This is a genomic window from Natronolimnobius sp. AArcel1, from assembly GCF_011043775.1.
Taxonomy (GTDB): Archaea; Halobacteriota; Halobacteria; order Halobacteriales; family Natrialbaceae; genus Natronolimnobius.
This window is the reverse complement of the sequence record NZ_JAAKXY010000002.1, coordinates 559339-672955: the sequence shown is the minus strand read 5'-3', so window position 1 is coordinate 672955 and position 113617 is coordinate 559339. Positions and strand designations below refer to the sequence as shown.

112 protein-coding genes, 1 tRNA gene and 1 pseudogene (2 of these 114 running past the window's edge) are annotated in these 113617 nt (G+C 60.6%); 61 read left to right on the top strand and 53 right to left on the bottom strand.

Going from position 1 to position 113617, the window contains the following annotated elements; genetic code table 11:
- Both G6M89_RS07450 and eif1A read right to left on the bottom strand, forming a co-directional pair.
- Positions 1-263 carry the 5' portion of a S8 family peptidase gene (locus G6M89_RS07450; RefSeq protein ID WP_165161157.1) on the bottom strand. Its footprint begins 1108 nt before the window's first position, so the window shows 263 of its 1371 coding nt (coding positions 1-263); its start codon is at positions 261-263; its stop codon lies beyond the left edge, outside the window.
- Positions 264-667: 404 nt separating this feature from the next.
- The gene (gene eif1A / locus G6M89_RS07445) at positions 668-958 is read right to left on the bottom strand and encodes a translation initiation factor eIF-1A (RefSeq protein WP_165161156.1); all 291 of its coding nucleotides are present in this window, start codon (positions 956-958) and stop codon (positions 668-670) included.
- 140 nt (positions 959-1098) lie between these two features.
- Here eif1A and G6M89_RS07440 point away from each other — a divergent pair, with 140 nt between their 5' ends.
- Positions 1099-1278, top strand: a complete 180-nt coding sequence (locus G6M89_RS07440; protein WP_054864181.1) for a hypothetical protein — start codon at positions 1099-1101, stop codon at positions 1276-1278.
- A gap of 14 nt (positions 1279-1292) precedes the next feature.
- Here the strand turns inward: G6M89_RS07440 and G6M89_RS07435 are convergent, their stop codons facing one another.
- Positions 1293-3266, bottom strand: coding sequence for a DUF460 domain-containing protein (locus G6M89_RS07435; protein WP_165161155.1), 1974 nt, complete (start codon positions 3264-3266; stop codon positions 1293-1295).
- A gap of 49 nt (positions 3267-3315) precedes the next feature.
- Complete coding sequence (locus G6M89_RS07430; protein ID WP_165161154.1) at positions 3316-4500, bottom strand: PQQ-binding-like beta-propeller repeat protein; 1185 nt, start codon at positions 4498-4500, stop codon at positions 3316-3318.
- A gap of 378 nt (positions 4501-4878) precedes the next feature.
- On the opposite strand from G6M89_RS07430, the gene G6M89_RS07425 reads away from it, so the two are divergent.
- The 7 genes from G6M89_RS07425 (at position 4879) to G6M89_RS07395 (ending at position 18368) form a co-directional block, all read left to right on the top strand.
- Positions 4879-6675: a cellulase family glycosylhydrolase gene (locus G6M89_RS07425; RefSeq protein WP_165161153.1), complete on the top strand. Its 1797-nt coding sequence runs from the start codon at positions 4879-4881 to the stop codon at positions 6673-6675.
- Positions 6676-6856: 181 nt separating this feature from the next.
- On the top strand, positions 6857-9262 hold the full coding sequence (locus tag G6M89_RS07420; RefSeq protein WP_165161152.1) for a fibronectin type III domain-containing protein: 2406 nt from the start codon (positions 6857-6859) through the stop codon (positions 9260-9262).
- A gap of 259 nt (positions 9263-9521) precedes the next feature.
- Positions 9522-11258 carry an endo-1,4-beta-xylanase gene (locus G6M89_RS07415; RefSeq protein WP_165161151.1) on the top strand — a complete coding sequence of 579 codons (1737 nt, stop codon included), beginning with the start codon at positions 9522-9524 and terminating at the stop codon, positions 11256-11258.
- Between the two features lie 150 nt (positions 11259-11408).
- Positions 11409-13568, top strand: a complete 2160-nt coding sequence (locus tag G6M89_RS07410) for a cellulase family glycosylhydrolase (protein WP_165161150.1) — start codon at positions 11409-11411, stop codon at positions 13566-13568.
- 106 nt (positions 13569-13674) lie between these two features.
- A complete protein-coding gene (locus tag G6M89_RS07405) occupies positions 13675-15303 on the top strand; it encodes a glycoside hydrolase family 5 protein (protein WP_165161149.1) in 1629 nt (542 codons plus the stop codon).
- A gap of 35 nt (positions 15304-15338) precedes the next feature.
- The gene (locus G6M89_RS07400; RefSeq protein ID WP_165161148.1) at positions 15339-16523 is read left to right on the top strand and encodes a twin-arginine translocation signal domain-containing protein; all 1185 of its coding nucleotides are present in this window, start codon (positions 15339-15341) and stop codon (positions 16521-16523) included.
- Between the two features lie 261 nt (positions 16524-16784).
- Positions 16785-18368, top strand: coding sequence for a pectate lyase (locus G6M89_RS07395; RefSeq protein ID WP_165161147.1), 1584 nt, complete (start codon positions 16785-16787; stop codon positions 18366-18368).
- A 24-nt stretch (positions 18369-18392) separates the two neighbouring features.
- Here G6M89_RS07395 and G6M89_RS07390 read toward each other — a convergent pair whose 3' ends face one another.
- The gene (locus G6M89_RS07390; RefSeq protein WP_165161146.1) at positions 18393-23240 is read right to left on the bottom strand and encodes a PAS domain S-box protein; all 4848 of its coding nucleotides are present in this window, start codon (positions 23238-23240) and stop codon (positions 18393-18395) included.
- Positions 23241-23603: 363 nt separating this feature from the next.
- Here G6M89_RS07390 and G6M89_RS07385 point away from each other — a divergent pair, with 363 nt between their 5' ends.
- Together G6M89_RS07385 and G6M89_RS07380 are read left to right on the top strand one after the other, a co-directional pair.
- A complete protein-coding gene (locus G6M89_RS07385) occupies positions 23604-23873 on the top strand; it encodes a HalOD1 output domain-containing protein (RefSeq protein ID WP_165161145.1) in 270 nt (89 codons plus the stop codon).
- An 84-nt stretch (positions 23874-23957) separates the two neighbouring features.
- Positions 23958-24941: a PAS domain-containing protein gene (locus G6M89_RS07380; protein ID WP_165161144.1), complete on the top strand. Its 984-nt coding sequence runs from the start codon at positions 23958-23960 to the stop codon at positions 24939-24941.
- A 9-nt stretch (positions 24942-24950) separates the two neighbouring features.
- On the opposite strand, the gene G6M89_RS07375 is transcribed toward G6M89_RS07380, so the two are convergent.
- The 5 genes from G6M89_RS07375 to G6M89_RS07355 all read right to left on the bottom strand — a co-directional run bounded on the left by G6M89_RS07375 (position 24951) and on the right by G6M89_RS07355 (position 30369).
- Complete coding sequence (locus tag G6M89_RS07375; protein ID WP_165161143.1) at positions 24951-25649, bottom strand: hypothetical protein; 699 nt, start codon at positions 25647-25649, stop codon at positions 24951-24953.
- Between the two features lie 91 nt (positions 25650-25740).
- On the bottom strand, positions 25741-27030 hold the full coding sequence (locus G6M89_RS07370; RefSeq protein WP_165161142.1) for an adenosylhomocysteinase: 1290 nt from the start codon (positions 27028-27030) through the stop codon (positions 25741-25743).
- A gap of 251 nt (positions 27031-27281) precedes the next feature.
- Positions 27282-28049 carry a hypothetical protein gene (locus G6M89_RS07365; protein WP_165161141.1) on the bottom strand — a complete coding sequence of 256 codons (768 nt, stop codon included), beginning with the start codon at positions 28047-28049 and terminating at the stop codon, positions 27282-27284.
- Positions 28050-28198: 149 nt separating this feature from the next.
- Entirely contained in the window at positions 28199-29494 is a 1296-nt protein-coding gene (locus tag G6M89_RS07360) for an amidohydrolase (RefSeq protein WP_165161140.1), read from the bottom strand.
- 83 nt (positions 29495-29577) lie between these two features.
- Positions 29578-30369, bottom strand: coding sequence for an FkbM family methyltransferase (locus G6M89_RS07355; RefSeq protein ID WP_165161139.1), 792 nt, complete (start codon positions 30367-30369; stop codon positions 29578-29580).
- 105 nt (positions 30370-30474) lie between these two features.
- On the opposite strand from G6M89_RS07355, the gene G6M89_RS07350 reads away from it, so the two are divergent.
- Complete coding sequence (locus tag G6M89_RS07350; protein WP_343162628.1) at positions 30475-31509, top strand: aminoglycoside phosphotransferase family protein; 1035 nt, start codon at positions 30475-30477, stop codon at positions 31507-31509.
- 51 nt (positions 31510-31560) lie between these two features.
- Positions 31561-32598: a stage II sporulation protein M gene (locus G6M89_RS07345; protein WP_165161138.1), complete on the top strand. Its 1038-nt coding sequence runs from the start codon at positions 31561-31563 to the stop codon at positions 32596-32598.
- Positions 32599-32608: 10 nt separating this feature from the next.
- On the opposite strand, the gene G6M89_RS07340 is transcribed toward G6M89_RS07345, so the two are convergent.
- Positions 32609-35218, bottom strand: coding sequence for a heavy metal translocating P-type ATPase (locus G6M89_RS07340; protein ID WP_241175259.1), 2610 nt, complete (start codon positions 35216-35218; stop codon positions 32609-32611).
- A gap of 274 nt (positions 35219-35492) precedes the next feature.
- Between G6M89_RS07340 and G6M89_RS07335 the strand changes: the two genes are divergently transcribed.
- Positions 35493-36602: a glutamate-cysteine ligase family protein gene (locus tag G6M89_RS07335; protein WP_165161136.1), complete on the top strand. Its 1110-nt coding sequence runs from the start codon at positions 35493-35495 to the stop codon at positions 36600-36602.
- 47 nt (positions 36603-36649) lie between these two features.
- Here the strand turns inward: G6M89_RS07335 and G6M89_RS07330 are convergent, their stop codons facing one another.
- The 4 genes from G6M89_RS07330 to G6M89_RS07315 all read right to left on the bottom strand — a co-directional run bounded on the left by G6M89_RS07330 (position 36650) and on the right by G6M89_RS07315 (position 40371).
- Positions 36650-37078: a hypothetical protein gene (locus tag G6M89_RS07330; RefSeq protein WP_165161135.1), complete on the bottom strand. Its 429-nt coding sequence runs from the start codon at positions 37076-37078 to the stop codon at positions 36650-36652.
- On the bottom strand, positions 37078-37785 hold the full coding sequence (locus G6M89_RS07325; RefSeq protein ID WP_165161134.1) for an ATPase domain-containing protein: 708 nt from the start codon (positions 37783-37785) through the stop codon (positions 37078-37080). The genes G6M89_RS07330 and G6M89_RS07325 overlap by 1 nt, the downstream gene beginning before the upstream one ends.
- A 144-nt stretch (positions 37786-37929) precedes the next feature.
- Positions 37930-39255, bottom strand: a complete 1326-nt coding sequence (locus G6M89_RS07320) for an MFS transporter (protein WP_165161133.1) — start codon at positions 39253-39255, stop codon at positions 37930-37932.
- 348 nt (positions 39256-39603) lie between these two features.
- Positions 39604-40371, bottom strand: a complete 768-nt coding sequence (locus G6M89_RS07315; protein ID WP_165161132.1) for an MBL fold metallo-hydrolase — start codon at positions 40369-40371, stop codon at positions 39604-39606.
- A 131-nt stretch (positions 40372-40502) separates the two neighbouring features.
- Here G6M89_RS07315 and hisG point away from each other — a divergent pair, with 131 nt between their 5' ends.
- Positions 40503-41360: an ATP phosphoribosyltransferase gene (gene hisG / locus G6M89_RS07310; protein ID WP_165161131.1), complete on the top strand. Its 858-nt coding sequence runs from the start codon at positions 40503-40505 to the stop codon at positions 41358-41360.
- Between the two features lie 108 nt (positions 41361-41468).
- Positions 41469-41681 (top strand): MarR family transcriptional regulator, encoded by a 213-nt coding sequence (locus tag G6M89_RS07305; protein ID WP_165161130.1) that lies wholly within the window; start codon positions 41469-41471, stop codon positions 41679-41681.
- A 36-nt stretch (positions 41682-41717) separates the two neighbouring features.
- Here G6M89_RS07305 and G6M89_RS07300 read toward each other — a convergent pair whose 3' ends face one another.
- The gene (locus tag G6M89_RS07300; protein WP_165161129.1) at positions 41718-42743 is read right to left on the bottom strand and encodes a potassium channel family protein; all 1026 of its coding nucleotides are present in this window, start codon (positions 42741-42743) and stop codon (positions 41718-41720) included.
- Positions 42744-42909: 166 nt separating this feature from the next.
- Positions 42910-43470, bottom strand: a complete 561-nt coding sequence (locus G6M89_RS07295) for a TATA-box-binding protein (protein WP_054863163.1) — start codon at positions 43468-43470, stop codon at positions 42910-42912.
- Between the two features lie 161 nt (positions 43471-43631).
- Here G6M89_RS07295 and G6M89_RS07290 point away from each other — a divergent pair, with 161 nt between their 5' ends.
- The 3 genes from G6M89_RS07290 (at position 43632) to G6M89_RS07280 (ending at position 45479) form a co-directional block, all read left to right on the top strand.
- Entirely contained in the window at positions 43632-44672 is a 1041-nt protein-coding gene (locus G6M89_RS07290) for a methyltransferase domain-containing protein (protein WP_165161128.1), read from the top strand.
- 87 nt (positions 44673-44759) lie between these two features.
- Positions 44760-45014: an AbrB/MazE/SpoVT family DNA-binding domain-containing protein gene (locus tag G6M89_RS07285; RefSeq protein WP_165161127.1), complete on the top strand. Its 255-nt coding sequence runs from the start codon at positions 44760-44762 to the stop codon at positions 45012-45014.
- On the top strand, positions 45015-45479 hold the full coding sequence (locus G6M89_RS07280; RefSeq protein WP_165161126.1) for a PIN domain-containing protein: 465 nt from the start codon (positions 45015-45017) through the stop codon (positions 45477-45479).
- 14 nt (positions 45480-45493) lie between these two features.
- Here G6M89_RS07280 and G6M89_RS07275 read toward each other — a convergent pair whose 3' ends face one another.
- The 3 genes from G6M89_RS07275 to G6M89_RS07265 all read right to left on the bottom strand — a co-directional run bounded on the left by G6M89_RS07275 (position 45494) and on the right by G6M89_RS07265 (position 48275).
- Positions 45494-45931, bottom strand: a complete 438-nt coding sequence (locus G6M89_RS07275) for an acyl-CoA thioesterase (protein ID WP_165161314.1) — start codon at positions 45929-45931, stop codon at positions 45494-45496.
- 87 nt (positions 45932-46018) lie between these two features.
- Complete coding sequence (locus G6M89_RS07270; protein ID WP_165161125.1) at positions 46019-47023, bottom strand: AAA family ATPase; 1005 nt, start codon at positions 47021-47023, stop codon at positions 46019-46021.
- A 46-nt stretch (positions 47024-47069) separates the two neighbouring features.
- Positions 47070-48275, bottom strand: a complete 1206-nt coding sequence (locus G6M89_RS07265; protein WP_165161124.1) for a DUF4179 domain-containing protein — start codon at positions 48273-48275, stop codon at positions 47070-47072.
- 273 nt (positions 48276-48548) lie between these two features.
- Between G6M89_RS07265 and rnz the strand changes: the two genes are divergently transcribed.
- Positions 48549-49478: a ribonuclease Z gene (rnz, locus tag G6M89_RS07260; protein ID WP_165161123.1), complete on the top strand. Its 930-nt coding sequence runs from the start codon at positions 48549-48551 to the stop codon at positions 49476-49478.
- An 87-nt stretch (positions 49479-49565) separates the two neighbouring features.
- Positions 49566-50921, top strand: a complete 1356-nt coding sequence (locus G6M89_RS07255; RefSeq protein ID WP_165161122.1) for a TIGR00341 family protein — start codon at positions 49566-49568, stop codon at positions 50919-50921.
- A 36-nt stretch (positions 50922-50957) separates the two neighbouring features.
- Here G6M89_RS07255 and G6M89_RS07250 read toward each other — a convergent pair whose 3' ends face one another.
- From G6M89_RS07250 to G6M89_RS07230, 5 genes are all read right to left on the bottom strand, one after another.
- Complete coding sequence (locus G6M89_RS07250; RefSeq protein ID WP_165161121.1) at positions 50958-51155, bottom strand: hypothetical protein; 198 nt, start codon at positions 51153-51155, stop codon at positions 50958-50960.
- 89 nt (positions 51156-51244) lie between these two features.
- Positions 51245-52789: a cellulase family glycosylhydrolase gene (locus G6M89_RS07245; RefSeq protein WP_165161120.1), complete on the bottom strand. Its 1545-nt coding sequence runs from the start codon at positions 52787-52789 to the stop codon at positions 51245-51247.
- Positions 52790-52823: 34 nt separating this feature from the next.
- Entirely contained in the window at positions 52824-54521 is a 1698-nt protein-coding gene (locus G6M89_RS07240; RefSeq protein WP_165161119.1) for a twin-arginine translocation signal domain-containing protein, read from the bottom strand.
- Positions 54522-54656: 135 nt separating this feature from the next.
- Positions 54657-55376, bottom strand: a complete 720-nt coding sequence (locus G6M89_RS07235; RefSeq protein ID WP_165161118.1) for a hypothetical protein — start codon at positions 55374-55376, stop codon at positions 54657-54659.
- A 44-nt stretch (positions 55377-55420) separates the two neighbouring features.
- Complete coding sequence (locus G6M89_RS07230) at positions 55421-56893, bottom strand: glycoside hydrolase family 5 protein (RefSeq protein ID WP_206335457.1); 1473 nt, start codon at positions 56891-56893, stop codon at positions 55421-55423.
- Between the two features lie 306 nt (positions 56894-57199).
- Here G6M89_RS07230 and G6M89_RS07225 point away from each other — a divergent pair, with 306 nt between their 5' ends.
- From G6M89_RS07225 to G6M89_RS07210, 4 genes are all read left to right on the top strand, one after another.
- Complete coding sequence (locus G6M89_RS07225; protein ID WP_165161117.1) at positions 57200-57733, top strand: DoxX family protein; 534 nt, start codon at positions 57200-57202, stop codon at positions 57731-57733.
- Between the two features lie 183 nt (positions 57734-57916).
- On the top strand, positions 57917-58753 hold the full coding sequence (locus tag G6M89_RS07220; protein ID WP_165161116.1) for a CPBP family intramembrane glutamic endopeptidase: 837 nt from the start codon (positions 57917-57919) through the stop codon (positions 58751-58753).
- Between the two features lie 54 nt (positions 58754-58807).
- Positions 58808-59329, top strand: a complete 522-nt coding sequence (gene hjc / locus G6M89_RS07215) for a Holliday junction resolvase Hjc (RefSeq protein WP_165161115.1) — start codon at positions 58808-58810, stop codon at positions 59327-59329.
- Positions 59330-59409: 80 nt separating this feature from the next.
- Complete coding sequence (locus G6M89_RS07210; RefSeq protein WP_165161114.1) at positions 59410-59784, top strand: CBS domain-containing protein; 375 nt, start codon at positions 59410-59412, stop codon at positions 59782-59784.
- 30 nt (positions 59785-59814) lie between these two features.
- On the opposite strand, the gene G6M89_RS07205 is transcribed toward G6M89_RS07210, so the two are convergent.
- Both G6M89_RS07205 and G6M89_RS07200 read right to left on the bottom strand, forming a co-directional pair.
- Positions 59815-60486 (bottom strand): SWIM zinc finger family protein, encoded by a 672-nt coding sequence (locus G6M89_RS07205; protein WP_165161113.1) that lies wholly within the window; start codon positions 60484-60486, stop codon positions 59815-59817.
- 138 nt (positions 60487-60624) lie between these two features.
- Entirely contained in the window at positions 60625-61047 is a 423-nt protein-coding gene (locus G6M89_RS07200) for a nitroreductase/quinone reductase family protein (RefSeq protein ID WP_241175234.1), read from the bottom strand.
- A 132-nt stretch (positions 61048-61179) separates the two neighbouring features.
- Between G6M89_RS07200 and G6M89_RS07195 the strand changes: the two genes are divergently transcribed.
- The 5 genes from G6M89_RS07195 to G6M89_RS07175 all read left to right on the top strand — a co-directional run bounded on the left by G6M89_RS07195 (position 61180) and on the right by G6M89_RS07175 (position 65106).
- Positions 61180-61788 carry a hypothetical protein gene (locus G6M89_RS07195; protein WP_165161111.1) on the top strand — a complete coding sequence of 203 codons (609 nt, stop codon included), beginning with the start codon at positions 61180-61182 and terminating at the stop codon, positions 61786-61788.
- Between the two features lie 250 nt (positions 61789-62038).
- Complete coding sequence (locus tag G6M89_RS07190) at positions 62039-63148, top strand: PQQ-binding-like beta-propeller repeat protein (protein ID WP_165161110.1); 1110 nt, start codon at positions 62039-62041, stop codon at positions 63146-63148.
- Between the two features lie 200 nt (positions 63149-63348).
- Positions 63349-64380 (top strand): DNA repair and recombination protein RadA, encoded by a 1032-nt coding sequence (radA, locus tag G6M89_RS07185; RefSeq protein ID WP_165161109.1) that lies wholly within the window; start codon positions 63349-63351, stop codon positions 64378-64380.
- A 70-nt stretch (positions 64381-64450) separates the two neighbouring features.
- Positions 64451-64693, top strand: coding sequence for an AbrB/MazE/SpoVT family DNA-binding domain-containing protein (locus G6M89_RS07180; protein WP_165161108.1), 243 nt, complete (start codon positions 64451-64453; stop codon positions 64691-64693).
- The gene (locus G6M89_RS07175; protein WP_165161107.1) at positions 64693-65106 is read left to right on the top strand and encodes a PIN domain-containing protein; all 414 of its coding nucleotides are present in this window, start codon (positions 64693-64695) and stop codon (positions 65104-65106) included. Before G6M89_RS07180 ends, G6M89_RS07175 begins: the two co-directional genes overlap by 1 nt.
- A gap of 15 nt (positions 65107-65121) precedes the next feature.
- Here the strand turns inward: G6M89_RS07175 and sufU are convergent, their stop codons facing one another.
- Positions 65122-65550 carry a Fe-S cluster assembly sulfur transfer protein SufU gene (sufU, locus tag G6M89_RS07170; protein WP_165161106.1) on the bottom strand — a complete coding sequence of 143 codons (429 nt, stop codon included), beginning with the start codon at positions 65548-65550 and terminating at the stop codon, positions 65122-65124.
- Between the two features lie 94 nt (positions 65551-65644).
- On the bottom strand, positions 65645-65956 hold the full coding sequence (locus G6M89_RS07165) for a hypothetical protein (protein WP_165161105.1): 312 nt from the start codon (positions 65954-65956) through the stop codon (positions 65645-65647).
- 592 nt (positions 65957-66548) lie between these two features.
- Here G6M89_RS07165 and G6M89_RS07160 point away from each other — a divergent pair.
- Positions 66549-67454: a DUF2971 domain-containing protein gene (locus tag G6M89_RS07160; RefSeq protein ID WP_165161104.1), complete on the top strand. Its 906-nt coding sequence runs from the start codon at positions 66549-66551 to the stop codon at positions 67452-67454.
- A 904-nt stretch (positions 67455-68358) separates the two neighbouring features.
- Here G6M89_RS07160 and G6M89_RS07155 read toward each other — a convergent pair.
- The 4 genes from G6M89_RS07155 to G6M89_RS07140 all read right to left on the bottom strand — a co-directional run bounded on the left by G6M89_RS07155 (position 68359) and on the right by G6M89_RS07140 (position 70723).
- Complete coding sequence (locus tag G6M89_RS07155) at positions 68359-68994, bottom strand: hypothetical protein (protein WP_165161103.1); 636 nt, start codon at positions 68992-68994, stop codon at positions 68359-68361.
- A 59-nt stretch (positions 68995-69053) separates the two neighbouring features.
- A complete protein-coding gene (locus tag G6M89_RS07150; protein ID WP_165161102.1) occupies positions 69054-70085 on the bottom strand; it encodes a hypothetical protein in 1032 nt (343 codons plus the stop codon).
- 318 nt (positions 70086-70403) lie between these two features.
- Positions 70404-70507 (bottom strand) — tRNA-Arg (locus G6M89_RS07145).
- A gap of 75 nt (positions 70508-70582) precedes the next feature.
- A complete protein-coding gene (locus tag G6M89_RS07140) occupies positions 70583-70723 on the bottom strand; it encodes a hypothetical protein (RefSeq protein WP_165161101.1) in 141 nt (46 codons plus the stop codon).
- 138 nt (positions 70724-70861) lie between these two features.
- Between G6M89_RS07140 and G6M89_RS07135 the strand changes: the two genes are divergently transcribed.
- Both G6M89_RS07135 and G6M89_RS07130 read left to right on the top strand, forming a co-directional pair.
- Entirely contained in the window at positions 70862-71467 is a 606-nt protein-coding gene (locus G6M89_RS07135) for an AAA family ATPase (protein WP_165161100.1), read from the top strand.
- Entirely contained in the window at positions 71464-71877 is a 414-nt protein-coding gene (locus tag G6M89_RS07130) for an RNA-binding domain-containing protein (protein WP_165161099.1), read from the top strand. Before G6M89_RS07135 ends, G6M89_RS07130 begins: the two co-directional genes overlap by 4 nt.
- Positions 71878-71912: 35 nt before the next feature.
- Here the strand turns inward: G6M89_RS07130 and G6M89_RS07125 are convergent, their stop codons facing one another.
- Both G6M89_RS07125 and G6M89_RS07120 read right to left on the bottom strand, forming a co-directional pair.
- Positions 71913-72887, bottom strand: a complete 975-nt coding sequence (locus G6M89_RS07125) for a hypothetical protein (RefSeq protein ID WP_165161098.1) — start codon at positions 72885-72887, stop codon at positions 71913-71915.
- A gap of 151 nt (positions 72888-73038) precedes the next feature.
- The gene (locus G6M89_RS07120) at positions 73039-74433 is read right to left on the bottom strand and encodes a signal recognition particle protein Srp54 (protein ID WP_165161097.1); all 1395 of its coding nucleotides are present in this window, start codon (positions 74431-74433) and stop codon (positions 73039-73041) included.
- Positions 74434-74588: 155 nt separating this feature from the next.
- Between G6M89_RS07120 and G6M89_RS07115 the strand changes: the two genes are divergently transcribed.
- From G6M89_RS07115 to G6M89_RS07095, 5 genes are all read left to right on the top strand, one after another.
- Positions 74589-75047, top strand: coding sequence for a response regulator (locus G6M89_RS07115; protein WP_165161096.1), 459 nt, complete (start codon positions 74589-74591; stop codon positions 75045-75047).
- 121 nt (positions 75048-75168) lie between these two features.
- Entirely contained in the window at positions 75169-76140 is a 972-nt protein-coding gene (locus G6M89_RS07110; protein WP_165161095.1) for an aldo/keto reductase, read from the top strand.
- A gap of 53 nt (positions 76141-76193) precedes the next feature.
- Entirely contained in the window at positions 76194-76430 is a 237-nt protein-coding gene (locus tag G6M89_RS07105) for a hypothetical protein (RefSeq protein ID WP_165161094.1), read from the top strand.
- Between the two features lie 85 nt (positions 76431-76515).
- Positions 76516-77403: a DUF106 domain-containing protein gene (locus G6M89_RS07100; RefSeq protein WP_165161093.1), complete on the top strand. Its 888-nt coding sequence runs from the start codon at positions 76516-76518 to the stop codon at positions 77401-77403.
- Positions 77404-77468: 65 nt separating this feature from the next.
- Positions 77469-78980, top strand: a complete 1512-nt coding sequence (locus tag G6M89_RS07095; RefSeq protein ID WP_165161092.1) for a dihydrolipoyl dehydrogenase — start codon at positions 77469-77471, stop codon at positions 78978-78980.
- 21 nt (positions 78981-79001) lie between these two features.
- On the opposite strand, the gene G6M89_RS07090 is transcribed toward G6M89_RS07095, so the two are convergent.
- The gene (locus G6M89_RS07090; protein WP_165161091.1) at positions 79002-79814 is read right to left on the bottom strand and encodes an aldo/keto reductase; all 813 of its coding nucleotides are present in this window, start codon (positions 79812-79814) and stop codon (positions 79002-79004) included.
- A gap of 217 nt (positions 79815-80031) precedes the next feature.
- Between G6M89_RS07090 and G6M89_RS07085 the strand changes: the two genes are divergently transcribed.
- A complete protein-coding gene (locus G6M89_RS07085; RefSeq protein WP_165161090.1) occupies positions 80032-80421 on the top strand; it encodes a hypothetical protein in 390 nt (129 codons plus the stop codon).
- A gap of 17 nt (positions 80422-80438) precedes the next feature.
- Here G6M89_RS07085 and G6M89_RS07080 read toward each other — a convergent pair whose 3' ends face one another.
- Positions 80439-81236 carry a sulfurtransferase gene (locus G6M89_RS07080; protein ID WP_165161089.1) on the bottom strand — a complete coding sequence of 266 codons (798 nt, stop codon included), beginning with the start codon at positions 81234-81236 and terminating at the stop codon, positions 80439-80441.
- 282 nt (positions 81237-81518) lie between these two features.
- Between G6M89_RS07080 and G6M89_RS07075 the strand changes: the two genes are divergently transcribed.
- From G6M89_RS07075 to G6M89_RS07055, 5 genes are all read left to right on the top strand, one after another.
- Positions 81519-82376 (top strand): sulfurtransferase, encoded by an 858-nt coding sequence (locus G6M89_RS07075; protein ID WP_165161088.1) that lies wholly within the window; start codon positions 81519-81521, stop codon positions 82374-82376.
- 91 nt (positions 82377-82467) lie between these two features.
- On the top strand, positions 82468-82995 hold the full coding sequence (locus tag G6M89_RS07070) for a hypothetical protein (RefSeq protein ID WP_165161087.1): 528 nt from the start codon (positions 82468-82470) through the stop codon (positions 82993-82995).
- A 3-nt stretch (positions 82996-82998) separates the two neighbouring features.
- On the top strand, positions 82999-83433 hold the full coding sequence (locus tag G6M89_RS07065) for a hypothetical protein (protein ID WP_165161086.1): 435 nt from the start codon (positions 82999-83001) through the stop codon (positions 83431-83433).
- 56 nt (positions 83434-83489) lie between these two features.
- A complete protein-coding gene (locus G6M89_RS07060; RefSeq protein WP_165161085.1) occupies positions 83490-83699 on the top strand; it encodes a hypothetical protein in 210 nt (69 codons plus the stop codon).
- Positions 83700-83777: 78 nt separating this feature from the next.
- Complete coding sequence (locus G6M89_RS07055; RefSeq protein WP_165161084.1) at positions 83778-84413, top strand: rubrerythrin family protein; 636 nt, start codon at positions 83778-83780, stop codon at positions 84411-84413.
- Here the strand turns inward: G6M89_RS07055 and G6M89_RS07050 are convergent, their stop codons facing one another.
- The 4 genes from G6M89_RS07050 to thiE form a co-directional block, all read right to left on the bottom strand.
- On the bottom strand, positions 84414-84845 hold the full coding sequence (locus G6M89_RS07050) for a universal stress protein (RefSeq protein WP_165161083.1): 432 nt from the start codon (positions 84843-84845) through the stop codon (positions 84414-84416). It abuts the gene before it with no gap.
- Positions 84846-84923: 78 nt separating this feature from the next.
- Positions 84924-85196 carry a hypothetical protein gene (locus tag G6M89_RS07045; RefSeq protein ID WP_165161082.1) on the bottom strand — a complete coding sequence of 91 codons (273 nt, stop codon included), beginning with the start codon at positions 85194-85196 and terminating at the stop codon, positions 84924-84926.
- 66 nt (positions 85197-85262) lie between these two features.
- Positions 85263-86105 carry a hydroxyethylthiazole kinase gene (thiM, locus tag G6M89_RS07040; protein WP_165161081.1) on the bottom strand — a complete coding sequence of 281 codons (843 nt, stop codon included), beginning with the start codon at positions 86103-86105 and terminating at the stop codon, positions 85263-85265.
- A complete protein-coding gene (gene thiE, locus G6M89_RS07035) occupies positions 86098-86766 on the bottom strand; it encodes a thiamine phosphate synthase (protein ID WP_165161080.1) in 669 nt (222 codons plus the stop codon). The genes thiM and thiE overlap by 8 nt, the downstream gene beginning before the upstream one ends.
- A 123-nt stretch (positions 86767-86889) precedes the next feature.
- Between thiE and G6M89_RS07030 the strand changes: the two genes are divergently transcribed.
- Both G6M89_RS07030 and G6M89_RS07025 read left to right on the top strand, forming a co-directional pair.
- Positions 86890-87399 carry a twin-arginine translocation signal domain-containing protein gene (locus tag G6M89_RS07030; RefSeq protein ID WP_165161079.1) on the top strand — a complete coding sequence of 170 codons (510 nt, stop codon included), beginning with the start codon at positions 86890-86892 and terminating at the stop codon, positions 87397-87399.
- Between the two features lie 166 nt (positions 87400-87565).
- A pseudogene (locus G6M89_RS07025) lies at positions 87566-88891 on the top strand (RNA-guided endonuclease InsQ/TnpB family protein).
- 50 nt (positions 88892-88941) lie between these two features.
- Here the strand turns inward: G6M89_RS07025 and G6M89_RS07020 are convergent.
- The 4 genes from G6M89_RS07020 to G6M89_RS07005 form a co-directional block, all read right to left on the bottom strand.
- Positions 88942-89355 (bottom strand): universal stress protein, encoded by a 414-nt coding sequence (locus G6M89_RS07020; RefSeq protein ID WP_165161078.1) that lies wholly within the window; start codon positions 89353-89355, stop codon positions 88942-88944.
- Positions 89356-89653: 298 nt separating this feature from the next.
- On the bottom strand, positions 89654-90736 hold the full coding sequence (locus tag G6M89_RS07015; protein WP_165161077.1) for an aminopeptidase: 1083 nt from the start codon (positions 90734-90736) through the stop codon (positions 89654-89656).
- Positions 90737-90798: 62 nt separating this feature from the next.
- A complete protein-coding gene (locus G6M89_RS07010; RefSeq protein ID WP_165161076.1) occupies positions 90799-91035 on the bottom strand; it encodes a hypothetical protein in 237 nt (78 codons plus the stop codon).
- A gap of 86 nt (positions 91036-91121) precedes the next feature.
- On the bottom strand, positions 91122-92138 hold the full coding sequence (locus G6M89_RS07005; protein ID WP_165161075.1) for a hypothetical protein: 1017 nt from the start codon (positions 92136-92138) through the stop codon (positions 91122-91124).
- A 178-nt stretch (positions 92139-92316) separates the two neighbouring features.
- Between G6M89_RS07005 and G6M89_RS07000 the strand changes: the two genes are divergently transcribed.
- Positions 92317-92817 carry a DUF3592 domain-containing protein gene (locus G6M89_RS07000; protein ID WP_241175232.1) on the top strand — a complete coding sequence of 167 codons (501 nt, stop codon included), beginning with the start codon at positions 92317-92319 and terminating at the stop codon, positions 92815-92817.
- A gap of 48 nt (positions 92818-92865) precedes the next feature.
- Positions 92866-93513: a helix-turn-helix domain-containing protein gene (locus G6M89_RS06995; RefSeq protein ID WP_165161073.1), complete on the top strand. Its 648-nt coding sequence runs from the start codon at positions 92866-92868 to the stop codon at positions 93511-93513.
- 6 nt (positions 93514-93519) lie between these two features.
- Here G6M89_RS06995 and G6M89_RS06990 read toward each other — a convergent pair whose 3' ends face one another.
- Positions 93520-94185, bottom strand: a complete 666-nt coding sequence (locus G6M89_RS06990; protein ID WP_165161072.1) for a class I SAM-dependent methyltransferase — start codon at positions 94183-94185, stop codon at positions 93520-93522.
- Between the two features lie 135 nt (positions 94186-94320).
- On the opposite strand from G6M89_RS06990, the gene G6M89_RS06985 reads away from it, so the two are divergent.
- Complete coding sequence (locus tag G6M89_RS06985; protein WP_165161071.1) at positions 94321-95337, top strand: low specificity L-threonine aldolase; 1017 nt, start codon at positions 94321-94323, stop codon at positions 95335-95337.
- Between the two features lie 7 nt (positions 95338-95344).
- Here G6M89_RS06985 and G6M89_RS06980 read toward each other — a convergent pair whose 3' ends face one another.
- Both G6M89_RS06980 and G6M89_RS06975 read right to left on the bottom strand, forming a co-directional pair.
- The gene (locus G6M89_RS06980; RefSeq protein ID WP_165160534.1) at positions 95345-95485 is read right to left on the bottom strand and encodes a hypothetical protein; all 141 of its coding nucleotides are present in this window, start codon (positions 95483-95485) and stop codon (positions 95345-95347) included.
- A 425-nt stretch (positions 95486-95910) separates the two neighbouring features.
- Positions 95911-96429, bottom strand: a complete 519-nt coding sequence (locus tag G6M89_RS06975) for a metallophosphoesterase (protein WP_165161070.1) — start codon at positions 96427-96429, stop codon at positions 95911-95913.
- A gap of 107 nt (positions 96430-96536) precedes the next feature.
- On the opposite strand from G6M89_RS06975, the gene G6M89_RS06970 reads away from it, so the two are divergent.
- The 3 genes from G6M89_RS06970 to G6M89_RS06960 all read left to right on the top strand — a co-directional run bounded on the left by G6M89_RS06970 (position 96537) and on the right by G6M89_RS06960 (position 100717).
- Positions 96537-97151, top strand: coding sequence for a YIP1 family protein (locus G6M89_RS06970; protein ID WP_165161069.1), 615 nt, complete (start codon positions 96537-96539; stop codon positions 97149-97151).
- A 126-nt stretch (positions 97152-97277) separates the two neighbouring features.
- Positions 97278-98234, top strand: coding sequence for a D-2-hydroxyacid dehydrogenase (locus G6M89_RS06965; RefSeq protein WP_165161068.1), 957 nt, complete (start codon positions 97278-97280; stop codon positions 98232-98234).
- 323 nt (positions 98235-98557) lie between these two features.
- Positions 98558-100717, top strand: coding sequence for an ATP-dependent DNA helicase (locus tag G6M89_RS06960; RefSeq protein ID WP_165161312.1), 2160 nt, complete (start codon positions 98558-98560; stop codon positions 100715-100717).
- 23 nt (positions 100718-100740) lie between these two features.
- Here the strand turns inward: G6M89_RS06960 and G6M89_RS06955 are convergent, their stop codons facing one another.
- The 3 genes from G6M89_RS06955 to G6M89_RS06945 form a co-directional block, all read right to left on the bottom strand.
- Positions 100741-101118 carry a hypothetical protein gene (locus G6M89_RS06955; RefSeq protein WP_165161067.1) on the bottom strand — a complete coding sequence of 126 codons (378 nt, stop codon included), beginning with the start codon at positions 101116-101118 and terminating at the stop codon, positions 100741-100743.
- A 45-nt stretch (positions 101119-101163) separates the two neighbouring features.
- On the bottom strand, positions 101164-101664 hold the full coding sequence (locus G6M89_RS06950) for a 2'-5' RNA ligase family protein (RefSeq protein ID WP_165161066.1): 501 nt from the start codon (positions 101662-101664) through the stop codon (positions 101164-101166).
- A gap of 75 nt (positions 101665-101739) precedes the next feature.
- Positions 101740-101922, bottom strand: a complete 183-nt coding sequence (locus G6M89_RS06945; protein WP_165161065.1) for a hypothetical protein — start codon at positions 101920-101922, stop codon at positions 101740-101742.
- An 83-nt stretch (positions 101923-102005) separates the two neighbouring features.
- Between G6M89_RS06945 and G6M89_RS06940 the strand changes: the two genes are divergently transcribed.
- From G6M89_RS06940 to argF, 10 genes are all read left to right on the top strand, one after another.
- Positions 102006-103289: a hypothetical protein gene (locus G6M89_RS06940; RefSeq protein WP_241175230.1), complete on the top strand. Its 1284-nt coding sequence runs from the start codon at positions 102006-102008 to the stop codon at positions 103287-103289.
- Positions 103290-103618: 329 nt separating this feature from the next.
- Complete coding sequence (locus G6M89_RS06935) at positions 103619-104881, top strand: argininosuccinate synthase (protein ID WP_165161064.1); 1263 nt, start codon at positions 103619-103621, stop codon at positions 104879-104881.
- 4 nt (positions 104882-104885) lie between these two features.
- Positions 104886-106439, top strand: coding sequence for an argininosuccinate lyase (gene argH, locus G6M89_RS06930; RefSeq protein WP_165161063.1), 1554 nt, complete (start codon positions 104886-104888; stop codon positions 106437-106439).
- Positions 106440-106655: 216 nt separating this feature from the next.
- Entirely contained in the window at positions 106656-106820 is a 165-nt protein-coding gene (gene lysW / locus G6M89_RS06925; protein ID WP_005554620.1) for a lysine biosynthesis protein LysW, read from the top strand.
- A 58-nt stretch (positions 106821-106878) separates the two neighbouring features.
- Positions 106879-107754 (top strand): lysine biosynthesis protein LysX, encoded by an 876-nt coding sequence (gene lysX, locus G6M89_RS06920; protein ID WP_343162627.1) that lies wholly within the window; start codon positions 106879-106881, stop codon positions 107752-107754.
- Positions 107754-108821, top strand: a complete 1068-nt coding sequence (gene argC, locus G6M89_RS06915; protein WP_165161061.1) for an N-acetyl-gamma-glutamyl-phosphate reductase — start codon at positions 107754-107756, stop codon at positions 108819-108821. Before lysX ends, argC begins: the two co-directional genes overlap by 1 nt.
- On the top strand, positions 108822-109676 hold the full coding sequence (locus G6M89_RS06910; RefSeq protein ID WP_165161060.1) for an acetylglutamate/acetylaminoadipate kinase: 855 nt from the start codon (positions 108822-108824) through the stop codon (positions 109674-109676).
- Positions 109673-110833: an aspartate aminotransferase family protein gene (locus tag G6M89_RS06905; protein WP_165161059.1), complete on the top strand. Its 1161-nt coding sequence runs from the start codon at positions 109673-109675 to the stop codon at positions 110831-110833. The genes G6M89_RS06910 and G6M89_RS06905 overlap by 4 nt, the downstream gene beginning before the upstream one ends.
- Complete coding sequence (locus G6M89_RS06900; RefSeq protein WP_165161058.1) at positions 110830-111903, top strand: [LysW]-lysine hydrolase; 1074 nt, start codon at positions 110830-110832, stop codon at positions 111901-111903. Before G6M89_RS06905 ends, G6M89_RS06900 begins: the two co-directional genes overlap by 4 nt.
- The gene (argF, locus tag G6M89_RS06895) at positions 111900-112832 is read left to right on the top strand and encodes an ornithine carbamoyltransferase (protein ID WP_165161057.1); all 933 of its coding nucleotides are present in this window, start codon (positions 111900-111902) and stop codon (positions 112830-112832) included. Before G6M89_RS06900 ends, argF begins: the two co-directional genes overlap by 4 nt.
- Before the next feature lie 242 nt (positions 112833-113074).
- On the opposite strand, the gene G6M89_RS06890 is transcribed toward argF, so the two are convergent.
- Positions 113075-113587 carry a DUF3368 domain-containing protein gene (locus G6M89_RS06890; protein WP_165161056.1) on the bottom strand — a complete coding sequence of 171 codons (513 nt, stop codon included), beginning with the start codon at positions 113585-113587 and terminating at the stop codon, positions 113075-113077.
- On the bottom strand, positions 113588-113617 hold the 3' end of the coding sequence (locus G6M89_RS06885; RefSeq protein WP_165161055.1) for a hypothetical protein. The gene runs 261 nt beyond the window's last position; the window shows 30 of its 291 coding nt (coding positions 262-291); its start codon lies beyond the right edge, outside the window; it ends in the stop codon at positions 113588-113590.

Below are 113617 nucleotides of genomic sequence, written 5' to 3'. Positions count from 1 at the left end.
AGGTCATCCAAGCGGCTTTCCGGAACCTCCGCTGCAATGAACTCGAAGTGTTCGAACTCGAGGAGTGTCGTCCCGCCGAGTTGCTCAATAACGTCGATCAGCCCCCCAAGCAGTCCGTTGTCCGGGTGGACCAGCACGCGTTGCGTGTCGTCCCCAGACGGTGGTGTCGACGCGGCTGCCGGCGTCGACGCCGTGTTCCCGAGCACGCCGATGGAAACGCCGGCTCCGACACCCTGCAGGAGCTGGCGTCGACTAAGAGTCATGCCGGCTGGAAAGTCAAGGAAAGGAATAAGCTTTCTGTACGACGGTGCTGGACGTGTCTGCGTCTCACGATTGACGAGTAAATTCACTCAGATCGTGGCCGCGAGCGCGCTCCAAGCATCTCGAGGAGAGCACAAACCGGGGAAGGGGAGGCCCGTACACATGGTGGCAATAACTGGTGAAACAATCTACCCCCATAGCATCGGCGAGCGAGCGGTTTGAAAAACCCGAGCGAAGCCGTTCACCGCGAGCAGACGGTAGGCTGCGAGCGGGCCGACGACTGATGTGAACGAGCGAGGACGCGACGCTTTGCGTCGCTCCGCAGCAAGGAAACGGAAGGAGGAGCGCTTTTAATCGAATTTTTGCCGAGGGTCAGCTTTGCTGGCCCGCAGCGCAAAACTTCGTTTTACTGAATATGGCCTTCCTCGCGCAACTGGTCGGCGTCGCTCTTTTCGTAGCGCCACGTAATGTCGGCCTTCTCGTCCTGCCAGTCCCACGGCGAGACGAGGACAACATCGTCCTCGCGAATCCAGATGCGCTTTTGCATCTTGCCTGGAATGCGTGCCGTGCGTTCCTGGCCGTCTGCGCAGCGTACTTGGACTCGATTCGCCCCGAGCATATCGGTGACGGTCGCGAAGACCTCGTCGTCCTCTGGCATCCGGAGGTTCTTTCGACCGCCGTCTCCGTCGTCACTCATACCCTGAAATTCGCGGTGGAGGTGTTTAACCCTTTATCGATTTTCCTGCGCTATCCGACGGAATCTCGCCTCGAGTCGGACGACACCACGCAGAGTCGCGAAACCACGTCGTTTATTTCGGTCGACTGGCCACTCAGCGTATGATCGATAAAATTGGCCCGCTTGGATTCGTTGGAATCGTGGTATTGCTGGCTGGGATCGGACTGATCGCGTATGCGGACTGGATTATCGCGGCTGGGATCGCGCTCGTCCTTGCCGGCCTCGGCCTGGTCGTCAAGTCGCTCGTCTCGAGCGTGCTCCAGAGTTTCGGGATGTTCTGAGCGTTCTCCGATGATTACACTTCGTTATCGCCGGCACGGTGCTCGCTGATGAGTTGATCGACCATTTCGGCTTTCCGGTCGAGGCGGCGGTCTCGAGCGCGTTCGTGCCAGTCGTCGATGACAGCGTCGACGTCGTCCTCGCGGGCAACGGCGAGTTCGTCGACTTCCTGCATGGCGACATCGTCGGCAGGACCGACGGGAATGTCTTCGTCGAAGAGAATCTCGTCGGCGATCTCCGAAAGGCCACCTTTCTTCAGGACAACGCGTGGCTCGAAGCCAGCCAGTAACTCGGCGGTCGAGCGCCCCGCGCCGCTTGCATCGCGAACGAAGACAACGTCACTAGGGGCGATGCCGTACTGATCGTCGGCCTCCCGGATCGCGCCTTTGGTAAACTTCTCGATGACTTTGACGGGGACGAGCCCCTCTTTTTTCGCCGAGACATCGCTGAAGTTCGAGTGGTCGAGCTTCCAGAGGGCTTTCATCCGGTCGACTTTCGCCTCGAGTGCCTCGACTTCCTCGCGGGCCTCGTCGCGTTCGTACTCGAGGCGTTCTGCGGTACGGCGATGGCGGGTCACTTCGCGGTCGCGACGTACTTCCTTGCGCTCTTTGCGGCGTGCGGCTTCGAGATCGGACTCGAGCTCGTCAATTCGGTCGTCTTTCTGCTCGAGGCGGTCTTCTAACGTCCCGACGTGGGACTGGAGGCGTTCGACCTGGCGCTTGAGGTCTTTGATCTGGCGTTCTTCCTCGGTGAGTTCGCGGGGTTCGTGCTTGGTTTGATCCTCCTCGGAGTGATCATCGTCCTCGAGGTCAGTGAGGACAGCTTCGACGCTCTCTTCGCCGGCGACGACGCGAGCGGTGACCTCACCGCGGTCGAGTCCCGGCGGGAGCTTTCGCGCGATGCGCTCGAACTGGTCCTCGTGGGCGTCGAAGGCGTACAGCGCGGCCGCCATAGCGTCGCGCTGGTGGTCGTCATCGTATGGATCTTCGCGCGTGCGGTGTTGTTTCTCGTCGACGGGAAGGTCCGATTCGGGCGTCCAGCCTGCGGCGTCGAAACTGCGGCGGAATTTCTCGACCGTCTCGGGCATCGGCGTCACGTCCGCGGCGATAATGATCGGCCGGCCGCGCTCGACGATCCACTCGATGACGTCAGCGGTGTCGCTCATGCGGGAACTCCAGACGTCCAAGACCTCGCCTTCGAGCGAGGCGATGGCGACGGCGGTGGTCGTTCCGGGGTCGATGCCGACGATGACGTGATCCCGGCGTTTTGCGAGCGGGCGGAACTCGATGCCGTCGCGGCGTTCCCGTTCGATTTCGACGCGAACGTCGCCCGAACGATTTCGCGAGACGGGAATCTCGCTGGGTTTCGCCTCGACGGTGAAGATGGCGTTTGCGTAGCCGCCGTAGGACTCGCGGACGTCTTTCTCGTAGGCGAGATTTTCATCCTCGAGTTCGGATTCGACCTCTCGGGCGCGTGTGCGAACCGAGCCGTGGATGCGCCGCGTGTAGCGGTCCTCGCTCCAGCCACCGCTGCCGGTCGAGCGCCCGCGGGCGACTTTGACTTCCGTCGTATCAGTAAATGCGGAGACTTCGTGGCCGACGTTGTGGGCTGCGAGGCGGGCGGCGGCCTCAGCCTCTTTCATCGGCTCCTTCCCATAGGGAATTCCGTGGCGTTTCGCGACTCGAGAGAGCGGTTCGGGCTGTTCGGCACCCGTCACTTGGACGAGTTTCGTCCCGGTTGGCAGCGAACCAAGGAAGTGAATCAGCTGGTCTTTGTCGGCGGCCAGCTCGTACATGTTGTCCGTCGCGATAATCGCCGGCTCCTCGTCGTCGATCAGTCGTCGGAGCTTGCGGTGGGTGACGACATCCCGCTCGAGGTCCTCGCCGTCGTATCGGACCAGGGCATAGGAGGGGGCATCGCCGCGTACGTCACCACTCTGGATATCGACGCCGTAGACGACTGCATCGAGCGCACTCGTTCGCGTACTCACGGACGCCCCTAGGGGCGAACAAGGTATAAATGCGACGCGGGTTCGGGGGTCAGGTAACCGCGTAGCAGTGGCCGCCCGTCGTGGTGACGAACAGCGCGCCGTCGACGAGGGCGATGGTTCCGTTGCCGCCGTCGACCTCGAGGTCCCAGATGCGATCTGATCGCGGTTCGATACACGCGAGGTGGCCTCGAGAGGTTGCATAAACGCGTTGCTCGTCCGCGACGGGAAACACCGGTCTGCCAGGGGCACTGTCGCCAATCGGCACACCCCAGTTCGGTGTGCCGTCCTGCCGGTCGTACAGAAACACCGTCCCGTGCCACGACGGAACGGCAAGTTCAGTCATCGAGTCAGTGTCGACGACCGTCGGCGGGCCGGAAACTGACGGTGCCGACGTCTCCCAGCGTTCGTCTCCAGTTTCTCCCGAGACCTCGGCAAGCGTGTGTCCTGAACCGGTCATGCTGGCAGCGTAGACCGTTTGGTCGGTTGCCGCCGGCGTTTCTCGGACCTGGCCGATATCGATGCTCCAGTCCGCATCTCCGTCCGTCAAGAACGCGTGGAGTCCTGCATCGTCACCAACGTAGACACGACCGTCGTGTACTGCCGGCCCACCGATGATCGGCTCCTCGAGCGAGACGCACCAGCGTTCGTCGCCGTCGGTCGTATACGCACAGACCTCGCGTTCCTCGGCGGTACAGAAGTACACTGTGTCGTCGATGACAGCCGGGGATCGAAAGACGCCGCTGGAGCCGGGGTCCGAATCCACCTCGTGTGACCACTCGACATCGCCGTCTCTCTCGAGTGCGAACAGGCCGTGATGGGTGCCGACGAACACGTGGTCGTCGTCGGCGGCCGCGCTACAGTAGTAGCCACGACCATCGGCGGCAAGTTCCGCGTCGAAGAGTTCTGTCTGCCACGCCTGCGAGCCGTCCGCCTCGAGCGCGGTCACAGTCGAACCGCCGGCGACGACCACCGTCTCATCCACGACAAGCGTCGCAGGAACGTACCCATCGTCGACCGGGACCTCGACGTCCCATCGAATTGCTGGGTCCTCTACCGGACCGGTTACGTCTGGCTGCTGTCCGGTTGCGGCCGAGTCGTACTCGACTCGAGGCCACTCGGTTGAGACTTCGAATGAGTCGGTGCTTGAGGAGAACGGACGCGATCCGAGACAGCCAGCGAGGCTACCCGCGCAGAGAGTAGCGCTCCCAGCGAGAACCGAACGACGGGCGGGCATACGCGAACTTGCGGAAAGGGAAGGTATAGGATTTCTGAAGAGTCACGGGTGACGAGCAGATCGACGGGAGACGCGTGCTATCGGCGACTATCGATGGATCGAATCGATGAGAATGCACTCGAGTCGTTCTGGCGCCGTGGTCGATTTTCTTACAACCTCTCCTGGAGACATAATATTTAGTCTTCTAGAAGTAAATTTCATATCGTATCTCGAGTAAGTATGTCGAGAGGGTCGTTGACGGCCCTTTGCGTTCCGCGGCTCGAGGCGTTCGCAGCGGGATGCGATCAACTGACCATGACCGAGAACACGAATCCATCTGACCGAGCAGCACAGGCAACTGGCGGGCGTCGAGGAATCTCGACGTCACGGCGGTCTATTATGAAGGCAACTGGCGCAAGCGTCCTCGCAGTTGGTGGCCTTGGGGCGGTCGCCGGCAGTGCAGCGGGGCAGGCAGCCGATCTGCCGCCGCTTGCACGCGACGGAAACAAAATCGTCGACCCGAGCGGGAACGAGGTAATTCTCCGTGGCGTCAACATCGCCGACCCGGGCGAGCAGAGTCGTGACTGGCGCGGACAGACCGCACCCGAAACGTTCGAGTTGGCGACTGACGAGAGCGAAGGCTGGTACACGAACATCGTCCGCATCCCGGTTCAAGCTGAGTTCATCTCCGCCGGTACGCAGGCACCAGAACCGGGACAGATGCCACACGGCGACGACTGGGGACCGCTGCTCCCCGGCTCGTTCGATGCGAGCGACGTCGAGTGGTACTGCCAGACGTATCTCGACGAACTCGTCGACATGGGTGCCGAGCGCGGCGCTTACGTGATGATTGACTACCACCGCCACTATCCGGTTTTCCACCAGGAAGACCACGCAAACCACGATATTCCGTACGACATCTGGCAGTGTGACTCCGATGGCGGCGAAAGCTGGCGCAATTCGGAAGTCTGTGGCGAACGCGGCGTTCTCTGGCACGGCGAGGACCAGGTCGACGACATCTGGAGTCTTATCGACGACCAAAACATCGTTGAAGCGTTCGACCTCGACGAAGACGATATCTACCTCGAGCCGGCTGAAATTTCGAACGCGCTCGACGACGAACTGCACACGTTCTGGGAGGTCATCGCCGACCGGTATGCAGGCGACGACCACGTCATTTTCGACGTCTACAACGAGCCAACCGGCCCGTACGGCGGCGACTGGGGCGGCCCAGAGCGTCAGGCAGGTGAACTTTCCTTCCCAGAGCAAGCACCGGGCGAGGCCGAAGGCGACTACGACGTTCGACTCGACGAGATGAAAGGCTGGTACGACCTCTGGCGTGACCGTGCCCAGCCGTGGGTCGATACGGTCGAGGAGAACGCACCCGGCCACCTCATCACGATCGGCAGCCCACGCTGGAGCCAGTACGCCTACTGGGCACCGTACAACGAGTTCGACGCCGAGAACATGTGTTACACGGCCCACGTCTACACGCAAGAAGACATGCGGCCACTCGGCGACTACATCGGCGAGCCATCCGAGCACGTACCGATCTTCTTCAGTGAGTTCGGCTGGATCGAAGGCGGTGGCAAGGAAGTCGATACGCCGTGGATGGACTGTACGACCGATCCCGACCAGGATCCCGAAGACGCCGACTGTGAGCCGTTTATCGAGGGCTATGAGGAGTTCCTGCTCGAGTACGATGTCCACCCACTGGCGTGGTGTTTCGACCACAGCTGGGAGCCGCACATGTTCGAACACGGCGACCCTGGCCCAGATGGCGAATCCGGCGCACCCGATGCTGATGACTGGATGGACTACCTGAACGAGGACACACCCGGTGCCTGGTGGCACGAGTGGAACCAGGAAATGGCTGGCGACCGCGACGAGTTCGCCCCCGGTGACGAGCCGTATCCAGATGCTGACAACGAGAAGAACTCACTGCACATCGGCCCGGGTCCGATTGACGCCGATGACGACGGCATCCAGGTCGGCGACTACAACGCAGAAGACACCACCGACGACGGCCTGCACAACGACTTCACCGGCGATGGCGACACCACCCACGACGACGTGACCGCCTTCTTCGAGAACCTCGAGGACGAAAACGTACAGGGCAACCCTGATGCGTTCGACTTCGCCGGCGACGGCGAGGTCAGCTTTGCAGACGTCGTGGAACTGCTCAACGAAATCTAAGCACGCACTAACATACTCGAGATGGGGCCGGTCAGTATCGACCAGCCCCCATCATACTCCGAGAAATAGAGATAATATTAATTTATTCAGCCGATAAAAAATCTTATTATCTGTCGGAATAGAGCTGTAATATGTGTCCCTTCCATCGCTGGCGGGCACGAGCGAGAGAGCGAGCACCAGCATGGAATCGGAGACAGCAAGCGAGGAGACACCCACAATGAACGACGACACGACAACCCACGCGACAGACGAAAAGGACGCAGAAGATCGCACACCGACCTCACGCCGCACCTTCATCAAAGCTGCCGGCGCGAGCGCAGGCGCGCTCACACTCGGTGCCTCAGCGGCATCCGCACAGGACGTTCCAACCATCGTCACCGAACTGGCTGACGAACAAGTCGACCCCGGTGAAACGACAACGGCAACGGTTTCGCTCGAGGATGCCCCAGTCGGCTCGGCCGGCGTCAACGTCACGCTCGAGGTCGATCCCGATGTTGCACTGATTACTGAAGTCGACATCAATAACTCGTTGCTCGAAATCGAGCTGAACGACGAAATCGAGGAAGCAGGCGGCGGCGTCGACTCGATCTTGCTTCCACGGATCGCTGACATCGAGGAATCCGAAGTCGAAGTCGGAACCTATCACATCGAAGCCCAGGAGGAAGAGGGCGAAACGACCCTCGAACTCGACGAGTTCGCACTCACCGACCCGGACAGCGACGTCATCCGAGAAGCCAATTACGACGCTCCGACGCTGACCGTTGGCGAACCCGACGACGAGCCGTCGCCACCAAGTACGCCAACAGACCTCGAGGTCGTCTCGACGAGCGAGAGTTCCATCGAAGTCGACTGGAGCGCCGACGCGAACGCGGCCAGCTACAACGTCTATCTCGACGGCAGTCTCGAGGACGAAACCAGTTCCGCCGGCGCAACGTTAAGCGGTCTCGAGGCCGACACCGAGTACGAAATCGGTGTGAGCGCAGTCGGCGACGACGGCGACGAGACTGACACTGAGACGGTGACAGCAACGACGGACGAAGAAGACGACGAGCCGCCGGAAACGACGACGGTAACCGTCGATCTGGCAGACAACGAGATTGAATCTGGCGAGACGACGACTGTCGACCTCGGCCTCTCGGAGGCACCCGACGGCCTGCTCGGCTTTACCGTTGACCTCACCATCGATGACAGCGTCGTTTCGATCGCTGACGCTGACATCAGCGACACCTTCCCAGACACCTCCGAACCAATCAGCTACGTCGATATCGATGGCGACACTGTCCGTCTCAGTGCCATCGAACCGCTCGACCCCGGTACGACCGACATCGACTTCGGTCACGTCGAACTCGAGGGCGAAGACGCTGGCGAGACCGACATCGATGTCGAAATCGTCCGCATCGAGGATCTGGATGACGAAGATATTGAGGCAGACGTCGAGTCTGCAACGCTGTCCGTCGACGGTGAAGAGCCACCGGAAACGCCAACGATCACGGTCGATCCAGCTGACGACGAGATCGACACTGGCGACACGACGACCGTCGACCTCGGCCTCTCGGAGGCACCCGACGGCCTGCTCGGCTTTACGGTCGATCTCACCGTCGACGATAGCGTCGCCTCGATTGCAGACGCAGACATCAGCGAGCCGTTCCCAGACACCTCTGAACCGATCAGCTACGTCGATATCGATGGCGACACCGTCCGTCTCAGCGCTATTGAACCGCTCGACCCCGGCACGACCGACATCGACTTCGGCTACGTCGAACTCGAGGGCGAAGCCGGCGGCGAGACCGATCTCGACGTCGAAATCGTCCGCATCGAGGATCTGGATGACGAAGATATCGACGCAGACGTCGAATCCGCAACCCTGTCCGTCGACGGTGAACCAGTCGATGAGTCGCCAGTCGTCCCCGAAGACCTCGATGTCGCCGAAACAACCGAGAGTTCCATCGAGGTCTCTTGGAGCGCCGACGCAAACGCAGCCAGCTTCAACGTCTACGTTGATGGCACGCTCGACAGCGATACCACGACCTCGAGTGCGACGGTGACGGGTCTCGATGACGACACCGAGTATGAAGTCGGCGTCAGCGCCGTTGACGACGATGGCGACGAGACCGACACCGCAACGGTGACGGCGACGACCGACGAGGACGACCCTGACCCAGGCGAACCGGGCGATTACTCCGAATGGGAGTCCGACGTCCTTTACGAGGAAGGCGAGCGCGTCTCCTGGGAGGGCGAAGACTGGGAGGCCAAGTGGACGAACCAAGGCCAAGAGCCCGAGTACGACATCAACGGTGCCTGGGAACCACTCGACGGCGAGATTCCACTCGAGGACGATCTGGCCGAACTGGAGCCCTCGAGTACATCCGTCTCGGCTGGCGATCGACTCGAATTCAGCGTCACCGACACGTCACCGAACGACGCCTGGATTGCCTCACTCGAGTGGGACTTCGGCGACGGCACGACCGCCAGCGGCTGGTGGAACGACCACACGTACGACTCGAGTGGAACCTATACGGTGACACTGACGGCGACGGACCAACTCGATCGTCAGTCCACTGACGAAGTCGAGATCACCGTCTCCTAATCGGAAACACAGGGGTGCTGGCATCACACCCTGTCATCACACTCCCGATATGCACCCCGTTGGGTAGTTTTCGGGCGGACGCAATCGAGTGATGGTCGACCGACCCGATATTATATCCTATTTTTACTAGATAATATTTATAATTATCACTGTGTAATATACGTGAATAGCCGAGTGAGTCGATCACGGACGCGACTGGAGAGCACCCGGCAACCTGGAAACAACCGATAGACGTGGCCGATCACTCGAGCACTCAACTATGACATACGACAAGACCGATACGACGAGATCGGAGCAAGCGGACCGAACCGATGGCGACCAGCCAGTAACAGACAATGCAGAACGTGACGTCACAGCCGCACTCGAGCGTCGTGACTATCTGCGGAGCATAGGCATTGCAGGACTGGTCGGCGGGCTTTCCGGCCTCGGCGTTACGGCGGGCAGCACTGGAACCGTCGGTGCACAGGAATCCTGGGAAGCCGACGCGGACGAGCGTATCGAACAGTACCGAATGGGTGACCTCGAGGTCGTCGTCGAGACTGAGGACGGTTCGTCTGTCACGGACGCAACGGTCGAAATCGAACAGCAGGAACACGAGTTCGGCTTTGGGTGTATGGCCCACGCCGAGTTCCTCACGCGGGGCAGTGAGTGGGGCGAGGATATCTACACCGACGAAGATCAGGAGCGCTACGCCGAAACCCTCGAGGAGCACTTCAACATGATCGTCCTCGAGAATCTCCACAAGTGGAACATCTGGGAGGACGACACCGAGATTGCCGACGACGCGGTCGAGTGGGCGCGTGAGCGAGACATGGACGTGCGCGGTCACGTCGCACTGTGGGGGAATATCGACGCGCACGCGATTCCGCCGCGGGTCGTCGAGGCGATGGGCGAAGACTGGGAGGAAGCCGGTGAGCCGGATCACGACCCCGACTACGTCGTCTCCGAGTCAATGGATCACATCGAGACGATCATCGAACACTACGGCGACGACATCACGGAGTGGGAGATCGTCAACGAGGTCTTCCACGAGCCGGCGATGATCGAGGCCGTCGAGGGCGACAACGTTACGCCGGAGACCGCAGAAATCCTGGGCGACTGGTACGAGTTCGGTGAAGAGGTCGCCGACCGGTACGACATCGACATTGCGGTCAACGACTATAATACGCTCAACGGCGACCACGGCTACGCCCGCGACCAGTACCATGACCAGATCGACTATTTGATGAACGAGCGTGGGATTGATCTCGACGGCATCGGGATGCAGTCTCACCACTATGAGCACGAGCGCATCGATCCCGACACGATGATGACCCGGCTCGACGAGTACGCCGAGTACGGCGCCGGCCTCAAGGTCACCGAATTCGACATGTTCGGTGACGGCTGGGATCGACAGATGCAGGCCGAGTACCTCCACCAGTTCCTCAAGACGTTCTTCAGTCACCCCGAAGCCGAGGACTTCCTCATGTGGGGGCACTGGGACCCGGTCCACTGGGGCCCGGAAATGGGCGACGATCCGGACGCACCGCTGTACGAGGAGGACTGGACCGAAAAGCCGGCCTACGACGAGTACGTCGACCTCGTCTTCGATGAGTGGTGGACCGACGAGTCGGGGACGACCGACGCCAGCGGCGAGTTCGAGACCGCAGTGTTCCACGGCGACCACGAGGTTACGGTCACCGTCAACGGCGAATCGGCGACCCAAGAGGTCTCAGTCACTGACGCCACTTCCCCTGTCCAGTTGGAAATTACAGTCGATGGCGACGGAGAGGGCGACGATGACCCAGTCGTCGGCGACTACACGCCCGAGGATACGACTGGTGATGGCCTCCGGAACGACTTCACCGGTGACGGCCAGACCACCCACGACGACGTGACCGCCTTCTTCGAGAACCTCGAGGACGATGCGGTCCAGCAGAACGCGGAAGACTTCGATTTTGCCGGCAACGACGAAATCGGCTTCGCGGACGTCGTCGACCTGCTTCACGACGTCTAGGACGTGGTAGAACGGGAGCAACAGCGTAGCCTCCCCACATAATTATTTCACTTTATTAGTAGTTAGTTTTAATATAATCTATACTGTAATATTAGCTGTCTTCGCAGGAAACGCGGGACAAGAACACTGCGAGCAACTGACGAGGCGACAATGAGCAACAACAACAATAGCAGACGGCAGACGGGCGAATCGACGAATCAGAGCACAAAACGACGGGCATTAGACCGCGCGAGCGAACAGCCGACGATCAGGATGTCGCGCCGGTCGATGATGCGAGCAACAGCCGGTGCAAGCGCGGCCGCAATCGGGCTGGGCGCAGGCATTACTGGCAGCGTTGCGGGCAACATCAGCGAGTTTGAGGACCTGACGATTGATAGCCAGAACCGAATCGTCAACGAGTCGGGCGAACCGTTCAAGATGCGGGGGGTCAGCATCCCTGATCCGAAGCGACTCGACCGGACGAGCCAACTGCGAGGGAAAACCCCGCTACAGTTGCTCGACATGATGACCAACAACGACCGTGGCTGGTATCCACGCGCTATCCGCCTGCCTGCCCAGCCACAGGACATTGGCGAACACCCGATGGGCCACGCCGGTCCGGAGTACTTCGACGACGATGGCAACCTACGCCCGGAGGCTCCAGATATCGAGAATCCGGACGCAATTCGTGACAATCGACGGGCGATGCAGCCGCCACAGCCCGTCGCGTTCACCGAATCCGAACTCGAGGATTATCTCGAGAACTACTACGACCCACTCGTCGAGCGCTGTAAGGAACGCGGCGTCTACGCCATCGTCGACTTCCACCGTCACTGGCACGAACAGCCGCCGGGAACGGAAGACCCCGGCGCGGCAGAGAATCACCTGCCATACGACAGTCCGTACACGAACTACTGGGCGTACAACACGTACGAGGACCAGTACGTCTCCTTCGACGAGACAACGCCGGCATCGTGGGGTCACGTCGACTCGACGTACATCAACGAAGGCGACCACCAGTACCGAGACAATCCGGATGAAGACTGGGCTGGCATCGAAACCGATGCTGACATCCCTGGCACGCCGTACGAGTACGACAACTGGCAGGTCAACGAAGAACTGCTCGAGGAGGCGTTGCTGTTCTGGAGCGTCGTCGCCGACCGGTACGCCGACGAGCCACACGTGGTCTTTGAGCCGTACAACGAGCCAACGGCGCCAGGTATCTGGGGGCCAGTTGAGGGCTGTGGCGCGCTCAAACAGGAGCCGCTGTGGGAGACGTTCGTCGACGACTTCATGGGGCCGATCATCGACGAGATTCGACAGCACCAGCCCGAACAGGTGCTGCTGGTCGGCGTCCCCGGCTGGTGTCAGTCGCTGCAGGGACTGTACTGGTACGACTTCAACGACGCCGGCTACGACAATATCGCCGTCACCTGGCACAACTACGCCGGCCACGACGTGAGCCAACTCAACAACTGGTTCAACGATACGAACTACAGCTGGCACGAAGACATCGCTGCAGAGACAGACGGTGAGTTGACTGATCCATACATCGAGCCGGATCAGGATGTCTACGAAGACTCGTGTTACGGCTGGGAAGGCTACGAAGCCGCCGGCTTGCAGGATGCGATGGACTTCCATCACATCTCGATCAGTGAGTTCGGCTGGATCGACGATCCAGAAGTTGCCCACTGGCTGCGCGGGACGACCACTGGCCAGGGGACGCTACCAGAGTACGGCATTCCGTTCTTCGACCAGATCGAAGACGACGACCGCATCAGCTGGATCGCCTGGTGTGCCGACGTTCGCTGGTACCCAACGATGTTCGAGTTCCCAGAAGGGCCCGACGAAGGCGACCTCGTTGACGAGGTTCTCGTCAACGACAACTTCTACGACACCGACCTCGAGGACATCTGGGCAGCGCTGCCAGACGGCGCACCATGTCCCGATGTCGAAGACCAGCCTTGCGAGTGGGAACTGCTCGGCGGCGAAGACAGCGGCGAGTACATCAAAGAGCAACTCGAGGTTCACCGCGACGATCTGGTGCCGTTCGATCTGGGGACGACCGACCCCGGTTACGACGATCCGGACCTCTACAACGGCGAGCCCTCGGAGGGTATTCAGGTCGGCGAGTACACGGCCCAAGATACGACTGACGACGGCCTGCACAACGACTTCACCGGCGACGGTGAGACGACCCACGACGACGTGACCGCCTTCTTCGAGAACTTCGAAGACGATGGCGTCCAGGACAACCCCGAGGCGTTCGACTTCACCGACAGCGGTGACGTTACCTTCTCGGACGTCGCTGAACTGCTGCGTCAGCTGTAAGCCGCGGTCACAGCGACTCAGTATCGCATTCCAACCACACGCTGCTGACACACATTTTCACATATATTTGAAATCTGTCAGCACACAGAACGAGTAGTAAGAGGGTATGAAATACGCATCATCGACAGACGGGCAGACAGACGACCAGTCAGCAACTCGCCTCGAGAACGGAGTCACTAATGACCGACAGACAACGCGCCGGCGCTTCTTGCAGTCAACGGCTGTGACGGGAGCGCTCGCGGCAGGGTTCGCCACAGGGGCAACAACGTCGGCCGCAGCGGAGACGGGCCGTGGCATTCCAACGCCACGACTCCACGTTGAGGGAAACCTGATCAAAGATCCGCAGGGAAACACCGTCACGCTCCGCGGACTCAACATCGCTGATCCGAAGCGCCTGAACGTGACAGCACCGGCACGCGGAAAAGCCGCCGAACACGTCGTGGACCTCCTCACGGACGAGAGCCAGGGCTGGTATCCCAGAGTCATCCGCGTGCCCGCCCAGCCAGTCGATATCGGCGAGCACGAACCCGGCCACACCGGCGGCCCGCCCGACCCAGTCGCGTTCACCGAGGCCGAACTCGAGGAGTACCTCGAGACGCATTACGATCCGATTATCGAGCAGTTAGGCGACCTGGGCGTCTACGCCATCGTCGATTTCCACCGCCATTGGACGGATAACGACGCCGAGGACGGCTGGGACGGCATGTGGGGAGACAGTCAAGACGAGACGATCAACGAGGACCTGCAAGAAGAGGTCGACATGTTCTGGGAAATCGTCGCGCCGAGATACGCTGACGACGACCACGTCCTTTATGAGGTCTACAACGAGCCGACCGAACCCGGCATGTGGGCCGAGGTCGACCGCCAGTGGGTCAGAGACAACTGGCGACTGTGGAAGGAGTTAGCCCAGCCATGGGTGGATACGATCCGCGAGCACGCCGACAATATCGTCATCGTCGGCTCGCCAAGTTGGAGTCAGAACCCGGAGGGCTACTACATCGAGCCCTTCGAGGGCGACAACCTCGCCTACGCCTACCACATCTACTCGGGTCACGTCGTCAGCCAGGACGAAGCCTGGGACGAGGTCGGCATCGACGGCATGGGCACCGACGGCGTCTACGAGGAGGTGCCGGTGTTCGTCACCGAGTTCGGTTGGGAGGCAACCCACGCCGGCGCGACCGAACTCTACGGCCAGACGAGCGACTTTGCCGACCCCTTCTTCGAGTGGCTCGAGTCGAGCGACGCGATTCACTGGACGGCCTGGTGTGCCGATCCGATCTGGCGCCCAGTCATGTTCACGCGGTCGTTTCTCGACGAAGACCCGACACAGCCGGACGATACCGACTCCATTGGCCACCCCTACGAAGACGAGATTCCCGTCCACTGCGAGGACCTGCCCTGTGAGTGGGACTTGCTGGGCGGCGACGAGTTCGCCGGCGAGTACGTCAAAGCACAACTCGAGGCCTATCGCAACGATGGGCTTCCGGGCGATGGTGGCGACTCCGATCCGGAGCCAGAGCCGATTCAGGTCGGCGAGTACACACCTGCGGACACGACTGACGACGGCCTGCACAACGACTTCACCGGCGACGGTGAGACGACCCACGACGACGTGACCGCATTCTTCGAAAATCTCGAGGATGAGGGTATCCAGAACAATCCGGACGCGTTCGACTTCGCTGACGACGAGGATGTTGGCTTTGCAGACGTGGTCGAACTGCTTCGACGGGTCTGAGCATCGCACTCGAGCACCCTCCACGACAGACAGCCATGAATTCGAATCCACACGCGGACAACACAGACGGTGACCGAACCGAGACGACCGACCACCCACAGCGTGACCCGGACGCCGCGGCAAGTCACGACGACGGCGAAACCAGCCGCGCACTCTCGAGACGGCGGTTCGTCCAGGCAACGGGCGCAACGGCGGGCGCACTCGCACTCGGCGGGACCGCTGTTGCCGGCGCACAGCCACTCGAGGAAACCTGTGAGTCCTTCGGCGAGATCGACGTCGGTGACGGAGACTTCCTGTTGATCAACAACGATTGGGGGGAAAGCGTCGAAGACAGCGGCTTCGAGATGTGTAGCTGGCTTGCCGAGGACGGCAGCTACGGCTACGAGTGGACTACCCGCCCCGACGGTGGCGAACCGAACTACCCGCAGGTCTTACTCGGCACCAAACCCTGGGGCGACGACAGCGACGTCGGCTCGTTCCCGGTCCAGCGTGGCGATATTGACGAACTGACGCTCGAGGTCGACATCGATCTCAACGTCTCCGGCGGCGAGTGGAACCTCGCCGAGGAGTGGTGGCTGATGGAACAGCCGCCCGACCAGCAGATCGAGACGCACACCCATGAGATCATGCTCGTCCTCGAGTGGAGCGACGAGCACAGCCACGGTGGCGTCGACGAACCCGGAGTCTGGACCGATCAGTTCGGCAACGAAATCGACTACTGGACGGTCTACAGCGGTGGCGGCGGGACCGATGCTGCGTTTCATATCTTCCGCGTCAGTGGCGGCCTGACGACGGGACAGGTTGACCTGAGCGAAATTATCGACTTCATGAGCGAGCGCTACGGCCTCAGCGAGGACCTGTGGGTCAGCGGCATCGAAGTCGGAAATGAGTACTGGGGTGGCGTCCAGGGCGATGTGACCTACAACACGCTCGATGTGACGGTCAACGGGACGACCTACGAGAGCGGCAGCGATGCTGGAGACGGCTCGGATCCCGAACCAGAATCAATCGAGGTCGGCGAGTACGAAACCCAGGATAGCACCGACGACGGCCTCCACAACGATTTCACTGGTGATGGCGAGACCACCCACGATGATGTGACCGCCTTCTTCGAGAACCTCGAGGATGAAAGCGTCCAGAATAACCCAGAGGCGTTCGACTTCGCCGGCAATGACGAAGTCAGCTTTGCAGATGTGGTTGACCTGCTTCGCCAGGTCTAACAGCCACGGTTTCGGCGTCACCACCCTCAAGGACAATTTTTGTACGGATTCGAAGATTGGCGAGTAGTCACGAGTGCAACCAGTCTCTCGTTAGTTGTTTGTGAGCGGAAAGTGGTGGCTGTACTAAGAACACCGGTATTTGTAAGAGAACGAGAGAGCACGTTCCTGAAACGGAGCTAGAGGCATGTAGCGCTACGCCAACCGGCAGTCGGCTCGGGGGACGTGGATTTATTTCATTGCCATACTCCATTCATTTATACGATGGATCGAAGAAGCTTCTTGCATACTGTGGGAGCAGCGGGCCTTGGCGCAGCGACACTTGAAAACACGCAGACGATCACCGCTCAGGAGACGAGAGACAATCGTAAGGTCGTCACGATTGACAACATTGGGACAGAGTCACCGAGTTCGCCGATTGCACCCGACGACGGCTTCGCCGATCTGTCCTGGCTCGAGGAGGGGCCACTCGTCGTGGTCCGGGTAACGAACCTCGATGCGGCAGGCGAGGGGTCGTTCAAGTGGGCCTGCGAAGTGGGCTACGACGAGTTAGACGCCGAAGATGTCGGTCGGCGACTCATCGTCTTCGAGGTCGGCGGCGTCATTGATCTCGAGAATACGGATATACAAGCCGAGCGAACGAACATCTACGTCGCTGGACAGACCGCGCCGTCGCCCGGAATCACGCTCATCCGAGCGGATTCACCCGGCCTCGAGTTCGACGAGGAAAATCAGTTCGTCCAACACATCCGTTCGCGGCCGGGCGACGAGATTGACGGGCCGTCGGATTCGATGGTCGTCGGCGATAATGGCTTCAACGTCTGTTTTGACCACTGTTCTGTGAGTTGGGGCAGTGAGGAGTCGATGTCGGTCAATGCAAGCGAACACTCCGAAGACATCACGTTCAGTAACAACCTTATCGCGGAAGGGCTGTTCGACTCGCCGGCCCACGGCAGCGATAACCAGCGCGCCTACGGCAGCCTCGTCGGGAACGGGGCTGACCGAACGGCAATTCTGGGCAATCTCTATGCCCACACGTGGAGTCGCAACCCGCGTCTCAAGGGCGGCACAGAGGCCACCGTCGCGAACAACGTCTGGTACAATTTCGAACGTGGGATGCGGATCGGCGACGACGTAGACGAACCCACCTTCGTCAACGTCGTTGGCAACCACTATCGGACCGGACCCGACGCGGACACGGACCGACCGCTCATCTACACCAACCACGACGAGAACGATCCGACGATCTACCTCCACACGTCGAACAACGTCTCCGACGATGGGTATACACTGGTCGAACCCGACGCCCCGTGGGAGATTGAATCCGAGCCGATCGAGGAGTACTGGCCCGAGAACTTCACGCCGATCGACGACGATCCGTACGATCAGGTCCGCTCGCACGCCGGCGCTCGCCCCGCAGACAAGACCGACACCGATGAGCGGATCCTCGCTGATGTCGAGAATCGAACCGGCACGATCATCGATAGCCAGGACGACGTTGGCGGCTATCCTGAGCTCGAGTCGACGACGCGTGACCTCGAGGTTCCGGATGGCGACGTGACGGACTGGCTCGTCCAGCACACACGGGCCGTTGAACTCGGCGAGGCACCGCCGGGAGAAGGTGGTTCAAGGCCGCCCGAGATCGGCGGAACCCAACCGACCGATCCGAACGGTGATGGGGCGTATACCGACCTCACTGGCGACGGCCAGACAACTCACGACGACGTGACGGTCTTTTTCGAGCATCTCGAGGATGAGGGAGTCCAGAACAACCCTGAGGCGTTCGACTTCGCCGAAAACGACGAGGTCGGCTTTGCGGATGTCGTTGCCCTCCTCAGGCAGGTCTAAGAGAAGGACACCCCGTTTCACCAGCTACAGATCACCATCAAGTGCAAGCGCCTGTTCGTCGAACAGTTGTGCGAACAGTTGCTGTTGGCCAACCCGAAGATGGCGGTTGACCGTTGGCTGTGTCACCTCGAGCATCTCGGCGATTTCCTCGCCGGTGCTCTCGCGAGGCCACTCGAAAAAGCCGGCGAGATACGCCGTCCGAAGCACCTCGAGTTGGCGCTCGGTGAGCGATTCGAACAGCGACGTGACGAGTTCCTGGCGCGTTTGGGTTTCGCGCTCGACGTGGCGCTGTGCGTTGAGGTCGACGTTTGCGTAGTGATCGCGAAGCATGTCGACGAACTCGCGGACATCTGCACCGACCGGCACGTCAACGGTGACAGTCGTCGCCGAGCCATCCGCGCGAATCGAACGGGGGCTGCCACCGTGGCGAACCAGTCGTGAGGCGAGGACATCACCGGTGACCGTCGCTTCGAACAGCGTCCCCGCGTCCGTAGATCTGATCTGTCGATAGTCGATGACAGCGACGAGCGTTTCGAGGGTGGTCTCAATGGCGTCGCTGTCAGCATCGGCGACCTCGAAGAACAGAACCGTTCGGTCGGACGAGACCGTTCCAAGCCCCTCGTAGGTGACCGTTCCGCCGGTCGTTGCGGCAATCCGAGAAAGGATGTCGTCACCCGTTTCGGCCGCGATTTCGAGTGTGAGTTCGACGAATGTTTCCGCGTGCAAGGCCTCGCGCGTGGTGACTGCGTTGATCGCGTTGGCGATGCTTTCACCGAGTTCCGAAAGCACCGTTCGCTCGAGTGCGGTGAACGCGTCGGGTTCGGTCGCATAGACAGCGAGAACGCCGTCAGTGTAGTCACCAAAGGAAAGTGGGACAGCAATCGCCGACTGGAATCCGGCATCGACCGCGGTTCGCCGCCAGGGATCTTGCTGCAGCTGGTCGACGATATTCTCGACGAGTGTTGGCTGGTCCGTTTGTGCGGTTCGAACAGCAGGCTCGACCGCCATCGCATCCGCGGCCTCGTCGTTGAGGTCGAGCGACGCGGCGTCGAGATACGCATCATGTGGGCCAGCCCAGGTTCGAGCCTCGAGTGTTGTTCTGCCGGTGTCGACAGTGCCGATCCAGGCGAAGTCGATCACATCGGACTCGACGAGGCGTTTGGGGACTGTGCGTTCGATCTCGGTTCGACTCGCCGCCCCGATAAGCGACTGATCGATTCGCCTGATGAGGTCGTTAATCTCGATTTGGCGGCGTAATCGTCGATTTCGTGTCTCGAGTTCGGCGTCGCGCTCACGCAGACTCGCCTCGCTCTCGAGGCGGTCGAAGGCGGCTTCGGTCGTTGCGACGAGCGTTTCGAACAGTTGGCGGCTGCCGTCGTCGATGGTCGCAAGTGGCGTATCGAGGACGAAGACGCCGTGATCACCGATTGGGGCAACGAGTCCACCAGTGTCATCGTTGAACAACGGCGACTGGTCGTCTGTCGCACCGGCATCGATAACCGTCTGTGAGCCCGCGACGTATGCGTTCCAGAGTACGGAGTCGCTGTCGCCGACCGGAATCGACGGTAACTCATCGATCCCAGCAGCGAACTTCGACGTTCGTGCACTCGGCTCGAACTGATTCGTTTCTCCGTCCAAAACGTACACCGCAGCCCCGGCTGACTCTAAGACCTCGGTTGCGCTCTCAGCGACCAGTTCCGTGATCGCCTGTTCGGTCTCGGCGTTGAGCAATGCTCGAGCCGTCTCGGTGAGCGCTTCGAGTCCCTGTTCGCGCTCTTTTTGCTCGGTGATGTCCTGGACGGCACCTCGGAACGTCACGAGGTCGCCATCGTCGTCGTAAATCGGCTCCCCCATCGCTCGCACCCAGATCGTCCCGTGTGTCTCCGTCTGGAGTCTGGCCTCGAGTTCATAACTCGATTCGGTCGTGATCGCCGTCTCGAGTGTGTCGCGAACACGCGAACGGTCTTCGGGATGATAGCACGCGAGCGTCCGCTCTAAATTCGGCGTAGTGTCACGAGGCAGATCGTGAATCCGATACATCTCCTCAGTCCAGGTGGCGGTCCGAGGGTCGTCTTGCATATTGAGTTCCCAGCCACCGACGCCTGCCAGCCGTTGGGTGCGATCGAGTAGGTCTGTCGTTCGCTCGAGTTGCTGTTCGTACTCGATGCGCTCGGTAATGTCGATGACCACGCCTTCGATCAGGGTGACTGTGTCGTCATCGCCGGTATACACGCCGCTACCTTGCTCTTTGAGCCATCGTCGCTCGCCATCAGCAGTTTCGATTGGGTACACGATACTGAACGACTCGCGCTTCTCGAGTGCGGTCTGTACTGTCTCCCAGATTCCATCGCTCCGGTCGATATCGGCCCCCCAGAGTAACTCGCTGCGTTCGAACGCTTGCGCTTCGTAGCCCGTAATTTCCTCGACACCCTGACTCGCGTACTCGATCGGCCACCCGGGTTCGTTTCTCGAGCGGTAGACGAATCCCGGGACGTTGCTAATCAGCCGCGAGAGCTGTCGCTCCTTTTCGACCCGCTCGCTGATATCACGGCCAACACCCGCAATCACTGGCTCACCATCGGGATCAGAAAGCGGCGCGGCGACGAATTCGTATGGAATACGCGTACCATCTGCCGTAATAACATCCGCCTCGAGTGGTGCGCCCTTGCGATTATCGACCGTGTCGAGTCCCGTTCGGACTGCCTCGCGGTCATCCGGCGCGATGAACTCGAGTGCGTCTATCTCCTCGAGTTCGGTATCATCGTAGCCGGTGATCATCGAGAGACTCGAGTTCCAGCGCTGAAGTTCGTAGTCGTCGTTGAGGACGTACACGACGTCGTCGATCGCATCGAGAATGTCACTTGTGTAGGCTCTGTAGCGCTCGAGTTCGTGCTCTCGTTCACGGAGTTGACGCTCGTTGCGCTTGCGGGGCGTAATGTCGTTGACGGTGCCGAGCATTCGCATCGTTCCGCCGTTGGTGTCCGTCTCAGCACCGGCGGTGGGCTCCGTAATGAGTCGCCCCCGTGCAACAAACCACCGCCACTCGTCGTCCGTGTGACGCATCCGAAACTCCGCTCGGTAGGGCTCTCCCGAGTCGACTGACTGCTGGAGCGCCTGCTCGACACGTGCGATATCGTCGGTGTGTACGCGACTGGCAAAGCCCTCGTAGTTCCCTTCGAACCCACCCGGTTCAAGTCCGAGTAACCGTTCAAGCGTCTCGTTCCAGGCGATGTCGTCGGTGTCAACTTGCCACTCCCAGATCCCTGCATCGGCACCCTCGAGTGCGAGTTCGAGACGGCGTTTGGTCTCCTGTAAGTCCTGCTCGCGTGTCTTTCGATCCCCGATATCACGACAGATCGCGAGATAGCGGTTGGTCGTCTCAGTCCGGGAGGAATCGGTCGCAGCCCAGGAGAAATCGAGGCGTATCAAGTGAACTTCGATCGGGAACGTCGAACCGTCCGAGCGCACGAATCGCCCCTCAAACTTCTGGCGCTCGCCAACCGCGAGATCCTCGAGTAACCCCGTCACATCTGATGCATCGAACTCGGCGTCGTAGTCCCAGATACTCGTCCCGACGACCTCGGCTTCGGTGTAGCCAAGTTCCGTACAGAAACGCTGGTTGACCTCGAGAATCGTGCCGTCCTCATCGAGAACGTCGATGATGTCCGGCGAGTTTTCGAACAGCGCCTCGAGTCGTGCCGTCGTCGCCTCGAGACGTTGCTCGCGGGATTTTTGCTCAGTAATATTTTGAATTGAGCCTCGAACGACGGCCCCTGTCTTGTCTGATTGAACCGGTTCGCCCGTTGTTCGAACCCAGCGTATCCCATCGCCATCGATGAGTCGAACCTCGAGATCATAGCGTTCCCCATTCGTGAGCGCCCGCTCGAGTGCACGTTTCACCTGTGGCCGGTCGTCCGGGTGATAAATATCGAGAACGTCCGTGAGTGTCGTGTCGACATCGGGATCGAGTCCGTGAATGCGTGCTGTTTCGTCGGTCAGGCGGAGTTCGTAGTCATCATCGGGATCATCGCCGAACTGTCGGTTCGCACTATTATCAGTCTCGTGAGCCGTTATTTCCCACCCGCCAACGGTAGAGAGGTACTGAACCTGTGCTAACAGCTGCGTTGTTCGCTCGAGGTCGTGCTCATAGTCCGTTCGCTCCGCGATATTCCGCCCAACACCGGCAATGACCGTGTTGCCGTCAGGGTCCTCGAGAGCGCTTGCAGAGAATTCGTAAGGAATTCGCTCATCCTCGGCAGTGAGGAGCGCCGCCTCGACGCGCACCGTTCCTTCCTCGAGAGCATCGGCGACTGCCGTTTCGATGGCACTCCGGTCACTCTCGCCGAAGAATTCGATTGCGTTCATCTCTGCGATGGTGTCGTCCTCGTAGCCTGTCACGTCGCTAACGCTGCGATTCCAGCGCCGGAGTTCGCCAGACGGGTCAAGAACGTAGACCAGATCGTCAACGGTATCGATGACCTCGTCGGTAAAGGCTCGCCGATGCTCGAGGTGGTGCTCTCGAGTCCGGACCGTCGAAATCAGATCGCTGAGCGCACTCGAGAGACTGCCGATTTCGTCTTCGTGGTCGGCTGCAAACGCCTCGAGATCTGCGAGCACGGTCTCTGCGGACGCAGATGAAGACTCAACGCCGAAACCACGGCCGGGATCGGATTCATCGACGACAGACGCCGTCTCTTGGTCCAATTGGGCAACGCAGGATTCGATTTCGGCCGTAAGCTGCTCGAGGGTGTCGTTTCGGTCACCGTTCGCTGCGAGGCCGAGGACGAACGGGGCGAAAACGCCACCGTACTCGAGCACGGAGCCGACCGCACCGGACCGACTCGAGAGCACGACGGCGGTGAGGAGACACAAACAGAGTACTAGCCACCGTCCGCGAGCCCCTGGCCAGTATCGTTGACTGCGACCAGCAGCGTACCTGATCAGCGGGCGTTGCACCCAGTCACCGAACATAGGGTACAGTTACAGTCGAACAACAGTATCCGTTTGGGTGAGTAATATTCTGATATGTCGTGGTGCGAAACTAGATACGTCGAGAAAAGAGAGTTTGTATGTTCACTCATACCTTGTTAAGTGGTGTCACAGTTTTAATCGCCCTAGACGCCACTCAGTCATGCGGTTTCAGTGGCTGTTCTATACATGTAGTATCAAACTGACTCAGAGGCTACGTGTATAACAGACAGTGGGATACCCATCATTGGCGTGTCTCCAACTGAGATGACTGGAACGACACTCGATTACCACCGCGATTCGCCAAGTCTCCGCATCGTCGATGCACTCGCCGACGCCACCGATACCGACCCTCTCGAACTCGACCCACTGTATAACGTCATCGACCCGGAGGCGCTGGATCAGATCGTCAACAGCGATTGCGATCAGATTGACCAACTCAGCGTTCAGTTCGTTTACAACGGGCACAACGTACAGGTCCAGGGCGATGGATCAATCGCCGTCGACGGCACGGTCTACGATCATGGCGATATGTAATCGCGTTGTGCAGACGAAACACGCGAGAATCCCCACGCAACCGACTCGAGTACCTTCGTCGCCATATCGACACCTCCAGTGAGTATGCACCCACGTGATTCTTCGAACACCAACCAGGCGGCGACTCTCTCAGCAGACACCGATCCGAGCGCGCTCTGCCCCGAGGTCACCGTCCTCGTAGTCGCGCCGAATCAGACCGTTCCAACGCCACTCGAGGCCGCACTCGAAGCCGACTCGAGTGTCGATGCCCAGACACTCACCTCAATTGGATCGGTGCTCCAACAACTCGAGCGTGCTGACTGTCTGTTGCTGGTCGCCGATCCACCGTCCGAAGAAAATGTCGACGTGAAAACAGAAACAGACGCGAACACAGCGGCTGAGGCGGCTACGACTGCCGAAAACACCGAGATGCCCGACTCGAGCGCAGCCGTGTTGACACGGCTGCGAAACTACGCACCCGATTTTCCAGTCGTTGCGGTCACAGTGGGCCACGACAGTGACGCCGCGGCCAAGATGGCGACGGCCGAACGGGACCAGCGCTGGACCGTCCACGTCCCAGTGACGGCCCAAGACAGCGATAGCGACCTCGAGCGCGTTCTTCAACGGATGGCCGACCTCGTCGAACACCACCGCCTCGATGGGGTCGTCGGCCGGTCGCTAGCTGCCGTTGAACTGACACAGGAACCACTCGCAGTCGTCGCCCCAGACGGCACCTTCGAATACGTCACCCGACGGTATACGATGCAGTTTGGCTACGACCGCGACGAACTCCAGGGCCAGCCCTGGCAGACGTGTTTTCACGACGAAACCGTTTCACACCTCGAATCGACAGCAATCGCGACCGTCACTGACGGCTGGCGGTGGACTGGCCACTGTACCGGCCGCAAGAAATCCGGTGACTCGGTCCCGCTGCACGTCCGTCTTGGCGGCCTCGAGGATGGCAGCCTCATCTTCGTCGTCACCGAGCGTGAACAGGACCAAAACGATGCAGTCGCCGACACGGACACAAATTCCCCACGCGAGAACGTTGCCGATGAGTCCACTGACACCGAGACCGAGCGCGACTAACTCGAGCCCTTAGAAAAACACAGCTGGCTCGAGCAGCAAAACGGTCACAACTCCGGCCAGCACGACGAGCGCAACGACAGCGCGTGTTACCCACGGCTCCCATCGCTGGCGTCGTGTCTTGACGTGAATCGTCCGCTGTTCTTTCACCTGCGTAATCCCATCCGCAGAGCGATACGTAAAGACGATCGGCAGTGAGTACGCCCCCGGTGTGACTGTCGACTGCGTATTGATCTCGAGGATGTAGCCCGGACCACCGGCATCGGTTCCGCCGAGTGGCTTTCGCGTCAGTGCGTGGATCGGCTCGCCAACCGACGTATGGATGATCTCGTCTCTCTCCGCTGTCGCCTCAAGGCTGTCTGTCGCGGACTGACCAGTTGCCGTCTCAGGCCCGCTCGAGCGGCGGCGAACCGTCCCCGGATTTGCGAGGTCGATCAGTTCGTCGTGGTCATAAAAGATGTCGAGTTCAATTGCATCGACGGCACCCGCTGCGACGAAGAGACCGAGTTCGATTCGCTCACCGGGGGCAATTCGCGCATGTCTCAGAAAGATATCCAGCGCGCCCTCGTCGATCGACTTCTGACCGACAGCGGCAATACTGATCTCGAGGTGGCCGTTGTCGTCGAGTGACGACCGCTCGAGTAACGGTGAGATTGGAAACTCCCCCGGCTTGTCACCGGTTTCTCCCACGGCTGTAACCCGTTCACCCATCGGTTGGATATCTCGGGGCGCTGTTTTCAGCGTAGTGGCCGGTGTGTCAGAAAATTGCCTCGACTATACTGTTTGAACAGGTCGACCCCGCCTATGTCCCGTGGTCCCAGCTGCCCATGTAGTCGTGCTGGGTATCCGTCAGCGAATCGAAGTCAACGCCTTCGGCAGCGAGTTTGATCTCCGCGATTTCCTTGTCGAGTTCGTCCGGCACGTCGTGGACGCCAGCGTCATACTCGTCGCCGTTCTCGAGCATTTCGCGCACACAGACGGCCTGAATCCCGAAGCTCTGGTCCATCACTTCGACGGGGTGGCCAAGCGAAATCGGTGCTGCAAGATTGACGAGGCGACCTTCCGCAATAACGTTCAGTCGGCGGCCATCGTCCATCTCGTACGCTTCGACACCGTCACGAGCCTCATAGCGGTCGACTGCGAGGTCATCGAGTGCCTCGAGGTCGATTTCGATGTCGAAGTGGCCCGCGTTCGAGAGCAAGACACCGTCTTTCATCGCCTCGAAGTGCTCGCGGACGATGATGTCGCGGTTGCCCGTCGTCGTAATGAACACATCGCCGACTTCGGCGGCCTCCGACATGGGGAGCACGTCGTAGCCTTCCATGTGGGCCTCGAGTGCGCGCCGTGGCTCGACTTCGGTGACGATGACGTTCGCGTTCTGGCCAGCGGCCTTCTTTGCGACGCCCTTGCCACAGTAGCCATAGCCCGCGACGACGACGTTCTTGCCGGCCCACGAGAGGTTCGTGGTCATGGCAATCGAGGCGAGAGAAGACTCGCCAGTGCCGTGAACGTTGTCGAACAGGCGCTTCATTGGCGTGTCGTTGACCGCGAAGACGGGGTACTCGAGTGCGCCGTCCGCGTCCATCGCGCGCAGGCGGTGGACGCCCGTCGTGGTCTCCTCTGCACCGCCGATGATGCCGTCGATCAGTTCGGGGTAGTCCTCGTGGATGGCGGCGACGAGGTCCATGCCGTCGTCGACCGTGATCGTTGGCTCGTGGGCGATGACGGCCTCGATGGCCTCGTAGTACTCCTCGTCGTCGACGCCGCGTTTGGCGTAGCTCGTGATGTTCTCGTGCGTGTCGAGTGCCGCGCTCACGTCGTCGTGCGTTGAGAGCGGATTACAGCCGGTGACGGCGACTTCCGCGCCACCCTCTGCAAGCGTCTCGACAAGTACTGCGGTCTTCGCTTCGACGTGCATCGCCATTGCAATGCGTTCGCCCTCGAAGGGCTGGTCTGCGACGAACTCCTCGCGCACGGCCTCGAGAATAGGCATATGCTGGGTTGCCCAGTCCATTTTTCGTCGGCCCTCCTCCTGTGCCGACTCGAACTCCTCGAGTTGATCGCTAATCGGCGGATACGCAGATTCACTCATGAGTGTAGACAGTGCAAGCGGCGCCAAAACGCTACCGAAGCACAGTCAGCACCACGCAAAACGTACTGGGGGTGAATTGGTGTCGATTCGGTCCGATCCGATTCCGATGGATACGACGACGAAATCTGCGTCAACAGTCCGCTGTGGGCTTATTTGGGGGTGAGACACGCCGTGTGTTACCGGCGACGAGCCGTGCCTCTGACATCGCTGGGGGTTCCGTCAGCCGGTACCAGCCCACAACCTACTGTGGCCTACGGACCCGCGTGGTCCGGTGGGCCGCCTGCAGCCTCGTCGTCGCTTCCGTCAGCTGCACCGTTTGTCTCATCGGCGCTTTCTGCGTCGGCGTCATCCGCGTCATCAGCGGTATCCGGCGGACCCGCATGTGCTGGCGGGCCGCTGCTGTCGGCCGACGAATTGGTTTCCTCATCGCTCTCGTTGTTCGGCCCCGCATGCGCCGGTGGTCCCTGTGCTTGCTCGTCGTCACCATCGTCCGACGGGCCAGCGTGATCCGGTGGACCAGCGTCGTCAGGCGGACCAGCGTGATCCGGTGCGTTTCCAGGGTTGTTCTCGAGCACGAAGCTCGAAACCGAGGCACCAATCGAGCCGTTCGTCTCTGCCTGTTGTTGGGCGACGAACTGCGAAACCATCGCGCCGAAGGTCGCTGCCTCCGCCTCGAGTGTGACCGTTGTCGTGTCGGACACATCACCGACGCTCGCAGTAATCTCGAGTTCGACGGTGTCAGCGCTCGGTGACTCGAGTGTCACCGTGCCGTTCTCATCGGTCGTGTACTCGCCTGTTCCCGTGTACGTCGCGTTCTCGTCGACGGGCTCAACCGTGACGGTCGCGTTCGCAACTGGCGTCTCATCTGCCGTGACCGTGACGAGAGCGCCATCAGCACTGACCGAGAGGTCGGTGCTGTCGTTGACGGCTGGGTCAGCCACCACTGCGCCAACCGGGGTGAGGATGGAAAGCACCATCACCATCGCCAGCGTCACAGCAACATCTTTTGATCTCCTCATCCAGGCTGACAGTCCCGTTTTCCGAGGATAAACCCCGTTGGCAGTTTTCGAACGTTTGGTTGCAGAGAAACGGGCAGAGAAACAGTTTAAGTGTTCATCAACCGTTGTGAGCGTTTAGATTCCGTTTTCAGGACCGGAAGAACAGGGACTTACTCCGCACGCGACAGCAGCGACTCGGCCGTCTCCTGTGCCTGCTCGCGAACGGCTTCCTCCTCGAGCGTCAACACCTCTCGGTCACGCATGAGCACCTGGCCGTCACAGAGTGTGTGTTTCACGTCCGCTGCTGCGACCGCATACGCGAGGTGGCTCACGAGATCGTGTCGCGGTGTCAAATGCGGCGTCTCGAGGTCGATCACTGCCAGATCAGCGGGTGCACCGACCTCGAGTCGACCGCTCTCGAGACCCATTGCGTCGGCGCTGCCCTGTGTCATCATCTCCGCGACAGCAGCGGCGGGAACGGCACTCGCGTCGTCAGCCGCAAGTTTGCCGATCATCGCTGCGTCGCGGGCTTCGTCGAGCATCGAGAGGTCGTTGTTCGAGGCCGCGCCGTCGGTACCGAGACCGACCGTTACGCCCGCATCGCGCAGTTTCTGAACCGGAGCCATCCCGCTTGCGAGTTTCATGTTCGAGGCCGGACAGTGGATCACGCTCGCACCGGTTTCGGCAAGCAGTTCGATCTCGGTCTCATCGACGTGCACGCCGTGCGCGATGAAGTCCTCGGACTCGAGTAAGCCCTTCTCGACGGCGTACTCAAGCGGTCGGACGCCGTGTTCGTCGACGATTGGTGAGACCTCGTTCGTGGTCTCATTCGCGTGGAAGTGAATCGGCAGGCCCGCTTCCCGGGCTTTCGGGACGTACTCCTCGAGATACTCGCCGCCGACGGTCGTCAGCGAGTGGGGCTGGAACGTCGTCGAAATGCGTCCAGCAGCCGCCCCATCGAGTTCGATTGCAACCTCGAGGCTTTCCTCCAGATCCGCGTGTGCACCATCGTCGTCCTTTCCGACGGTGATCGCCGTATGGCCGAGAACGGCGCGAACGCCGGCTTCCTCGACGACAGCGGCGATGTCGGGAACCTCGAAGTACATATCCGAAAACGCCGTCGTCCCGGATTTGATCATCTCGAGAATGCCGAGTTCGGCTCCCGCGCGGATGTCCTCGGCCGTCAGTTCGGCCTCGACGGGCCAGATATCCTCCTGGAGCCACGCATCGAGCGGTTTGTCGTCGGCGACGCCACGCAACAACGTCATCGCGACGTGGCTGTGACCGTTGACGAAGCCGGGTGTCACCAGCGAGTCCGATGCATCCAGCGTCTCGTCCGCATCGTCGGCCAGATCAGTGCCAATCTCGAGAATCTCGCCGCTGTCCTGGTCGAGCAACACGTCCGCACGCGAGACGGTGATATCCGGGTGCAGTACCTGTCCACCGGTGATCGCAAGCGTGGTCATTGCCGGGATTTCTCGCCGGTGGGACTTATATAGTGGTTATTGCGCCAGCGATGGCGATACCGGACCCGAACAGCACCTTCCGCTCACAGACTCCCCGGGAGACACCGCCAGTACCCCTCTCGCTCTATAATATCGTAGCCTGCCTCCTCGAGCACCCCCCTCGTTTCGCCTGGAACGTCGCGCTTGAGTCCGTCTTCGTGAATTTCGATGAAGACGAGTGGCTGGGCGGTCTCGAGCGTTTCTCGCGCGCCGCGAAGCACGTCAGGGGCGGTGCCTTCGACGTCGAGTTTGAGCACGTCGGGTGGCTCCAAGTCGTCGACGGCCTCGCCGACGCCGGCGACGAGATCATCGAGTCGATAACTCGAGACTGTCTCCACTGCAGACACAGTTGCACCCCAACGCTGGGCGCTCTTGCGGTCGAACGAGGAGAGTTCGGGATTGCTCGAGCGATAGAATCGCTGCTCGCTGGTTTCGTCGCCGAGTCCACAGACCCGGTAGTCGATTCGGTTCTCGAGGTCGTTGAGCCGGACGTTCGCCCGCAGCCGGTCGGCGGTTTTGGGTACTGGCTCGAACGCGACACAGTGGCGGTCAGGTTCGTCGACCGTCAGTGCCAGCGCGTAGATGCCGATGTTCGCGCCGATATCGTAGATGACGTCCGACGGGCCACAGGCGGCGTCCAGTTCGGCGAGCATTTCGTCGCTGCCGTGGCGGGTGAGCGGCTCGTAGCACTGGAACGACCCCGCGGGCGTGTCGTTCTCGCGGACGAGCCAGCCGTGTGTGTAGTTCGCCCGCGTGAGGCGGTGGTAGGCCCGCAAAACGAGCCCGCGGGCAACGTAAAACGCGGTCGTCGCCGACGAAACGGGAATCTGTGCCATGCTCTGCTGTCGTCTTCGGGAAGGAGCCAGTTGTACGTTCGCTCGAGTGACAGTGTTCAGTGAAAAACACAAACGGCTACGGCAGTGCCAGCCATCTGTCGACGTGTGACGGACTCTGGGTCAGAAGGCGAGGATGCTATTCTCGAGCGAATCGTCGAGGCTGCACTCGAGGCCGAAGTGCAGTCAGTGAGACGACCACGAGCGGGTTCAGTCGCAGACACGTTCTTGCTGGAACTCTCACCCAGTGACGACCTCCCGGCTCGCATCGTCTGCAAACGCGGCGGTGCGAGCGTTTGGACTGGCGACGTGATCGAACCGCTCGTCTGTGAGCGCGTCCGTGCGGTGACTGACCTCCCTGTTCCCGCCGTGTTGGCGCAGGGCTCGCTGGTCGGTGGCGATCAGCAGGCAGCCACGCCCGAGCGCTGGGCACTCTACGAGCATCTCGAGGGAGAAACGCCAACGACGACAGGACCCCTCGAGCCTGCAGTTCGATGCCGACTCGTCGCAGCTGCCGGTGCGCGACTCGGGCAGCTTCACAGTGTGTCGCTGGCTGCGTTCGGCCTCGAAAATGGTGCAGAGTCGACCGGAAACACCAATGCGAGCACCAACGCCACCAGCGTCAGCGTTGGCGGCCTCGCCCGCGGACCGGACGGCGACCTCGAGGTGTGTACACCCGACGGCTGGCACGCGATTGAAGCACGGGAGAGCGCCGCGCTGTATGACCGCCTGTCGGTACCGTTGGCTGGCGATCCAGACTGCGTTCCGGTCCTCACGCACGGCGACTACCAGCCACGCAATCTCCTCATCGCGTCTGATGGCTCGATTACCGGCATCCTCGATTGGGGGAATGCACACGTCACGCACGCCACGTACGCACTCGCCCGCGCCGAGGTCCGATTCGTCGACCTCGAGTGGATCGCCGGACGACTCGAGCCAGGTGAGCGTGACCGGCTCCGCCGGCTGTTTCGTGACGGCTACGCGAGCAAGGGGCCACTCGAGCGGACAACCGAACTCGAGCGGCAACTGCGCCGGTACAAATGGCTGTGGGTCTGCCAGTCGCTCGCCAACTACGGACAGATCGCCCGCAGTGCCCGCGGTCGTACACAGTTGTGGCGACAGTGTCGTCGCCTGCTCGAGTGAGGGCTGAAACCGGTCGGCGGATTTATCCCACATTTTGCCCAATGAGTGGGTATGAATGGAGCCGGGAATGGAGACGACACAGACGCCAACGGGACGAACGGCCGTGGCGGCTCCGCAGAATCGGGCGGCTTCGAGTTCGGACCTGATCAGCAGTCGCCAAACGACACGGGCCGAATACGAGTGGACCTCGATAACGGTGAAGAGACAGCCTCGGGCGGACCACCGGGTGACGATCCGGACACACCGCCGGCCGACCCCGAACCCGATCCAGGTTCGAACGCTGTGCGTAACTGGACGGCGATGTGTACCGGACTCGCGCTGGTCTCGCTTGCGACGGCCATCTTCATCTTCGTCACGGGAGAGGGCAACAGCGCACTCGAGCCGGCGCTTGGTTCAGCGGCCCTCGCCGTCGTCTTTGGCGCCCTCGCTGTCCTCCCGAAGACTGGCAACGACATGCTCATCCGGCGACTCTCGAGCGGCTGGGTAGAGAACCGACGCGCCGTTTGGTTTGCGACCGGCCTGTTCGCGTTCGGGACGCTCATCGGCGTTGCGCTGCTCGCAGCAGGATTCGACCTCCTCGAGATGGTCGCCGAGTTGCTCGAAGAGGAGCTGTTACCCGAACTCGAGGATGAAGCCGGTGAGTTCGAACTGACTGCGACCTTCTTCATCGTGAACAACACGCAAGCGTTCCTGATGGCCATCGCGGGCGCGCTGACAGTCGGCCTGCTGACCGCGTTCGTGATGATCTTCAACGGCGTTATCGTCGGCAACGTCGGCGCATCCGCGGCCAACGAGATCGGGATCGACTTCATCATCGTCGGATTGCTCCCCCACGGCATCTTCGAACTCCCGGCAATCTTCATCGCCGCAGGCGTTGGCTTCCAGATCGTCTATCGCTTCGGCCAGCGCGTTATCGGCTCTCGAGAGCGATTCTTTACGAAATCCTACGTCGCTCGAACCATCGCGTTCGTCCTCTTTGCTTGGCTCTTGCTCGTCCTCGCGGCGTTCGTCGAAGCCTACGTGACACCGGCGCTGCTCGAGGCACTGTTCGGCGCACAATTCGAGGCCGAGGGCGGCGCCCTCCCATAGGCGGGGTCACTCAGTTTCTCCGAATGAACTCGAGCGGACGCAACACGGCCAGCCGGTAGTCCTCGTGCGGATCGTACGTCGTAAACGAGAGACTGTTTGCCATCACGCTCACGCTCGAGGCGGCCATCGCTAACCCGGCAAGGGCGGGATTGAGCAGTCCGAGCGAGGCAATCGGGATGAGCGTCGTGTTGTAGAGAAACGCCCAGAAGAGGTTCTGTCGAACCTTCGAAATCGTCGCCTCCGAGATGCGGACGGCCTTCAGCACGTCGGCTGGGTCATCACGCATCAGCGTCACATCGGCGGATTCGATGGCAACGTCGGTGCCGGAACCGATGGCGACGCCGACTTGTGCGGTCGTCAGCGCAGGTGCGTCGTTAACGCCGTCGCCGACCATCATCACCTTCGCATCACGCTGTTGCAGTTCTTCGACGTGATCTGCCTTATCCTCGGGAAGCACCTCCGCACGGACGTTTTCGGGGTCGATTCCGACCTGCTTGGCGACCGCTTTTGCCGTGCGCTCGTTGTCCCCAGTGAGCATCACGACCTCGGTTCCGCGTTCCCGAAGTGCTGCAACTGTCTCCGTCGCACTCTCGCGCACCTCATCAGCGACCGCGAGGACGCCCAGTAGCTCCCCTTCGACTGCAACCGGCATCGCCGTCTTCCCCTCGCGCTCGAGGCGCGTCAGCGTCTCTTCAGCCGGCTCGGTGTCGATATCGACATCCTCGAGTAGTTTGCGGCGACCGATCAGGACACTCCCGCGGTCAGTTTCGGCCCGAACGCCGTGGCCGGGCACGTTCTCGAACTCGCTGACCTCGCCGACTGACACGCCGCGATCTTCGGCACCGTCGACAATTGCCCGTGCAATGGGGTGTTCAGAGCCGGACTCAGCGGTTGCCGCCGCGCCGAGGACGAATGACTCGAGGTCGTCGTCTCGATCCACGCCGGTGACGACACCGCCGTCAGTCGCCGACTCGCCGCCGTCGGGTGTCGCCCGTTCGCCAACGAGTTCGAGGTCCGTCAGGACCATCTCACCGTGGGTCAGCGTCCCCGTCTTATCGAAGACGATGGTGTCGATGCCTCGAACCTGCTCGAGGACGTCGCCACCTTTGAACAGCACGCCGTTCGTCGCAGAGAGCGTCGAGCCGACCATCGTCGCCGCGGGTGTCGCCAGCCCGAGCGCGCAGGGACAGGCAATCAGCAGAGACGACGCGAGGACGATTACTGAGAACTCGAGGATAGGCACGCCGCCAGCGACCGGGCCACCACCGACTGGCTCGAGGACGGGAATCCACGAGCCGAGTGCTGCGGAAATGCCGTACAGTGGATCGTTGAAGACGTACCAGATGACCGCCCAGAAGACGGCGTTTGCGATCACTGCGGGGACGAAATAGGCACTCACTGTGTCGACGAGGCGCTGGATTTCGGGCTGGCGCGACTGAGCTTCCTTGACCCGGTCGACAATCTGCTGGATGGCCGTCTCGGAGCCAACCTTAGTTGCCTCCACGAGAAGCACGCCATTTTCGTTGATCGTCGAGCCAACGACCTCGTCACCCTCGGCCTTTTCAACTGGGACGGACTCGCCGGTCAGCATCGACTCGTCGACTGCGCTCTGGCCATCCACGACCACGCCATCCGTCGGAATCTTCTCGCCCGGGCGAACCTTCAACACGTCACCGGGGTCGACCGTCTCGAGCGGAACCTGCTGTTCCTCGCCATCGACAACAATGGTTGCCTCGTCGGCTTCCATCTCGAGTAACTCCCGCAGTGCGTTGCCCGCGCGGGCTTTCGAACGCACCTCGAGCCAGTTGCCGAGCGTGATGAACCAGAGGATGAACGCGACGGCCTCGAAGTACAGCCCCGCGCCGGCGATCAAGCCGAACAGCAGGGCTGTGCTATAAATGTAGCCCGCGCTGGTGCCGAGCGCGACCAGCGTGTCCATATTCGCACGCCGATTGTGCGAGAATGCCCGGTAGGCACCGACGAGGAACTCCTTGCCCAGCGTGGCCATCAGGGCGGTTGCGAGGATGAACTCTCCCAGCCCCATCGCGGAGACCGTCACGACGCCCAGGTCGACGGTGCCCAGATGGGGAAGTTCCATTAGTCCCAACATTGCGAGCATGATCGGCACGAACGGCAGCGTCAGCAATCCGCCACCGATCACCAGTCGGCGCTGTCGACGCAGTTCTTTCTCGACAGCCCGCTCGCGCTGGCTCGCACCTTGGGTCTCCTCGAGATCGTCACGAACGGGGTCGTAGCCCGCCTCCTCGATGGCTGCAGAAATTTCGCCGAGCGATACGTCGGACGGGTTGTACCGAACGCGGGCCTCGTCAGAAGCGAAGTTGACATCGGCTCGGATAACGCCTGGCAGGTCCGATACCGCGTCGCTCACCGTCTCCGAGCAGGTCGAACACGACATGCCCATCACGGTCAGTGACTCCGTCTCGGCAGCGGCTTCGTAGCCAGCCGCCTCGATAGCATCGTAAATCTCGGCCAGAGATACCTGCGTGGGATCGTACGCGACCATCCCCTCGTCGGTCGCGTAGTTCGCACTCGCCTCCTCGACGCCCTCGAGGTCGCCCACCGCGTCCTCGACGGCTCCCGAACACGTCGAACAGGACATCCCCGTAATCTCGAGGTGCGCACGTCTCGTCATACGAGAACCGAGGTGGCCCACGTTCAAACCGGTGTCGGGAGTCCCCCGTAGCCGCGATTTCCGGCTGCTCGAGTGGGGATCAAAAATCACAGCTAACCACAAATTTTTATTGTGGCGTATATACCCATCAAACGTGACTAGTGCTAACATACCAAATGGTCGGCGACAAGTGAGTCACGAACAGGCCCCAACAGCGGGCTGCAGAAACCGATAAAACCGTCACAGACAGCACAGAGAGACCGTGTCACGTACTGAATCGAACCCGATACGTCGGAGCATCGAAGTCGAGTACTGGGTCATCGACGACGAGGGTCGACTGGTCGAACCAGGAGCGCTCGTCGACGCGACGCCGGGCGCTGAACGGGAGTTCGTCGAACCAGTACTCGAGATTAAAACGACGCCGTGTGAGACGACGGCGGAACTGCGCGAGGAACTGTTCGAGCGAATCAGCCGGGTACTGCAGTGTGCAGACGAGGTGGGAAAGGGACTCGTTCCGCTTGCAACACCGATCACTCGCGAGGAAATCCAAGAACTCGAGAGTGATCGAACGCAGATCCAGAACCGCGTCATTGGTGAGCCGTTCGAATACGTCCGCCACTGTGCGGGGACCCACATCCACGTCGAACAGCAACCGGGCCACGTGGTCGATCAGCTGAATACACTCATCGCGCTTGACCCCGCGCTAGCGCTGGTCAACTCCTCGCCGTACTTCCAAGGGCGACACCTCGCGACTGGTGCCCGCTCGAAACTGTATCGCTGGATGGCGTACGACTCACTCCCGCATCAGGGTCGGCTATGGCCCTACGTCGACGACACTGCCGACTGGAACCAGCGACTCGAGGACCGGTATGCGGAGTTCGTCCAGATGGCGCTCGAGGCGGGCAGTGATCGAGCGACAATCGAGTCGAACTTTGATCCCGAGAGCGCGGTCTGGACGCCAGTCCAACTTCGAAACGAGTTTTCGACGGTCGAGTGGCGCTCACCGGATACGGCGCTTCCGAGTCACGTCGTCCAGTTGGCTGGCGACCTCGCAGACACCGTCGAACGGCTGCTGGACACCGAGGTCCGCATCGAGGGCGACAACGGCCGGATAACCGACGACGAGTTCGTCCTGCCCGAGTTCGAGGCGGTCCAGGAGTACGTCGACGCTGCGATCCGCGACGGCCTGTCGTCTGATGCAGTTCGGGCGTACCTCGAGCGGATGGGCTTCGATGTCACGGCGTACGAGCCACTGACAGACGACTTTGACGACAAGGTGGTCACTCCTTCAAAAGCGCGTCAGTGTCGACTCGACTACGCGGCGCGTCTCGAGGGGGACGTTCGATCAACCACCCCAATTCCGAACGACTGAAATCGATTCGGTCCACGTCGTCGTTACTCAAACAAGTCAGGCCGTCGCTACTCGAGCAGATCAGGCCGTCGCACCCGATCACGGCTGTCGTCAGGTCGGGAATCCATCCGGAATCCCCTCAGGGAGTCGGGGAGTCCGTTCTCGCTCTCCTCGTCTACGTGGTCGTCGAACTCGACCTCCGGCTCCGATCGGTCGAGGGGATCGATCTCAGCCAGTTCGTCGGCCAGAAACGTCCGCAACTGGTCCTCGTCGTCGACCTGTGGCTCGAGTTGGCGGACGTACTGAATCCCCTGTTGGTAGGCAATCTCGAGGAACTGCCGATCAGAGCCTGCAGCGAGCGCGGCCTCGAGGCGTTCGAACTCCTCAGGATGAGTCTCGCCGAGTGTTTCAGAAACGCCGAGGGCAAAGGCCCGGCGCAGCACGTCGTCGCCATCCTCGAGCGTCTCCCAGTCGGTGCCGAAGGTGCGTTCGTACATCAGGACTGAACCTCCCCGTCGGGGTCGACTCGGAGTCCGCGGTCGGTGAACTCGAGCGGGCGAATTGTCGAGTCAATCTCGGTGCCACGCATCTTGATGACCTGCACGCCGCGGGTCATCCCGCCTGACTCGAGGTAGTTGTGCATAAAGAGGACGCCGTGGGCAAGATACTGGGCGTCCGAGTAGGAGGTCGGGTCGGTCATCTCCGAGATGACGAGCACCGTCGCGTCGGCGCGTTTGAGCGTCGTGATGAACGTGATGAGTTCCTCGAGTGCGTTCGCAAAGAAGTACTCGAGGATCATCGTCGAGTCGACGACGACGCGGTCGATGTCGTTGGCGTCGATAAAGGAGACGAGTTTGGTCGAGAGCGCCTCGACGCTATCGGGACCGTCGGTCGTGCCGCGCGAACCCGCAAAAAATCGCTTCGTCTCCGTCTCGAAAACATCCATAAACTTCAGCTGGCCCGCGTTGACCGCCTGCTCGAAGCCGAACTGAAACGACGACATGTCTCGAGCGAGTTCCGACTGCGACTCGTGCATGCTGACGTAGAGGCCTGTTTCACCGTTGAACGCGCCTTTGGTGAGAAACTGCGAGCAAAGCGTTGTCTTGCCGCTCCCGGGCGGGCCGCTAACGATGTAGAGGCGATCTCGCAACAGCCCGCCACCGACCAAGCGGTCGAAACCGGGAACGCCCGTAGAGAGTCGCATCGGTAAATCCAGGGGTGCGATTGATTAAATAGATTCCGCAGCCGTCGGCAACGGTTAGTCGGTCAGTCAAGCAAAATATGTCGATTCGGTCACCAGTGTTCGACTCTCGAGCAGCGATGGACACCCAGACTGGCTCGAGACGGGTTAATCGTCTCCCGGTGCGACGTTTCGGGCGGGGACTGCAGGATCATCGTTGACGATCCAGCCGTCTTCGGTGGCGTTTTCGGCGATGTGGGGCTGGAAAACCCAGGCGGTGAGTGCGAGGATTGGGATCATCGTCAGTGCGACGATTGCGTAGCCGACGTGGAGATTTGGCAGGAACGGCGCGGCGAACAGCAGCGGGTAGACCGAGCCGCCGACCGTGCCGATACCGCCGACAACGCCCGCGACGGTGCCCGAGTTGTTCGGGAACATGGCTGGCACCTGTGCGAAGATGGCCCCCTCGGAGAACGCACAGCCGACACCCACAAGGAAGCCAGCGGCGACGGCGAGGTAGATGTTCCCCGTCAGGCCAGCCGCGGTCATGCCGAACAGTGCGAGGACGACGAACGCCATCGTTGCGAATGTCCACTGCTCGCGGTGGCGTCCATCGAACCATGGCAGGATTTCCATCTCCTTGCGTGCGACCACGTCACTGATGTAGCCCCCAAGCGGACGGAGCAAGCCAGCCGCAATCGAGAACGTCGCAGCAAACGTCGCGGCGATCACGATATCGCCCTGTCCGAACCCTTCGCGGTAGTAGGTGCCCAGCCAGCCGTTCATCGCGACCTCGAGTCCGAAGGTCATGATGTAGGCAGCGGAGAGGACAACAGCACCGTGGCGGGTGGCGACGTAGAGCCACTGCTTGAAGGTGACGCCCTGTTTGGCAGCCTGTCGGCGTTCGTCGGTCTTTGCAGCCTCGCCGAAGACGACGTAGACGATACCGAGCACAATCGCGACGACGCCGGTGTAAAAGAAGGCGGCGCGCCAGTTTGAGGCAAACAGCGCGTCGCTGTACCCCTCACCGAACAGTCGTGGCAGCGTAAAGTACGCACCCAGCCCTGCACCAGCGTTACCGACGCCGGCGAAGATGCCCTCTGCAAGGCCGAGGTTCTCCTCTTCGAACCACTGAGCAACGTGCTGAATGCCGATGACGAACGTGATACCCGCGAGCGAGGCGATAACCCGCGAGACGGTAAAGACCTCGTAGGTCGTCGCAAACGCGCTGATGATCGAGAAAATCCCGACTGTGACGAGCGTGACACCGGCAGTGAGTGGCGCACCGAATTTATCCGTGATTGGACCGATGACAATCCGACCGAGTGGCACCGCGATCACCGCTGCACTCGAGACGACCCCCAGTTGCGCGACTGAAAGGCCGAACTCGTCTGCGATCTCGCCCGTAAACGGCGCGAACGAGAACCAAATGACGAAGCCGAGGTTGAACATCGCCGTCGCCAGCAGCAAGTTCTTCCACTTGCCGGCAATCATACGCGTTCACCCGTGAAATCGAAGATAGCCGAACCACACGTAACAAACGCTTTTGATTCATGATTGGTGCTGTTTTCCTCCCCAGAGCGGACAGACAGACTCATATTCTAACAATTGCTGGACACTCGATAGTGTATAAGCCTATTTATTAGATAGACCAAATAACTATATTGTGGGAGGGAACGGCTAATCTCTTAATACCCCTTTAGGTATTCGACAGATGACGAGTACCTCTGCCAGTAACCGTTGGCTTTCGAATCACGAAGCCAATTTGTGCCGTCGTGGCAACTGCCCCAGTTCGTATCAACTGGCAAATAAATGCAAAAGAGCGCTCGAATAGTTGCCGTTTCAGTGACCGAACGCGCCTTCGTCGAGCACGACTGGAACCCCGCGACTCGCGACATCGCCCGCAAACGCCGTTGAATCCGCCTCGAGTTCGGTGAACGTGTTATAATGAATCGGGAGGACGAGAGCTGGCTCGAGCGTCTCGGCGAGGTCGGCCGCGCTGTGGCGGTCCATCGTATAGTTCTGGGCAATCGAGGGCATGAACAGCGACACCTCAAGGTCCTGGTGGTCCTCGAGTGCGTCTGAGTCGCCCGTCCAGAAACAGCGCGTGTCGTCAATCGTAAGGACGAACCCACAGCCCAGTCCCTCGGGATGAAGCGGTTCGCCGTCGGACGCGTTCGGCCCGTCAGCGTGGTTGTACGCCGGCACGACATCGATATCGATGCCGGAAACAGTGAGTTCGTCACCGTAGCCGACGCGCTCGATTTCGTACGGGAGGGATTCGGGTTCGACCACATCGCGACCACCGTCGGTGATTCGCTCAGCCGAGACGTTCTCGTAGACTACGATTGTCGCGTCCTCGCTGGCGACGCGTTCGATGCCGTCGCTATCGTAGTGGTGATCATGCGTTACGACGACGACGTCGCCGTCCTGTTCGTCGTAGGCCGGACCACTCGGATGGGACGCATCGCCGTACTGCTCCGCCCAGGTGCCCTCAAGTGTGCCGTAACGGCCGGGATCGGTGTAGACGACGGTGCCATCGGGGGCCTCGAGTCGTGCGGTTGCGTAGCCGAGCCACGAGACGGAGAGCCCATCGTGTGTGATCGTCATACGCGCCACAACGCTGTTCGGCCAATAAAATGGCAGGGTACCGGCGGTTTCCGAGTCGGCATGGGTCAACACAGCACTGGAACGATGCAACATGAAAAGACAATTGCCCTCCCGGCCCAATTATTCGCGCAATGCGAATCGCCGTTCCCAACAAGGGCCGCCTGCACGAGCCAACAATCGACCTCTTAGAGCGGGCGGGACTCCATCTCGAGAACGGTGCCGACCGGAAGCTCTACGCCGATACCGTCGATTCCGACGTGTCGGTACTCTTTGCTCGCGCGGCAGACATTCCGGAGTACGTCGCCGACGGCGCAGCCGAGATGGGAATCACCGGCTACGATCAGGTCCAGGAAGCCCGCGTCGAGAACGTCTCCGAACTGCTCGACCTCGAGTTCGGCCGCTGTCGACTCGTCCTCGCTGCGCCCGAGGACGGCGACATCGAGGCCGTTTCCGATCTGGCGGGGAAAACCGTCGCGACTGAGTTTCCAAATATAACAGCAGACTTCTTCGCCGACACCGGCGTCGAACCCGATATCGTCGAAGTCTCTGGCGCGACGGAACTGACGCCCCACGTCGAGATGGCCGACGCCATCGTCGACATCACGAGCACCGGCACGACGCTGAAGATGAACCGGCTAGCTGTCGTCGACGAAGTGCTCGCGAGTTCCGTCCGCCTGTTCGCTCGCGACGACGTCCTCGAGGAGTCGAAAGTGTCGGAAGTTCGGACGGCGCTCGCGTCGGTCAAACAAGCCGACGGTAAGCGCTATCTGATGATGAACGTCCCCGAATCCAAGCTCGAGGCAGTCCGCAACGTCATTCCGGGGATGGGCGGGCCGACGATCATGGATATCGCCGACGAGAACGGTAACGGCAAGGTCGCCGTCCACGCCGTCGTCGATGAAACCGACGTCTTCGAGACCATTACCGAGGTCAAAAAAGCCGGGGCGAGCGATATTCTCGTCACTGAGATCGAGCGACTGGTCGAGTAGACCAGACACTACTGAAAGAGTCATAACTCAGAAGTGAGTTGTTTTCATTTCAGCCAGCCATCTTGTTACGAAATGGTTATCTGGGGCGCTTGCCACCACTCGTAGCAGATGCACTGTCCAGAGCACGCGCTGCTTTCGGTGCTCGACGAGCACGGCCCGACGAGAGTGACTCGATTAGCGACAGAACTCGAGCGACATCCGCTTACGGTAACGACACACTGTCAACAACTGCACGCTGATGGGCATGTGCAGCGACTCGCCGCCGATGTGTATGGAATCACGGCGACCGGCCGCGAGCGGCTCTCGGCAGACACTGAATAACGCTATCTAGCGCGTTCTGTACAGGATTCCTCGCGCTTATCGCTCGTCCTCAGAAAGCGGCGGCCAGTACCACGCGTCGGCTTGCACGATACCGAGGAGTTTCCGACGACGCTCGGTCAACGCCTCGAGGTCCTCGTCGAATTGCTCGTCGCTGACTGTTGGAATTTTATCCGCACGAAGCCGATCCAGTTCGGGCGTTGGCGGCACCTCCTCAGCTGGTTCGATAAACGCTGCCCCGAGTGTCTCGAGGTAGTCATCCACGCTCGAGCGAGTATCCGCAACGAGCGTCGGATTCAGCTGGTCGTCCGCAGGAACGCCGTGTCGGTACAGCGTCAGCGCCTCGTCGAGAATCGGGACGGCCATTGCCGACGCCTCGTCACCAGGTTCGCTGTGATAGTAGTGCAAGATCGGGTACGATTTGTGCTGTTTTGCGAGCAAGGACAGTTGTGAGGAGAGCGACTCAAGCGGGAGTTCGACCCCTTGGAACTGATTGTCTGTGGAATCGTCTCTGCCATCCCAACTCGCGCGGACGAACGCCTCGCTGCGGTGGCCAAGCCCGGTGACATCGCTTGCGAACGCACGCTTTTCGGAGACGGCACCCATCACCGAGAGTACGTAGGATACGCCAAGCGTGACGAACGCCATGCCCGTTGCGGTCGTCAGCGAACTGGCGAACTCCCAGACCGGGGCCGTCGGCGTGTAGTCGCCGTTGCCGTTCGTGAACATCGTGTAGGCAACGTAGTAGACGTAGCCCGACCACGATGCTGGCTCGCCGGTGTGGGCGCTGACGAGCGCCACCGAGCCACCCGCAAACAGCAGCGTCCAGCCGACCCACAGGAGCGTGATCCACAGCGCGAGCGTCAACGCGAGAATCAGCGGCCCAGCGACACTGAGCAGCCGCGAATTGCCGCGACTCACAGTCCGCAGGCCGTACCAGAGCCCTGTCGCCAGTCGGCCAGAGACCGGGCCAGCGCCGCCATCGACCCAGAGTGTCGTCCAGAGGATGTCGACGATAACCGTGACGAGAATAACGAGTCCCGCAAGCAGGTACAACGGTTGCATAACAGACGCCTACACTGTCGACATCCGTCAACGATGGGCCGGCACAGTGGTCTCGAAGGCTGGAACAGGTCGCAAAACGCCCCAAACGGACGGACGGGTGACTCGTCTCTATTGTGCGTTACGAGACGGAAACGCTCCGGTGTCCCCGCGCGGGGCGACAGCCGGGTTACTCGAGCAGGCCGAGGTCCTCGAGACGCGAGACGATCTTGTCGACGGCGTGTTCGGCGTCTTCTGGCTTCTTGCCGCCGGTGATGACGAGTTTTCCGGAGCCAAACAGCAGGGCAACGACTTCGGGTTCGTCGAGACGGTAGACGAGTCCCGGGAACTGCTCTGGTTCGTACTCGATGTTCTCGAGGCCGAGACCGATTGCGATCGCGTTCAGGTTGAGGTTCCGACCGAGGTCCGCGGAGGTGACGATGTTCTGGACAACGATTTCGGGGTCGTCGTTGACCTGAATCTGGAGTTCGCGGAGCTTATCGAAGACGATACGAAGGCTCTCGTGGACGTCGTCAGTGCTTTTCGCGCCGGTACAGACGATCTTCCCCGAGCGGAAAATCAGTGCGGCGGACTTTGGATTCTGGGTGCGGTAGACGAGACCGGGGAACTGCTCTGGGTCGTAGTCGGCCCCCTCTAAGTCCATCGCGACACTCTGGAGATCGAGTTCCTGGCCGATACCGGTCGACGCTACCACGTTTTCGATATTGATGGTATCCTTCGGGTCCGTCATTAGTCGCTTAAAAAGACGTATTTAAGGTTTATAAAGGTTGGTGCCGCCGCATGATATATCCGGTATGTCGACACTCAGGCTGAAGTGAGTCTCCCGAGAAGTGGACGCACACCACCCAAGAAAGCGGTAGGCTCATACTGGCGCCCACGCGACACACGCCTGTGTATCTGCTCGAGCTCGGTGGTGAGGACGATGCGTTCGCAGCCCGCGAGGCAGAAAGTGCCGCGACCGGCGTGCGATCGATTGCGCCCGGCCTCGCCGTTGCCCGTGGGATCGCCCCCGAACGCGTTCGCGGACTGGCCTACACCCACCGCGCAAGCGAGTTACTCGGCCGAACCGACGCCGACCTCGAGAGCGCCCGTACGTTACTCGAGGCCGCCACGCTCGAGCGCGACGACGGTAGCGTCGCCGTTCGTGCGACCGACGTTCACGGCGAAACGGATATCGACACCGAACGCGCCGAACGCGTTCTCGGCCAGGTGCTCGTCGAACGCGGCTTTTCAGTTGATCTCGACGATCCGGACCATCTCCTGCGTGCCGCCTTTTCGGCAGGGTCAGTCGACAGCACCGACGCCGAAAGCGAACAGGACTCCGTCTGCGCACTGGGCTGGCTCGCCGCCGAGAGTGTCCGCGATTTCGGGACGCGCGCGCCGACGGACAAGCCCTTCTTCCAGCCCGGCAGCATGGACCCACTGCTCGCTCGCGCCGTCGCAAACGTCGCCGGCGCACGCTCAGACGCGACGATTCTCGATCCCATGTGTGGCACCGGCGGCGTGCTCGTCGAGGCCGGCCTCGTCGGCGCGGACGTGATCGGCACTGACGCTCAGGCAAAGATGGCTGCAGGCGCACGGACGAACCTCGAGCACTTTCTCGACGCCCCCGAGCCCTCACCAACAGGCGTCGAACGCGGCTCCTGGCACGTCGGCCGGGGCGACGCAACCCGCTTGCCGCTCGCGGACGACGCCGTCGACGGCGTGGTCTTCGACGCTCCCTACGGCCGCCAGTCGAAAATCGAAACCCACCGACTCGAGGACCTCGTTGCCGGCGCGCTCGCCGAAGCCCGCCGCGTCGCGTCACGGGCCGTCGTCGTCGCTGATCGGTCATGGCAAGACGAAGCGAAGGAGGCGGGCTGGGAACTCGAGGCCACGTTCGAACGGCGCGTGCATCGGTCGCTGACGCGATACGTGCTGGTCCTCGAGTGAGTATTCTCCATCCGATTTCGAATCAGATTGATTTGCTCCCCATATCTTATGGTGAGTCACCACGTCACCATCGACACGGGAGAGACCATGAGTTCGTCCAGTGATCGTACCGACGAGGAGTACGGAACAGCCCGACTCAATCACCGCGGTCGATTGACGATTCCGAAGGAGCTGCGCGACGACCTGAATCTCGAGGACGGAACCGAGTTTCAGATCGTCCGTGAAGGCGGTGATATTCGACTCGTCCGAGAGTTACCAGATCTCGAAACGGTGACTCGGGGCGAAGAGTGGGGGCCGGAAGCGTTTCGAGACGCAGGCGACGCAACGTTTGGCGGGCGATAAATGAGTTCGAAACGGATTCTTCCGGACCTCAACGCGCTGTCGATCCAGTTGGTCGACGACCATCCTGGGCATCCCTACGTCGCAGACGAACTCGTTCCTGCGCTTTCAGGCGGCGACACGCTTGTCGTATTTGGGTACCTTCCGCTCCGAATCCAGTGGGTACTCGAAGATCTCGGCTTCGAATCCTATGAGGCCAGAAACGCCGTCTCGTCCGTGCTCCAGTATCCACTGGAATTCGTCGACGTAGACGATGACACTGTTCTCGAGGCCTACGAGATCAGTGCCGAGAAGAATCACGACGTGTACGATTGTTTTTACGTTGCACTCGCACGACAGGCAAATATCGACGCGCTCGTAACGACCGACCGAGACTTCGAGCAACTCTGTTCGGACGAATCGTTCGAGTACGTCAATCCGGTTCCCGAGGACGTTCTCGAGGCGTTTCACGACGCCGACGCGTCGTGATCGTCGGTCGAGTGTTAGTACTCCGCCTCAAGTGCGCGCTCGCGGAGTTTCTCGCCTTCGTCACTATCGACAGTGAGGTCGGGAACCGGCACCGGTGAGCCATCTTCGTCGATTGCGACGAACGTAAACGAGGAGGCGGTCGTCTTCTCAGTCTCGCCGCTTCTGGGTTCCTCGCGCCAGGCCCGGAGTGCGACGTGAGCGCTCGTCCGGCCCGCATCGTAGACGTAGGCCTCGACCAGCGCCGTATCGCCGATTCTGATCGGGCGCTCGAATGCGAGTTCGTTTACCTGTGCCGTGACACAGGTTTCGCCTGCGAAACGCATCGCAGACATCGCCCCAATCTCGTCGAGCCACTTCATCAGATTCCCGCCGTGGAGCGAGTTGTTGTTGTTCGCGTGATTCGGCTGGACGCGAAAGCGATTCTCGATATATGTATCGAGGACGGTTGGCATACCGTCGTGTTCCTCGAGATCGCAAAGAAGCTTTCCCATCGGGCGGTTTTCGCGATAGGTGAGGCCCACGCCTCGAGTGAATCGCGCTTACGCGTCTCGACCCAACTCCGCCAGCAGATGCGAGACGTGAATCCGGTCGCTCGTTCCCTCGTGGAGTTCGAATTCGACGTCTGCAGCGAGGCGGTGAATGCGAGCGAGTTGCGGCCCCTGATAGCGTTTCCGGGAAATCTGGAGGATCAAATCGAGCACTTCCTCACCGTCTAACCCTTCATCGACCAGCAGATCGTCGAGCGTCTTTCGGGCGTCGGTAAAGTCACCCGTCTCGGCAGCGTCAAGCATCGACTCGATCTCATCATCTAGTCCGACCTCGCCGAGGGTCTCGTAGGCCGCGTTCATCGTCAGTTCGCCCTCGGCTTCGACGGTCGTCTGGGCACCCAAAATCGCCTCGCGGAGGTTGCCACCGCCGTAGTTCGAGACGAACTCGAGGCCGTTTGCGTCGTACTCGACGTCCTCGGCCTCGAGGATGCGCTCTAAGACGGCGACGGTTTCGGCGGTCGTCGGCGACCGGAAAGAGACGGGGAAACAGCGCGAGCGAATCGGCGGGATGAGCTTCGTCGGCTGACGCGTCGCGATGATAAACTGCGTCGTCTGATGGTGTTTCTCCATAATGCGACGCAGCGCCTGCTGGAAGTCCTCGCGGACGTCTTCGGCGTTGTCCAGCAAGATCGTCTTGTACTCGCCGGAGACAGAGGAGTAACTCGCAGATTCCTTGAGCACGCGGTTGATCATGTCACGTTTGGACATCGAGGAACGGCCGACGAGGAACTGCGAAAAGCGCGGGTCGTTCTTGATCTCGGTTTTCGTCCGCCCGAAGAAGTCGGCGACGTTGATCTCGACGAGGTCGTTGTCTGGATCTGCATGTGCCTCTCGAGCGAGTGCGCGCGCCGCTGCGGTTTTCCCGCTTCCCGGCGGGCCCTGTAACAAGAGGTTGATCGGCTCCTCGACTGCCCGCTCTAAGTACTCGCGGGCATCGTCCTGTGGCAACTCGGCCAACTCGGGCGCGTAGGTATCGGTCCACAGCGGCGCGTCCATCGACAGACGCTACGAATGGGACGGGTAAGAATCGGTCGGTTGTGCGCTAGTCATCGGTGTCGTCGCCGTCCGCATCGTCACCATCGTCACCGGTGTCGCTGTCATCGGCTGCGTCAGCCTCGTCTGTCTCATCGTCGTCCGCAGCCATCGCCTCCTCGAGCGTAAACGTCGTTTCGACTGGTTCGTCGTTGTATTCGATTGGCGACTCGTTCTCGTAGTCGTCGGGGTCGCCGCTGTACAGGAGTGCCGTGAGTTCGTCATCTTCCTCGAGAGCGTCCTCGTCTTCAAGCTCTATTGTGACGTTCTCTGGTGGCTCTTCGAGGTCGATGGTGACGTTCTCGTGTTCGCCGAACTCGAGTGACTCACTCGTTCCGCGAAGCGTTTCGTTGTCTTCGATGGCGACGAAGCCGTCTTCGGGGATTGCGGCGTCGACTGTGACGCTGTCCTCAGTTGCGTCGGTCACAGTCACCGAAGGCGTCGCATGGAACTCGAGTTCAACGGTGTGGAGGCTGCCGTCGGCTTCGGTGTAGACGCCGTACGTCTGGTTTCCGGGTTCTGTCCCCGCTGTGTCAACCTCGAAGGTCACGTTGCGAACCTCACCCGGTTCGAGATCAATCATCTGTTGTTCAAGGACGGTGCCGTCGACGCGGAAGTCAACAGGCTGTTGGGTCTGGAAATCGGTTGGATTACTGATTTCAGCGACGACCTCGACCGTTTCGTTCGTCGTGGCTGTCGATGGAACATCGACCGAATCGACTTCGAACGAATCGGTGACGTCACCGTCGTCGGTTGTCGTCACTGTTGCCGTGTCGCTGACCGGGAATCCATCCTCGAGATATGGGCGGTCCTCTTCGCCGTCAGTCTCATCATACGCGTAGGTATCGTCGTTGGACGTATCCTGATGAACGGTAGCCGTCAAGCGACCGATCAAGACCGGTTCGTCGTCCTCCTCAATGTCGATGGTGACGTTGTCGTGGCTGCCGTCCTCGAGATACTCAGAGACCGCGAGCGTCTCGGATTGGCTATCAGAAATGACGACGAACCCACCCTCCGAGAGTGAGACGTTGTCGACGGTCACGTTCGTTCCGTCGCCGTCTTGATCTTCGAACGCGAGTGATGCCTCTGGATCCTCCTCGACGCCGAAGATGGCCGGCGCCTGGCCGACGAGGATGCCTGCAGCGAGGACAATCGCGATGGCGATCAAGATTGCGGCGACCCGCTTGATCGTACCCAGGGTCGATCTCGAACTCATTGGCACTCAGCTGTGTCGATATTACCTATTCGGACTCAGGGGACGTAAAACGCGCAGTTTGTTCGCACGATTCGGAAGCGAATAGATGGGGCGCTCGAGGAAACAAAAACGACTCGAGAGAACAGCTGTCAGGGGCCGATCTGGAGCGATATGAACGATTGTAACGAAATGATTCAACTGAATTCAGACGACCAAGGTGGTGTTCGAACAACGAGTGGTGGACAGCGTACCGATCCGAAGGCGGTTTAGCCGCGCCCCGTCGAGTACGGACAGATGCCACTACGCGTGACGTTTCTGGGGACGGCGGGGGCGGTGCCGACGACGGAGCGGAATCCGAGCGGACTCTACGTCGCCCGCGAGGGCGATGAGTTGCTGTTCGACGCCGGCGAAGGGACCCAGCGCCAGATGATGCGCTTTGGAACCGGCTTTTCCATCTCGAATCTGTTTGTCACGCATCTCCACGGTGATCACGTCCTCGGCATTCCCGGCTTGCTCCAGACGATGGCGTTCAACGAGCGCGACGCGCCACTGACGATTCATACGCCACAGGGAACCCAGCAGTCGCTCAGCAACCTCGTTACCGCGCTCGATAACCGCCCCTCGTTTCCCGTCCACATCAACGAGGTTCGCGGCGGAACGGTCGCCTACCGCGCCGACGAGTACGAGGTTCGCGTCTTCAACACCGACCACGACACCCGGTCGGTCGGCTACGCCCTCGTCGAGGACGACCGTAAGGGCCGCTTCGACCGCGAACACGCCGAAGAACTCGGCGTCCCAGTCGGCCCGAAGTTCTCGAAACTCCACAACGGCGAGGCCGTCGAACTCGAGGACGGAACCATCGTCGAACCCGAACAGGTCGTCGGCGAGCCGCGGCCGGGCCGAACCATCGTCTACACGGGCGATACCCGCCCGACGGTCGAAACGCTCGAGGTCGCCGACAACCCCGACCTGTTGATTCACGATGCAACGTTCGCCGATGACCGGGCAGAGCGGGCTGCAAAAACGGCCCACTCGACAGCCAGACAGGCCGCCGAAATCGCAAACCGTGCGGGGGCCGACCGCCTCGCGCTCGTCCATATCTCCTCGCGGTACGCCGGCCACGTCGGCGACCACCTCGAGCAGGCACGAGACGTTGCCGACCACGAGGTGTTCGCGCCCGATGATGGCGAGGTACTCGAGATTTCGTATCCTGATTCGGAGTAGGATTGCGACTGGCCTCGAACTCGCTCGAAATCAGAGCAAGCAGTGTCCGACCCAGCGGCTTTGAGGACAGCCGATGACTCACGTTGGATGCGCCACATTCAGGTCACGATTCCGATTGGAAAACGGAAGGCGCTGCTTGATCTCTTGGATGACGAGGGAATCGACTACGTCGTGACCGACGAGACGAGTTCGCGCGAGTACGACGCGGTCGTCTCGTTTCCGGTCCCGACGAACGCTGTTGAACCGATTCTCGACTCGCTGCAAGACGCCGGCATCGACGAGGACGCACACACCGTCGTCCTCGATGCCGAAACCGTCGTCTCACGCCAGTTCGAACAATTACAGGACGAGTACGCCACCGAAACTGTCGAAGAGGAACAGATCTCGAGACAAGAACTGCTGACTCGAGCGGACGAACTCACGCCGACGTTCAGCGTATTTCTCGCGATGACGGTGATCAGTGCCATCGTCGCAACGGTTGGACTCATGCTCGACTCACCGGCGGTCGTCGTCGGCTCGATGGTGATCGCGCCGCTGATCGGCCCTGCACTGAGCGCGTCGATTGGGACAGTCGTCAACGATCGCGAGGTGTTCATGGCAGGGATGCGCTACCAATTCACTGGGGTCTTTGGCGGGATTATCGCCGCAGCCGTCGTCGCGTGGATCTTCCAATCGCTGTTTCTCGTCCCACCGGGGGCCGAGATCACCGAAATCGACGAAATAGCAGAGCGGATCGCCCCCGAACTGCTCCTGTTGCCAGTCGCACTCGGCGCGGGTGCAGCGGGGATTCTCAGCCTCGCAACGGGCTTTTCGATCGCTATCGTCGGCGTGATGATCGCCGCCGCGCTCGTCCCACCAATGGCGGCAGCCGGAATCGCCATCGCCTACGGACTGCCCGTGGCCGCAGTTGGTTCAACCGTGCTCGTACTTGTCAACCTCCTCGGCGTCAACCTCTCGGGACTGCTAACGCTTCGTTACATGGGCTATCGACCCAACAGCTGGTTCGAAGTTTCGACGGCACACACGAAGTTCGTCAAACAGGTCGCCGTCTTCGTCGCCGTTATCACCATCCTCTCGCTGTTTCTCGCCAGCACGACGTTCGCCTCGTATCAGGTCTCCGAGTTCGAAGGCACGGCAGCTACCGAAGCCGAATCCGTCCTCGAGAGCGAAGACGAACTCTCCTTGCTCGAGGTCGAGGTCGAAGTCCACGGCGACGGATTCCCACTTGACCGCTCGCTCGATGCGACACAACAGGTCGATGTCGTTGTGATCGAAGTCGGGGGCCCACCGGGTGCGTACGACGAGACGATCGTTAGCTCGCTCGAGGAGCGGATCAACGCCCATACGACTGGCGAAACCGAGGTACAGGTCCGATTCGTCACGACGGGCGGTGCGGAGTTGGATCAGCCGACTGAAACCGCCGATGACGTTCCCGCGACGTAACTACCTCGACAACCAACTGCTCGCCGCCGACTCGCGTTACGCTCGCTCGATCAGTTTGACGTCGCTGGATCCACAGCGCTGACAGCGCTGGGTCGTCGAATCGTCGTAGCTCGTATCACAACTTGGACACCGATTCCGATCCGTCTCGAGCCCGCACGTCCCGCAGACGCCACACTGTCGCCGAGTTGCCTTGAAATGGGCATTGCAGTCGTCGCATCTGTACGTTCCGCGCATGCTCGAGAAACGTCTGGCGCGCCAAAATGGGTTGGGCCGTCACGCGCCGTCAGCCGGACCACGCCGGAGCATGACGGAACAGTCGGTGACTACACCTGCCGGAGCAGTTCAACCACGTCCGTAAAGCCGAGTTCGTCGTTCTCGGCAAAGTCGAACGCCTCAGGATTGTCCTGGACGCCGTCGTCCTCGAGATTCTCAAAGAAGGCGGTCACGTCGTCGTGGGTCGTCTCACCATCACCGGTGAAATCGTTGTGCAGGCCATCGCTGGTCGTATCCGTCGTGTTGTACTCGCCGACGGCGATTGTTTCCTCGTCGCCGTTCCCGTTGTCACCGTCCCAGTCACCGCTTTTCTCAGCGACGACCTCGGCGTAGTCTTCGATGATGGAGCCCGAATCGCTCGCATAGAGCTGGAAGCCGTCGTGATCTTGCGTGTCCTCAAGGACGACCTGCCACGGGATAACGGCGTTACAGTCGACCGCATCGGCGGCGTCGTACCACTCCTCTAAGAACTCATTGCGCGTCTCGAGGTCGTGGTCGTAGAGATTGACGTTGAACTCGCCGAGATACGCCGGGATGCCCAGTTCGTTGTGTGCGTCCTCGACGCGCTCGGTAATGTAGTCCGCGCCGTCGTGCAGGGAGAGCCGGTCGTCCGGATCTGCCGGGTTGTCGCCCCAGTGGTCGGGGTACAGGTGGAACGAGGCGGCGTCAATCGTGTCGTAGGAGTGGTGCTCGAGGTAGTCCTGGCCGTCCCAGTCGTCGTCCGGGTAGTCGTCCTCCCAGTGGCCGTAGTAGTGGCCTTCCGACCCCGTCGAGACGAGGTGGTTGTCGTCGAGGTCTTTGATATAGGCCGACATCTCCTGAATCCACTCGCCGAGAATCTCCTGATGTTCCGGCGGCTCGAGATCGTCCATATCGTTGGGGACGTCGTCCTGCTCGAGTCGGGGCTCGTTCGCGAGTTCCCACATCGCAATTGTGGGATCGTCGCGCCACTCGAGGCCGCTGTAGGAATTCTCCCGCGTGAGGATGGTCTCGACGTGGTTGCGGTACATCTCTCGAGTCTCGTCCATCGTGTAGAACTCGTAGCGCGACTCCGCGTCGGCCCACTCGGCGTACTGGAGCATGCCGCCTTCGTGGTCCCAGTTGTCGACTAAGGCGACGATGAGTTTCATCCCGCGCTCGCGGGCGGCCTCGATCACGTAATCGTGGTGCTCGAGAGCCGCCTCGTTGTAGACGCCGGGTTCCGGCTGGAGGACGAGTTCGCCCTCCTTGGCCTCGCCGTGGGCCCAGATGCGCACGAGGTTGATTCCCAACTCATCGAAGAGGTCGAAGACGGCGTCGACGCGCTCCTCGGTCGCCGCGTTCGCGTCGTCGTCGGTGATCCAGAAGTTGTTCGCGCCGTTGAAGTAGACGGGTTCGCCATCGATGACGAACTCGGTGCCGTCGGTTTCGACGAACTCGTCGGTCGGTAAGGAGACGTCGGGCGTCGCTGCGGCCGGCGAGATGCCGGCGATGCCGAGAGTTGCGGCTGCAGCACCGGCACCGATCGCTTTCATAACGCCGCGACGGCTCGCTCGAGGCTGGTCGGGTGCTGGTCGGTTCGAGTCGTGGTTCGTGTGTGGTGTGTGGTCTGTCATTGGAATCGTGAGTCGGTGAGTCGTCGCTCGCTCGTCAGTTCGTCATCCGGTTGCGCAGATCCAGCGCGTCGAGCAGGTCGTCGTTGCGGTCCATGTCGGTCTCGACCTCGACGTGACAGGACTCGACCATCGTCTGGACGAGTTCTTCGCGGGACTGTTCGTCGTCGAAGTGGTCGTTGGCGCTCATGCCGATCTCGAGGGACCAGCGCTGGTTCGGGTAGGCCGTTCGCATGTTGTACGGTTCGTCGTGGAACGCGATGCGGACCGCGTAGGCCGACAGCTGTTGCTCCTCGTCGTACATGACCTCGATTACGTCGCGCTGGGGATGGCCCCAGCCCGGCTGTGGGCGCTGTTCGTTGTTGTAGTGGCCCGTCCGGAGGTCGCCGTTTGCGCCCGAGGGGCCGATCCACATGATGACCGCGGCGTTGAGGTGGTACGGAACCGGGCTCAGATTCTCGAACTCGAGGATCTGGTACCACCAGGCGTCGCTCTCCTCGTGGACGGTCGCGCGACAGTTCATCGGTGCGTTCGCGGTGAAGCCGTCGCCGCCGAGTGGCTCCTCCGTTGCCGGGTGAATATCGTCGCCGAGCAGGTGGATCGGGTTGTCGTCGTCGTAGTACCGATCATCCGACAGCAGATCGTTCTCAGTCCAACCCTCTTGATCCTCGTGCTGGGGCTGGTCGTGAGCGCGGTCACGGATCGCTACCTCGTCGGGATCGTACGAGCGTGCATCCGGCGGCCACGGATCCTGAATGAGCGTATCGGGATCGTTCGTGGCTTCCTGCGGACCGTACATTTCGTCCCAGTAGTTCGGTGGTCCATTGTGCAGCGTGAGCTCTTCTGTCTCCTCTGGGAGGAAAATGAGCCGCGGCAACAACTGGACGATTGCCTGACGTGGGACTCCTTCTTCCTCGAGTTGGGTGACGTGATTGATGACGACGTCTCCCATCTCGCCGAACGTAACTGACCCATCGCGGGCTCCGTCTTCGATCGCCTCGAGGTCGACATTGAAGTAGTCAGCCTTCTCCTCATCCGGCCAGTTGACCTGATCGTGGTCGCCGTGGCCGTCGCCGAGTTCACCCGGGAAGTACTCGTCTATCTCGACAGCGTCGCCGGTCCCGCCGTACTCGTAGTCCTCGTAATACTCGGCGAGCGTCATCTCCTCGGTGACGACCTGCGGTGGGTCCTCACCGTTGCCATCTCCGTCGCCGACGAACGCGATTTCCTCGAGTTCGATTGCGCCACTTGCGTCGTGCCAGAAGCCGAGTCGGAGCTGTCTGACGGCCGAGCGAGACACGCCGGCCTCCTCAAGGTCGATACTGACGGTGTCGAACTCGGTGCCGATGGAATCGTCGGTCAGTTCCGACAACTGTGCGCGCACGTCGCCGACGCGCAAGTCGATGTCATCTTCCTCGCCACCGTCGTCGCCGCGGACGACCAACTCGAGGCGTTCGTAGGCCGAGACATCTGTCAGGAGGACGCTTCCGAAGAAGCCGCCGTCGTCGTACTCGAGACGGAGCGCGCCATCCTCGAGTGCTGCGTCGTCGAACGCCGCATGATTCGTCCACTCATCGACGGCGTTCGTCCCAGGATAGCTGTCGGACTCGAACTCGTTTACGAGCATGCCATCGGAGCCTGCCTGTGCGCCACTGGTTCCAGTCACACTCATGCCGACTGCGCCGGCAGTGATGGCGGCGAGCCCGCCTTTGAGTACATTTCGTCGGTTAACCATGTGCAAATAATATACGCTGAATATAATAAATATTTTTTCTAGCTATAGATAGAAAGAAAGTCGGAAAGAGTCGTCGTACTACGCGCGTCGTGGTTTCATCACACAGAGTCGAGCGGTGAGGCCCGCGCTGGGCGCTCAGACGTCTCGAAGCAGTTCGACGACGTCCGAAAAGCCGACCTCGTCGTTGCCAGCGAAGTCAAACGCGTCGGGGTTATCCTGAACCTCGCTTGCCTCGAGATTCTCGAAGAAGGCCGTCACGTCGTCGTGGCTGGTCTGGCCGTCACCGGTGAAGTCGTTGTGCAGGCCATCGCCCGTTGTGTCTCGCGTGTCGTAGTCGCCGACTGAGATCGGGTCGCCGCGGTCGACAAACCGAATTTCGTCAATCTCGAGTGCGCCACTGCCGGCGTCCCAAAACGTGAGCCAAACGTCCTGGACGGACGCTGTGTCAACACCGACTGCCTCGAGATCGACACTGACGGTGTCGAAGTCGGTCCCGATTGAGTCGCTGGTCAGTTCTGACAGCGGTGCTTCGACATCGTCGATCTCGAGGTACACATCGTCTTCCTCGCCGCCGTCGTCGCCGCGAACGACGAGTTCCAGATGTGTCTCGTCCGAGCGGTCCGCGCGGACGTTGCTACAGAACCAGCCCGCATCGTCGTACTCGAGGCGCAGTGCATCGTCGACGACTTCGCCGCTCCCGTCGCCGTTTTCGAGCGCGCCCGCACTCGAGAATTCCTCAAGGCTGTTCTCGCCGGGCCACGAATCGAACGTCTCGAGGACGGTTTGGGATGATTCTGCTTGCACAAGTGTCGCCATCTCGGCAGTGACTGCGTTGTAATTTTCAGTGTTTGCCATAGAAAATAATTATCGTGAAGCAATATAAAAATAACTCTCGGTCGCTACACCTGCCGAAGCAGTTCGACGACGTCAGCGAAGCCAAGTTCGTCGTTCTCGGCGAAGTCGAACGCCTCGGGATTGTCCTGAATCTCACCGTCCTCGAGATTCTCGAAGAAGGCGGTCACGTCATCGTGGCTGGTCTGGCCGTCACCCGTGAAGTCGTTGTGTCGGCCGTCGCTCGTGGTGTCTGTCGTCTCGTACTCGCCGACGGTGATCGACTCGCCGCCGTTGTCGGTTTCGTCGTCATCGCCGTTATCGCCGTCGGCTTCCTCCTCGAGCCATTCGCGGATGTACCAACCCATCTGTTCGTCGTCGTCTTTCAGTTCCCAGGGTTCGCCCGTCCCCTCGCCGGGTGAGTCGAAGAAGGTCGGTGCCCACGAGTCGTCGAAACACCACGCGACCCAGCCCATGTTCTCGTAGGACTCTATCCACTCGCGGAACGGGTTGCCCCACTCGCTTGTCGTTCCGTACTCGACGGTCTCTTCGAACTCCTCGTCGGGGTCCCAGCCGAACTCGGTACAGACGACGGGCACCTCCTCCGCGGGCGCGCCGTACTCGTGGTCGAACTCCTCGGGAACGCCATTGTCGGGGTAGATGTGGCTCGCGTAGATGAGGTTCTCTCCCTCGAATGGATACTCCGGCGCGTACGCAGTGCGAGAGGTCCAGTCGGGCGAACCGACGATGATCGGCGTGTCGGGGGCATGCTCGCGGATCGTATCGACCCACGGCTGGGCTTCGTCGCGCCAGAGCAGCCACTCGTCTTCCTCGCTCGTCACGTCGGAGCCGTACTCGCCGTAGTCGGACCACGTCACCGGCAGCGTCGGCTCGTTGTACAACTCATAGAGCACGTTCGTGTCGTCGGCGAACGCGGGCGAAACGGCGCTCCAGAACTCCTCGAGCAGGTCATCAGTTTCGACCCACGGATTGAAGCCCAAATCGTCGAGACTGTCCGCCCAGCCGTCCGCGACCATCTCTTCGGCCTGTGCTTCTGCGTCGATATACGGTCGGATCAGATGCAGGTCAATCATCGCGTAGATGCCCCGTTCGGCCAGCAGGTCAACGGCGGGCCGGAGCAGGTCGTCGACAACGTAGTCCATTCCCTGCTCGTGGACCGCGTCTTCGGTGATCGGAAGTCGGACTACGTTCGGGTGCCACTTCTCGCCGTCAGTCCCGCGCTCTACAACCTCGGTCTGGGTCTTGGGGAAGAAGTCTTCGTCCATGAAATCGAGCGAGGCCGTGGCGAACCCACGGAGTCGAACCTGCTCACCGTCTTCGGTGACGATCCACTTCCCGTCAGTCTCGAGGCGAGGCAACGGCTCGTCGGCGGCCGTCGTTGTCCCCGCAAGACCACCGAGTGCAAGCCCGCCGACGCCAACGCCAGCGGCTTTGACGAACGACCGTCTCGTTGGCTGGTGTGATCGCATCTCGGTTGGTTCGAAGCGGCCCGATTCATCGTGTTCGCACTTTCTTTCCATACATAACAGTACCGAACCGAAATATAAATACATGCTGGAGGGAACGGAAATTAGTGATTGGCAGTGATGAACACACATGGTCAGCGTGCGGCGCCGCTGGCACTGGATTCATCATTAGATAACGATCACGCGAGTCTCGCAGTCAAATTGTCTCGAGGCGAGATGTTCCTGTCCGGGGGCGTTCGTCGGGTGTCCGTGATAGCGAATACCGCGTCGAGAGCGCTCGAGCCTTCCCATCCCGTAGGAAAAAGGGACCCTGTATATGAGTGGTGCAGGCGAATCTATAGTTGTAACTGGTGACCGACAATGTCCACAACTGAAACAAACCGATTGGAAAGCAGACTCGGCGGTATTACACTCGAGGGACGACCCCACCAACTCAGCGCCTGGGCGATCGTTGGTCTCCGACTCATCATGGGCTGGGTCATGCTGACGGCAGGCTGGGGCAAAATCGTCGGCGAGTTCAGCGCTTACGGCTACCTGGCGAACGTCGACCCCGCAAGCCCGGCAAGCGGACTCTTCGCCGTCATGGCCGAAAGCGGCGCGATGATGGCCGCGGTGGACGTGATTGTCCCCGTGACTCAGCTCCTGATCGGCCTCGCGCTGATCGCAGGCGTCTTCGTCCGGCTTGCTGCACTCGGGGCAGCGACCCAGATGGTGATGTTCTACTTCGGCAGCTGGGACGTCGCCGGCGGGCTGGTCAACGACCAACTCGTCTACGCCGCAGTGTTCCTCGCACTGGGGGCATTCGCCGCCGGCCGCATCCTCGGCCTCGACCGCTACATCGAACAACACCCCATCGTCGAGCGATACCCGGCGCTTCGATACCTCCTCGGCTAAGCCGGGGCCGTCGGTCACCGCTCGAGCGAGACACACCGATTTTCCCGAGACACCATACGAGATCGTGTGGCGTAGCCGCTGTGAGGCGCCGCAGAACGGTTTTCAGGCCCGCACTCGAGGGCGTTCTGTCGACAGCAGAAACGGAGAGGAACGCCCAAGGGCCGTGGCCACCAACTCGTGAACATGGAAACACCCTCCCGTCCTAGCGACGTCGAGCGCGATGGCGCGCCGCTTCGCTCGATGCTGGTCGCCATCGGACTGACGGTTTTCGGCCTCATCCTCGTCCCAGAGTTCATGACGCTCCCGGCATTTCTGGCAGATCCAGCACTTCTCGAGGCAGCCCAAACCGGACAGTACGGAGACACCTCACTCGGGGGGCGAACGCTGATGATGGCGCTGAACTTCATTGGCATGGCAGTAGCTGGGGTCATCTATCTCCTGTGGACTGATCGTGGCCTCTCGTGGATTGACCTGCGTATTCCGACGATGCGAGACTGGAAATACATCATTGGCGGCAGCGTGGGCAGCATCGTGTTCTTGCTCGGTATGAGCAACCTCTATGCCGTCCTCGGCGTCCCCGCCGCAGAAAGCCAGATCATGGATATTATCGCTGGCGACCAGACGATGGTGTTGATTATGATCGCCATTGTCTTTCTGTTTAATGCGCCAGCAGAGGAGTTCCTCTTCCGAAACATCATCCAGAAACGCCTGTACGAAGCGTTTACGCCGATGCGATCAGTGCTGATCGCGAGCGTCATTTTCGCGATTGTCCACCTGCCGATGTACATGCTCGCCGGTTCGATGGTCGCAACGGCCGCCTCGCTCGTCATCATGTTCGGCGGTTCGGTCATCTTCGGCTACGTCTACGTCAAAGCCGACAACTTGCTGGTGCCGACCGCCGCCCACGCCGCGCTCAACGCCTTCCAGTTTGTCATCCTCTACATCACGATGGTCTACGGCTTAGACGAAGACCTCGCACCGTCGTTCCTCACAGACATCCTCCTCGTCTTCCCGCTGTAGTCGGACCGGCGCGCTGTCCGGTGCTTTATTAGCACCCGCACGTGAGCACAGGGTATGTCTCAGGCGAAGGGCGATCGCCGCGAACGTGAACTCGTCAACGCACTCGACGAGGCCGGCTTTGCGGTGATGCGCGCCCCCGCGAGCGGATCGGCGACGGAACGGGAACTCCCCGACGTACTCGCCGGCGACGGCGAACACTTCTACGCAATCGAAGCCAAATCGAGTTCGGGCGACCCCATCTATCTCACTGGCGAAGAGGTCGAAGCCCTCATCTACTTCGCACAGAACTTCGGCGCAAAACCCCGCATCGGCGTCCGATTCGACCGCGAGGACTGGTACTTCTTCCACCCCGGCGATCTCTACGTCACCGACGGCGGCAACTACCGCGTCAAAAAAGAGACCGCCCTCGCCGACGGCATCGACTTCGACGAGTTCGTCGGGACGAGCGAGAAAGTGACACTCGAGGAAATCGGAAACAACGACGATGACGGCCCCGACGAGGACATTCTGCGCGTCTTAAACGCCGTCGAGCAGGGCGTCATGGATGTTGAAGAAGCCGCGACGATGCTCGAGTGAGTCAGCAAGCGGGACCGACACACCGCCATACTGCCGGTGTGTGGGAATAGACTCAAGTTAGCGGCGCACGCACTCAGCATATGACTTCTGACGACCGAACAACCGTCGAGGACGTAATGTCAACACCGCTCGAGACCGTTTCCAAGGACGCCACGGTGATGGAGGCAACCCAGCAGATGCGCGAACACGACATCAATGCGCTGGTCGTCCAGACAACGCCACGGGCGATCATCAGCAGCACGGACGTCCTCGAGGCCGTTGCAAACGGAGAGGATACGACCGAGTTGCACGTGAGCGACGTGATGACGACCGATGTCGAAACTGCCGCGCCGGATCTCTACATGGAGGAAGTCGCCGCGATGATGACGACGTACGGCATCAAACACCTGCCCGTCGTCGACGACGACTACGTCGGGATGATCTCCTCGACGGATATCGCGGCCCACCACTCGTAAGCGCGAGAGAACTACTGACCGCCGTTTCGATCAGTCAGCAACCGACCGGATTTCTGAGCGGCCTTCGTTACTGTTCCGAGTTGTGACGCGCTCGAGTCGCGTTCGCGGGAAGACGTAGACGCGAAGCGAAGCGGGAACAACACCGTTCGAGCGGACGCTCGCGTGCGGGTAGATTGCACCCACAACTGGGACATCTGGCTCGTACTCGCTGTTCGTCGCGTACTCAGCAACGGTGCAGTCGGCGGCGGCGATTCGAACGGCATCGGCGCGGTACTCAGAGACGTCGACGACGGTGAGCCGATCGCCAGTTTCGCGGTCGTGGACGGTATCGCCCGGCCAGAGCGTATGCTCGGCGCAGTAGTGCGGTGCTGGGTCGTCCTCGGCAACGAAGACAAACGCCCCGCAGTCGTGGCACTCGACGGCGATGTTCCCCGGTGGCGGAGTCCGGCCTTCTGTAATTTCGATGGCGACGCGGCGGATGTGCTTACAGCGAACGCCACGGAAAATGTGATCCGGGCAGGTACACCGGCCCGCCTCGAGATCGACGAGATAGGTGCTGTCGCTGGCTGATTCGACCTCGTAGAGCCCATCGCCCAGTGCGAGCACCGACATGGCTTCGGTGCGGGCACGGCGTGAGCGCTCCTCGAGGTGCGAGGGTGTCGGAACGGGAAGCGGTGCTTTCGGTGATGCGGTTGTGTTCATGGATGCATCGGGTGTGTACGGGGAGATTCGGTCGGCGAGCTATTCACTAGTCGTAGGTTCTCGAGGCGTATAACGGGCTCGGCGGACGTTAGATGGGCTGTTAGTCCACTATTCTAACGTCACTGCGAGTGGGATCGATCACTGCTTCTCGAGCGAAAATCGCACAACCGCGAGTTCGCTTTCGGCGGTGTCGATCCCGAGCAGTCGGGCGAGAATCCGCCGCTGTCGGGCGTAGACTGCGAGCAGTGCAGCGCGGTCGGCATCATCATCGATGAGTTCCCCCGCTGCAAGTCGCTGTTCGCCGCGAACGTGGAGCGTACACGCGGTGGGCTGGCGGAAATTCGTCCACCAGATCGTCTCCGCTTTCGGCGTCACGGCGACGAGTGAGCCGTCCGCGCGAGCGTACGCGATGGGAATCGTGTACCCCCGGCCGCTCTGTTGGCCTCGATACGTGAGGAGAACGAGCGCAACGCTGGCGAGCCAGTGGACTGGTGACTGCAAGAGCCAACAGACGAGTGGGTTCACGACTCGCGTTTCGACCGTGCGAGCGGCCGTCGTCATCGTACTGGACACTCGAGACACGAACGACGATACGGGCACGCGCCACATCACTATGGAGGTGCTCGGATCCGAATATCCGAATCTTGAGTCGAGAGACGTGAATTCTAAGAGGTTGGCCCCGTTGCATGGCGTATGGGACTGCTGGACGGACTTCGTGCCGCCCTTGGATTGCGCGCCGAAGCCGACGCCAAACGTGATGCCGACCCCGAGGACCTGTTCGGGATGAGCACTGCTTATCTGACGATGGAAGCCGAACTCGGCTATGACGCGCTCGATATCGGCGCGCTCTGTTTCTCCGGTGTCGACTCACACAGCTTTCACGAAGCCGTCGACGAGGTCGAAGCCATTCTCGAGGCGGGCCAGCAAGAGACCGGCACCGACTTTTCCGTCTCGGAAGACGACCACGGCTATCACTGGGTTATTCTCGAGGATACCGATCCCGAAGACCTGATCACCAGCCTGCACTTCGCGTCCGATACGTTCGTCGAGCATAACTACGGCTCGCGACTGCTCGCGGCCGTCTTCGCCTACGAAGACCGGTCTGGCGAGCCAGCCTACTGGATCTACTCGTTCCGGCGCGGCCGATTCTATCCCTTTGCCCCTCGAGCCGGCCGCGAACGCGACTCGAGCGCGGAGTTCAAACTCGAGTCGGCACTGGATGGTGAACTCGAGATCGAACGCGAGAAGGAGTATTGGTATCCGCTCTGGCCGAGTACGGGCGGGACCCATCCCTGGGAGTAGGGACTGTTCTGTCCGACCCAAATATATTTGGGAGTAGTGGTTTGATGCTGGCACCGCAACCAATAGGTGCGACAGGAGGATACCGCATCGACACACACCGTTGCGCCATACATCCATTCGCTCCTGTCGTACCGTTCACCCACCATCAACGCCTCCCACCTTTCTGTGGCGTTGTCACACTGGCCCCCAGCAGCCTCGTGTGCGTGTCGTATCCATTCCATTATACCGATTCACTGAGTAGCCCCAGGCAGTGACAGGGTGGACTCAGTACCACGGCGGCCCACAGCACCCCGGCCATCGTCGAGACCTTGCCGGCCCACAGCGAGTCGAAACCAACTGGACAGTCGACCTCTCCGGTGCGGTCGGCCCACCGGTACTCGACCGAGATACCGTCTTCGTCGGCACGGACCGCGGAAACATGTACGCGTTCGACCGCGAGACGGGCCGCCGCCGATGGACGTACGAAACGATCGCTGCAACCGATTCGACGCCGGTCGTTACCCGCGACCAAGTCGTGTTCACCAGCGGCAGTGACACGCTCACGGCTGTCGACCCCGCCCGCGGCGACCTCGAGTGGGAAACGTCGCTACCAGCGCCGGAGGTGACGACGCCAACGCTCGATGACGGACAGCTCTACGTCGGCCACGCAGACGGCCTCTCCGCTCTCGAGGCCGAGACCGGCGACGTGCGATGGACGCACGAAACCGACGCCCCCGTCGTCGCTGCACCCGTTATCGCCGACGCTCGCGTCCGCGACCGAGAGTGGGAGCACTCACGCGTGTTCGCCGCCCTCGCAAACGAGACTGTCGTCGCACTCGAGGTCGAGTCGGGCGAAGACATCTGGACGGCCCCCACAGATGGCGTCGTCACTGCGAGCCCAACGGTCGCAGACGGGCGCGTCTACGTCGGTGACGACGACGGAACTTTGCTCGCACTTGATACCAACTCGGGGCGAACGTGGTTTTCCTACGAAATTCGCGACGGGTTTACGTCGTCTGCGACGGTGCTCCCCGAAGAAGAATCGACGTTCATCGGCGCGGCAGACGGCTACCTCCACGTCACCGATACGACCTTCGGCCGGCGCAAACTCCGGGGCTGGCTCTTTGCGAAGAAAGGCGTCCCACTCGATGGCGAACTCCACGCGAGTCCCGTCGTCATCGGCGACGTCGTCTGTGTCGGCGACACGACTGGCTCGCTCTACGGACTCGACCTCACCGATGACTGCTCGCACCTCTGGCACTTCGGCACCGACGACTCGAGTGCGATCACGAGCACGCCTGCCGTCGGCGACGGACAGCTGTTCGTCGGCAGCGACGACGGGCGACTCTACTGTCTAACGTGGACGCCACCGGAGCAGTAATCTGTCGACAGCGGATCACCCACACGTTCTTCTGTAACACGGATTCGCTGTGTACTGCGAGCGTTTCCTCATACAGCGTCAATGAGAAGTCCGCCGGTAGACGGCCTCAGAAACGATAGATCTGCCAATCTGGAGCTCGAGTTTTACTTTCACTCCCCTGTTAACGAGCCTTTATGGGGTGTCCACCACAACGGAAAAGTATGCCTGACGCAGATCTCGAGACACTCCCCGGAGTTGGCCCAGCAACCGCAGAAAAACTGCAGGAAGCAGGATTTGAGTCGTTCCAGAGTCTTGCCGTCGCCTCGCCCTCCGAGCTGTCGAACACAGCCGACGTCGGCGAGTCGACCGCCGCAGATATCGTCCGCGCCGCCCGTGACGCAGCCGACGTCGGCGGCTTCGAGACCGGATCGACCGTGCTCGAGCGACGAAACGAAATCGGCAAACTCTCCTGGCAGATCGACGAGGTCGACGACCTGCTCGGGGGCGGCATCGAAACCCAGTCGATCACCGAAGTCTACGGTGAGTTCGGGTCCGGGAAGTCCCAGGTCACCCATCAGATGGCGGTCAACGTCCAGCTCCCGAAAGAAGTCGGCGGCCTCCACGGCTGTGCGATGTTCATCGACAGCGAGGACACGTTCCGTCCAGAGCGTATCGACGACATGGTCCGCGGACTCTCCGATGAGGTCATCAACGCCACGCTCGAGGACCGCGAAATTGAGGGCTCAGCGGGAGACGAAGCCGCCGTCGACGAACTCATCGACGACATCCTCGACAAGATCCACGTCGCGAAGGCGTTCAACTCCAACCACCAGATGTTGCTCGCCGAGAAGGCACAGGAACTGGCAAGCGAGCACGAAGAAAGCGAGTATCCAGTTCGCCTGCTCGCGGTCGACTCGCTGACCGCTCACTTCCGCGCCGAGTACGTCGGCCGTGGCCAACTCGCGGACCGACAGCAGAAGCTCAACAAACACCTGCACGACCTCGATAAGGTCGGCAACCTCTACAACGCCGCCGTTATCGTGACGAACCAGGTCGCGTCGAATCCTGACTCGTACTTCGGCGACCCAACGCAGCCAATCGGGGGGAACATCCTCGGCCACAAATCGACGTTCCGGATGTACCTCCGCAAGTCCAAAGGCGACAAGCGGATCGTCCGCCTCGTCGACGCACCGAACCTCGCCGACGGCGAGGCAGTCATGCGTGTTCAGGACGGCGGACTGATGCCGGAGTAACCGTCCGAAACGTGGCTTTGTAAGCCGAATACTTTTTGCCACTTACTTCGTAGCGAGATGTAAGGAACCAATGTCACACGAAGCAACAGTTACATCTCGTGGACAGATAACAATACCAAAAGATGTGAGAGACCAGATGGGTCTCGAGGAGGGCGAAACCGTTCTCTTTCGGTTTGATGCAGACGGAAGTGTGCGACTTGTTCGGGTTCCATCCGACCCCCAAGAGCGCCTCGAGGCGGCTCGCAAGCGTGGCTCGTCGCTCGAGTTAGACGCAGCTGAGTTACTCGATGCAGAGCGTGACGAGTGGTCCTAATGCAGTATCTCGACTCGTGGGTGTGGATCGAGTATGTACTCGGTGGTGCAGTTGACGACGCTGCAAAAACCGTTCTCGAGGCAGCACACGATGACGGTGGCGTCACGTCGACAATTGCGCTTACTGAGATTGACTATATTATACGACGAGAACTCGACCAGGAGACGGCCGATTTTGTAACCAGTTCGATAGAGGATTCAGCAGCGATCCGCGTCATACCCGTCTCAAGTGATATTGCGCTGCAGGCGTCAAACATCCGATCAAAGTACTACAGTCGACGAGAACGCGAACTCTCGTACGCAGACGCAATTCATATTGCCACGGCACTGCAGAAAGACTGTTCAACGATCCAGACAGGCGATGCAGATTTCGATGGCCTCGACGAAATCGATGCTGTTGTCCACCAGAAATAGACCGAACGGCCGCCCTCAATCCTCCGTCGTCGTCTTCTCCACGTCAAGTTCGCCCTGATAGATCTCTGCGCCGTCTTGGGCGACCTTCTCGGCGAGCACCGCACACTTGACTCGCATCGGGGAGATATCGACGCCAAGCATGTCGATGATATCGTCGCGGTCCATCTCGAGCAGTTCCTCGAGCGTTTTCCCTTGAAGTTTCGTCGAGAGCATGCTCGCGGAGGCCTGGCTGATCGCACAGCCGTCGCCGGAGAAGGCGACGCGCTCGATTGTCTGGTCGCCGTCGTCCTCGTCGGCGAGTTTGACATCCATGCGGATCTCGTCGCCACACATTGGATTCTCGCCGATGTGGGTAAACGTCGGCTCCTCGAGTTGCCCGTAGTTACGCGGGTTTTTGTAGTGGTCGAGGATCTGCTGTCGGTACATATCCGAACCCAGTCCCATCGTTGGACACGGATACGGCTGTCTGCTGTAAAAGGGTTCCGGGGCAGTGTGTGGCGGACTCGAGTGCGGTGCAGCCCCGGATGTGAGTGGGGGTTCAGTTGCCGTCAGCGTCGAGCTGGTGCAACACCTCCGGTGACACCCGACAGCCACAGGGGCGGGCGAACGCCGTCGTCGGGCCGAGGACCGTCACGCCCACAATGCGGGCGTCACAGGCCGGGCACGGGCGACTCGAGGGCGTCCTCGAGAGCGGTTGGGACGAACTCGAGTCTGGGTTGGTGTCCGTGTCGGGGTCGTCTGTGTCGGGTCTCGAGTTAGTTCTCTCACCGGCGTCGGCGTCCGAGTCTGTTCCGCCGTCGGCGTCTGCATCTGTGCCACAGTCCGGTTTCCCATCGCGATCAGCGGCCATCGGCTGTTGCCGCCGGGTGTGGATGGTGCTCTCGAGGGGAGCGATTCGACTGTCGTGCGGGATGTTTATGTCCCGGTAGAATGAACGGAATCATGCTTGCAAAACCCCAGGAGGGTTTTGGAAGCCGTCTCGGGTGCTGGTTCCACCCGGGGCATTTCACTCATGCCCGGTTTGGCTTCCGGTTGGTTTATTGTCGTGTTGTGACTTATAACTACTGTTCGTGGGTGGGAGGGAACAGTACACTCGTCTGTTGCAGTTCTAGTATGGTTGCTCGCTCGAGTGCGCTTTCTCGGCAGGCGTAGTCACCTCCAGTTCAAATCTACATCATTGGAACACACGACCAGCAAAATCTTGTTTTTCGACTCGCTAAACCAGCCTATTCTGCCCAAAACATAGTTCTTCTATCACTCTACTGGACAATTCGGTGGATCGGAAACCTGACTAGCAACCAAGATGCGCACAAGGTACCGTCGTCTCATGTGCATATTCGAGAACCGTGTTTTATCCGACGTGTAACCCTTTGGATCTATAATGGGGAAGAAAAGAATCGAAGCACCACCGGTTTTTAGACCTTAGCAAACGCAAATAGAGCATGCCAATAACAGATGATGAAAAGTACTATATTACAAGTTGTGACGAAGACCTTTGGAGATATGTAGGGTTTGATCACTTCTTGGATATTTTAAGGACTGAAAAATTGTTATTTCGACGTATTTCAAATTTTGATGATCCATATGAAGGTACCGTTCCAAACGCCTACGTTCAATTGCGAGAAAATGAATACGAAGATTCAGATGAATGGGATGACGATATAACCGAAATTCTGTCTTCTCTTACTGAATTTATTGGTAAATCGTCCTATGGTAATTGCTGGCATAGAAATGACAAAGAATCTGCATCAATGTGGGAGCACTATGGTGATAGAGGGATTGCCATTGTCAGTGATCCTAGTTCATTGGTGACTGGTTTTGAGAAAGACGACCGAGATCTTTTTTCACGCCCAGTAGAATATCTAAATTTCTATTCAGATTTTGAAGAGCTAAGCAATGATGAGCGAGATAAATTAGAAGATTTTGCTGACGAGGCTTCATCAGAGCTGGTTTCTCCATTATTTATAAAGAGAAGGAGTTTTTCACACGAAAATGAACTCAGAATAATCTATTGTGACCTTGATATAATTTCTGAGGAAGAATTTGAGTCTGTTGATTATAACATTGTTTATGAAAAAGAAGGAGAAACGAAAAGGAAGAAATTTCCCTTATTAACGTACATCAATGGTGAAACAGGTGTAGTTAACGCTTGTAAAACGCCAGAGGACCCGACAAAGCATATAGAGATCAGAGCAACCGATGTTATTAATCAAATTCGTGTGGCCCCTCAGGCAGATGATTGGTTTTATAATACTGTATGCGAAGCGGTAGATTCTATGGGGCCTGATGACCTCACTTCTGATGATGTAAGAAGATCAGATACAGACAAACATGAGCCGATTCATTAGTCATTTACCCTGTTATTACATACTGTCAATTAGTGTGGCTATCCTACTTGAATCTCCATAGGATCCACGGCATTTCGTGAGCATTAACTAGATATTCTCACACAGTGGTTGGAATGGGATGCTGTTACTTTTCGCTGTTGTCGCCTTGGCAATCGTGTAGAGACGGGAGGTTGATCTAGTCCTTTGACCTCAGCCACAATTTTAGTCCCAACAAAGCACCCGTTGGTGCTGTTTACAATGACAATTTAAGTGAGATTTCGCTAAGCGCGAACGTCAATGACTTCAAAGTTAGAAAGAGCATGGCCAGTCTCACTGTCCCGGATTGTCAGCGAATGATATCGGCCAGCACTTTGAACGCTACCCCGGGGATAGACATCGAGCTTGATCGGGAACTGTCGGTCCGAAACATCTGTACAGGACAACCGATTCGTCTCCGGGTTGTACGAATGCTCTCGTCGCGGCCTCGTCTCTAATTCGACCCCAATCTCAGATGACGAGTCAAACCGGATGTCAAAGCTACTGTTGAATTGCGTTAATTCCATCACTCCGTGAACTTTCGTGGAGTCATTCTGTATTAAGATATTGTCACGTCTCTCAGAGGGCTTATCTGGCTCGCGCTCACCGCTGACGAGGTGTGTTGGTGTACAAGAGACTCGGATTCCGAATGGGCGCCCAGTCCAGTATGCGTGAACGAATGCTGCAAAAAGAATTGGCAGGGAAAATGCCCCGACAATCCATTGTAGCTGTGGATCGGGGAGGAGTCCCGAGATCCCGATGAGCAATGGGATAGCGAGACTTACCATAAAATATGCATTAGTATTTGTGAAGTGATTGATATACCTCCGAAGGACTGCTTGGACCGAACTCAAAACAGATATGCCGGTTCCTGCCATCTCTCACCGAATTATTCAGAGAGAACCTCTCGCTCAAAGGTCTGCACGATATACTCACGGCCCAGCTCCCACTCCGATTCTACCTGAATACTCCCACCTCGATACTCTACGAATATCTCGTTCCCTTTCTCGACAAACCCAACGGAAGCACTTTCTATTGCATACCCCCCCACAACATCTTCTCGATCAACGCCGTCAACATCTTCATAACGTACTTCCTCTCCCTGATCGAGAACTGTAATCTCAAGTATCCGATCAGCAATCATAAGGAAGTCCCAGAGTGCATCCTCTGGTGCATGCAGATTTCGATAGATCTTCAGCGCTCTCGAGGTAGCTTCGGTAAATTGAGTGGTCACCAGGTCGAGCGATGGAATATCTGTTTGTACCTCAGTGAGGAATAAGTTCGACCCTGTCCGGAACTGGAAGTCAACCGGGATCGTCCGACCTGACGTATAATTAGATTCTTCCTTGTAAGATAATCTGCCCAGAATGATATCCTGGGTGCGGAAGGGATATTGCTCGACAATTGGCTCAACTGTCTTGCTATCTACAGATTTGATCGAAACTTGGCCTTTCGAAACCCCGCGTAGCGAATCCTCTAAACGATCCGTTGAGGCGCTTGCCTTGCGAAGGTTGGTTTCGGCCATCGTTATTCTGCTTTCGTTCTTTAGTGTGAAAGTCTTCCGGGTCCTGCTTCAGACTATGGTTAGTCTGAGAATTCGTCAATCCCTGATTGATACTGATTATACTCCTCAGGGCCACCTTTCTGTCTGTACTCACGGATTACGTCATCAATAGAGAACTGAATCTCAACGCCCTGCCGTTTGCACTCCTTGTAGATATCCTCAAAGAACTGTTCAGGAGGGTATTTTCGCTCACTCTCCATGCGTTGCCATTGATCAAAAAGGTCAATGAACTCTTTGAGAAAAGCAATGGAGACTGCCATGCGTTCGATATCGGGTGATCCTTTTATTGCGTGGTCTGCGAGAACGTGTATACGCCCCTCCGATGAAATTCGCACTCGGAGGAAAACCCCCGAAATGCTGAAAACGCCCTCCAACTGGATTATGCCCATCTGCCGTAAGACGCCCATCAGAACCGGGGTCGATTTTGTCACATCGATCGAATCCGCAACCTGACCTTGTTGGCCGAATAAGTCAGGTTCGTCGCTCTCCACACGTGCATCAGTCAACATGTTGACCGATAGTGGACCGGGGAGCACTTCGCTATTTTTCTCTTTTGAAAAGAGCCAGAGAAGAAAGTCTGGAGAAAACTCTATTTCCCTAATGTCGAGATACTCTTTCAGAGTTCCTGAAAGTAGTTCACCTGCTTGATCCGCTTCTGTCTTTTTCCCCCGGACAAAGAGATAGTTAGGCTTAGCCCAGAATGCATCGAAGGAGGATTCACCGGTTTTGACCGGTGCTTCTTCCACTTCGCCATCCACCTCTACCTCATGATATTCCCATATCTCTTCGCGGTACTGAAGTGCGTTGATCTTCTCAAGAAAATCTTCAATCTGATCGCCAACTCTCGGTTCGCTTGACACCATTTTCTGAAATGGAATTGACCGATACCCACGACCTGTAGATTCGATATTCCCTTCTGAGAAGTCGGTCAGTTCTTTGCTGACGATTTCATCGAATTCAAAGCCAGAATCGAGGATTGTCGTAGAGTAGATTCCGTTAAATACGAGTCGACCCTCATACTCGAATTCCTCATCCAGCCTTTCTGTACTCATCTAATCGAAATCTATAGGGATATGATAAATAACCTTTGACTGATTAGAGGGTCGAATCTACACTCTTATTTCATGTGCTTCAACTGGAGAGATGGTATACAGAGACGGGTCGGATTCCTGTAAACCTGGCAGGCCTTCTCGAGACCACGACCCTTCACCAGTGAGAACACCCCGCCAACGCAGAACTGCTCGAGTTATCCTACTCGTCAAAAATCAAGAGTACGATGGGATTTGAACCACGGTCGCAGCAAGCTGCTCCCTGATTCAAATCCTCTGCGTGCTGCGGTTCAGCACGCCTCGTAGTACTCGGCGGCTTCACGGGCACGATGGGATTTGAACCCACGACCGTCGGATGTCTTCCCCCACCGCAGACGCGGCGAGGATAGAAGTCCGACGCTCTTTCCGGACTGAGCTACGTGCCCTCGAGGCTAACTCAACGACCGATTGGCATAAACAGTGCGGATTGTCGCCTCAGAACGGCACACAAGCGCCGACACTCACACCCCGAGAAATCGCAGGAACAAGCCAAGCCCCAACAGCAGAATACCAATCGCAGTGCCGACAAACGGCGGCACCACCGGAATCGGGATGATGATCAACAGGAGGGCACCAGCGATGACTTTCGTGGACAGGCGCATACGAACGCACTCGCCCTCGAGCGCCAAAGAGGGCCAGGGTCAGGTCACGAGAGTGACGACGGCCGCCACTCGAGTCCGAACACGAACACGATAGCGAACCCACAGTCCTTAAGCACGCAACACTGTTACCTCGAGTTGATGCACGTCATCGGAACGGTGGGCCTCCCGGGCAGCGGCAAGGGCGAGGCGGCCACCGTCGCACGCGAGGACGGAATCCCGGTGGTGACCATGGGCGATGTCGTCCGCCAGGAGACGGCCGACCGCGGCCTCGACCCGACGAAAGACCACGGGACCGTCGCCCAGGCGCTGCGCGAGGAAAACGGCCCGGCGGCGATTGCCGAGCGATCACTGCCGATGATCGAGGACCGACTCGAGGACCACGACACCGTTCTCGTCGACGGCCTGCGCTCGGGAACCGAACTCGACGCCTTCGAAGACGAGTTCGGCGAGCACTTCACACTCGTCAGCATCGAAGCCCCCTTCGACCTCCGCGCCGAGCGGATCACCGACCGCGGGCGCGATGCGAGCGCAGACAACGGTGGCGAACCGCTCGAGGCCCGCGACGAGCGCGAACGTGGCTTCGGGATGGACGACGCGATGGATCGCGCCGACGTGGTCATCGAGAACACGGACTCACTCGAGGCGTTCCACGAGCGCGTTCGACGCGTGATCCGCGAGGGACCGACTGGCGATGACGAGAGCGAACCGACACCCGAACAGAGCGAGCAAAACGAAATCCAATGACAGAGATCTACCGCATCGACGTGGAGATTACGGCACCGGTGTACGACACTGAGGTAACGAGTCGCGTCGCCGACGCCGTCGGCAACATCTTCCCGAACGCCGACATCACGGAAGAGTTCGGCGAGATTCGTGCCGAAGCCCACTCGATGGACCACTTTTCCGAGCTGTTGCACCGCCAGGAAATTCTCGATACCGCCCGCGGCGAGTTCTTTTCGAACCGCGACGGCCAGACGTTCTCGTTCGCTCTCAAAAAGCAAGCGGCGTTCGAGGACCGAATCAACTTCTCCGTCGGCGAGCCCGACGAACTCGGCGAGATCAGCGTCCGCGTTCGCGTCGACGAGCCCACACTCGAGGAGTACGTAGACGCAATTGCTCCACCAACGGAAGACGGCAAACCGATCGATAGCTGAGTTCCCAGGCGTATCTAGGGACTACCGAACGACGGCTACTCCTCCGCACACGAGTCTGCGTCCTCGAGTGCGTCCTCCGCGTCGTCCTGCCGTTGCTGGGCAGTCATGAAATCACCGTCAGCAGCCGCGCCTGCAGCATCCTCGAACGCACTCGCGGCCGTCTCGAGCGACCCGCTCTGACAGAGGGCAGTTTCGAACGAGGGGACGAGTGCAGTCGGCGCACTGTCTTTGCCGGCGTCGAACGTCTCAGTCGCACGTTCAAACGCCGATTCGGCGTCGCCAAAGGCCGCTTTAGCAGCCTCGTGATCGTCGTCATCAGTTGCCTCCCGTCCTGCCTCGAGGTCCTCGTTACCCGCGAGCAGGTCATCGTAGCCTGTCGCAAGGGCAAGCTGTGCATCGAGGACAGTCTCGAGTTCGTCAGCCCCGGCTTCGATCTCCTCGAGATCGATAACAGCAAGCGAAGAGAGGTGGTCAGCATCGAGTGACTCGAGGTCGCCCTGTGCGTCCGCGAGTGCCGACTCGGTGTCCTCGAGCGTCGACCTGCGGTCGTCGATACGGCCGCTGGCATCGGCCCGGTCGTCGGCGTCACCATCCTCGAGCGCAGCCGTCGTCGAATCGATATCGTCGGAGACCGTCTCATCAGTGACGGTATCGGTGGTTTTGACAATCGTCTCGAGGACGCCCGCGTAGGTCTCGAGTGCCTCGAGATCGGCTTCCTGTCCGTCGAGTTCGGCAGCCGCCGTCTCGAGGTGATCGTCGGCTGTTTCGAGGAGGTCCTCGGGTTCGTCCGGGTCGAACGAGACATCGTCTGGATCGCCCTCGAGATCCGTCTCGTAGAGGACGAGCGCAGTATCGTTCAGTGCGCCGACCGCTCGAGAGAGCGCCCGTTCGCCGGTGCGATCAGCGACTTCAACATCCTCGCTGTCTCCACTGAGTGTATCGAGACAGCCTGCAAGTGTGACGACCCCCAACCCGACGCCGCTGCGAGCAAGGATCTGTCGACGGTTCATGACTCGAGCGTTTGTCTCGGCTCTCTTTAATATGACGACCAGACTGTCAGAGAGTCATCACAGTCTGGGACGGAAACGGATATATGAAGAAAATAACAGTGACTTAGCAAGCGAGTGAAACAACGCTCGAGCGCGAAAATCGAGGAAGCGGTTATCCGAACGGCCCCATGCCGCCCATGCCACCGCCGCCACCGCCACCGCCCTGTTGCATCTGTTGCATCATGCGTTGCATCTCCTGATCGGAGCCCATGCCCTGGAACTGCTTGATGGTCTTTTCCATCATCTTGTACTGCTGGAGCAGTTGGCGGACCTGCTCTTCGCTCGTCCCGGAACCGCGGGCGATGCGTTCGATCTGGCTCGCGCCGATGGCTTTCGGATACTCCTTTTCGGCGTCGGTCATCGAATCCATGATGACGCTAAAGGTTCGCATCCGCTCCTGGGTAACGTCCATCGCATTATCTGGAAGCTGGTCTTTGATCCCGCCGCCGAACCCAGGGATCATGTCCATGACCTGATCGAGTGGCCCCATGTTGTTCATCGCCTCCATCTGCTTTTGCATGTCGTTCAGGGTGAACTGGCCCTTGAGCATGTCCTCTGGGTCCCAGTCCTCTTCTTCGATCTCAGTCTGCTCCATCGCGCGCTCGACGCGCTCTGCGAGCTGGCCGAGATCACCCATCCCGAGCAGTCGGGAGATGAAGCCGTCGGGCTCGAAACGCTCGACGTCCTGTACTTCCTCACCGGTCCCGAGGAAGGCAATCGACGAATCGGTCTGATCGACTGCCGTCAGGGCACCACCACCCTTTGCGGTACCATCCAGTTTCGTGATGACCACGCCGTCGATGCCAATCGACTCGTCGAACTGAGCGGCTTGATCTTTCGCGCCCTGACCGATTGCTGCGTCGAGGACGAGCAGGGACGTATCGGGCTCGACAACGCCTTCGATCTGCTCGATTTCGTCGATCAGGTCGTCCTCGAGTGCGTGGCGACCCGCCGTGTCCACGATGTGAACGTCAGCGTCGCTCGTCTCCTCGAGTCCCTTGCGGGCGATGTCGACCGGATCGTCGTTGTCCGGGTTGCCGTAGAAGTCGACCTCGGCGCGTTCGCACATCTCCTTTGCCTGCTGGTAGGCACCGGGTCGGAACGTGTCGGTCTGGATCACTGCCGGGCGCAGGCCCTTCGTCGAGAACCACCAGGCCATCTTGGCCGAGGAGGTCGTCTTACCAGACCCCTGCAGACCCGCAAGGAGGATGGTCTGTTCCTCGAGCGGAAGGTCGGTCGAGTCACCGATCAGATCGACCAGTTCCTCGTAGACGATACGGAGGACGAAGTCACGCGCCGGCGTCCCGGCGGGTGGTTCCTCCTCGAGTGCGCGCTGTTTGATATTGCCCGAGAGTTCCTGAACGAGCGAGATGTCGACGTCGGCGGAGATCAGCGACCGTTGGATCTCCTTGACGATTTCCTCGACGTCTTCCTCGCTGATCCGGGACTTGCCACGGAGCGTATCGAGCGTGCCCCGCAGTGAACTGCCGAGATCGTCGAGTACCATTTGTACCCCCTACGAGACGACGGCGTTAAAGGCTTTTTCTACCCGCGACTCACTCGAGGCCAAGATGAGTGGCGTTTGTCGACTCGTGTAGCGAGTGTAGAGTAATCAATACAACTGACCGCGACTTTTTATCCACCCACGAAAAAGAGGGTGTAATGGCCTCAGACGTTGAACGCGAGGGGGAGCTCATTACTATTTTACTCGTTGAGCCAAACCCCGGAGATACGCGGCTCTTCACGGAATCGTTCAAAGACGCGCAGCTCACAAATCAGTTATACACCGTTGCTGATGCCGATGACGCTCTCGATTTTATCAACCAGCGCGGCGAGTACGCGGCCGATCCGAAGCCGGATCTCATCCTACTCGAGCCAAAGCCACCTGGGAAGAACGGGACAGACGTCATCGCCGAACTAGATGCCGAGCCGACACTGTCAGATATTCCTGTCGTCGTTCTCACAAGTTCGAAAACTGGTGAAGACATCGTCAAATCGCACGGCATCGATGCAGATCATTACATCCAAAAACCGGTCGAACCCGAAGATTATCTGGAGTTTGTACAGGAAATCGAGGGGTTCTGGATGGGCATTCTCCAGCAAACGCCAGCAGATAACTGACAGATTCAGATACCAGTCTGTAACTCGTTTCGGTACTACCCCTGCCAGTAGCGGCGAGAAGGGTCTGGGAACACCAGCGGTATATGGTCGACCAGCGTGACTATACCTGAGAGTCACACCCATGGAATACACGACACTCGGCTCGACCGGCATGCAGGTCAGCAAAATCTGTCTCGGCTGCATGAGCTTTGGCAGCGGCGAACCCTGGATGCTAGACCGCGAGGAGAGTCGCGAACTCATCGAACGCGCCATCGACCTCGGAATCAACTTCTTCGATACGGCAAACATGTACTCGAGCGGCGAGTCAGAACAGATTCTCGGCGATGTGCTCGCTGACTACGACCGCGACGAGCAGGTCGTCGCAACGAAAGTGCGATTCCCCTCCGACAGCGACCACCCGAACGCTGCCGGACTCTCGAGAAAGACCATCGAACAGGAACTCGAGGCCTCGCTCGACCGATTGGGAATGGACACAATCGACCTCTATCAGACCCATCGCGTCGATCCGAACACGCCGCCAGAAACCACGCTCCGCGCACTAGACGACGCCGTTCGCCGCGGGAAGGTCAGACACGTTGGGACGAGTTCGATGTACGCCCACGACCTCGCAGAGCGACTGCGCACGAGCGAGCGCGAGGGCCTCGCGTCCTTCGAGACGATGCAGAATCACTACCATCTCGCCTATCGGGAAGAAGAGCGCGACACGCTGCCGATGTGCGACAAAAACGATATCGCCGTCATCCCGTGGGGGCCACTCGGCCAGGGCTATCTCACCCGCCCCGTTGACGACCTCGAGTCCACGACGCGTGGTGACCCCGAAAATCGCCACAATCCAGCACCGGAGTACGACCGCGGCGGCGGGCGCGAGATCAACGCCCGCATTCAGGAACTCGCAGCCGACAAGGGCGTCACGATGGCCCAGATTGCCCTCGCCTGGCAGTTCCAGAACGAGTACGTCGACGCGCCAATCGTCGGCACCTCGAGCATCGAGCATCTCGAGGACGCGGTTGAGGCCCTCGAGATCAACCTTTCCGACTCGGATGTGGAGTATCTCGAGGAGCCGTACGAACCACAGCCAGTGATCGGGATCTAACCCAATCCCACGCTGTCGATGCGTATTTCACCCGCGCGACCCGAGAGCGGAGTATGAGTTCCGACGGAGACGGCGAAGCCGAGCCAGTCGACCCCGACGAGTACGACGAACTCGTGGATGCAGACGTCGAAACGTGGGTGGACGAGAACGGCCTCCACATCGCCGAAGACGAGATCACGGGCGTCTCGAGCCAAGGGCCGGACGAGCGAACGGCCGTCGAAAATCTCGCGGCCGCGGTCGAAACCCACCGCGAAGCGGACGAAGACACGACGGGAGACAACTGGTTATAAGACACGACCGTCAGGGTCGTGTGGGCTGTTTCACAGCGAGTAACCGCGAGTAACGCCTACTGCAGCCGGCATCATTTCGTCCGGCATGACAGCCGCTGGAATAGCAGTTGCAACCGATGACAATGGAGCGGCGGCCCTGGCAGTTGTTCTCCGGTCCGCCGAAGAAGGTGATGGCACCGTCGCCTGGGCCGATGTCAGCACCGATATCGAACGTGAGCACTGGGGAGCAATGCTCGAGCAGGGCGTCCTCGTTCCAGCAGAACGCGAGAGCGACGCTGATCGGTTCGTGCTTGCAAATCCGACCGCAGTCGCCGAGACACTCGAGGCGCGCGAGTTCGTTCCACCCGAACCGAAGGGGTGGTCCCGCGCCGATTTCGTCGCCGCAGTCGGCGCGCTCGCACTGCTTGCGAGTTACTGGGTCGGCGCGACTCGAGGCGCAATTGGAGCCACGCTGGACCTCGCGCTGGGACCGGTTGCGACGCTCCTCCCGTTTCCAGGGCTTATCCTCCTGTGTGCGGCCACAACAACTGCCGCCGCACTGATCGTCCGCCACCGAATCGACTCGCCCGATGTAGACGGCCTGCGCCACCGGAGCCGCGAACTACAGGCGCGACTCGCAGCCGCTCGAGCGCGAGGTGACGAGACGACAGCGACCCGGCTCACGACACAGCGCCAAGACCTACTGGAACGGCAAGCATTCCTGCTGGCCAACCAGCTCAGAGTCCTCGTATGGACGATGCTCATGACCGTTCCCGTCATCATCTATCTCTCCTGGGTGGTAACCTCGCCCGCCCGCGCGACCGCGCCGCTGGTGACCGTCGCCCCAATTCTCGGCGACATCGTCTGGACCGCCCGCGTCGTCGGCCCCGTCCAGGCGTGGCTCGCCTGGTACGCGCTCAGTTCGCTCGCCTCGAGTCTCGTCGCCCGGGGTGTTTCTCGAGCGATCCCGGACCGGTTCGCCGCCAGCGCGTAGCTGGCACCAACCCGGCTGGCATCGCAGGTCTCGGTTTTACCCCGCAGACGGTAGACGCACTGCCCATGACCACCACAGCGTACGATGTCGTCGTCATTGGCGGCGGCTCGGGCAGTCAGGTAGCGACCGCAGCGGCCGAACAAGGCCTCGAGGCGGCCGTCATCGAGCCTGGCCCGCTCGGCGGCGCGTGTATCACCAGAGGCTGTATCCCCTCGAAGGCGCTCATCCACCGCGCGGACGTGGCCGAGACGGTTCGACGCGCCGCAGAGTTCGGGATCGACGCCACCCTCGAGTCGGTCGACTACGGCGCGTTCACCGACGCAATTCACGACACCGTCTACGAAAAGGCTGAACGACAGGCAGACAGTCTCGAGGACAATGAGCACGTCACGCTCTACCGCGGCGAGGGGCGATTCGTTGACGACCACACGATAGCAATCGAGACAGCAGACGGGCGCGACGCGGTCGCAGTCGACGGTGCCGAACGCGGCGAGGGTGATGAGGCGCTCGAGATCGAGGGCGAATCAATCGTCCTCGCGGTCGGGAGCCGACCCGTCGTGCCGCCAATTGACGGCCTCGAGGACGTGGATTTCCTCACGAGCGACGACGCGCTCTTTCTTTCCGATCAGCCCGACTCGCTCGTCATCGTCGGCGGGGGCTACATCGGGGTCGAACTGGGCTACGTCTTCGGTGCGCTCGGAACGGATGTCTCGCTGATCGGGCGCAGCGAACAGCTCGTCCCGCGAGAGGACGACGAGATCAGCGCGGTCGTAACCGAGTCGCTCGAGCGCTACTGCGATGTCTACACCGGCTACGAGGCGAGTGACGTTGGCTCGAGCGAGAACGGCGGCGTGATCGTTACCGCAGAGTCGACTGACGAGAGGAGCGACAAGAAGAACGGCGACGGCGACAGCGAACCCGCAAGCGTCGATCTCGAGGCAGACGACCTCTTGCTCGCCACTGGGCGTCGTCCCAACACTGACACGCTCGCCCTCGAGAACACGGGTATTGAAACGGATGAGTCGGGACACATCAAGACGGATGCCCGACTCGAGACGGCAGTTGAGGGCGTCTGGGCGCTGGGCGATATCGTCGGCGAGGAGCCCTACAAACACGCGGCGGACTACGAGACGAGAGTCGTTTCAACGAACGTCTTCGACGATGCAGCGAGCGAAGTCGACTATACGGCGATGCCCCACGCGATTTTCACGTCGCCGCAGGTCGCGAGCGTCGGGCGGACTGAGAGCGAACTCGAGGACGATAGTCAGGAATACGAGTCAGCGACGGTCCCGTTTACCGCCGCGCCGCTGGGACTGATCCGCGGGGCGGACGACGGACTCGTGAAAGTTCTCGCTGGCCCGGACGGCGAGATTCTGGGCTGCCATATCGCCGGCCCCGACGCATCAACGCTGATTCAGGAGGTCGTCGTCGCGATGGACAGCGGGTCCGGAACCGTCGACGACGTAGCGGACCCCGTCCACGTCCACCCCGCGCTATCTGAGGTGATTCACGCGGCGTTCGACGAACTGTCCTCTCGGCCGTACTCGACCGCGCCGGACTGGCAAGATGTGGCGTAGTCGACCGAATGCAGCCCCAGTCTACCAGTTCCAGGGGCCGTGATCGGCGTCGATCACGCGGTGACGGCGCTCAATTGAGTCGATCAGGTCGATATCGTCGTCGTCCAACTCGAGATCCGCCGCAGCCAGATTCTGTGCCATGTGCTCGCGGCTGCTGGCTTTTGGAATCGCGGCGACGTTGTCGTGGCTCAGTAGCCAGGCGAGCGACACCTGCGCTGGCGTCGCGTCGTGTTTGTCGGCCACGTCCTGAATCTCGGGCACGTCAAACACCTCGCCTTTCGCCAGCGGCGAGTAGGCGACGAGCCAGTGGTCGTGTTCCTGCGCGTAGGCTACCAGCTCCTCCTGCGGAAGCAGGGGATGCATCTCGACCTGATGGGCAAACAGCGGGGCCTCGAGCACCTCACGGGCCTCATCAAGCAACTCGGGCGTGAAATTCGAGAGGCCGACGCGGCGCGTTTTGCCCGCCTCGTAGGCGTCGTTGTAGTGGGGAAGCACCGTCTCGTGGTCGTAGATTCCCGACGGCCAGTGGACGTACAGCAGGTCGACGGCGTCGACCCCGAGTCGCTCGAGGCAGCCGTCGATAGCGTCTGGCACGTCCGCAGGGTCGTCGGGCACGTCGTGGTGAACGGTCTTCGTCGAGAGGAAGATATCATCGCGGTCGACAGCACTCGAGCGGAGCCCCTCGCCGACGTACTGCTCGTTTTCGTACACCTGTGCGGTGTCGACGTGGCGATAGCCGCTCTCGAGGGCGGTCTGGACGTTGTCGGCCCACTGCTCGCGGTTGTCGTCAGAGTACGTGCCGAGTCCGATCCGTGGGAACGAGTCGCGTGGCATTGGATCGGCGTTTGCGAGGCGGGCGGTTTACTCTTCGGATCGCGGAACTATAGTAGCCACTGCAAGTCACTGCACACCTGATCGCACAGCCGTCGTGCGATCAGTGTGTAAATAGTTGCAGTTGTTACTATATAGGCGCTCGAGCGTCGCAGTGTCACGATCTGAAACTGCTGTAGCCAGTCACAAAACACTTGTTTGATTACTTGAATGAGGGGGTATGCAACCAGGTCCCCGTTCATCAAGAGGAAACTCAACGAGGCACTCGAGACGGCCTTCGTCTACAGGCGGAACGGACCGCCCACTGGGCGTTACAATTATTTGCGGACTCGGCATCCTCGGCATCCTTGTCTCGTTCCTTCCAATCTTCCAGTTACTGGGGATAGGGGGCGTCGCTGCCACCATTGCGCTCTTCCTGTTCGGACTCAATATTGCCCACCTGGTCGTCATTATCGGACTGTTGAACATGAGCGCAACCGCGCTGACGTGGGCGTACGTGTTCTACGGGATCGGTCTGTTATTCGACCTCATCATGTTCAACCTGATCGGCGTACTCGTATCGGGTATTATCCTCTTTTACCTCGCGTCCGTCTCGCATAAGTTCACGTAACGACCGATGCCGTCCAGTCACTCGCTCGAGCCCGTCACCACCTCGCCATCATTAGCCAACCACTCCGTCAAACTCCCCTCGTAGAAGGCGACATTCTCGTAGCCGAGCGCCCGGAGGACGACGTAGGTGTGGCTGATTCGCCGGGCGGTGTTACAGTAGAGGACGATCTCGCGGTCGGGCGTAATGCCGTGCTCGGCGAGCAAGTCCTCGAGTTCGTCCGCGGGCTTCAGTCGACGGGTTTCGTCGTCGATGACCTCGCGCCAGTCGAAGCGTACCGCACCCGGTAGATGAGCCTCCTCGAACTCGGCCTGTTCGCGCGTATCGACGAAGACGGCGTCGCGCTCGAGCGCGTTCTCGACCGCCTCGAGGCCGACGAGTGGGCTGTCGTCGCGCTCGAGCGGGTCGGCTTCGTAGTCGGTCGGAGCGACGTCGGGTGCGTCGCTCGTCGTTTCGTGGTCGCGGTTCCAGGCGCTGTAGTCGCCATCGAGCAGGCGCACGTCCGCGTGGCCGTACACAAGGGCGGTAAGTACGAACCGAGCGGCGAAGACGCCGTGGGTGTCGTCGTAGGCGACGACGGTGTCCTCGGGAGTGATCCCGGCGTCGGAGAGCAGTGCAGCGAAGGCATCGGCTCCCGGCAAGGTGCCTCGATCCACGTCGGTTTCGTCGCGATAGCTGTCGAAGGGAACGGAGACAGCGCCGGGCACGTGCCCGATGCCGTCGTACTCCCAGGCGTCGCGAACGTCGACCACGCGAACGTCGGCGTCCTCGAGATGTGCGGCGAGCCAGTCGGGGGAGACAACGAAGGAATCGTCCATTATCTCGAGGATATCGCCGCGACGCCCATAACGCACCGGTCGCGGCACCACTTCCCTGGGTACCGAGCTCGCGGCATAATTCTCCGGTTCGGGACGACTCGCTGGGTGCATATGACGGGTCCCAAACCAGGGTGATAGCGAACCGACAGCAGGGAGGACGCTCGCGACAATCGCCGAATTCGGCCCACCCGAGATAGCGGCAACTGTCACCGACACGGTCGACCAGTGTCTCCATTAACCGCTTCGAGAGGCCCTATAACTACTGCATCCATAGGAATTGGTATGGCAACAGACTACGCCAACGACGTGCTCGTCACGGCTGACTGGGTCGAGGACCGACTCGAGGAGTTCCAAGACGACGACTCCGACCTTCGACTCGTCGAGGTCGACGTCGACACGGAAGCCTACGAGGAGGAACACGCCCCCGGTGCAATCGGCTTCAACTGGGAGACCCAACTGCAGGACCAGACCACTCGAGACATCCTTTCGAAGGAAGACTTCGAGGACCTGCTTGGCAGCCACGGCATCAGCGAGGACTCGACGGTCGTCCTCTACGGTGACAACGCCAACTGGTTCGCCGCCTACGCCTACTGGCAGTTCAAGTACTACGGCCACGAGGACGTCTACCTGCTCGATGGCGCTCGCAGCTACTGGCTCGAGAACGACTATCCAACCACGGACGAAGTTCCGGAGTTCTCGGCAGTCGAGTACGACGCCGCCGGCCCGCGCGAGAGCATCCGCGCCTACCGCGAGGACGTCGAAAACGCAATCGAACGCGGCGTCCCACTCGTCGACGTTCGCTCGCCCGAGGAGTACAGCGGCGAGATTCTCGCCCCACCAGGACTGCAGGAAACTGCCCAGCGCGGCGGCCACATCCCGGGCGCGAAGAACATCTCGTGGGCCGCCGTCACGAACGACGACGGCACCTTCAAAACGCGTGAGGAACTCGAGGATCTCTACGGCGAGGAAGGCATCGACGGCAACGAGACGACCGTCGCCTACTGCCGCATCGGCGAGCGCTCCTCGGTCGCGTGGTTCGCCCTGCACGAACTGCTCGGCTACGACGACGCCGTCAACTACGACGGCTCGTGGACCGAGTGGGGTAATCTCGTGAACGCGCCGATTGAGAAGGGCGAGTAAGCACCGACACACCACCGGCACTCGAGCATTCCTTTTAGCACAGATATACGCGCGGAGAAACACATATGTGTGTTTCAGCCGAAGGTCCGGTATGACCGACGTCGACGAATCACCGACGAGCGTGGCGACGGACTGGACGGACGACCGGACGACGTTCCAGCGAGTCTACGACGTGCTCGTCGGCACGACCGACTCCGCATCCGCACAGCAGTTCGCCGAGTGGGCAGACTGCTCCGAAACCGGCGCGCGGAAGGCTCTCGAGCAACTCGTCGAGATGGGGATTGCGACGCGGACGGAGACGCGACCCGCGACCTACCGGCGCAACCCCTCGTATTTCAGGTGGAAACGCATTGAGCGCCTCGCAGCGGACCACGACGTAAGCGAACTCCGAACCCGCCTCGAGGAGTTACTGGCCGAAGATAACGCATTGCAGGAGGAATACGGCGTTCCGGAGCCGGACGCCGTCGTCGTCGGCGAGGACCCCTCGAGCGACCACGACGAACTCCACGAACGGTGGGATGACCTCTCGACGTGGCGAACGATCCGACGCGACATCACGCTGGTACAACGGGCCATTCAGCGAGCGGAGTCGCGCAGCGACCGTCGGGCTCGAGCCTGAGCGATGGCGGACCGTCCCGAAGAGCCAAGTGGCCCGCTCGATATTCCGACGCTCGAGGTGCTCGCCCGACGCGGGGCATCGCATCCACTCGTCACCGACTGGACGTTCCAGCCGGATTCGCTCTCGCCGCGTGTCCTCGAACTCGAGGTTGATCACACTCAGTATCCAGATGAGATCGTCGAGGTCCGACTCGACGTCCGGTGGTTCGTCGGCGGTGACTACACCGTGCACTATCTCGAAATTCGTGACGACGAAGAGACTCCCTGGCAGTGTCGCTGGGATCGCCATCCCAAGCCGAACGCGCCGCGGGCACACTTCCATCCGCCGCCCGATGCGGAGAGCGTCGACTCCTCGTCACTGGATTCGAGTCACCATCTCGCGGTGCTATTCGGCGTCCTCGAGTGGGTTAGTGACCGTCTTTCGGACACCCACAGTTGAAAACGTGTGCAGGAGCCATCGGAATCCGTATCATACTCGAGTTGGATCCTCAACTAATGAGCGATGCAAATCGACCGTGGCTCTCGAGTCGGAAAGCGACGAATCAGCTCCTGCTGGTACTGATCGCCGTCCTCACGGTCGGCTTTGTCAGTCTCGGCGGCGACGGATCCGCCGGGATTCGGATCATCGCTGATCTCATTCTTGTTGTCGTCTTTTGCGGACTGTTCGCGGCTGTGATCGGATATTTGGTTGCCCCTAGACAGTAGGGTCGCCGAGTACCAAACTCCGCTGGAATCACTCGAGATGACGATAGGCCTAACTCCCGCCCGCCCGAACGCCCGTCCATGACCGATGCAGACGCCTTCCTCGAGACCGTTCGCGACGAAAATCAGACCGCCCTCTCCCGATTGGGGTCGTCGAAATCGTTGTACGCCGACACCGGCGGCGACATCGACACCGAACCCGTCCTCGAGGCGACAGCAGACGCCGAACACGCCGCCTGGCAGACCTTCAGCGCGTGGGCCGACGACGAGGACACCGACGCCGCAAGCGAGGCGTTCGCGACCACGGCTGACGAGGAGCAGGAACACTTCGAGACCGTCCTCGAGCACCTCGGGAACGACGAGTACGAGCCCCAGAACGTCCCCGACCTCCACGAGTACCTGCGCGGCCTCGAGTCGACCGTCGAGCGCGTCGGCGCGTTTGCGGGGCGCGTCCTCGCGAGCAAGCGCTCGAAAGAACAGGTCGTCGGCTACTTCGTCGGCGATGCTGACCCACAGACCGCCGGCGTCTTCCGCGACTTTGGCGACGATTTGGACGCCCAGCTCGAGCGCGTCAGTGACCTGCTCGAGGACGTCTGTGAAAGCGACGACGACTGGGACCGCGCCGAAGACGCCGCGACGGGTGCAATTGAGGCCGCCTACGGCGAGTACGTCGAAAATTTAGAAGCGATGGGCGCGAACCCGAAGCCGGTCTGTTGATTACTTGATGATCGTCACCGGCACCGTTGCCTTATCGACGACCGTTTTCGCGACGCTGCCGACGACCTGTTCGCGTTCCTCCGAGAGGCCGCGGTGACCGACGTAGATCATGCGCGCATCGGTCGCTGCAGCGTGGTCTGTGATCGCGTCAGCGGGTCGGCCCGCGAGCAGTTCCGTCGTGACCTCGAGGTCTCCCCCGGAGCCAACGACGGCGTCGGCCGCGATGGTTTGTGCCTGCTGGACCGTCCGCTCGCCGTATTCGACGGCCTCGTCTTCGCCAGGGAGGACGAGCGTCCCGTCGACGAGTTCCGTCTCAGGCGTCAGGACGTGGACGATCTCGAGGGGCTCATCCCACGCGCGTGCGGCCCGTGCGGCGTGTTCGATTGCGGTATCACTCACTTCCGAGCCATCGGTTGCGACGAGGATGGTCATACATATCTCTAGGACGCCAACGCGTATAGCACTCACACCTGTTCCTACAGGCTGAGAAGAGTCGGTATCCAAGAGCGATCAGACGCCGGTGACAGTCTCTCGAAACGCCCGGATCGACTCGAGGGCGTCCTCAACGGACGTGGCAACGTCACCGCCTTCCTCGTCGGCGATCTCCGTCAAGATGTGCTCGTGTCGGGCGAGCGTGCCATGGTCGGGGCCACGGTCGGCCGTCGCGTGGTCTGCGAGTTGGCTGGATTGAGTCTGGAGACGATCCCGTGTTTCCTCGTCTGTGGCTGCATCGGCCGCATTTTGGAGTGTCTCGGCAGCATCCTCGAGATGTTCTCGTGTCATAGGCTCTCGTTCAGCAGTCGCGGATAAAATGGTTTCAATCAAGAGTTGGAAATCCGACGTTCCCGCCTACTCGAGCAGTTCGACTCGAGCCTCGAGATCAACTGACTCGAGGTCGCTCGCCGACAGGTTAGCAACTGTATCGTGGAACGCGGTCCGATAGCTCGCTGGTCCCGCATACTCGGCGTCGGCCGCGCGCTCACCAGCGATTCCGAACGCGAGCGTCCCGTAGACGGCAGCAGCCGCGTCGTCCTCGAGTGCGCCGCGGAAGGCCGCGATGGTGCCACCGAGCATACAGCCGGTGCCGACGACGGTCGAGAGCATCTCGTCCCCTGCTGCGATGCGGACAACGGTGTCGCCCGTCGCGACGACATCCTCGACACCGCTTGCGACGACGACCGAGCCAGTCGACTCGGCGAGCGAGCGGGCCGTCTCCTCGATGTTGTCGTACTCGCCGACGGACTCGACGCCTTTGACCTCGGCTTCGACGCCCGCGAGCGCGCTGATCTCGCCGTAGTTGCCCTTGATGATCGCAAACTCTGTTTCCTCGAGTAAGTCCTCGGCGACGCCCTGGCGCGTCGGTGTCGAACCGACACCGACCGGATCGAGAACAATCGGCACGCCGCTCTCGGCGGCCGACTCGGCCGCGTCGTGCATCGCATCGACTCGGCGTTCTGGCACCTGTCCCGTATTGAACAACACGGCGTCCGCGATGGATGCCATCTCGCCTGCATCGCCGTCTGAGTCGGCCATCACCGGCAGCGCGTCCCAGTGGAGAATCAGGTTCGCCACGTCGTTCATCGTCACCTCGTTGGTGATCGAATGCACGAGCGGACTGCCCGACTCGAGCGTCTCGAGTGCGTCTGCGAAGTCGTCGCCAGTCAGACTCGACGGGTCGAAGTCACTACTCATTGACTTGCCCTCCGTTCTCGAGTGCCGTTGCCCTTTCGACGGCCGCTGCAAGCGCTTCGGTGGCGGCTTGGGGATCGTCGGCGGCGGTGATTTCGGAGATGACGGCGACGCCAGTTGCACCGGCTTCAACGACTGGGGCTGCGTTGTCGGCGGTAATGCCGCCGATGCCGACGACTGGGATATCGGCCGCGTCGACGATTTCGGCGACGCGTTCCGGGCCGACGCCGTCTTTGTACCGACTCACGTCCTTCGAGGAGGTGCCGTATATTGTCCCCACGCCAAGGTAGTCCGCGCCGTCGGCTTCAGCCTGCTCGGCTTCCGCCACGGTGCCCGTCGAGCAGCCGATGATCGCATCCGGTCCGAGCAGATCGCGAGCAACCGCGACCGGCAGGTCCGACTGGCCAACGTGGACGCCATCAGCATCGATTGCCTGTGCAATATCGAGTCGGTCGTTGACGACCAGATCGACGCCTGCCTCGGCCGTGAGTTTGCGCAGTTCGCGGCCGACTTCGTAGCGCTCGAGCGTGTCACTCTCCTTTTCGCGCAGTTGCACGGCATCGACGCCGCCGGCAATCGCGCGCTCGACGATTTCGGCTGTTGAACGCCCAGCCGAGATCGACGCCTGCGTGACGAGATAGGTCTGCCAGTGCGGGAAATTCACGGCTGGTATTCGGCGGTGATTGCACTAAGCGACTTCGGTCGCTGCTCGAAAACGTCTCGCTCGAAGCGACAGTCAAAGCGTCCTGAACGGTTGTTTATGCGTGCTCGTGGCCTAGAGCGCTCGATGGGCCCAACTGGAATCGACCGGCGGACGGTCCTCGCCGGCATCGGCGCGACGACCGCAGTCGCGGTCACAGCGGGCTGTCTCGGAGACGACGCAGACAGCGCCGCGGACGACCCCGTCGTCGACATCGCGGAGACGACCGAGGGTGACACCGACCCTGAGGCGTGGGCAGATGTCTCGAGCATTCGCTTCGACGGCTACGTCGGCGGCTGGGTCGGGCGCGACCCCGCTCCAATCGAACTCGTCGAGAACCCAACGCTGGTGCTTCTCGAGGGCCACGAGTACGACCTCACCTGGGAGAATCAGGACGGCATGCACCACAATATCGCCGTCTGGGACGCTGAGCAAGAGGTCGTCAACGACTACACAACTGACGGCACCGATGTCGAAGGCGAGCGCGAAACACTGACCTTTGAGGCGACAGCCGAGATGGCGACCTACCGCTGTGAGTACCAACAGGAGGGCCAACGCGGCGACGTGACCGTCCTCGAGTCCGCTGACCTCGAGTGAGAGTAAGAGTAAGAATGAGCCTTACAGAAAGTACAGGCGAAAGCCCACGGCTTTAGCCGTGTGGATGAAGCCGTCACTGCTGAATCACTCCACGTTTCACAACAAGCTGGATATTCCACGTTGCACGATCCATACCTTCAAGTTGGTTTCTCCACATAGGTTACGCATGGCGAAACAGGTCGTCACCCGCACCTACACTGCTTCCATCAGGAACCAGTCACAGGTGTCTGACGACCTTGATTCGCTCGGGTTCGCCGTCTCAAAACTCTGGAACGTTATCAGACTACGTCTGATAGCCCGTGAGACGTAGTCTCACGACGTCGGACGGTGGACAATCAGTCGTGTCTGGGACGAAATCGACTACATCCCTGAACACGACGAACTCACCGCGTATCTCAAGAGCCACGAACGCTACGATGACCTCCATTCTCAGTCAAGCCAGCGCGTTCTTCAAGAACTCGCTGAGGCGTTTAATGGCTGGTACGGCAAACGACGCAACGGAGACAAACGAGCGAACCCGCCCGGCTACCGCAAACACGGCGACGACCATCCGCGAAGCACGGTCACATTCAAAGCCGCTGGCTTCAAACTCGACACCCAGTACGACCGCGTTCGACTCTCAAAGGGGTCGAACCTCAAGGAAAACTGGTCGGACTTCATCCTCTGTGAGTACCAGACTCGTCCGGACGTTGACCTCTCTGAAGTTAAAAGTGTTCAACAAGTACGAGCGGTCTGGACGGGTGACGAATGGGAACTCCACTTCGTGTGTAAAGTCGAGATCGAAGTGGCCGAAGCACCGGGTGAGAAGACCGTGGGTGTTGACCTCGGCATCACCAACTTCGCCGCACTCGCCTACGAAGATGGCCATGCCGAGCTGTATCCGCTGAACTGCCTGAAACAGGACGACTACTACTTCAGCAAGCGGATTGCCCGGTGTGACGACGCCGACTCCAAGCAAGCGAATCGGTTGCATCAGAAGAAGTCGGCTCGCCGAACCCACTACTTCCATACACTCTCAAAGCACATCGTTGAACGGTGTGTTGAGGCGGGTGTTGGAACGATTGTAGTGGGTAACCTCTCCGGTATCCGCGAAGATGGGGGGAACGGCGACTCAAAGGACTGGGGTACGCACGGCAACCTCGACCTGCACTCGTGGGCGTTCGATCGCTTCACCGACCTGCTCGAATACAAGGCGGAGATGGAAGACATCACGGTTGAGCACGTATCCGAGCGGGCTACGTCGAAGTCGTGTTCGTGTTGTGGTCAGGAGCGCAAGGCAAACCGTGTTGAACGCGGCTTGTACGTGTGCGATGACTGCGGGGCAGTGATGAACGCGGACGTCAACGGCGCAGAGAACATTCGACAACAAGTATCTCCGAGTCTCGCCTGTGATGGGGGAGATAGGAGTAACGGCTGGTTGGCACAGCCATCGACGTTCCTGTTTGACAAGGAAACTGGTGCATTTGCACCTCAAGAACAGATCACGTCGTAAACCACAATATCCCAACGCGGAATCCCACGGCTTCAGCCGTGTGGAGGATGTCAACGGACGACAGTCACCGAGACGGGCGAGCGGCGGACGACACCCTCGGCAACGCTGCCGAGCAGGACCCGCGAGACGCCTTCCCGGCCGTGACTGCCGATGAGAATGTGGTCGATATCGTGTTCCTCGGCGTAGACGACGATTTCTCGAGCGGGGTCACCGCTTGCAATTTCGGTCCGCAAGTCGACATCGCCAGCACTGAGATCAGTTATATCAGCGTGAAGTTCCTCGGAGGCTTCCTCGCGCCGGGTTCCGAGCATCTCTTGGACCGCCTGCATGCTCATTTTGGTGAAACTGTCCGCGACTTCGACGACCCGGAGGAGAACGATTTCCTCGTCGGGATAGTCGTCAAAGGCGCGCCTGACTGCCTTCTGTGCTGGTTCCGAGCCGTCGTACGCGACGAGAATTGCCATACAGCCAATTGGTCTGCGAGAAAGATAAATCCGGGTACTCGAGACGGTTTCTGCTCGAGTTCGCTTCGCTCACCCTCGCGTAAAACCGCCCTCAAAAATTACCGATTTCTGATGGTCCCACAAGCGCGTCGCGCTTGTGAACTTCGATGAAAAGGTCACGATTCGCACTACTCGTCGCGGGTGTTACTCTTCGAACACGAACGTCCCAGTCCGAACTTTTCCGCGTCGGGTTCACTTCGTTCACCCTCGCGCAAAACTTCGATGAAAAGACCGCGACTCGCTGCGCTCGTCGCAGGTCCTACTCTTCAAACACGAACGTCCCGTCTTCTTGGACGACCTCACCGTCGATTTCGATGACCGAATCCTCGCTCATATCCACGATCATATCGACGTGGACGGCGGAGTCGTTGCCCTCGTTGCCCTCACCAATCGTATCATCGTAGGCCCGACCCACGGCCATGTGGACCGTATCGCCCATCTTCTCGTCGAACAGCATATTGTAGGTGAACTGGTCGATATCGCGGTTCATCCCGATACCGAGTTCGCCGAGTCGACGCGCACCCTCGTCTGTGTTCAGGACCTCGGTCAGCGTCTCCTCGTTTTTCGCCGCCGAGTGTTCGATGACTTCGCCGCCCTCGAACTCGAGATACACATCCGTGATCTCCCGGCCCTGATGGTACAGCGGCATGTCGAACAGCACCTCGCCCTCGACGCTGTCGGGAATCGGCGCGGTGAAAACCTCGCCGCCGGGCAGGTTGTGCTTGCCGTGGTCGTTCAGCGTCGGGTTGCCCGCGATGGACATGGTCACGTCGGTCGTGTCGCCGCTTTTGATGCGGATCTCGTCTGCGCCGTCCATGAGATCGACCATGTTGGCCTGGTGTGCTTTCTGTTCGTCCCAGTCCTTGTTGACCGCATCCCAGACGAAGTTCTCGTAGCCCTCGGTGCTCATCTCGGCGAGTTGGGCGTTCGCCGGCGCTGGATACTGGGTGAGACACCATCGCGTTCCGAGGCGTTCCTCGAGAATCGGCTGATGGGCCTGCTGATAGGCGGCCTGCGTTTCGGGGCTGACGTCGCTGCTCTGTGTGACGTTGTCGCTGGAGCGAATCGCGATGTAGACATCGGTGTTCTCGATGAGCGCGAGTTCGTGGTCGGGCGTCTCGAACTCGTCATCGCTGGCGCGGAGATACGCGCGCTGGCTGCGTTTTCCGGTTCGCTGACTCGTCGTCACCGGGTTCGCGCCACGGTCTCCGATAACCTCGTGCAGCGCAACGACGAGGTCCTCTGCGACGGGATGGGCGTCGATAACGACATTGTCGCCTGCCTCGAGATCGACCGAGTGATTCGCGATGAGTTCGGCGTGTTCGCGGATTCGCGGATCCATGTCACACGGTACCGGAGACGGCGGGATACCGTTTTCGAATCGAAACGCTCCCGTGGACGCCGCTACTCGCCGTCGCCGCCGTCAGCCAGAAAAATACCCAGGTAGATCGAACCCAGCGCACACGCGACGCCCAGTCCAAAGGCAAGCGTGTACGGCGACTCGAGGTCGACATAGCCGGCCTCGAGCCAGCCCACGAAGCCGACAATGACGAGTGCGAACGCCGCGAGCCGGAGCACAGAAACCAGTTGTCGGGCACGGCTGGTCGACGCTGGGGTCGTTTCGGGTTGCTCGTCGGTCATGGAGGTGTACTCACCCGCTCGCAGCCGTCCCAGTTGTTCATATCGGTTCTCCACAGTGACGAGATAGAAAGGGTAGGATACCGGCTCTACTGCCAGGACTGGGCGTCACGTGTACCAGTATCGGGTTCCGAGGAGTCGTCGTCGACGAGTTCCTGACAGAACGACACCGTCGCACCCGTCAAGATGAGCGAAAGCGGCACAACGACAATAAGAGCGATGAGCACGCCCACGCCACCGCCGCTTGCGAGCACCGATAGGACGAGCGAACAGATGCCAGTGACGACGACGTGCCAGAGTGCAAAGGAGAGGTAGGGGCCGCCAGAGAGCGCGAAGCTGTAGGAGCGCCGGAAACTCTCGAGGACGCCTGCATCGTCGACAATGAGCAGGAATGGCACTGCATAAAAGAGGTAGCCGATGAGGATGAGAAGTGGGATCGCGAGGAGCAACAGCGAGGGTGCGATCAGCAGGATTGGAAGCGCGAGGAGCATCGCTCCGAAGAAAACGGCGTAGTACAACAGCATCCGCGGCGCAAACTGGGCGATGCACGTCAGCGGTGCGGCGCGCTCACCGCGGAGTCGACGGTCGATTCCGCCGAGGTAGCCAGCAGTGATAGCAGCGCCGATGACGCCGTAGATGGCTATCAGGAGCGCAATCCAGCCGAATATCTCGAGGCCGAACGATTGGGCCGGCATGACAACGCTCTCAAACGGCGTGTCGATGGTGAACTCAGAACTGGAGCCCGGCCCCGTTCCGGTTGCGAACGGGTCAGATCCCGGCGTGCCCGGCGACGTTGGCTCGCCAACCGTCATGGACGTGACTGGCTCCGGTGCGTCGATAAACGACCACAAATCGAGAATCGGTGACGGAAACTGGAGTTCAAGATTGATCGAAACCCCGCGGCGTGGCTCGAGCGTGCGCATAAACTGCTCGAGCGGGAACAGTGACAGGACGAACGGAACGATTACGAACGGAAGAAGGCTACCAAACCGATCGGACGCTCGAGAGACGTGTCTCGGGAACGGGCTGCCTGACTGGGTGGCCGATGAGGCGTCTGAGTTGGAGTCGAGATCGTCACCGGGCGGTTCGTCGGGTGTAGGGACCATACGTTCGACGAGAAACGATAGGATATTCAACGTGTTGATGGTCGGCGACGACTCAGGATACACTCGCGGCGGGCCGACATGGTTCGGAACATTACAGGAGGGAAAAATAAATACAGATACGTTTCTGAATTTGAATAGACAGCGGGCAGTCACGCGACAGGTTCGCGTTCATCCACCCATGGACGACAAAACGAAATACGCCCTCATGATCGTTGCCGGACTGGCGGTACTGTGGTACGGGTACGCGGACTACCAGACCCAGGATGACCGCCTCGAGAACGCCATCGAAGTCGACGCGACGATCCTTGAGACAGACATCGACCGGCGCAGTTCGAGCAACTCGGGCACGAGTTACTACCCGGACGTGGAGTTCGAGTACGAGTACGAGGGCGAGACCTACATCAGTTCGAACATCGACGCTGCCAGTTCTCGAGCCGGAGACTCCTCGCGCTCTGCAGCGCAGTCCGTACTTGATGAGTATCCTGAAGGCGAGGAGGTAACCGTCTATCTCGACCCCAGCGAACCCGACGAGGCGTTTCTCGAGAACGACCGCTCGTATGCCCCGCTCTTGTTCGTACTCGCCGGAGCGGCCATTGCGATCGCCGGCGCAGTCTATCTGTTCAGGACAGTCCGCGAAGAGCGCCAGCACGATGGGAGCGACGAGTACTCACTCGAGTGAACTAGATTGGTGATTTATGTCCGAGCCGGCCGTCTCCGCGAGTAGCCGATGAAATCCGTTCGCGTCTCGCTCGGCCACGATCAGGAGGCGCTCGCGCCGATTCACGAGGGCATCTGTGCGTCACCCGATATCAGCCGCGAACTCATCTTGGGTGGGCACGCAGTCGACGGTGTCGAGACGATCACCTCGTTTGTTTACGGCGACCGGGAGGCGTACGAGTCGCTGCTGGCTACTCTCGAGTCCGTCCGCGAGTACGAGATAACGCCGGCCGAGGAGGGGTTCTTTCTGTACCTGCGCCGAGATCTCGGCCCGGACGGTCGGTCGTTGCTCGACGCACTCACACAGGAGACCGTCGTCGTTGTCCCACCGATGGAAGTGCGATCTGATCGAACGATTCGCCTGACACTTGTGGGCGACTCGAGTGCGCTCTCGAGCGTGATCGAGGACGTCGCTGCGGGCACAACAATCGATATTCTGTGGACGAGTGACCGCGTGACGACCACTGAGACACCCGTCTCTGACCGTCAGCTTGCAGCACTCGAGACAGCCTGGGAACTGGGCTACTACGAGGTTCCGCGACGGAACGGCATCGAAGCGGTCGCCGAGGAGTTGGACTGTGCAGTCTCGACAGCCTCGGAACTCCTCCGGCGCGGTGAGGCACGGATAATCGGACAGACACTCGAGCGCCAGCGGTGACCGTCGCTACGACTCGGCCGTGCGACACAGCGCCGTATAGGTCGTTCCGGCGGTGTACGTCTCGAGCACGGTACACTCCTCGAAGACGGCAGAGAGCGACTCGAGGACGTTCCCGTTTGGATTCCAGTTGGCATACCAGCGCAGGAAGCGCCACAAGAGTGGGTTGGCAAGCCGTCCGGGACCGGACTGAATCGGCCTGATATCGAAGACGACGAACGGCTCGCCAGGCTCGAGCAGTCGGTGGACGTTCTCGACCGCGGCGCGCACATCGGGCATGACGCTCATCGAGAGGCTGGCGATTGCGGCGTCGAACGGCTCGTCGAAGTCGACCGTCGTCGCGTCGGCACGGCGAATATCGACGTTGGTCCAGCCGTGGTCGTCGACGCGAGCGCGTGCTTTCGCGGCCATCGCCGGGCTGTAATCGACGGCGACGACCTCCCCTTGCTCGCCGACATCGGCGTGCAGTCGCTCGAGGTTCACGCCCGGCCCGCAGCCGATATCGAGGACGCGATCACCCGGTCGTAACTCGAGGCGGTCGATTGCGTCCTCGCGCATCGGCTCGAAATCTGACTCGCTCAAGGCGTACCAGTTACTCCACCGATCCCACTGCGTGTGGCTTCGCTCGAGGTGGTCCTCGTACGCCTCGGACTCTTGCTCGGTGTTGGTGTGCATACTCGTACTCGAGTCGACCGCGGCGTGTAGATTATCGCGAAGCCTATCGGTGTTTTATAAGTAGAGAGGAAATCACTCGAGAGAGTGGACCGAGCGATCCGCCGCCTATTTGCGCGTCGCGGCGGTAGCGCGCCTATGATCGATCTGCGCTCCGATACCGTGACGACGCCCGACGAGACCATGCGCGAGGCCGCCCGCAATGCCGACGTGGGTGACGATGTCTACGGCGAGGATCCGACGGTAAACGAACTCGAGGCCCGCGTGGCCGACCGGCTGGGAACCGAGGCGGCGCTGTACTGTCCGACGGGGACGATGGCGAACCAGATCGCTGCACGCGTCCACACCGAACGCGGACAGGAGGTGCTCGCAGACCGGAAAAGCCACGTCGTAAAGTACGAACTCGGCGGCCTTGCCCAGCACTCGGGCCTGCAGATTCGCATGCTCGAGTCAGACAGAGGCGTGCCGACCGCAGAACAGGTCGCCGAGAACGTCATTGACGAAGACCTCCACCGGGCGGGAACTGGGTTGCTCTGTCTCGAGAACACGCACAATGCCCGCGGCGGACTTGCAATCGAACCAGCGAATATCGCGGCCGCGGCTGAGGCGGCCCACGAGCGAGATGTCCCGGTTCACCTCGACGGTGCGCGGCTGTTCAACGCCGCGACGGCACTCGAGGTGCCAGTCTCTGATCTCGTCGCCCCCGTCGACTCGGTTATGTGTTCGCTCTCGAAGGGACTCGGCGCGCCCGTCGGCTCGATGCTCGCCGGCAGCGAGGAATTCATCGCGGATGCACGCCGAACCCGCAAACTGTTCGGCGGCGGCATGCGCCAGGCCGGGATCATCGCCGGCCCCGCACTCGAGGCGCTCGAAAACGCCGGCGACCTCGAGCAAGATCACGAACACGCCCAGTTGCTCGCAGACGGCCTTACCGCGCTCGAGGGGTTCGACGTACAGGAACCGGAAACGAACATTGTCTTCGCGGACGTCTCAGAGACGGGGCTCGAGCCCGAGGCCGTCCTCGAGCGCTGTCGCGAAGAGGACGTACTGGCAACGCCGTTCGGGCCGACGACGATCCGGTTCTGTACGCACCGCGACATCTCACGAGCAGCTATTGAGCAGGCGCTCGAGCGACTGTCCGGCCGGTTTAACTGACGCGACGTTACTCCTGACCGCGCATCCCATCGCGGAACTCGAGAACCGTCCGGCGAAGCAGTAGATACGAGAAGAAGATCAGCGAGAGCAGGATGACGACGATCGCGATGATCACGGGATCGTCCGGCAGGAGGTCGAATATGAACATACGACACCGATACTGTGTCACTGTGCAAAACAGTTTCGACGTTTCGCCGACCACCGGCTGTGCTCGAGCGAGCGGGGCTGTCGCCCGTTGTGCGGGCGATATCGGCGTAGCTAAAATCGGTGTTTGACCTTGCGTCGTTTATATTGACTGTCCGGCCCTACTGAGTACTGCGGGTCGACGGTTGCACCAGCCTCTGACCGCGACCGGCGACTCGAGACTGCGCGACATCGGTCGGCGACCGACACTGACGCGGTCCCCGCCGCGGCATCGAAACCACCACCCGCCCTCTCGCTCGTACTCGATGGCCGCTCGTAGTCCCCGCTCGTCACCGACGCAGCCCTCGTCCCCACAATCCACGCCCTGGTCCCCGCTGGCGCACTCCCACACGCATCGCCGCCTACCCCGCTGGCTGATCACCGCCACTATTACTCGAGGTCAATTTCGAACGACTCAATCAGCGTACCCTCGGGTTCTCGGATTTCGCCCTCGAGCGATCCATCAGTCTCCTCGAGAACGGCAAATCCTGGCCGGTTGCCCCGTGGATCGGCGTGACTCCCCGGATTCAACAGCACACAGTCCTCGGCATCGACGACGGTTGGTCGATGGGTGTGGCCCGAAACGACGACATCCGCATCGTGCGAGCGTCCGAACATGACGAGTCCCATCTCGCCGCCATCGCGGCGGTGGGTGACGGCGAATCGAGCGCCACCCGCTTCGACGACTCGAGTCGTGGGCAACCGGTCTCGAACGGCCATGTTGTCGGCGTTGCCGTGAACAGGATACAATAGCTCACATTCGTCCTGGAAGGCCTCGAGCGCTGCCGTACTCGTGAAATCACCCGCGTGAATAACGACGTCAGCCTCGCGCGCTGCATCCAGCGTGGCCCCCGCGAGGCAGTGACCGGCGCTGCTGTGTGTATCCGAGAAAATCGCAATCGTGGTCATGGCCCTTGCTTCGTGCGCGAGTAAAACTTTGTTTCGGCTTGAACGCGGTGACAGAGACAGCGTCCGCGAACGACAGATTGTAGACTCGAGTGTCCGAATAGGGCCATATGGTCCCAACGACCCCGCTCTTCGATCCCGAGGAGTACTTCTCGCGCGAGGGAGACGCCTCGCTTACCACAGCGATCACTGTGACCGCTGTCTTCTGGATTGCGATGGTCGCCTACATGAGCATCTACATGTGGTATCTGTTCGACGTTGCAACGGAGTTGCCCGAGGCCTCACTCGGCGGTATTATCCCGCTGACGGCGCTGTTGATGGGACTGACGGTACTGCTCATCTGGTTGCTCATCACGACAATTCTCCACGGCATTACACGCGTTGCTGGCGGCTCAGGCTCGCTCAAGACAACGTTCGAAATCGCAGCGTGGGGGCTTGGCGCGTACGCAATTGCGGTCTTCGCACAGGCCGCTACAACCCCGTTTACCGTCCCGAGCGAGTCGATTACGGCCGAAGATCCTGCAGACATTGCGGTCCAGTTCGCCGCAGAGGCACCGCTCAGCATCGCCATCATCACGCTTCTCACACTGGCGGTGGCAACAGTCTGGGCCGTCTACATCTGGACGTACAGCATGGCACAGACCCACGATATCAGCGTTCGACGCGCCGCAGCCGCATCCATCATTGCCGCCGTGTTCGTCCCGCTGGTTCTCGGCGTATTCTAATCCGATTCGACATCCGCTCCCAGCCGGTTTGTGACGTCATTCGAACCAACAGTCAATCAGCCACTCACGCCACAGGGTGCACATGACGCGGGAAGTGTTTACTACGGCGCAAGCGAACGACCAGCCATGTCAGCACAGCCGACCGTGCTCGTGACGGATTACGTCGCTCGAGAAACGGCAACCAAACTCGTCGATCACCTCGAGTCAGCCCTTCCCGATGGCGTCGTCGAACGGGCAACAATTCCAGAGGAGACACGCGACCTGATTGAAGACGCCAACATCGTCGTGACCAATCGCCTTCCAGCGGAATTGCTCGAGCGCGCGCAGAACCTGCGGTGGGTCCACGCGCTCAGTTCGGGCGTCGACAGCTACCCACTCGAGGAACTCGAAGAACGCGAGATTGTCCTGACGAACTCGGCGGGGATTCATGCCCAGCCGATTGCAGAGCAGGTGCTCTGTTACATGCTCATGTTCGAGCGCGGCCTCACCGAGAGCGTCCGCCAGCAGCGCCAGTCAGTTTGGGAGCGCGTCACCGCAGGAGAACTCCACGGCCAAACCGTCGGCGTCATCGGCGTCGGTGCAATCGGCGAGCGCGTCGCCGAACTCTGTGCGGCGTTCGGGATGGAGGTCCTGGGAACGAAACGCGACCTCGAGGACGTCCCCGATGCAGTGGACGAGATCTACGCCGCAGACGACCATCACGAAGTGCTCGCCCGCGCGGACTACGTCGTGCTGGCGTGTCCGCTCACCGACGAAACGCAGGGGCTGATCGGTGAGCGCGAGTTACACGTCATGGGCCGCAATTCGGTCCTGGTCAACATCGGCCGCGGCGAACTCGCAGACGAGGACGCGCTTGTCGAATCGCTCCAGCAGGGCCGCATCCGCGGCGCGGGACTCGACGTCTTCGAGACGGAGCCACTGCCCCGGGAGTCGCCACTGTGGGACCTCTCGAACGTCGTCATCACACCCCACATGGCCGGCTCGACGCCACACCGGTTCGACCGCTGGCTCGAGATTCTCGAGCCCAATTACGAGGCGGTGTCGGAAGGGCGACTCGAGGAGATGGAGAATCGGGTGGTCTGAGCGGGCTACTGGCGGTTTTCGGTGGCGCGTGCTGACAGCCAGTGAGCCACCGGCGAACTGGCGGTCAACCGCACGCGAGGGATGAGTGAGCGACTCCGGAGCGAACGAATCGGTTGGGGAGGGCGCGGCGATTCCCTGGTACCACGATAGCAGCCTCGTCTCGATTCATCCTCGATGTCCGTGCTGATTCCGTGCCGGCCGTTTCGTCCATACACGAATCGCCTCGTTCAACTTCAACAGTCGATCCGCGCGATTGCATGGGAGACGAACGTTTTTATCGCAGTGGGGACCAATCGTCTACCGTGTCCGAAACCGCCGGGTACATGCGCTTTTTCCCGTACGACGAGCCGTACGGCAACCAGCGCGACGCGATGGACCGCATCCACAACGCCCTGACGCGAGGGCAAAACGTCCTCTTCGAGGGCGCCTGCGGGACCGGCAAAACCCTCTCGTCGCTCGTGCCCGCCCTCGAGGTGGCCCGCGAGCAGGGCAAGACGGTCGTCATCACGACGGACGTCCATCAGCAGATGCGCCAGTTCGTCGCCGAAGCCCGGGCGATCACCCGCGAGGAAGACATCCGCGCGGTGGTCTTCAAAGGAAAAGGCTCGATGTGCCATATCGACGTTGGCTACGAGGAGTGCCAGGCCCTGCGGGATAACACGCGCTCCGTCGTCGAAACCCAACAGGACAAACAGCAACTCGAGCGTCGCCAGCGCGAACTCCTCACGGAGAGTCAGAACGAAGGCGGTGGCTCGGCCGCAGACGCCCGCTCGGCCGTCATGGACGAACTCGAGTCAATCGAAGAGCAACTCGAGGATTTAGAGGAGAAAAACGTCTGTGACTACTACCGGAACAACCTCACTGAGAACACGGACGACTTCTTCGCGTGGCTGTTCGACGACGTGCGCACGCCCGACGAAATCTACGAGTACGCCGAAACCCAGCAGTTCTGTGGCTATGAGTTACTGAAAGAGGGGATCGAAGGCGTCGATCTCGTCGTCTGTAACTACCATCACCTGCTCGATTCTACCATTCGCGAACAGTTCTTCCGCTGGCTCGGACGCGACCCCGAAGACGTCATCGCCGTCTTCGACGAGGCCCACAACGTCGAGGGAGCGGCCCGGGACCATGCCAGTCGCGCCTGCTCGGAACGAACGTTCGACTCCGCACTCGAGGAGTTAGCCGAGACGGACGATATTCGAGCCGACGACGCCGTGAACGTCCTTTCAGCGTTCCATCGTGCGCTCGTCGAAACGTACGAAGAGTCGTTTGGATTCGGTGACCGAGAAGCCATCGGCGAGAACTGGACGGACGTTCCCATCGCCAACGAGGGCCGCCGAGACGACCTCACCCTCGAGTTCCTGCAACGCTACTCCGGGCAGGGGATTGGCGATGATCTCGAGGCGGCGATGCAACTCGGCCAGGAGTTAGACGAGGAGTACGAGGAAGCCTATCGCGAGGGCGAGACCGCGACGCGCACGGAGTGTCAGACGCTCCAGGCCGCCGCGTTCGTCAGCGCCTGGATGAACGAGGGAACCGCAGAGGGGCTGTATCCCGTCGTTTCCGTCACGCGCGACGGCGGCACCGACGAGGTCTACGGACGCGCGGAACTGTATACGTGTCTGCCGCGCCAGGTCACCGGACAGCTCTTCGAGGAAGTGTATTCGACCGTACTGATGAGCGCGACGCTCCAGCCCTTTGATGTGACCGAGAGCGTGCTCGGCCTCGAAGAGCCCGTCACGATGGCCTACGGGCTGCAGTTTCCCGAGGAACGGCGACGCACGTACGCCGTCGAGACACCGGCGCTGTTCGCCTCGGATCGGGACGACCCCGCGGTTCAAGAGGAGGTGACGGAGGCCATCTTCGACGCGGCCCGGATGACCCCAGGCAACACGCTCGCTTTCTTCCCCAACTACGGCGAGGCCGAACGGTATGCAGAACGCCTCGAGCGCCGGATCGGCTCCGGGGAGGCGGTGTATCTAGACGAGCCGGGCGTCTCGGTCGAGGAGTTGCGCCAGGAATTCGTCGCGGACGATAACGCCGTGCTCTGTACCTCGCTGTGGGGCACCCTCGCGGAGGGCGTCAGTTTCGACGGCGATGACGCCAGTACTGTTCTGGTAGTCGGCGTTCCCTACCCGCATCTCGATGACCGTGCTGAGGCCGTCCAGGAAGCCTACGACGCGGCGTTCGAGGGCACCGAAACCGGCTGGCGCTACGCCGTCGAGATTCCAACGGTTCGAAAGACGAGACAGGCGCTCGGGCGCGTCATCCGCTCGCCAGAAGATATCGGCGTCCGCGCACTGCTCGACCGGCGCTATTCGAGGCGAGCGAAGTCCGATCTGGGTCGGTACAGCGTCAACGGCACCTTTCCGCACGAAGAACGCGAGGAACTGCTTGATATTGCGCCGGAAAAACTCAAATTTGCAATGCTGAACTTCTACGGCGGCCACGACGCCTACGACGGCGAGCCACCAGCGCCGTAGCCCACTCGAGAGCGAGTGCGACGTTACTCAATCGCCACGTCAGCTTCGCCACTCATTACCATCGCGGTGTGAGTGCCACCCTCTTCGACCGTAAGCTCGAATTCGTCAGACTCTTCGACCGACCATGTCTCGAGGACGCCTTCTTCGTCGTGGCGAATCTGGAGGCCAACGGAGTCACGTTCGACATCCGCCTCATCAGTTGTCAGGTCATCGTCATTGTCGTCACCAGGCTGGTCGATTTCAACAACGTCAACGGTTACGGTGAGTTCGGACCCCTCGTCGGCTTCGAACTCGACAAGTTCGCCTTCGCTCAGCGTCGTGTCAACGCCGCCGCCAAGCAGAGATGTACAGCCGGCAAGCGGTGTGACCGCTGCGAGCGCAAGAAATGAGCGTCGGTGCATACCGGCAATAGTGACACCGCCCAATAATAGCTTCTGGCCGCGAACTCAGGCTGACAAGGCGACCCGACTCACCGGCAACTTCTCCGTTCCGTTCCAGAACTCGAGCGCGTCGACCGTCCACGAGAGTGGCTCAAGGTCGCGCTCGGCGAAGCGTTTCGCGGTTTCGAGGTCACCGCCGCGCGCGAGTGTAATGTGTGGAACGTAGTCGTCGCCCTCGAGGCCCGCTATTGGGTCGAACGTCTCTGTGAGTTCCGCATGAAGCGCCTCGAGACCGGGACTGTCGACAGCGAGGTAGACGACGGGAGCCGAGCCGAGTGGCGGGTCTTCGAAGTAGTCGATCCCAGTGATTTCGGCGTCGACAGCGGTTGCACCCTCGAGTGCGCGGTTGGTTCGGTGCTGTAGCTGGGAGACGTGGTCGACGTCGCCGAGACGTTTGAGTAAGCAGGAGTGTTCCTCGCGAATGGTCTCAAACCCGATCAGTTCGGGGTGAAGCTCGTTCGCGAGTCGGCGAGCGCGGCCGGGAACCGGCACGGTGACGCTATACACGTCTCTCCATAGCGCTGGATTGGGTATGAGTGTGGCGTTCTGCCGAACTCACTCTCACTCGATCGAGGAGTCGACTCAGAGCCGATCGAACAGCCAGAGAACGATGAGTACTGCCATCGCAAGCAGGATAACGGGCATCAGCATGCTGACGATCGAGAACGCCATCGAGATGATCTCGAGGACGAGCAACACAGCGATCAGTCCGAGGACGATTTTCAGGAGCGTTTCGACCTCGAGTTCGGCACGCGTGTCGTTCATACATTCGTCTGTACGTACCAGTATAAAAAGTGCACCGACGCGGTCGGAAAGACCTATTTAGTCGGCAACAGCAATTGCATGTGATGGAGGGGAAGGGGCTTCGAGCCCTGCTTTGTGTGCTCATGGTGCTTGCAGGGTGTTCGCTCGCGGTTGTGCCGATAGCGTCGGCAGCCACAGCGGACACCGGGTCAGGAGCGTACGCTCACGACGAATTTTCACAGGTACAGCAGTTACAGATACAAGACGAGACTGAAAACGAGACACCAGAGAGCCAGACTGGCAGCGATCGCCTCACAGACGCCAGTGAAATCCATATTAATACGTTCGTTCACGAAAACGGGTCAGCGACGTTCGATGTCGAATATCGATTCGAAAACGACACAGAGTCAGGCTGGGAAACGCTTCGCGAGGACATCGAAGCGAACACCGAAGAGTACGTTGAGGCGGAACAAAACGCCTGGAGCGACACGGTCGCAGATAGTGAGAACGCAACCGAACGCGAGATGGGAATTGAAGATCTCTCGGTCGAGACCGACACAAGCTCTGCACCGCAGGATCTGGGCCACGTTAAAGTAACCTTCGAGTGGACCGCGTTTGCGTACGTCGAACTCAATCGGATCGAAGTCGACGAATCGCTCGCGGGAATGACGCTGATGCAAGATACGACAATGCAGTTGTTCCCGCCGGATGGGTACGTGATCAGCAACGGGAACGGAAACGAAAACGGGAACGAAAACGAAGACGGAAACGCAGCGGACGACACCGACGAGTCGACGGCCGAAAACGTGTTCTGGCACGGGGATAGCGTCGATTTCTCCAGTGATCCGCCAACCGTCGTGATGATTGAAAACGGCAACGCAAGCGAGGCAAACACTGAGCCAACCGAACCCGAACCCGATCCGACCACGTCCTGGCTGATCGTCGCCGCTGCATTGGTCCTGCTCGTCGTCGTCGCGGCCGCCGGCTGGTGGCTCCGAGACACCAACATCATCGGCCCATCAGACGAGACCCCGACCCAGGATAGTGATCCACAGACTCCAGCGGCACAATCAGACCCCCAGACTACAGCCCCACCACCAGAGTTGTTAAGCAACGAAGAGCGCGTCCTCCGCCTGCTCGAGCAGCGTGGTGGCCGGATCAAACAACAGGAAGTCGTCGCCCAACTCGACTGGACCGAAGCCAAAACGAGCCAGGTCGTCAGCGGGCTCCGCGAAGACGAAGACATCGAAGTCTTCCGTATCGGCCGCGAGAACGTCCTCTCGCTGCCCGACGACCACCAGGAATCGAGCGACGACGCTAGCGCCCACACGGGCGATACCGACGCGGATACAACGGAAGACGATACCAACGCCCCGTCTGATACCTGACTTGGCGCCAGCGGCAGCGTAAGGCGTCCCAAACAGGGAACTTTTAATAGTACGAGGTTGTTGGTCCCAACCAATGAGTCGTACTGTCGGCAGGACGGTCGCTACCGCCGTGACCGACAGGACCGCTTCTCTTCGACGACTACGACGACCACGACGACCACGGCGGGCCTCCGAGCCCGTACTTTCTTCCACCCCTCGAACCCGGTTCGTTTCATCGTTCGACTGAATCAGAAAACGTCGAATTCTTGCGTAGCAAGCGCTCTGACGATATTTTACGATTTTGAAACCAACGTGTTTAAGTTCATCCTTCCGTTTCACTCGAGTACGATATGACCCGCGTGGCACTTGCGTTCTCGGGCGGCTTGGACACGACTGTCTGTGTCCCGTTGCTCGAAGAGGAGTATGGATATGATGAAGTGATCGGCGTCACCGTCGACGTCGGCCAGCCGGCCGAAGAGTTCGACGAAGCAGAAGAGACCGCCGAGGCACTTGATCTCGAACACTACGTCGTTGACGCGAAAGAGGAATTTGCGGATCTCTGTTTCGATAGCGTCCGCGCGAACGCGACGTACCAGGGCTACCCGCTTGGGACAGCACTCGCTCGTCCCGTCATCGCACAGGCAATTCTCGAGGTCGCACTCGAGAACGACTGTACGGGGATTGCCCACGGCTGTACCGGCAAAGGGAACGACCAGCTTCGATTCGAGGCCGTCTGGCGCGACTCCGATCTGGAAGTCATCGCGCCCGTGCGTGAACTCGGCCTCACTCGCGAGTGGGAACAGGAGTACGCCGACGAGCGTGACCTGCCAGTCGAAGGCGGCAGCGGCGGTGACTGGTCGATCGATACGAATCTCTGGAGTCGCTCCGTCGAAGGCGACGATCTCGAGGACCCAAGCTACGTCCCACCGGAGGAGATCTACGACTGGACCGACGCTCCATCGGGCGAGAGCGAAGAGATCGAACTCGAGTTCGAAGAAGGCTATCCCGTTGCCGTCAACGGCGAGTCCTACGAGCCCGTTGCACTCATCGAGCACCTGAACGAGGTCGCCGGTGCCTACGGCGTTGGCCGCACGGACTCGATGGAAGACCGCATGCTCGGTCTCAAGGTCCGCGAAAACTACGAACACCCCGCAGCAACGACGCTGCTCAACGCTCACGAAGCACTCGAGGGCCTCGTCCTCACACAAGAGGAACGCGAGTTCAAGCAACTCATCGACCAGAAGTGGTCGAAGAAAGGCTACGAAGGTCTCGTTGACGCACCACTCGTAAGCGCACTCGAGGGCTTCATCGCGGATACCCAGAAACGCGTCACTGGCACCGTCACGATCCGTCTCGAGGGTGGCCAGGCCCGCCCGGTTGCACGTGACAGCAACTTTGCAGCCTACTCGGCCGAACACGCCTCCTTCGACACGGAGACGGTCGGCAAGATCACCCAGGAAGACGCAACTGGCGTCGCGAAGTACCACGGCTTCCAGCGCCGTCTCGCGAACGAGGCAATCGCCGCGAACGCGGACGACGAAGTCGAACTCACAACGGACGGGAGCGGATCCTCGTCGGACGTGTCCGACGTAGGCGACGCAGACGACGAGTAAGACCATGACCGAGGAGAGCACTCACGACGGCGGCGACGAACCGGCGCTCGAAACCGACGGCGGCGACGCGAGCGAAGCGAGCGGATCCTCGTCGGACGTGTCCGACGTAGGCGACGCAGGAAGCGACAGCGTCGTCCGACGAGACCGCTTCAGCGGCGGGCCTGCCCGGAGTTTCCTCTCCTCACTCGAGGCCGACACACGAATTTTCGAGGCCGACCTCGAGGTTGATCGCGCACACGTCGTGATGCTCGCCGAGCAGGGAATTATCGACGACAACACGGCCGGTGAGATCCTCACCGCACTCGATACGATAGAAGTCGACGGCCACGAGGCATTACCAGACGGCGAGGACGTTCATGAGGCCATCGAGACGGCCGTCATCGAACGCATCGGCGAGGACGGCGGCAAGATGCACACCGCGCGCTCGCGCAACGACGAGGTTGCGGCGTGTATCCGCTACCGCCTGCGCGAGGACGTTCTCGAGGCGATCGAGACGACGCTTGCGCTGCGTGAGGCACTGCTCGAGGTGGCGAGCGAGCACACCGAGACGGTGATGCCCGGCTACACCCACCTCCAGCCAGCCCAGCCGATCACGGTCGCCCACTGGGCGTGTTCCTACGAAGGCGCAGTGCGTCGCGATACGGCGCGCCTGCTCGCAGCCTACGACCGCATCAACGAGTCACCACTCGGCGGAGCCGCATTCGCCGGCACGACGTTCGATATCGACCGCGAGCGCACCGCCGAGTTGCTGGGCTTCGAGAGCGTTGTCGAAAACTCGATGGACGCCTCCTCGAGCAGGGATTTCCTGCTCGAGACGGTACAGGCGTTGTCGACGCACGCGACGACGCTGTCCGGGGTGGCCGAGGACCTGATTATCTTCGCAAACCGCGGCTTCGTCTCCCTTTCGGATGATTACTCCTCGACATCGTCGATCATGCCCCAGAAGAAGAACCCGGACACGCTCGAGCTTGTCCGCGCAGTCGCGGGCGACGCCGCGGGATCGGTTCAGGGGCTAACGACGACGCTCAAGGGACTTCCGCGTGCGTACAATCGCGACTTGCAGCGTGCAACGACGCACGCCTGGGAGACGGTCGATGCCGTCACCGAGGCAAGCGAGGTCGCCGCCGGAGCCATCGCAACCGCAGCGTGGAACGAGGAGACACTCGCTGCAGAAGCGGGTGAGGGCTTCTCGACGGCAACCGGCGTCGCGGATCTGCTCGCGGCGAACGGCTTGCCGTTCCGCACGGCTCACGAGATGGTGGCCGTCGCCGCAGAAAACGGGGCCGACTACGACGCCCTCGAGGCTGCCGCTGAGGACGTCCTCGGTGAATCGCTCGAGTTGTTCGTCGATCCTTCGGCCGTCGAAGACGCACTTGACCCCGTCGAAAGCGTCGCGAGTCGCGACTCCCAGGGCGGCCCGGCACCCGACGCCGTTGCCGACCAACTCGAGTCGGGTCGCGAGGCACTGACAGCCGACGAGACGAGTCTCGAGCAGACTGCTGGCGCGCTCGAGGACGCCCACGAGCAACTGCGCGCGGAGGTAAACGAATATGTGTGACCACACAGCCGGTCCCATCGCGGCGCGTGGGGGCCGACACTCACAGCCACGACCGCGGCGGTCCCCGCCCGGGGACACACTACCTACTACATGATATGTCAGTCTAAATTTGCCGTAACGCAGGGCGCTTTCACCGTTAGAGGATAGTGCGCATCGTGTAATTTTCTTGTTAAGTTCGAAGGCTTTAAGGGATATCGGCTCCGAGTGGGGAGTACAATGACCGAATGCGTCGAGTGTGGGGCAGAAGTGTCCCTGCACGATGATCTGGAAGTTGGAGAGATCGTTGACTGTACGACCTGTGGCGCTGAACTCGAAGTCGTCGACACCGAGCCACCAGTCCTCGAGCGAGCTCCGGAGCTCGAAGAGGACTGGGGTGAGTGACCTTGCAGACGGTCGCAGCTAACCTGCGCCCTGTGTCCAGTCACCACTGGTGGTTTTCGTGAACGTAGGAATACTCTACTCCCGAATTCGCAAAGACGAGAAGCTCCTCCTCAACGAGCTTCGCGAGCGCGACCACGAGGTCGAAAAGATCGACGTCCGCAAGCAGACGTTCGACATCAGCGAGGCCCCCGAAGCGTTCGAGGACCTCGATATCGTCGTGGACCGCTGTCTCGCCACGAGCCGGAGCCTCTACGCCACGCAATTTTTCGAGGCGTACGACATCCCGGTGATCAACAGCCACGAGACTGCGGACATCTGCGCCGATAAAGTCAAGAACAGCCTCGCACTCGAGCAGGCTGGCGTCCCCACGCCCGCGACGAAAGTCGCGTTCACGAAAGACACCGCGATGGACGCCATCGAGGAGTTTGGCTATCCGTGCGTCCTCAAACCCGTCGTTGGGTCCTGGGGCCGGCTCATGGCGAAAATCGACTCGCCCGACGCCGCAGAGGCAATTCTCGAGCACAAGGCAACACTTGGACACTACGAGCACAAGGTGTTCTACGTCCAGGAGTTCGTCGACAAACCCGGACGCGACATTCGCGTGCTCGCGACCGACGGCGAGCCAATCGCTGGGATGGTTCGCTCCTCGGATCACTGGATTACGAACGCCGCAAAGGGTGCCGAGACGGATGTCTTCGAACCCGACGACGAGGCCAAAGAGCTGGTACAGAAAGCCAGCGACGCCGTCGGTGGCGGTCTGCTCGGTATCGACCTGATGGAGACCGAGGATGGCTATACGGTTCACGAAGTCAACCACACTGTCGAGTTCAAGGCACTCGACGGCGCTGTCGAGACCGACATCGCCGGCACCGTCGTCGACTGGTTAGAGCAGAAGGCCGCTGCGGCAGCCGAGGAACTCGAGGTGAGCGCCTGATGGCGATTGGATCCACCGACGAGAGCGCCGACACTGTCACCGCGACAGTCATCGGCGGCTCGGGCTTTACGGGCGGCGAACTGCTTCGCCTGCTCGCCGGGCACCCGAACTTCGAAATCGCTGAGGTAACGAGTCGGTCGAAAGCCGGCAAGAGCGTCGGCTCCGTCCACCCGCCGCTTCGCGGCATGGACCTTCGGTTTACCGAACCCGACGACCTCGAGAGCGTCGACGTGCTGTTCGCCGCGACGCCACACGGCGTCTCGATGGGACAGGTCGACGAGTTTTTCGACATCGCAGACACCGTCGTCGACCTCTCGGCTGACTTCCGTCTCGAGACAGCAGAGCAGTACGACGAGTGGTACGACGGACACACCGCGCCGGAGTATCTCGAGAAGGCCGAGTACGCCCTGCCCGAGATCAACCGCGAAAACCTCGCGGGCGCGGAACTCATCGCCGGCGGCGGCTGTAACGCCACCGCGACGATTCTGGGCCTGTACCCGCTGTTCGAGCACGACATTCTCGAGGGTGGCGAACAGGTCGTCGTCGACGTGAAAGTCGGCTCCTCCGAAGGCGGGGCCGGCGGCGGCGAGGCCTCGAGCCATCCGGAGCGCTCGGGCGTCGTTCGTCCCTACGCACCGACGGGCCACCGCCACGAGGCCGAGATCGAGCAGTTCCTCGGCACGAGCGTCGCGTTTACCTGCCACGCCGTGGACATGATCCGCGGTGCGAGTGCAACGAGCCACGTCTTCCCGAGCGGGCCAGTCTCGAAGGGCGACCTCTGGAAAGCGTATCGCGGCTGCTACGAGGACGAGCCGTTCGTCCGCATGGCTGCCGGCGGCTCCGGCGTCTATCGATATCCGGAACCCAAAGCGGTTGCCGGAACGAACCTCGCCGAAGTCGGCTTCGAACTCGACCCCTCGAACAAACGCATTGTCGTCTTCTCGGCCATCGACAACATGATGAAAGGCTCTGCCGGGCAGGCGGTTCACGCCGCAAACATCGCGCTCGGTCTCGAGGAGACCGCCGGACTCGAGTTTACGGGACTACACCCCGTGGGGGCACCGTAAATGACAGTCGTAGTAAAGATCGGCGGCGCACGCGCTGTCGACCCCGAAGGCGCACTCAGTGACGTTGCAGCACTCGTCGCTGAGGGAGAAGATGTGGTCCTCACGCACGGCGGCTCGACCGCTGTGGATGAGACGCTCGAGGACCTCGGCGAAGAGCCAACCTACGTTGAGACGCCCGGTGGCGTCGTCGGTCGTTTTACCGACGAGGACACCATGGACGTGTTCAAGATGGTGATGCCGGGCAAGCTCAACACGGATCTCGTCGAGAGCCTGCAGAACCTCGATGTGAACGCTGTCGGCCTCTCGGGCACGGACGGGAAACTGCTCGAGGGCAAGCGCAAATCTGCCGTTCGCGTCAAAGAAGACGGCAAGAAGAAGATTTTGCGCGGCGACCACTCCGGCAAAATCGAATCCGTCAACGCCGACCTGCTCGAGACCGTTCTCGCGGGTGGCTACACGCCCGTCGTCTCCGTTCCGATGTTAGGAAAGGAGAAGTCAGGCGGCTATACGGCTGTGAACGCCGACGCCGACCGCGCCGCAGCTGCGATTGCAGGCGCACTCGAGGCAGACCTCGTCGTCCTCACAGACGTCTCGGGAATCTACGAAGATCCCGACGACGAGTCGACGAAGATCGATTCGGCCGCCACTCCCGCGGAGTTCGAAGTCGTCAAAGACGCCGCTGAAGGGTTCATGACGAAGAAGGTCATGGCCGCCGAAGAGGCACTCGAGGGTGGCGCATCCTCGGTGACCGTCGCATCGGCAAACGCAGACGCACCGATTACGAGCGCACTCGAGGGCGAGGGCACGACGCTCGAGCCTGGCGTTCTTGAGGAGTCAGCGGAGGTCGACCAATGAGTGACCACGATTTCATCTCCGGCAGCAAGCCAATCGGTATCGAACGCGGAGAGGGCGTCTCACTGTACACTGCAGACGGAACGGAGTATCTCGACGCAGGTGCGAGCTACGCCTGTACGCCGCTCGGGCACTCCCATCCTGCCGTTGTCGAGGCCGTCCAAGAGCAGGTCGGGAACCTGACGTTCGTCGATTCCTCGTTCCCCGTCCAGTCTCGTGAGGACGCCTACGCGGCACTCGTCGCGGCAACGCCCGACGGACTGGATCAGGCCTGGTTCTGTAACTCCGGAACCGAATCCAACGAAGCCGCACTGAAATTCGCCCGTTCGGCAACGGGCAACTCCAAGATCATCGCAGCGACCCGCTCGTTCCACGGCCGGACAATGGGCTCGCTCGCGGCCACCTGGAAGGACACGTACAAGAAACCCTACGAGCCACTGGCCGGCGACGTGGAGTTCGTCCCCTACGGCGACAGCGACGAACTCGCAGACGCCATCGACGACGAGACCGCAGCCGTCATCCTCGAGCCGATTCAGGGCGAAGGCGGGATCAACGTGCCCCCGCAGGGCTACCTCGAGACCGCCCGCGACCTGACCAATGAGGCTGACGCAGCGCTCGTCTTCGACGAAGTCCAGACCGGCATGGGCCGCACGGGCGAAATGTGGGCCTGCGAGAACGCAGGCGTCACGCCCGATATCCTCACGACGGCGAAAGGCCTTGGCAACGGTCTCCCTGTCGGCGCAGTTGTTGTTGCAGACTGGATCGCAGACGGCGCGGCTTCGCACAACGCCACATTCAGCGGCGGCCCCGTCGTCTCCGCGGCCGTCCACGCGACTATCTCGACGCTCGTCGAGGAGGAGTGGACCACCCACGCCGCCGCAATGGGCGACTATCTCACCAGCGAACTCGAGGCTGCCCTCGGTGACGAGGTCCGCGAGATTCGCGGCGAGGGACTGCTGATTGGAATCGAACTGAAACGGGGCGCGAACCGCGCTGCCCGCGATCTGGCGATGAAACATCAGATTTTGGCGCTGCCAGCGGGTCGAACCGTCCTGCGTCTCCTGCCGCCGCTCGTGCTCGACGAGGCCGAAGCGGATCGACTCGTGGACGCGCTGCGTGCGGTCATCGCCCCCAACCCAGAAGCCCAAACTGAATCATGAGCACATCGTCGAACGAGCACGTCTCACTCGAGGACGCACGGACGCTGTTGGTCGATCTCGTCTCGATTCCCTCGCCCACGCGCGAGGAACGCAAGGCAGCCAAACGGCTGGTCGAGTTTTTCGAGTCCCACGACCGCGAGGTCTGGATCGACGCCGTCGGCAACGTCCGTGCGCCGGCAGACGATTCAGTCCTGCTGACCTCCCACATCGACACCGTCCCGGGGGATATCCCCGTCGAAGTCGAAGAAAGTGGCGACGACGAGGTCCTCTGGGGACGCGGCAGCGTCGACGCGACGGGACCGCTCGCTGCGATGGCCGCGGCCGCTGTCCGAACGGGCGTCTCGTTCGTCGGCGTCGTCGGCGAAGAAGTTGATTCAAAGGGCGCACGCTATCTGGTTGATGACCGCGACAAAATGCCTGATGCCGTTATCAACGGCGAACCGTCCGGAACCAACGGAATCACGCTTGGCTATCGTGGCTTACTCGCTGGGACCTACGTCGCGACAAGCGAGTCCGGACACACCTCGCGGCCGGACCCAAACGCTATTCAGCACGCCGTTCGCTGGTGGTCGGCCGTCGAAGACCGCTTCGAAGGCGACGAGTACGAACCCATCTTCGAGCAGGTAACGACCAAACCGGTCGACATTGACGGCGGCATCAGCGAGGACGGCCTCTCCGTCGAGGCGACGATGGACGTCCAACTGCGCGTCCCGCCCGCTCTCGACGTCGAAACCGTCCGCGAAGCCGCAGAGGCCGAACTCGAGGTCGGGACCGTCACCTGGAAGGACGCGGTCCCGCCCGTCATGACGAGCCCGCGGACCGAGGTCGCTCGAGCCTTCCGCGTCGCTATCCGCGACGTTGGCGAAGAACCGCGCCTGGTCCGGAAGACCGGAACCAGTGACATGAACATCTACGCCGGTGCGTGGGACTGCCCGATAGCCACCTACGGCCCGGGTAACTCCGACCTCGATCACGCACCCGACGAACGCCTCTCGCTTTCGGAATACGACCAGTCGGTCGAGATCTTAGAGCGCGTTTCCAAAACACTCAATGGAGGACCCGACGAATGACAGCATCAGATTCGACAGCAACAGAGTTGCGACACTTCCTCGAGATCGACGACCTCTCTGCGAGCGAACTGCAGACGGTCCTCGAGCGCGCCGAGACGTACAAACGCGCCCAGCACGCGGGCGAAGAGCACGAAGACCTCGAGGGCCAGACCCTGGGGATGATCTTCCAGAAGCCGAGTACGCGCACCCGCGTCTCCTTCGAGACGGGGATGACCCAACTCGGCGGTCACGCCGTCTTCCTGGGCGAAGATGACATCCAGCTCGGCCACGGCGAGCCGCTAAAAGACACCGCGCGAACGCTGTCGCGCTACGTCGACGCGGTGATGGCGCGCGTGTTCAAACACGACAACATCGAGGTGCTCGCGGAGTACGCCTCGGTCCCCATCGTCAACGGCCTCACCGATGACGCCCACCCCTGCCAGACGCTTGCGGACCTGCTGACCATCCGCGAGCAACAAGGTGGCTTCGAGGACGTGTCGGTCGCCTGGGTCGGTGACGGCAACAACGTCGCCCAGTCGTTCGCCGTTGGTGCCGCACTGACCGACCTCGATCTGACTGTCGCGACACCCGACGGCTACGCCATCGACGACGATGTCCTCGAGCGCGCCCGTGACCTCGGCGGCGATCCGACAATCACGACCGATCCCACGGAAGCCGTCGCTGACGCAGACATTATCTACACTGATGTCTGGATCAGCATGGGCCAGGAGGACGAACGCGACGTCCGCATGAACGACTTCCAGGGCTTTCAGGTCAACTCGGACCTGCTCTCGCACGCCCCCGACGCCTCCGTCATGCACTGTCTGCCCGCCCACCGCGGCGAGGAGATTACCGACGCAGTCGTCGAAAGCGACCACTCGATTGTCTTCGATCAAGCCGAAAACAGGCTGCACGCTCAGAAAGCGCTGTTGAGTTGGCTGCTCGAGTAAGAATTCGACTGCGAACGAAGTGAGCAGTCCTTTTTGTCTCTCGTCGAACGAAGTGAGGCGACGGTCAGCAAGAGCTTTGCTCTCGCCAGACAGATTTTTTCGTGAGTGGTGAGTGACGTGGGACCGTCGGTCCCACGAACCATTCGCGCGGCAGCGCCGCGCGAAGATAAAACGAACCCGAGCGAAAAAAGGTGGCAGTGAAGGCGCTGTTGAGTTGGCTGCTCGAGTGACAGATTAGTCAATCAGTTGTCGAACGAGTCCAATTTTTTGACGATTTTCGCGTAGAGGTCGGGAGCACAGTGCCAGCCAGCGTCGACCATCGCGTCGATAGTCTCACGCGCGTCTGCAACAGGAAGATGGCCGTTCTTAGTGCACGAGAGGACGAGATACGCAGTTCCTTTCGTCTTGATATCTTCGACCGCCGCAGCCGTTCGACCGGCGGCTTCGTCCATGACGGCAGTTGCATCGAACTGGTCAGCACAGACGAGCACCGACACATCTGCATCACTCAATCGAGGATTGTCCTGTAATCGATCCCAGAGTGGGGAGTCCGGAGTTGAAACGACCTCGAGGACGCCTGCGTCGACCCGTTGTTCGATGCGACGAGCATCAGGATAGCCTTCCTCAAGACCAGTCGTCACGACTTCGGCGTATACCCGGTCAGGGATGTAACACGTCCCATCGAGTGCCGAAACGATCTCCAGTTGCTCAACTTTTGCGAGATAGATGAGTGGGGTCGCGTCGAAAACCCACATTCACAACTCCTCGAGATCTGACTCGAGATG

Bases quoted from the DNA above. Each gene is read 5' to 3' on its own strand.
- G6M89_RS07100 (WP_165161093.1), top strand. From the start codon at position 76,516: ATGACAGCCGCTGGAATAGCAGTTGCAACCGATGACAATGGAGCGGCG.
- G6M89_RS07370 (WP_165161142.1), bottom strand. From the start codon at position 27,030: ATGAGTGAATCTGCGTATCCGCCGATTAGCGATCAACTCGAGGAGTTC.
- G6M89_RS07020 (WP_165161078.1), bottom strand. From the start codon at position 89,355: ATGGCAATTCTCGTCGCGTACGACGGCTCGGAACCAGCACAGAAGGCA.
- sufU (WP_165161106.1), bottom strand. From the start codon at position 65,550: ATGGGACTGGGTTCGGATATGTACCGACAGCAGATCCTCGACCACTAC.
- G6M89_RS07195 (WP_165161111.1), top strand. From the start codon at position 61,180: ATGGGACTGCTGGACGGACTTCGTGCCGCCCTTGGATTGCGCGCCGAA.
- G6M89_RS07380 (WP_165161144.1), top strand. From the start codon at position 23,958: ATGCACCCACGTGATTCTTCGAACACCAACCAGGCGGCGACTCTCTCA.
- G6M89_RS07375 (WP_165161143.1), bottom strand. From the start codon at position 25,649: ATGGGTGAACGGGTTACAGCCGTGGGAGAAACCGGTGACAAGCCGGGG.
- G6M89_RS07005 (WP_165161075.1), bottom strand. From the start codon at position 92,138: ATGGTCCCTACACCCGACGAACCGCCCGGTGACGATCTCGACTCCAAC.
- G6M89_RS06940 (WP_241175230.1), top strand. From the start codon at position 102,006: ATGGAGGGGAAGGGGCTTCGAGCCCTGCTTTGTGTGCTCATGGTGCTT.
- G6M89_RS07130 (WP_165161099.1), top strand. From the start codon at position 71,464: ATGACAGAGATCTACCGCATCGACGTGGAGATTACGGCACCGGTGTAC.
- G6M89_RS06935 (WP_165161064.1), top strand. From the start codon at position 103,619: ATGACCCGCGTGGCACTTGCGTTCTCGGGCGGCTTGGACACGACTGTC.
- G6M89_RS07110 (WP_165161095.1), top strand. From the start codon at position 75,169: ATGGAATACACGACACTCGGCTCGACCGGCATGCAGGTCAGCAAAATC.
- radA (WP_165161109.1), top strand. From the start codon at position 63,349: ATGCCTGACGCAGATCTCGAGACACTCCCCGGAGTTGGCCCAGCAACC.
- G6M89_RS07400 (WP_165161148.1), top strand. From the start codon at position 15,339: ATGAATTCGAATCCACACGCGGACAACACAGACGGTGACCGAACCGAG.
- G6M89_RS07045 (WP_165161082.1), bottom strand. From the start codon at position 85,196: ATGACACGAGAACATCTCGAGGATGCTGCCGAGACACTCCAAAATGCG.
- eif1A (WP_165161156.1), bottom strand. From the start codon at position 958: ATGAGTGACGACGGAGACGGCGGTCGAAAGAACCTCCGGATGCCAGAG.
- G6M89_RS07385 (WP_165161145.1), top strand. From the start codon at position 23,604: ATGACTGGAACGACACTCGATTACCACCGCGATTCGCCAAGTCTCCGC.
- G6M89_RS07160 (WP_165161104.1), top strand. From the start codon at position 66,549: ATGCCAATAACAGATGATGAAAAGTACTATATTACAAGTTGTGACGAA.
- G6M89_RS07410 (WP_165161150.1), top strand. From the start codon at position 11,409: ATGAGCAACAACAACAATAGCAGACGGCAGACGGGCGAATCGACGAAT.
- G6M89_RS07120 (WP_165161097.1), bottom strand. From the start codon at position 74,433: ATGGTACTCGACGATCTCGGCAGTTCACTGCGGGGCACGCTCGATACG.
- G6M89_RS06910 (WP_165161060.1), top strand. From the start codon at position 108,822: ATGACAGTCGTAGTAAAGATCGGCGGCGCACGCGCTGTCGACCCCGAA.
- hjc (WP_165161115.1), top strand. From the start codon at position 58,808: ATGTCTCAGGCGAAGGGCGATCGCCGCGAACGTGAACTCGTCAACGCA.
- argF (WP_165161057.1), top strand. From the start codon at position 111,900: ATGACAGCATCAGATTCGACAGCAACAGAGTTGCGACACTTCCTCGAG.
- G6M89_RS07270 (WP_165161125.1), bottom strand. From the start codon at position 47,023: ATGGACGCGCCGCTGTGGACCGATACCTACGCGCCCGAGTTGGCCGAG.
- G6M89_RS07070 (WP_165161087.1), top strand. From the start codon at position 82,468: ATGACCGACGTCGACGAATCACCGACGAGCGTGGCGACGGACTGGACG.
- G6M89_RS07415 (WP_165161151.1), top strand. From the start codon at position 9,522: ATGACATACGACAAGACCGATACGACGAGATCGGAGCAAGCGGACCGA.
- G6M89_RS07345 (WP_165161138.1), top strand. From the start codon at position 31,561: ATGAATGGAGCCGGGAATGGAGACGACACAGACGCCAACGGGACGAAC.
- G6M89_RS07395 (WP_165161147.1), top strand. From the start codon at position 16,785: ATGGATCGAAGAAGCTTCTTGCATACTGTGGGAGCAGCGGGCCTTGGC.
- G6M89_RS07295 (WP_054863163.1), bottom strand. From the start codon at position 43,470: ATGACGGACCCGAAGGATACCATCAATATCGAAAACGTGGTAGCGTCG.
- G6M89_RS07360 (WP_165161140.1), bottom strand. From the start codon at position 29,494: ATGACCACGCTTGCGATCACCGGTGGACAGGTACTGCACCCGGATATC.
- G6M89_RS07155 (WP_165161103.1), bottom strand. From the start codon at position 68,994: ATGGCCGAAACCAACCTTCGCAAGGCAAGCGCCTCAACGGATCGTTTA.
- G6M89_RS06990 (WP_165161072.1), bottom strand. From the start codon at position 94,185: ATGCACACCAACACCGAGCAAGAGTCCGAGGCGTACGAGGACCACCTC.
- lysW (WP_005554620.1), top strand. From the start codon at position 106,656: ATGACCGAATGCGTCGAGTGTGGGGCAGAAGTGTCCCTGCACGATGAT.
- G6M89_RS07265 (WP_165161124.1), bottom strand. From the start codon at position 48,275: ATGAGTTCGAGATCGACCCTGGGTACGATCAAGCGGGTCGCCGCAATC.
- G6M89_RS07245 (WP_165161120.1), bottom strand. From the start codon at position 52,789: ATGACAGACCACACACCACACACGAACCACGACTCGAACCGACCAGCA.
- G6M89_RS07405 (WP_165161149.1), top strand. From the start codon at position 13,675: ATGAAATACGCATCATCGACAGACGGGCAGACAGACGACCAGTCAGCA.
- rnz (WP_165161123.1), top strand. From the start codon at position 48,549: ATGCCACTACGCGTGACGTTTCTGGGGACGGCGGGGGCGGTGCCGACG.
- hisG (WP_165161131.1), top strand. From the start codon at position 40,503: ATGCGAATCGCCGTTCCCAACAAGGGCCGCCTGCACGAGCCAACAATC.
- G6M89_RS07285 (WP_165161127.1), top strand. From the start codon at position 44,760: ATGAGTTCGTCCAGTGATCGTACCGACGAGGAGTACGGAACAGCCCGA.
- G6M89_RS07330 (WP_165161135.1), bottom strand. From the start codon at position 37,078: ATGTACGAACGCACCTTCGGCACCGACTGGGAGACGCTCGAGGATGGC.
- G6M89_RS07075 (WP_165161088.1), top strand. From the start codon at position 81,519: ATGGCAACAGACTACGCCAACGACGTGCTCGTCACGGCTGACTGGGTC.
- G6M89_RS07015 (WP_165161077.1), bottom strand. From the start codon at position 90,736: ATGGATCCGCGAATCCGCGAACACGCCGAACTCATCGCGAATCACTCG.
- G6M89_RS07135 (WP_165161100.1), top strand. From the start codon at position 70,862: ATGCACGTCATCGGAACGGTGGGCCTCCCGGGCAGCGGCAAGGGCGAG.
- G6M89_RS07205 (WP_165161113.1), bottom strand. From the start codon at position 60,486: ATGAACACAACCGCATCACCGAAAGCACCGCTTCCCGTTCCGACACCC.
- G6M89_RS06955 (WP_165161067.1), bottom strand. From the start codon at position 101,118: ATGCACCGACGCTCATTTCTTGCGCTCGCAGCGGTCACACCGCTTGCC.
- G6M89_RS06890 (WP_165161056.1), bottom strand. From the start codon at position 113,587: ATGTGGGTTTTCGACGCGACCCCACTCATCTATCTCGCAAAAGTTGAG.
- G6M89_RS07225 (WP_165161117.1), top strand. From the start codon at position 57,200: ATGTCCACAACTGAAACAAACCGATTGGAAAGCAGACTCGGCGGTATT.
- G6M89_RS07430 (WP_165161154.1), bottom strand. From the start codon at position 4,500: ATGCCCGCCCGTCGTTCGGTTCTCGCTGGGAGCGCTACTCTCTGCGCG.
- G6M89_RS07425 (WP_165161153.1), top strand. From the start codon at position 4,879: ATGAAGGCAACTGGCGCAAGCGTCCTCGCAGTTGGTGGCCTTGGGGCG.
- G6M89_RS07300 (WP_165161129.1), bottom strand. From the start codon at position 42,743: ATGCAACCGTTGTACCTGCTTGCGGGACTCGTTATTCTCGTCACGGTT.
- G6M89_RS07255 (WP_165161122.1), top strand. From the start codon at position 49,566: ATGCGCCACATTCAGGTCACGATTCCGATTGGAAAACGGAAGGCGCTG.
- G6M89_RS06960 (WP_165161312.1), top strand. From the start codon at position 98,558: ATGCGCTTTTTCCCGTACGACGAGCCGTACGGCAACCAGCGCGACGCG.
- G6M89_RS07055 (WP_165161084.1), top strand. From the start codon at position 83,778: ATGACCGATGCAGACGCCTTCCTCGAGACCGTTCGCGACGAAAATCAG.
- argH (WP_165161063.1), top strand. From the start codon at position 104,886: ATGACCGAGGAGAGCACTCACGACGGCGGCGACGAACCGGCGCTCGAA.
- G6M89_RS07000 (WP_241175232.1), top strand. From the start codon at position 92,317: ATGGACGACAAAACGAAATACGCCCTCATGATCGTTGCCGGACTGGCG.
- G6M89_RS07240 (WP_165161119.1), bottom strand. From the start codon at position 54,521: ATGGTTAACCGACGAAATGTACTCAAAGGCGGGCTCGCCGCCATCACT.
- G6M89_RS07175 (WP_165161107.1), top strand. From the start codon at position 64,693: ATGCAGTATCTCGACTCGTGGGTGTGGATCGAGTATGTACTCGGTGGT.
- G6M89_RS07230 (WP_206335457.1), bottom strand. From the start codon at position 56,893: ATGGAAAGAAAGTGCGAACACGATGAATCGGGCCGCTTCGAACCAACC.
- G6M89_RS07010 (WP_165161076.1), bottom strand. From the start codon at position 91,035: ATGACCGACGAGCAACCCGAAACGACCCCAGCGTCGACCAGCCGTGCC.
- G6M89_RS07420 (WP_165161152.1), top strand. From the start codon at position 6,857: ATGGAATCGGAGACAGCAAGCGAGGAGACACCCACAATGAACGACGAC.
- G6M89_RS07090 (WP_165161091.1), bottom strand. From the start codon at position 79,814: ATGCCACGCGACTCGTTCCCACGGATCGGACTCGGCACGTACTCTGAC.
- G6M89_RS07080 (WP_165161089.1), bottom strand. From the start codon at position 81,236: ATGGACGATTCCTTCGTTGTCTCCCCCGACTGGCTCGCCGCACATCTC.
- G6M89_RS06995 (WP_165161073.1), top strand. From the start codon at position 92,866: ATGAAATCCGTTCGCGTCTCGCTCGGCCACGATCAGGAGGCGCTCGCG.
- G6M89_RS07165 (WP_165161105.1), bottom strand. From the start codon at position 65,956: ATGGCCGCTGATCGCGATGGGAAACCGGACTGTGGCACAGATGCAGAC.
- G6M89_RS07280 (WP_165161126.1), top strand. From the start codon at position 45,015: ATGAGTTCGAAACGGATTCTTCCGGACCTCAACGCGCTGTCGATCCAG.
- thiM (WP_165161081.1), bottom strand. From the start codon at position 86,105: ATGAGTAGTGACTTCGACCCGTCGAGTCTGACTGGCGACGACTTCGCA.
- G6M89_RS07105 (WP_165161094.1), top strand. From the start codon at position 76,194: ATGAGTTCCGACGGAGACGGCGAAGCCGAGCCAGTCGACCCCGACGAG.
- G6M89_RS07325 (WP_165161134.1), bottom strand. From the start codon at position 37,785: ATGCGACTCTCTACGGGCGTTCCCGGTTTCGACCGCTTGGTCGGTGGC.
- G6M89_RS07315 (WP_165161132.1), bottom strand. From the start codon at position 40,371: ATGACGATCACACACGATGGGCTCTCCGTCTCGTGGCTCGGCTACGCA.
- G6M89_RS07180 (WP_165161108.1), top strand. From the start codon at position 64,451: ATGTCACACGAAGCAACAGTTACATCTCGTGGACAGATAACAATACCA.
- G6M89_RS07115 (WP_165161096.1), top strand. From the start codon at position 74,589: ATGGCCTCAGACGTTGAACGCGAGGGGGAGCTCATTACTATTTTACTC.
- G6M89_RS07050 (WP_165161083.1), bottom strand. From the start codon at position 84,845: ATGACCATCCTCGTCGCAACCGATGGCTCGGAAGTGAGTGATACCGCA.
- G6M89_RS06975 (WP_165161070.1), bottom strand. From the start codon at position 96,429: ATGACCACGATTGCGATTTTCTCGGATACACACAGCAGCGCCGGTCAC.
- G6M89_RS06905 (WP_165161059.1), top strand. From the start codon at position 109,673: ATGAGTGACCACGATTTCATCTCCGGCAGCAAGCCAATCGGTATCGAA.
- G6M89_RS07305 (WP_165161130.1), top strand. From the start codon at position 41,469: ATGCACTGTCCAGAGCACGCGCTGCTTTCGGTGCTCGACGAGCACGGC.
- G6M89_RS06980 (WP_165160534.1), bottom strand. From the start codon at position 95,485: ATGTTCATATTCGACCTCCTGCCGGACGATCCCGTGATCATCGCGATC.
- G6M89_RS07235 (WP_165161118.1), bottom strand. From the start codon at position 55,376: ATGGCAAACACTGAAAATTACAACGCAGTCACTGCCGAGATGGCGACA.
- G6M89_RS07250 (WP_165161121.1), bottom strand. From the start codon at position 51,155: ATGCGCGGAACGTACAGATGCGACGACTGCAATGCCCATTTCAAGGCA.
- G6M89_RS07340 (WP_241175259.1), bottom strand. From the start codon at position 35,218: ATGTCCTGTTCGACGTGTTCGGGAGCCGTCGAGGACGCGGTGGGCGAC.
- G6M89_RS07440 (WP_054864181.1), top strand. From the start codon at position 1,099: ATGATCGATAAAATTGGCCCGCTTGGATTCGTTGGAATCGTGGTATTG.
- G6M89_RS07355 (WP_165161139.1), bottom strand. From the start codon at position 30,369: ATGGCACAGATTCCCGTTTCGTCGGCGACGACCGCGTTTTACGTTGCC.
- G6M89_RS07095 (WP_165161092.1), top strand. From the start codon at position 77,469: ATGACCACCACAGCGTACGATGTCGTCGTCATTGGCGGCGGCTCGGGC.
- G6M89_RS07275 (WP_165161314.1), bottom strand. From the start codon at position 45,931: ATGCCAACCGTCCTCGATACATATATCGAGAATCGCTTTCGCGTCCAG.
- G6M89_RS06945 (WP_165161065.1), bottom strand. From the start codon at position 101,922: ATGAACGACACGCGTGCCGAACTCGAGGTCGAAACGCTCCTGAAAATC.
- G6M89_RS07065 (WP_165161086.1), top strand. From the start codon at position 82,999: ATGGCGGACCGTCCCGAAGAGCCAAGTGGCCCGCTCGATATTCCGACG.
- G6M89_RS07220 (WP_165161116.1), top strand. From the start codon at position 57,917: ATGGAAACACCCTCCCGTCCTAGCGACGTCGAGCGCGATGGCGCGCCG.
- G6M89_RS07140 (WP_165161101.1), bottom strand. From the start codon at position 70,723: ATGCGCCTGTCCACGAAAGTCATCGCTGGTGCCCTCCTGTTGATCATC.
- G6M89_RS07210 (WP_165161114.1), top strand. From the start codon at position 59,410: ATGACTTCTGACGACCGAACAACCGTCGAGGACGTAATGTCAACACCG.
- G6M89_RS07200 (WP_241175234.1), bottom strand. From the start codon at position 61,047: ATGACGACGGCCGCTCGCACGGTCGAAACGCGAGTCGTGAACCCACTC.
- G6M89_RS07085 (WP_165161090.1), top strand. From the start codon at position 80,032: ATGCAACCAGGTCCCCGTTCATCAAGAGGAAACTCAACGAGGCACTCG.
- G6M89_RS07365 (WP_165161141.1), bottom strand. From the start codon at position 28,049: ATGAGGAGATCAAAAGATGTTGCTGTGACGCTGGCGATGGTGATGGTG.
- argC (WP_165161061.1), top strand. From the start codon at position 107,754: ATGGCGATTGGATCCACCGACGAGAGCGCCGACACTGTCACCGCGACA.
- G6M89_RS07150 (WP_165161102.1), bottom strand. From the start codon at position 70,085: ATGAGTACAGAAAGGCTGGATGAGGAATTCGAGTATGAGGGTCGACTC.
- G6M89_RS07320 (WP_165161133.1), bottom strand. From the start codon at position 39,255: ATGATTGCCGGCAAGTGGAAGAACTTGCTGCTGGCGACGGCGATGTTC.
- G6M89_RS06965 (WP_165161068.1), top strand. From the start codon at position 97,278: ATGTCAGCACAGCCGACCGTGCTCGTGACGGATTACGTCGCTCGAGAA.
- G6M89_RS06900 (WP_165161058.1), top strand. From the start codon at position 110,830: ATGAGCACATCGTCGAACGAGCACGTCTCACTCGAGGACGCACGGACG.
- G6M89_RS07125 (WP_165161098.1), bottom strand. From the start codon at position 72,887: ATGAACCGTCGACAGATCCTTGCTCGCAGCGGCGTCGGGTTGGGGGTC.
- G6M89_RS07030 (WP_165161079.1), top strand. From the start codon at position 86,890: ATGGGCCCAACTGGAATCGACCGGCGGACGGTCCTCGCCGGCATCGGC.
- G6M89_RS06970 (WP_165161069.1), top strand. From the start codon at position 96,537: ATGGTCCCAACGACCCCGCTCTTCGATCCCGAGGAGTACTTCTCGCGC.
- G6M89_RS06985 (WP_165161071.1), top strand. From the start codon at position 94,321: ATGATCGATCTGCGCTCCGATACCGTGACGACGCCCGACGAGACCATG.
- G6M89_RS07060 (WP_165161085.1), top strand. From the start codon at position 83,490: ATGAGCGATGCAAATCGACCGTGGCTCTCGAGTCGGAAAGCGACGAAT.